Source organism: Nocardiopsis prasina DSM 43845, from assembly GCF_000341265.1.
GTDB classification, from domain to species: Bacteria; Actinomycetota; Actinomycetes; order Streptosporangiales; family Streptosporangiaceae; genus Nocardiopsis; species Nocardiopsis prasina.
On record NZ_ANAE01000079.1, the window covers coordinates 1 to 113,537 of the forward strand.

Genomic DNA, 113,537 nt, shown 5'->3' on the forward strand with positions numbered 1-113,537 from the left:
CCCCGACGGGGTGACGGGCTCGGACTGGGACGACGCCGACTCCCAGACCACCGAGCCGGTGCGCCGGGACCCCGGCCCCGCCGAGCCGTCACCGCAGAGGAGCGCCGTCCCCGACTGGCCGCCGCCCGCCGTGGGCAGTGAACCGGTCTCAGTGGACGACCCCGACCTGTGCGTCTGGTGCCCCGGACGGGTCGTGGACGGGTACTGCGAGAAGTGCGGCTTCCTCCAGCCCACCGGCCGGGACCACGTCGAGGTGCGCACCCGGCGCGCCTTCGGCGTCAGCGACCGGGGCCTGCGGCACAGACGCAACGAGGACGCCATGGCCGTCCGGGTCGTCGAGGACGACGCGCCGCACGCCGCCGGCACCGTCGTGGCCGTCGTCTGCGACGGTGTGTCCAGCTCCCCCCGCTCCGACGAGGCCTCCCGGGTCACCGCCGAGACGGGTGCGACCGTGCTCGCCGAACGCGTGCGCCAGGGCGCGGACCCGCGCGAGGCCACCGCCACCGCGATGACCCGCGCGGCCGAGGCGGTGGCCGCGATCGCTGACTCACCGAGTTCCGCACCGGCCTGCACCTTCGTGTCCGCCGTGGTGGACCCGGACACCGGGGCCGTCACGGTCGGCTGGGTCGGTGACAGCCGCGCCTACTGGATCTCCGGCGGTCCGGCCTCCAGCGCCTCCGCGCTGCTCACCCGGGACGACTCCTGGAGCGAGGCGATGGTGCAGATGGGCGCCCTCTCCCGTGAGGAGGCCATGCGCTCGGCCAACGCCCACGCGCTCATCGCCTGGATGGGGGCGGATTCGGGGGAGATCGACGCGCACATCTCCACCGTCACCCCGACCGGCCCCGGAGCGGTCCTGCTGTGCAGCGACGGCCTGTGGAACTACTACCCCGAGGCCCGGGACCTGACCGAGGCGGTGCCCGGGGCGTCCAGCGCTCCGTGGGAGGCCTCCCGCACCTACGTCAGCCTCGCGCTGCGGGCCGGCGGCAAGGACAACATCACCGTCGTCGTCGTTCCCGTGCCCACCGACCAAGGGGGTTCCCGTGCCGGACAGGTCTGACCGCTCCGCCGAGCCCGAGTTCCGCGTCGAGATCGACCAGAACCCGTACCTGCCGCTGGGCGGGACGGAGGTGCACGCCGTGGTGAGCGTGACCTCGAACAGTCCCGTGCTGGTGGGGTCGTCCGTGCGGGCCTCGGAAGTGATCATCGTCGACACCTCCGGCTCGATGTACGGGGAGAAGATCAACGCGGCCAAGCGGGCGGCCCGCGCGGCCATCGAGACCCTGCGCGACGGGGTCCGATTCGCCGTCGTCGCCGGGCACCGCGAAGCCGAGATGATCTTCCCCGAGAGCGCCCACCTGGTGGAGGTGGACGCCTCGACCCGGGCGGCGGCTCTGGAGGCAGTGGGACGGCTGCGCGCCGACGGCGGCACGCGCATGGGGGCCTGGCTGCTCAAGGCGGCCGAGCTCTTCGACACCGCGGACGACGGCATCCGGCACGCCATCCTGCTCACCGACGGTCAGAACAACGAGATGTCCGACGTCTTCGAGCGGGTGCTCCGACGGCTGGAGGGCAGCTTCGTCTGCGACTGCCGGGGCGTGGGCACCGACTGGAAGGTGGAGGAGCTGCGCCGCATCGACGCCGCGCTGTTGGGCGGCGGCCCCGGCATCGTCGCCGATCCCGCCGACCTGGAGGCCGACTTCCGGGCGATGGCCCAGGCCTCCATGGGTAAGGCGGTGGCCGACGTGGCGCTGCGCCTGTGGACCCCGCAGAACGCCGTGGTGCGCTACGTCAAACAGGTGGCGCCCACCGTTCGCGACCTCACCCACCGCGCGGTGGAGCGGGCCGCCCAGGCCGGGGACTACCCCACCGGTTCCTGGGGGACGGAGAGCCGCGACTACCACGTGTGCGTGGAGGTGCCGCCGGGCGACCCCGGCCGCCAGCTGCGCGCGGGCTGGGTCCGGGTGGTGCTGCCCGGTGAGGGCGGCGCCCAGGACCAGGTCCTCGCCTCCGGGAACATCCTCACCGAATGGACGTCGGACGAGGACAGGGCCACCGAGATCAACCCCCGGGTGGCCCACTACACGGGCCAGGTCGAACTGGCCCAGGCGATCCAGGACGGGCTCGGCGCCCGTCGTGAGGGGGACGACCCGACCGCCACCACCAGGCTGGGCCGGGCCGTCGCGCTCGCACACGAGTCGGGCAACGAGGAGACCGCGAGGCTCCTCGGCCGCGTCGTCGACGTCGTCGACGCGGCCACCGGAACGGTGCGGCTCAAGCCCAGCGTCGACAAGGTCGACGAGATGACCCTCGACACCAACTCGACCCGGACCGTACGGACCCGCCCCCACCCGGGTGGACCGGGACCCGGCGGCGCCCCCGGACCCGGGTAGGAGGGACCATGCCCAGTTGCCCCTCAGGGCACCACTCCACGGCCGACGACTTCTGTGACGTCTGCGGACTGCGTCTCCAGACACTGTCGGTGCCGCCCCCCGCCCACCCCCCGACCGCGACCCCGCCCACCCCCCACCGGGCGCCCCCCAGGCCCCGACCGGCGACCCGGGGCGGCCCCTGCCCGGAGTGCGGCACGTCCCGGGCGGGCCGCTTCTGTGAGGAGTGCGGCCACGACTTCGCCTTCGCCTCCCAGTCCGGCAGCCACCAGCGGCGCCTCTCCGCGCCCGACAGCGCGCCCACGGGCGTGCACTGGCGGGCCATCGTCGCGGCCGATCCCGCCTACTACCAGTACATGGTCAACCAGGGCATGCTCGACCCGGGCCGGATCAGCTTCCCCTCCGGGGGCAAGCCGCGCCGGGTGAACCTCCAGGGCGACCGCGTGCACGTCGGACGACGCAGCCAGTCCAAGGGGTTCACTCCGGAGATCGACCTGGGCGGGCCCGGGGGAGACCCGGCGATCTCCCACATCCACGCGGTCCTGCTGGCCGGACCCGGTGACACCTGGTCGCTCCTCGACCCCGGGTCGACCAACGGGACCACCATCAACGGGACGGCCAACCCCATCCCCCGCAACGTGGAGGTTCCCCTGAATGACAGTGACCGGATCTACGTCGGCGCATGGACCGTCATCATCATCCAGAAGGGGTGAACCCCGTTGATGCCCCCCGACCCCGGCCAGCCGGCCAGGCGCCCGAAGAGCGGCGCCCCCACACCGCCGTCGGCCGTGCCCGGACGACGTCTCCGCACCTGGTGGCCGCGCGTGCGGGCGTCGACGCGGTCCACGCCCGCACGGGTGTGGACCCTGACGCTGCTGTGCGTGCTGGCCGTCGCGGGCCTGTTCGGTTCGGCGTCGGTGACGCTCAACCAGGCCCGTGGCGGTCTGGAGGTCCTGGACGAGGGCGCGGGGCGGCAGGCCATGAACACCACCGACCTCTACCTGAACCTGGCGGCGATGGACGCCAGTGTGGCGGACGTGCTGCTCATGGGCACCGACCACGACCTCGGGTCCGGGCGCGAGGCCGCCATGGACCGCTACGTCACCAGCCGTCGGGAGGCCAACGAGGCCCTGCTCCAGGTGGCGTCGCTGACCAGTCAGGACGGTGACGCGCAGGAGAACGCGCGGGAGAACGTGCAGGCGCTCATGAACGGGATGGGCGCCTACGAGCAGGAGGTCGGTAGGGCGCTCCTGATCAACCGGGAGGCGGAGGCGCCCCCGGGGGAGGTGGACGCTGAGGCGCTCGCCGAGTACAGCGACGCCACGCAGCGGATGCACACCGAACTGCTGCCCAAGGCCTTCAATCTGGGGTTGGAGTCCTCGGCGATCGTGCGGCAGAGTCACGAGGACGGCCAGGGCGCGGTGACGGGCGGGCGCGTGGTGGTCGGCGTCGTGGGAGCTGTGACGGTGGCGTCCCTCCTGGCGCTCCAGCTCTACCTGCGGGTGCGCTTCCGCCGCCGCTTCAACGCCCCGCTGCTGGTGGCGACGGCCGGGTCGGTGGTGCTGACCGTCGGTGCCGTCCTGGCGCTGAGCGGCAGCGCGGCCCACGAGCACCGGGCCAAGAACGACGGGATGGACGCCGCCATGGCGCTGTCCCGGGCCAAGGCCATCGCCACCGACATGCAGGCCGACCAGAGCCGGTTCCTGATCGACGACGACCACGCCGACACGTACCGGCAGGTGTACCTGGAACGGGCCCAGCAGGTGCTCTTCCGCCCGGTCAGCACGCTGCCGGGCTACTACGAGGCGGTCGGGGAGATCCCGGACGCCTACCCGGAGCTGCCGGGGTCCGGCGTGCCCGACGAGGAGGACCCGGGCACCCTCGGTTACCTGGGGGAGGACGCCCAGCGGGCGTTGCTGGAGGACCATGACGCGGAGAACGCCCTGGAGGAGGTGCTCACCACCTTCGTCGCGCTCCAGGAAGCGGACGAGAGCCTGCGTGAGGCCGTCGCCGACGGTGACACCGCGCGGGCCATCGACATCCGCATGCGGGTGGCCGACACCGAGAACGGGCTGTTCCGCCAGCACACGGACGCGCTGGACGTCCTGGTCAGCGCGCACACGAACGAGTTCGACGCGGGCATCCACGACGGCCGGTCGGCGCTGTCCCCGTGGGTACTGGGGCTGCCGGTCGGCGCCCTCGCGCTGTTCGCCCTGGTCGTGGTGGGGGTCCGCCCCCGACTGGCGGAGTACCGGTGAGCGCGGCGGGCGCCGGTTCGTCCGCACGCGCCGAAACCCCCCGAGAGACGAGGAGCGGGTCGATGTGGTTGCGAGGAGGCCGCGGCCGGGCCGTGGCGGCTCTGTGTGCCGTGGCGGTGATGGCGCTGCCCGCCTGCTCGGCGGAGGGAGGAGAGGACCCGCCCCTGCGGTCCCTCCTCGACAAGACGTCGATCACGGTCGGGGTCAAGGCCGACCAGCCCGGCGTGGGGCTGAGGAACGGCGAGGAGTTCGAGGGGTTCGACGTGGACGTGGTGAACCACATCGCCGAGGAGCTGGGAATCGACCACGTGCGGTTGGTGCCCATCACGTCCGACGTGCGCGAGGAGAGGCTGGTGGACGGTGACGTGGACATGGTCGTGGCGACCTACTCCATCACCGCCGAACGCAAGCTCGACGTGACCTTCGCGGGCCCCTACTACGTGGCCAGGCAGGACATCCTGGTGCGCAGGGGTGAGCAGGGGGTGAACGGGGTGGCGGACCTGGAGGGGCGGGTGATCTGTCAGGGAGACGGCTCCAACTCCGCCAGCCGGGTCGAGGAGGGCCTCGGTATCGACGTGGCCAAGGTCGAGAAGCCGGAAACCTACAGTGACTGCGTCGACATGCTCAGAGCGGGCGAGGTCGACGCCGTGTCCACGGACGACCTGATCCTCGCCGGGTTCCTGGACGAGGACCCGGAGGCGTTCGAGTTCGTGAACAAGCCGTTCACCGAAGAGCGGTACGGGGTGGGTCTGCCGAACGGAGACGTGGCGGGCTGCGAGGCCGTGAACAGGGCGATCGACACGATGTACCTGAGCGGTGAGGCCGGGAGGAGCCTGGACCGCTGGTTCGGCGGGACCGACCTGGAGCTGGTCACGGAGGTGCCCCAGTTCGAGGGGTGCGCGTAGGGGTCGTGGACGTTCGGCGGGGGCACCGAGTGGCCCAGGAGGGGCGTATGTCAGATACTGATCCCCGCAGGGGGCTTTGGGGGCAGAGAAGAGGAGTTGTCCGTTGACCATCGTCGAGTTCCTGAACGCGCGCCTGGACGAGGACGAACGCGCGTCCAGGGCCGTCCCCGTGGGTTCACGCGGCCGGGAACGGGCGCTGGCCGAGGTCGCGGCCAAGCGCGGGATCGTCCGGGGCTACACCGAGGCGCACGACGCGAGCATGCGCATCGTCGACCCCTCCTCCCCGGCGGCGAACGTCGGCGGCGACCCGTGGTCGGAACTGCTGGCCTGGCGGCTCGCGGTGAAGTACCTGGCGTCCGTGTACCGGGGGCACCCCCAGTACGACCGGAGCTGGGAGGAGTAGCCCGCTAGGCGGGCTCGGGGAGGTCGAGAAGCCGTTCCACGGTCTGGGCCAGGTCGCGCCCCTCGACGTCGGGACTGGGGAAGACCGACGGGAACCGCCCCTCCAGGTGCGCGGACCACCCTGTCACCAGCCCGGCCCGGCCGGCCCCCGCCGCGTCCCAGCCGTGCGCCGTGACCAGCCCCAACCGTTCCGGGGGCACCCCCAGTTCGCGCGCTGCCGCCAGATACGGCTCGCGCGCCGGTTTCCACGCCGCCGGGCCGCCGCCCCCGGCGAGGGGTTCCAGCGGTAGTCCGGATCGTTCCAGCAGCAGGCGGACGTGTTCGCCGTCGCCGTGGCCGAGCACCGCCGCCCGGACGCCCCGCGCGTGGGCGGCCTCCAGCGCCGAGGCGGCCTCGCGGCGGGGTTCGAGCCGGGTGATGCCGTCGATGATCGCGTCCTCGGCGGCCGGGGCGATCTGGTTCCCGGTGATGTCCCGCAGGGACCCCCGGGCCACGTCCTCGAAGGTGCGTTCCCCGCCCAGCAGGGACAGGGCGAAGGCGTCCCGCAGCAGGTGGTCGCACCAGCGGGTCATGAGCACCCGGGGGATGCCCGCCTCACGGAACCGCCACTCCAGCGGGCCGAGCGGGAAGAGGGTGTCGAGGGCGTCGAGGACGAGGGCGGCGGGACGGACGGGACCACGGGTGTGAGGGGGCACGGGGCGCTCCAACTCGGTGGGGGCGTGTGGTTGCTGTCTACCCCGCCGCCGGGCTCAGAAGACGACGTAGCCGGAGATGTCGTCCTCAAGGTGGGCCGGGAGCTGGGCGCGGATGAGCGCGTCCGGCAGCGAGACGAACGGGGCGGACGAACGCTGCGCCACCAGGGCCTCGGCGTGCTCTGAGGTGAGGCCGGGCAGGCCGGCGATCGCCTCGGCGGAGGCCCGGTTGAGGTCCACGAGGCCGCCGTCATCGTAGCCCGTGCGCAGGTCGGGTCGGCCGATCCCCAGTTCACGGGCCAGGGCGGGGTCGTCCGCGAGCAGGGCCCGGGACTCCTCACGCCGCCGGGCGCGGTCGGCCGCCATCGCGCGCAGCTCCGAGTTGCCCCGGCCAGCGAGGGCTCCTGCCGCGGAGATGGGGGCCGGGCCGGTGGGCACGGCCCCGACCGGTTCGCCGCGCAGTCTCCGGTTCCGCTTGGAATTCACGCTGTAGATGTCGTGGAACAGGTAGGCCGTGGCGCAGAGGGAGTAGACGACGAGCAGGCCCCCGCTGACGTTCTCCAGGACGCTGCCCTCGGCGCTCGAACCGAACACCGCCAGGAGCGGCACGCACAGCGCCGCGAGGACCCCCGCCACGGCGGACCTGTGGCGGATTGCTACGTAGCCGAAGGTGAACAGGCCGAGAGCGCCGCAGGTGAGCAGGTTCGTGAGGAGGAAGCCCATCCCGCCGGGCCTGATGTCGCTGGCAGCCCTCGGCGGCTGCGGGGGAGGGGGCGGAGGGCCGGGCTGCACGTGGTGCGGCGGGTACGGAGGGAGTTGTCGCTCTCCGTGATCGGCGTGCTGTCTCTGGGGGTCGTGACCGCCGGGATGCCACCCGGGGCCAGGGGATGTGTTCGACATTTCCCAAGCTTATGACGTACTTTCCCCGCCGCGATGTGCAGGGTTCTCGCGAAAAGGCGCGCGGAGTCCCCGCCGTGGGTCAGCGGGCGGCGTTGAGCTGCGGAATCTGCTCCGCCGCCCACGGACTGATCACCCAGGGTGTGCGTTCGGCCAGTGTGGCCACGTCCGGCCAGGCCGCCCAGGTGAACTCGGCGACCTCGTCCGCGTCCGGGGCGGGGGTGTCCTCGGTGCGGGCCCAGAACACCGGGCAGAACTCGTTCTCCACGATCCCCTCGGCGGAGACCGCGCGGTACCGGAAGTCCGGCAGGGCCTCGGTGACCTCGGTCAGCTCGATCCCCAGCTCCTGGCGGACGCGGCGGCGCACCGCCTCCTCCATGGACTCGTCGGGAGCGGGGTGGCCGCAGCAGCTGTTGGTCCACACACCGGGCCAGGTGGTCTTGCCCAGAGCACGGCGGGTGAGCAGTACCCGGCCGTCCGGTCCCAGCACGTAACAGGAGAAGGCCAGGTGGAGCGGGGTGTCCTCGGTGTGGACGAGGGCCTTGTCGGCCACCCCCACCGGCTCGTGCGCCTCGTCCAGCAGGACCACGAACTCGCGTTCCGCACCGCCGCCGGCGGCCGTCTGCTGGCTCACGAAACTCCCCCTGCCCGTGGTGCCAGGGCCCCACGCGTCGATTCCCAGTGCTGGCTCACCTCCCATGGTCGCCTGTCCCCGTGACCGCTTCGCACCGACCGTCCGGTCCCGGAGTGCGCATAGGGTTCCTGGTGGCCCGGCAGGAGGCCACCAGGAACAGCGGCGGGATGCAGTGGTGACGGAAACGGTGACGCGGACCACGGTCGACGGGATCGACCCGGACAGACTTCGGGTGTGCCTGGAGGTGTTGGCCGAGGCGGAGGGGCTGCCCGTCGACCACGACGACTCCCTGACGCTCCAGCGGGGTACCGCCCGGCTGTTCAAGGCCCTGAAGGAGCGGCGGCGCAAGGAGCGCAACGCCGCCCGCAGCGCCCACGACAAGGCCGTGTTCGCCGCCACCGCCACGGCCGCCCCGGACCGGATCGACGACGAGACCAACGGCCGCGCGCTCACCAGCCGCGCCCTGGCCTCCGGTGAGGACGGCGCGGAGGAGACCGGTGGCGCCGAGGACGCCGGTCGTCAGCTCGCCGGGGTGCTGCGCAAGGCCCGCCCCTGTTACGTGTGCAAGCAGAAGTACCAGGAGGTCGACGCCTTCTACCACCAGCTCTGTCCCGAGTGCGCCGTCTTCAACCGGCAGCGCAGGGAGGCCCGCACCGACCTGACCGGGCGGCGGGCCCTCCTCACCGGCGGCCGCGCGAAGATCGGCATGTACATCGCGCTGCGGCTGCTGCGCGACGGCGCCCACACCACTGTCACCACGCGTTTTCCCAACGACGCCGTGCGCCGCTTCGCCGCGATGCCCGACAGCGACCAGTGGCTGCACCGGCTGCGGGTGGTCGGCATCGACCTGCGCGACCCCGGCCAGGTGGTGCGGCTGGCCGACTCGGTGGCCGAGCAGGGACCGCTGGACATCCTCATCAACAACGCCGCGCAGACCGTGCGCCGCTCGCCGGGCTCCTACGCGCCGCTGATCGCCGCCGAGTCCCAGCCGCTGACCGGGGAGGGCCTGCCCGAACCGCTGGTGCTCGGCGGGGTCCGCCCCCGCGAGCTGGAGGGCGCCACCGAGTCCGAGGTGGCCGAGGTCGCGCCGCACACGCTGACCCCCGAGATGCTCACCTCCCTGGCGCTGACCACCGGCGCGGCACACCCGGACCGGGCGCACCAGGCGGGCGCGATCGACGCGGGAGGCCTGGTGCCCGACCTGGCACCGGTCAACAGCTGGACGCAGCGGATCGGCGGGGTCGACCCCGTGGAGATGCTGGAGGTGCAGCTGTGCAACGTGAGCGCGCCCTTCCTCCTGGTGGACCGGCTGCGCCCCGCGATGGCCGCCTCCTCCGCGCGGCGCACCTACATCGTGAACGTGTCCGCGATGGAGGGCGTGTTCGGGCGCGGGTACAAGGGACCCGGCCACCCGCACACCAACATGGCCAAGGCGTCGCTGAACATGCTCACGCGGACCAGCGCCGAGGAGATGCTGGAGACCGACGGCATCCTCATGACCAGCGTGGACACCGGGTGGATCACCGACGAGCGGCCGCACCCGGACCGGGTGCGGATCGCCGCCGAAGGATTCCACGCGCCCCTGGACCTGGAGGACGGCGCGGCCCGCGTGTACGACCCCATCGTGCGCGGCGAGCTCGGCGAGGACCTGCACGGCTGCTTCCTCAAGGACTACCGGCCCTCGAACTGGTAGGCGTCAGGGTTCCAGGACCAGGCGCACCGGTGCGCCGACCCGCTTCTCCAGCCGGTCCACCGCCTGGGGCGCCTCCTCCAGGGTGAACCTCCCGCTGACGGAGCGGCTGAACTCCAGGCGGCCCGCCCGGACCAGGTCCACGAGCTGCACCACGTGCTCCGGTTCCGACCCGTAGTGGCCGAGGACCTGCTGGCGCAGGTAGCTGAACCGGGTGCCGTCGCGGACCTCCAGGGGCTTGTCGGTCAGCCCGACCAGCACCAGGCGGCCGTGCTCGCCGAGGACCTGGACGGCCTGTTCGCGCACGCTCGGGACCCCGGCGAAGTCGAAGGCGACGTCCAGGCCGCGTCCGTGGGTGAGCTGGCCGATCCGGGTGAGGAACTCCGGCGCTGTGGAGTCCAGTGCCACGTCCGCCCCGTAGTCCAGGGCGCGCGCACGGGCGTGCTCGTCGGGGTCGGCGGCGATGATCGGGGCGGCCCCCACCATCCGCAGGAGCTGCACGGCGTGCGCGCCCAGGCCGCCCACGCCCCACACGGCCACGGCCTCGGCCGGGCGCACGTCACCGGTGGCGGTCACGGCGGCCCAGGGTGTGGAGACGGCGTCGGGGATGATCGCGGCCTGCTCGAAGGGCAGCTCGTCCGGGATGGGCACCACCGTGGACTCACTGGCCAGCGCGTACTCGGCCCACCCGCCGTCGTAGTCCACACCCCTCGTGAGCACCTGGCCGTGCCGGTCGGGCTCACCGGCCTGGAGCGCCACCCGGTCGCCGACCCGGACATCGAACACCTCCGGGCCCAGTTCCTCGACCTCCCCGGCGACCTCGTGCCCCAGGGTGACGGTGTCCCCCTTGAGGTGGAGCGGGGTCAGACCGCCGCCGACGAGATGGGCGTCGGACAGGCACACACCGGCCGCCCGGACTCGGACGAGGACCTGGCCTGGGCCGGGGGCGGGCCGGGGGACGTCGGTGACCGTGAGGGTTCGGTCGGTGATGTTCAGCCGGGCCGCACGCATGGTGGCCATAGGTCGTTCCTCGCAGTCGTGTCGCAGGTGCCCATTTCCTCACCGATCATCACGGTTGGTGCTGGTGTGCGCACGGGGACGACACGGACCTCACGGGTCAGAACCCGCTCACTTTTTCGTCAAGCGGGCCGGGGTCAGTCCATGAGGCCGCCGCGGTACGCCCAGGCGGCGACCTCCACCCGGTTGCGCGCCCCGAGCTTCTCCTGCACCCGGGCCAGGTGCGTCTTGACCGTGCTCACGGTGACGTGCAGCTCCGCCGCCACCTCGGTGTTGGTGAGCCCGCGCGCGACCGTGCGCACGATCTCCAGTTCGCGGGCGGTCAGCCCGCTCTCGGCGAGGCCCTGCCGGGGTGCCCGGGCCGTCGAGAAGTGCTGGAGCAGACGCACGGTGATCTGCGGGGAGACCATCGCGTCGCCACGGGCGGCGGCACGCACCGCCTCGATCAGCAGAGCCGGTCCCGCGTCCTTGAGCAGGAACCCGACCGCGCCGCCCGTCAGCGCCGCGTGCACGTACTCGTCGAGGTCGAAGGTGGTCACCACGACCACCCGGAGCGGGTCGGCCACCCCCGGGCCGGCCAACCGGCGGGTGGCCTCCAGCCCGTCGATCCCCGGCATCCGGATGTCCATGAGGACCACGTCCGGGCGCAGCCGCTCGGCGAGCCGGACCGCTTCGATCCCGTCTCCCGCCTCCCCGACCACCGTGATCCCGTCCTCGGCGTCGAGCATGTAGCGGAACCCCGTCCGCACCATCTGCTGGTCGTCAGCGAGCAGCACCCGAATCGTCAACCCTGACCGTCCCCTCCGCGCCGCGCGGGGATGGTTCCCCGCACGGTCCAACCCTGCCCCACGCCGTCGGGTCCCGCGGACAGCTCTCCGCCGAGGAGCCGGGCGCGCTCGCCCATGCCCACCAGCCCGTGCCCGCCGCCCACCGGAAGCCCGGAGCCCCGGCCGTCGTCCTGGACGCGCACCTCCACCTCGCCGTCCAGGACCGAGACCACCACGCTCACCCGGGTGGCGCCCCGCGCGTACCGCAGCGCGTTGGTCACCGACTCCTGGGCGATCCGCAGCACCGCCGTGCCCACCTCCGGTGGCAGGTCCGGGACCGGTCCTGACACGTGCACGGCCACCTCGGGGCGGCCGGGCGCGGCCGGGGCGGCGAGCGCGTCCAGCCCCTCGGCCGGGCCGGGCGCGAGCGGGGCCTCCCCCGGCTCCCGCAGGCGGGTGACCATCCCCCGCATGGACTCCAGGGCCCGGGTGCCCGCCGCCTCGATGTCCGGCAGGGCCGCGCGCACCGCCTCGGGGTCGCGCTCGGCGATGTGCCTCAGGGCCTGTGTCTGCACCACGATCCCGGTGACCTCGTGTGCCACCACGTCGTGCAGGTCGCGGGCGATGGCGAGCCGCTCGGTCGCGCGGACGCGCTCCACGTCGGCCGTGCGCTCGGCCCGCCGCCAGCGCAGGTACAGACCGGGAGCCAGGCCGGCGACGACCGCCAGCAGCGCGGCGGTCGGTTCGAGGTCGAAGGGTTCCCGCAGGTGGTCGGAGTAGACGGCGAGGAAGGTCAGGACCATCACCACGGTGATCTGCCAGCCGCGGCACCGATACGCGGCCAGGGCGAGGATCGCCAGCATCCCCACGGCCTCGGACATGGTGATCGGGAAGCCGAAGATGCCCTTGGGCAGGGGCCACAGCAGCACCGACACGAACATCACGGCCACCGGCGCGACGATCCCGGCGGCCAGGGTCGCGAGTGGACCGGCCGAGGGCCGCGCGACCAGGGCGACCAGCAGCACGCAGAGAGCGCCGGAGACACAGCCCGCGAAGTCCATCGCGGAGGTCGGCGGTCCCATCCAGTCGGGGTGCGTGGGGATGGCCGACGCCGTCCGCAGATCCACGACCCACAGCAGGATCGTCCCCGCCGTCAGGGCGAACGCCACCAGGAGGGGGTACAGGCGCGACCGGCCGTCAGCGGTGGCGGAGAGCCTGTTCAGAGCCATGGTGTGGAGCATGGTGACCAGGCTAGGCCGTGGTCCGGCGGCGGTGCATCGGTCGAACGGACGACGCGCGGCGGGTGGTGGGGGCGGGGATGGGCCGAAAGGCTGACTCCGCACCCCTGGGGGTTCGACTGATCGGTCGATGTGCGGCGAGGGGCCGCCGGGGGACGCTGGTCCCAACCACGAGGGAGGACCAGTGACCACTGCATCGACCCCGGCCGGGGCCCCGGCCACCGCACCGCCAGGAGGTGCACCCGACGGCGGACCCGCGCGACGGGTCGCCCTGCTGGACGTCGCCCGCGCTCTCGCGATGATCGGCGTGGTGGCGATGAACGCGCCCACCGTCGTCTTCGCGGCCGAGCGCCTCGGGGAGGTCGAGCAGAGCACGCTCGCGTCGATCGTTGACGGGGCGCTGGGCCTGCTGATGTCGGGGAAGGCTCGTGCCCTGCTCATGGTGCTGCTGGGGGTGGGGGCCGTTCTCGCCTGGCGTTCCGCGACCCGGCGCGGAGGACGGCCGATGGCCGTCATGCTCCGCCGCTACGTGGTCCTGGGGGTGCTCTTCGGGGTGCCGCACCTGCTGGTGTTCCACGGCGACATCCTCACCCACTACGCGCTCACCGCGCTGGTGCTCGCCCCGCTGATGCCGTTCCTGCTGGCCGGGCGGGGGAACCGGCCCCTGTGGTTCGCGGTGGCCCTGTTCGCCACGGCCCCCTTCGCCGGGTTCGGCCTGGGCACGCTGTTCCCGGGCAGCCAGCTGGACATCCTGGTCACCCTCATCCCGCAGACCCTCGGGTTCTTCTGTGTGGGCGTGTGGCTGGCCCGCAGGCCCGAACTCGACCCCGAGCGCGCTGACGAGCCCACCCGGCTCCCGGCACGCATGATGTGGACGGGACTGGTGGGACAGATGCTCGGCCTGGTGGCCCTCTACGGCGCCGACCTGTTCTTCCCCATGGAGTTCGACTCCGACGGCATCCCGGTGATGGGTCCCGACGGCGTCCCGGTGGTCTCCCCGGGGTCGGACATGATGGTCTCCTTCGGCGCGAGCCTCGGCGGCCTGGGCGGCGCCCTGTTCTTCCTGGGACTTGTGTGGTGGCTGGTGAGGCGGGACCGGACCGGTGCCCGCGCGCTGGGCACGCTGGCGCCGCTGGGCCGGATGACACTCACCGTGTACCTGGGCAGCACCGCCGTGTTCCTGCTGAGCATGAAGCCGTTCGAGGGCGAGATCCCGCTCCTGGCGCAGTACGGGATCGCCGCCGCCTACTTCGTGGTGATGGCCCTGTTCGCCCGCTGGTGGCTGGGCCGCTTCAGGCTGGGGCCGCTGGAGTGGATCTGGCGCAGCCTCACCTACCTGCGCCCCATACCGATGCGCCGGATCCCGGAGGCGGTCACGTCGTCGCTCACCGAACCCGAGCGGGTCGTCAGCGGACAGGACCCGGCAGGGCGGCCCGGAACCCCCGGCGAGGTTTCGAGGGGCTGAGGCGCGGAGCGCTGCTCCGGGGCGGTCCCGGTCTTCAGCCCCCGGCCACCGAGGGCAGCAGCCGGACGTCCGAGCCGTCGTGGACCGGTGCCTCCAGGCCGCCCACCGAACGGCACTCGTCCTGGTCCACGAACACGTTCACGTACCGGCGCAGAGCGCCCTGCTCGTCCCTGATCCGACGGTCCAGGCCGGGGTGGCGCGCGGCCAGCGCGTCCAGCACGCCGCGCAGCTCGGTGCCGTCCTCGACCTCCAGCGGCACGTGGGTGGCGCCCTCGGCGTCGACCCGCAGCACGCTGGTCAGGTGCACGGTCACCCGCATCTCACACCTCCGTGGCCCGAACGCACAGGACGTCGGGCAGGTGGGCGGTGACGAGGTTCCAGCGGTCATCGTCGTCGGTGGTCGCGTAGACGTCCCCGGAACGGGTGCCGAAGTAGAAGCCGGGCACCCGTGCTCCGTCCGTGCAGGCGGCGTCGCGCAGGACGATCCCGAAGTACGGCTCCTCGGGCAGGCCCTCGTTGACCGCCCGCCACGTCGTTCCGCCGTCGTCGGTGCGGTAGGCCCCCAGCCGGTACCCGGCCGGCAGGTGGACCTCCTGGCTGATCACGGGGAAGTTCAGCGCCGTGTCCGGGTCGTGCGGGTGGGCGACCATCGCGAAGCCGAAGTCGGTGGGCAGCCCCTCCTCGATCCGGCTCCACCCGTCCACGGCCGGGTTGGCGCTGCGGTAGACCCCGTGGTGGTTCTGCGCGTAGAACGACCCGTCCGGGGCGGCGGCGACCTTGTGCACGCACTGGCCGTACTCGGGCTCCTCATCGGGGAGGAAACCAGCGGAGATACCCCGGTTGGTCGGCGTCCAACTGGCCCCGTCGTCCTCGCTCTGGTAGACACCCCCCGTGGACATGGCCACGGTGATCGCCTCGGGCGACTGACGGCCCGCGCCGAGCGTGCCGGGCAGGACCGTGTGGATGGCGGCGCCACCGGCGCCGGGCATCCAGTTGACCCGGTGCGGGTGGTCCCACAGTGCGCGGACCAGCTCGAAGCTGTCGCCCCCGTCCGAGGACCTGAACAGGGCGTGCGGCTCCACCCCGGCGAACACCGTGTCCGGGTCGGCGCCGAAGGCGAACTGCCAGGCGCGGGTCAGCGAACCGTCGGTGTCCTCGGGGAAGGCGATGGGCGGAGACGGCGGCTCGGTCCACGTGGCGCCGAGGTCGTCGCTGTGCCAGACGCTCGGACCGAAGTGCCAGCTCTCCGTCCCGGCGAGCAGCCGCTTGGTGCGCGGGTTGATCCCGACCGTGTAGACGGGGCTCATCCCCGCGTCGTTGGCCTCGTCCAGCCGGTGCGGACCGGTCACCTCCCATGCGCGCCGATCCTCGCTCCGGGCCGTGAACAACCCCTTGCGTGTGCCGATGACCAGGAGATATGCCATGACGAACTCCAAGGTGTGAGTCAGGTCTCCACTCTGGCACAGGGGGGCGGTCGTGGCCGGAAGGCGCGGGGCCGACCCGGCGGGCGGGGTGGCGGAAGCGTCAAAGGCGCGTCAGGAGGGGGTTGCGGACGCCTCGGGTAGTGAATAGTTAGGAACCCGAACGATTTACCGTGGGTGGCGAATTCGCACCTCGGGGAAATGGTGGCCCTGTTGGAGGGATAAGTTCTGTGTGGAGGGAACCCTTTCCGGGCAAGGGTTCTGCGGCGAGTGGAAGGCGGTTGTCGGTACCAGATCACTTTGCAATAAACTCCCGGGCCAACCGGTGTTCGCTCCGAGGTTTGCCCAAACCCCGGGACGCCGGTCACGTCCCGTCATCCAGCCCGGAAGACATCCCGCTCCTTCGGTCTCTCGGTCCGTTTCGGGACCACCGTCCCAATGGCCGGTCCCGCGTACCATCGAGAACCGAGTTCCCACTCGATAGGGTCGCCTCATGCACCACCCCCCGGACACGCTCCACGCTCGCAAACGTCGTAAGGCGAGGGCCACGATCGTGTCAGCAGCCTTCCAACTCTTCGCCGAACACGGATTCGACAACGTCACGGTCGCGGCCATCGCGGAACGCGCCGAGGTCGGCCGCACCACCTTCTTCCGGTACTTCGGCGACAAACAACAGGTGCTGTTCGCCGACGACAGCGCCGAGGTGGACCGCATGTGCGCCTACGTGCGCGAACGCGTGGACCGGAAGCCGGGGACCGATCTCGGGGCCGCGCTCGCCCTGCTCCGTGAGGCCGCTGCGGCCACGCGACCCCACGCCGCCCTGTCACCCGCGCACTCGGTCGTGCTGGTGCGACTCCTCCGGGAGAGCATCGACCTCAGGTCCCGCTACCTGCTCACCAGGCAGCAGAGGGCGCTCCGGCTGGCCGTGGCCCTGACGGAGGCCGGGACGGTGGAGGACGTCGCCGTCCTGGCCGCCCACACGGCGATGGCCTGCGATCTCACGGCGATGCGGCTCGCGGACAGCCCGGAGGCCTACCCCGCCCGCGTGGACGAGGCCCACGGGATGCTCCGCACCCTGGGGATGTCCGGGGAGTGACCGGATCGGGGCGCGACCCTCCTGCCCCGATCCGCACGCCCTGACACGGCCGTTCCCGGCACCCGTCCCCGGCCCGCACACCCGGACCCGGACCGGGCCGCGCGGGGGCCGACCGTGGCTCAGACGTCGTGCTCACGCACCAGACCGACGAGCCGTCGGCCGAAGCACGCCACCACCGCCAGGCTGACCGCGCCCACCAGTGCGTAGGGGGCACGGAGCGCGTCAGCCTGGCCCAGGGCGGGGGTCAGGGCGGCCACCAGGACACCGCCCGCCGCCATGCCCACGGCGCTCATGCCCCAGCTGACCGTGCGCATGGCGGCGTTCACCCTCCCGAGCAGGTGGTCCGGGGTGACGCGCTGACGGATCGACGTCATCGCCACCGCGTAGCCCAGGACGAGGCCGCCGCTGAGGAAGTACACCCCGGCCACCACCGGGGTGAGGGGGAGGAGCGCCACCAACGAGTAGAGCAGCCCGCTCCCGGCCAGGCAGAGCGTCGGCAGCGTCCCGTGCGGAAGGACGGAGCGCAGCCAGGAGACCACCTGCCCGCCGAGCACCCCGCCGATCGCGGCGAAGGCCATGAGTAGGCCGAACCCGGACGGTCCCAGCCCCAGCGTGTCCCGGACGAACAGCACCTGGGTGGAGAGCAGGGTCGCGTAGGCGGTGTTCACGAACACCGCGATGACCGCCACCGCGCGCAGCAGCGGCTGATCCCACAGGGCCCGCACGCCCTCGGCCACGTCCGCCCACACCCCGCGCGGTCCGCTCGGTGCTCTGGGAGCGGGGCCCTCCGCGAGTCCGGCGCCGACGGGTGCGGGGGAGGTCGCGCGGACCCTCAGGAGCGCGACCACCGACACCAGCAGCGCGACGATGTTGAACAGGAACGGCACGAACAGGCCCAGGGTCAGCACGAATCCCCCCAGCGGGCGCCCGGCGAACTCCTGCGCCACGATCGCCCCGGAGCGGACGTGCCCGTTGGCGCGCTCCAACGACTCCCGGGGCACGAGCGCGGTCACGGTGGTCTCGGCGGCGGTGTCGTAACAGACCTCCAGGGCGCCGAAGCAGAACGCGAAGGCCGCGAGCAGGGGGACCGAGGCCCAGCCGGAGAACACCACGAGGGCCAGCAGCGCCCACAGCAGCAGTCGCAGCGTGTTGGCGGAGACCATCAGGGTGAACCGGGGCAGGCGGTCCACGAGCACGCCCGCGGGGAGCGCCAGGAGGAGCCAGGGCAGCCGCCCGGCGGTGGCGACGGCGGCCACCAGGGCCGCGCTGTCGGGGGCCAGGGAGGAGGCCAGCCAGGGCACGGCGATCATCGCCACGCCGTCGCTCAGGTTCGAGGCCAGGGACGCGGACCAGAAGGCCCAGAAGCGACCGCCGAGCGGTGCCGCCGACGCCCGGGTCGTGGAGTCGGACATGGGGGACCGGCCTTCCGCACGCCGGTGTATCGGGCGGTTCCCGAGCGGGGCACCGGCACACGGCCCCACGCTAACCCGCCGCTCCCCTGCCACATCCGGGGGATGCGCGGGGGATCGGGAGCGCGAGGGGGCTGGATTTAGTAGGACGTCCAACTATATGGTGAGGGAGCCGCGGAGCGGGGAAGCTGGTGCGAATCCAGCGCGGTCCCGCCACTGTGACCGGGCAGAACACCCGGAAGTCAGGCCACCGCTCGCGGCCGGAGATTCGTGTGGTCCACGAGGATGGAGCGAACACGCATGGTCAGCGAGCTGACGCATTTCGTGCATGGCACCAACGTCCCGGGGCGGAGCGGCCGCTTCGGCGACGTGTACGACCCCAGCACCGGCCAGGTCCAGGCGAGGGTCCCCCTTGCGGACCGGGCGGAGACCGAGGCGGTCATCGCCGACGCCGAGCGGGCGCAGGTCGAATGGGGTTCCTGGAGCCCCCAGCGCAGGGCGCGGGTCCTGCTCAAATTCCTCCAGCTGGTCGAACCCGAACGCGAGTCCCTCGCCCGGGCCCTGTCCGCCGAGCACGGCAAGACCGTCGCCGACGCGCACGGCGACCTCCAGCGCGGACTGGAGGTGGTGGAGTTCGCGGCGGGCATCCCGCACCTGATCAAGGGCGAGTTCACCGACAACGCCGGGGCCGGGATCGACGTCCACTCCCTGCGCCAGCCCCTGGGCGTGGTCGCGGGCATCACCCCGTTCAACTTCCCGGCGATGATCCCGCTCTGGAAGGCCGCGCCCGCGCTGGCCTGCGGGAACGCCTTCATCCTCAAGCCCTCGGAGCGCGACCCCTCGGTCCCGCTCCGCCTGGCCGAACTCTTCCTGGAGGCGGGCCTGCCGCCGGGCGTGCTCAACGTGGTCAACGGCGACAAGGAGACGGTGGACACCCTGCTCACCGACCCCCGCGTGGCCGCCGTGGGCTTCGTCGGCTCCACCCCGATCGCCGAGTACGTGTACTCCACGGCCACCGCGCACGGCAAACGCGCCCAGTGCTTCGGCGGGGCCAAGAACCACATGATCGTCATGCCCGACGCCGACCTCGACCAGGTCGCCGACGCCCTGATCGGCGCGGGGTACGGGTCCGCCGGTGAGCGCTGCATGGCCATCTCCGTGGCCGTCCCCGTGGGCGAGGAGACCGCCGACGCCCTCGTCGCCAAGCTCACCGAACGCATCGCCGGGCTCACCGTGGGCGCCTCGGACGACCCCGAGGCCGACTTCGGGCCCCTGGTGTCCAGGGAGGCCCTGGACCGCGTGGACGCCTACGTGGGGCTGGGGGTGGAGGAGGGCGCCGAACTGGTGGTCGACGGCCGCGGACTCAAGGTCAAGGGCCACGAGGACGGCTTCTTCACCGGCGCCTCCCTGTTCGACCGCGTCACCTCCGACATGCGCGTCTACAAGGAGGAGATCTTCGGTCCCGTGCTGACCGTGGTGCGCGCGGCCGACTACGAGGAGGCCCTGCGGCTGCCCAGCGAGCACGAGTACGGCAACGGCGTCTCCATCTTCACCCGGGACGGCGACACCGCCCGCGACTTCTCGCAGCGCGTCAACACCGGCATGGTCGGCGTGAACGTGCCCATCCCGGTCCCGGTCGCCTACCACACGTTCGGCGGCTGGAAGCGCTCCGGCTTCGGTGACCTCAACCAGCACGGACCCGACTCCGTCCGCTTCTACACCCGTACCAAGACCGTCACCTCGCGCTGGCCCTCCGGGGTCAAGGAGGGCGCGGAGTTCACGATCCCGGTCGTCCGATGACCTCCGCGATCACCGACGAACAGCGCGCGCTGGCCGAGACCGCGCGCGCATTCGCCGACGAACACCTCGCACCCTTCGCCGTCGGCTGGGACCAGACCAAGCACTTCCCGGTGGACGTGCTCCGCAAGGCCGCCGAACTCGGCATGGGCGGCCTCTACGTCTCAGAGGACACCGGTGGCACCGGCCTGACCAGGCTCGACGGTGCCCTCGTCTTCGAGGCCCTGGCCACCGGCTGCCCGTCCCTGGCCGGGTACCTGTCCATCCACAACATGGTCGCCTGGATGGTCGACCGCTACGGCGACGACGAACAGCGCGCCCGCTGGCTCCCGGGGCTGTGCTCCATGGAGACCCTGGGCAGCTACTGCCTCACCGAGCCCGGCGCCGGTTCCGACGCCGCCGCGCTCAGCACCCGTGCCGTCCGCGAGGGGGACTCCTACGTCCTCACCGGCTCCAAGCAGTTCATCTCCGGGGCGGGCGTCTCCGAGGTGTACGTGGTGATGGCGCGCACCGGAGGTGACGGCGCCGCGGGGATCTCCGCGTTCGTCGTACACCGCGACGACCCCGGGCTGTCCTTCGGCCCCAACGAGGCCAAGATGGGCTGGAACGCCCAGCCCACCCGCCAGGTCCTCATGGACGGGGTCCGGCTGCCCGCCGACCGTCTCCTGGGGGCCGAGGGCGACGGCTTCCGCATCGCCATGAACGGGCTCAACGGCGGGCGCCTCGGCATCGCCGCCTGCTCGCTCGGGGGCGCTCTGGCCGCCCTGGAGGGGAGCACCGCCTACCTGGGGAGCCGGGAGGCCTTCGGCGCCCCGCTCATCAACGCGCAGGCGCTCCAGTTCCGGCTCGCGGAGATGGCCACCGACCTGGAGGCCGCCCGCTCCCTGCTGTGGCGGGCCGCCAGCGCCCTGGACGAGGGTGACCCGGAGGCCGCGCACCTGTGCGCGATGGCCAAGCGGTTCGCCACCGAGGCCGGGTACACCGTCGCGGACCAGGCCCTCCAGCTCCACGGAGGGTACGGCTACCTCACGGAGTACGGCATTGAGAAGATCGTGCGCGACCTGCGGGTGCACCGAATCCTGGAAGGAACCAACGAGATCATGAGCCTCATCATCGCTCGACGACTCACCGGGGCCGCCTGATGACCGGCGTGACCACCCCCGGGGAACCGACCCCGGACGACGCGACGGTGCTGCTGCGCGTGGAGGGCACGCTCGCCCGCGCCACGCTCAACCGGCCGCGCACCATCAACGCCCTGGACCACGCGATGGTCCGGGTGCTCGCGGACGCCCTCACCTCCTGGGAGAAGGACGAGGGGGTGTCGGTGGTGCTGCTCGACGGCGCCGGGGAGCGCGGCCTGTGCGCGGGCGGCGACATCCGCGCCATCCGGGCCAGCGCGGTGAACGGTGACCGGCAGGCTGCCGACTTCTGGCGGGACGAGTACCACCTCAACGCGCGGATCGCCCGCTGTCCCAAGCCCTACGTGGCCCTCATGGACGGTGTGGTCATGGGCGGCGGCGTGGGTGTGTCCGCGCACGGCGGCGTCCGTGTGGTCACCGAGCGCTCCAAGGTGGGCATGCCGGAGACCACCATCGGGTTCGTGCCGGACGTGGGCGGAACCTTCCTGCTGTCGCGGGCGCCCGGCGAGACCGGCACGCACCTGGCGCTCACCGGCACGCCGATCGGCGCCGCGGACGCCGTGTACACGGGCATGGCCGACCACTACGTGCCCTCCGAGCGGCTGCCCGACCTCGTCGCCGCGCTCACGCGGGCGGGTACGGAGGCCGAGGTCACCGAGGCCGTGGGCCGGTTCGCCGAGATCGTCCCGGCCGCGCCCCTGGAGGCCCGGCGCCGGTGGATCGACGCCTGCTACTCCGCGGACACCGCAGAGGAGATCGTGGCGCGGCTGCGCGACCACGGCGACCCCGAGGCGGCTCAGGCGGCCGAGACCATCGTGACCAAGTCGCCGACCGCCGTGAAGACCACCCTGGCGGCGCTGCGCCGGGCCCGGGCCCTGGACACCCTGGAGGAGGTTCTGGAACAGGAGTACCGCGTGTCCACGGCCGCGCTGGCCTGGCCCGATCTCGCGGAGGGCATCCGGGCGCAGGTGATCGACAAGGACCGGAACCCCCGGTGGTCCCCGGCCACGCTCGCGGAGGTGGACGACGCCGACGTCGACCGTGCCTTCGATCCCGCTCCGGACGGACCGGTCGGCCTCGCCGAACCGGTCGCCGTGACCGATGGCACCGGAGGTGCCCGATGACCGCGATCGCCTTCGTGGGGCTCGGCAACATGGGCGGGCCGATGGCAGCCAACCTCGTCACGGCGGGGCACGACGTCACCGGGTACGACCTGGTCCCCGAGGCGCTGGAGCGCGCCTCGGGCGCCGGGGTCCGGGTCGCAGGGTCCGCCGCCGAGGCGGTGGCCGGTGCCGACGTCGTCATCACGATGCTGCCGAGCGGCCGCCACCTGCTCACCGCCTACCAGGGCGGCTCCGACGCCGAGGGCGGCCTGCTGGCCGCCGCCCGTCCCGGCACGCTCTTCCTGGACTGCTCCACGGTGGACGTGGCCGACGCGCGAACGGCCAACGCCGCCGCCGTCGAGGCCGGGCACCGGGCCATGGACGCCCCCGTCTCCGGGGGCGTGACGGGCGCCGAGGGCGGGACGCTCACCTTCATGGTCGGAGCGCAGGAGTCCGACCTCGACACGGTGCGGCCGCTGCTGGACGTGATGGGCGCCAAGGCCGTGCACTGCGGCGGCCCCGGCGGCGGCCAGGCGGCGAAGATCTGCAACAACATGGTGCTGGGCGCCTCGATGCTGGCTGTGAGCGAGGCGTTCGTGCTGGGCGAGCGGCTGGGCCTGACCCACCAGGCGCTGTACGACGTGATGTCCACGGCCTCCGGGCAGTGCTGGTCGCTCACGACCTACTGCCCGGTCCCGGGACCGGTGCCCACCAGCCCGGCCAACAACGACTACCGGCCGGGCTTCGCGGCCGCGCTGATGGCCAAGGACCTGGGTCTGGCGGCCAGCGCCCTGGAGCAGACCGGGGTGGAGGCGCTCATCGGCGCCCGTGCGGCGGAGGTCTACCGGACCTTCGTCGAGGGTCTGGACGGGGAGCCCCGGGACTTCTCCGCGATCGTGGAGTCCGTGCGCGAGCGCTCCGGCCGGTCGGCCCCGGAGGCCGTCTCGGACTGAGTGGGGCCAAAGGCGGCCCGGGTGACCCGAGGGAACGGGCACCCGGGCCGTCCGACGTCGGGTGCACTGTGGCCGAAGTCGGTCACACGGGGAGGAACCACGGCCTGCCGGGTGGCGTCTCACAGAGAGTCAGGCTTCGGGACGCGGTGTCCCGGGCAGTCGTCACCCCAGCGTGGAGCTGAATCCCCCATGAACCCCAAACCCGGCGCTCTCACTGCCATCCAGGTCATCCTCTTCATCATGTCCGCCATCGCGGGCCTCGCCCTCCTGCTGGCCGTGGTGGGCGTGAGCGCCGTGAGCTCCGGGGAGCTGGAGAGCGCCACCGGAGTGAGCTCCGGGACCTTCTGGTTCCTGATGCTCGTCGCCGCCGCGACGACCGCCTTCTACGCCTACGTGGCCTCGACCCTGGGCCGGGGCGGGTACCGCACCCGGACCCTGGTGCGCGTGGTGGTGGGGGTCGGAGTCGCCTCCGCGCTGATCAACATGCTGAGCGGGGAGAGCGGAATCGTCGGCCTCGTGCTCATGGTCGTCGTCCTCGTCCTCAACGAGGGCGAGTCCGCCAAGCGCTGGTACGAGGAGACCGAGAACCCGGCCCCCCTCCGGGGCTAGTGACCGGGTCGGCGCCGGGGCGGTGTCCCTGGTGGTGGATCCCGAGTGGGGAACGTCCGATCCGGTCGCTAGGATCCAGACCCGGCGAGGACGGGCCCGGTCCGAGGCCCGCCGCCCTCTCACCAGGAAGTCCCCCATGAGTACGAGCCGCATGCCCCTGGCGCTCAGAGCCCTGCGCAACATCCTGTGGATCATGGTCGTCTTCGGAACGATGGGGCTCGTCCTCTCCCTGATCGGGTTCTCGGTCATGACGGAGGAGGAGATCCACCAGGAGACGGGGATGGGCCGGTCCGCCTCGATCGCGCTCATGCTGTCGACTGCGGTCATGCTCCTGGTCAAGGCGTACGTCGCGGCGTCCCTGAGCCGGGGAGGTCGGGCCCAGCGGTGGTGCGTGCGTGTGGTCGCGGCGTCGTACCTGCTGCCGGGGCTTGTGCTACTGCTGGTCCTGGACGTCACCGGGCTCTTCGACATCGCGGTCGGCCTGCTGTACCTGGCGCTCAACGAGAGCCGGTCGGCCCGGAACTGGTACCGGTCGCGGGCGACGGGCGCGGCTCCGGAGGCGGCCCCTCCGGCAGCCGCTCCGGACGCGGACCCTCCGAGGGCGGAGCCTCCGGTACCGGACGCCCCGGCCCCGACCCCCTGACACGCGTGCGCGCCCCGGCCACCTCCGGCTCCCATCAGGCCGGGGTGGCCGGGGCGCGCGTCCGTGGTGCCGCTCCGGCGGCGTCCTAGAACGGCGTCAGGGTGATCTCCAGCCCCGAGGGGCCGTGGTCCTGGATGTAGGACGCGAAGTCCTCGACGTCGTCGAAGGCGAAACCGTACGCCTTGCCGTCCTCCGTGTGCTCGTGGAACGTCCCGGCGTAACGGTTGGCGATGTCGGCCAGGTAGAACTCGGCCGGGTCGTTGGTGGGCTGGGCGGCGTGGTCCAGCAGGGTGGCGCGGTTGAGCGCCGCCCCCACGATCGCCGCCACGGGGCCCGTGATCCCGTCGTTGGGCGCGGCCAGGGCGCCGTCGCAGAAGAGCACGTCACGGGTGCTGGGCCGGGGGATGGGCGAGACCCCGCCGTCGAACAGCAGCTCGTCGCCCTGGACCCGGCCGGTGAAGGTCCCCGCGTTGGTGGTGACGCTCAGGTCGGTGCCCGCGTAGTGCGACCACACCTGGTCCACGTACGGGTCGTAGTAGTCGGTGGGGAAGATCCCCGCGTCGAGCCCGTGACCGGGGGCGATGATCCGGTGGCCGTCGTAGACCAGGGACGAGAAGTCCGGGTCGGCGGCGAGGGTCTCGAAGATCGCGTCGCGGCCGCCGGGCAGGAGGAAGCCGGTGCTCTGGTCCTCGTTCCCGGTCAGCCGGATGCCGATCGGCACGCTGAACTGGTCCACCATCGAGGTGTTGCAGAACATGCCGTCCTCGTTGTGGGTGAACTCCACCGAGTCGTGCAGGACGTCGAAGCCGTGGTCGTCCTCGACCCAGCCCGCCGGGAGCTGGAGGGCGGGGTTGCCGTCTCCGTCCTCGACGATCCGGATGCCGAGCTTGCCTCCCATGGCGAAGTAGATCCGGCCGGACATGTAGGGGAGCGTCATGCCGGAGAGGGCGCCCAGGGGGATCGAGTAGTCCGTGTAGCCGTCGTCGGTGTTGTCGTCCACGCTGACGGGGTGGGGCGTGCCGTCGGAGTCGACCCAGCAGTGGACGTCGTCGACGAGGTCGGTGCCGACCACGTACACGAGGACCTCGTCGTCCCCGAAACGTCCGCTGTTGTTGGTGACGCTCACCGGGAGCGCTCCCAGGTTGGACGAGTCCGAGACGGGGGCGATGTTCTGGGGCCTGGTGGCGCAACCGGTCGCGCCGAGCAGGGGAGCCCCGACGGCGATCGAGGCGCCGCCCAGGAAGAGCCTGCGGTTGATCATGGAACTCCTCAGTAGCGGGTGTGAAGAGGTGCGCACCATGGAGCCAGGCCGGGGGTGTCCGCGTCAACGGGGTCAGTGGGGCGGATTCGCGTGGCGATCACGTTACCCGTGGTGACGAAGTTGCGTGTGATGTAGATCACATGGGGTGTCCGGGGGTGAGCTCCATCAGAGCGACCCCCCTGTGCCGGTGGCTCCCCGCGACCGACAGCCCCGCCCGCTCGGCCAGGGCCGCCAGCTCGTCGGCGCCGCGCTCCCGGCCCTGGAAGAAGGCCAGCATCCGCAGGTCCAGCTCGCTGACCACGTCCTCGGCGGCGTGCTCGGCCACCAGCACGGTCCCGGCCGGACCTGCCGCCTCCGCGCACCGCCGCAGGATGGCCTCGGCCGACGCGTCGTCCCAGTCGTGCAGGATCCAGCCGAGCACCAGGGCGTCCCCGGTCACCGGCAGCGGATCGAAGAAGCTGCCCTCGACGGCGTCGGCGCGGTCGGCCAGACCCGCCTCCCGGAGGTTGGCTCGCGCCGCCGCCACCGGACCCGGCAGGTCCACCACGGTCCCGCGCGGCCGGTGGAAGCGTTCCAGCAGCGTGATCAGCAGTGATCCGTTCCCGCCGCCCACGTCCACGATGTGGTCCAGCGCCTGCCACTCGTACATCTCCGCGAGGGTCCCGGAGTGGTTGACCATCCGGGCGCTCATGAGTTCGTCGAACGAACGGGAGAGCTCCGGGTCGGCGGACAGGTCCTCCCAGAAGTTCGAGCCGTCGAAACGCAGGGAGTAGGCGCTCCGGCCGGTACGCAGCGCCTCGGCCAGCTCGGACAGGCAGAGGTCGGCGCGTCCGTGCGCCCCGTCCCCCGCGAACCAGCCGAGCCGGGAGTACGGGTGGTCCGACCGCAGGGACGCCCCCACGGCGGTGAGCGCGAACCGGTCCCCCTCCAGGGTGAACAGATCCTCCTTGACCAGGTACCGCAGCACCCGCGACAGGCCGTCCGGGTCCGCCCCGACCGCGGCGCCGAGTTCGGCCGCCGTGCGCGGCCCCTCGGCCAGGTGGTCGGCGACCCGCAGCGTGGCCACCGCCCGGATCGCCATCGGGGTGACCGGGCTGGCCAGCGACCAAAGACGTGCGGACGCCTCCCTGGCCTCCTCGGTGCTCCCGTGTTCCCCACGCTCTGCGCTCATCGGGCACGCTCCAGACAACTCGGGCCGTCTTCTCCTCGGCTCCTCCGGACACTACCCAGAGCGGGGCGTCTCCATGGGCGCAATCTCCCCACACGTGGCGATCCGGGGCCCGCCCCACGAGCGCCCGAGACCGACCGCACCCGGACGGGTGCCGGCCGCACGCCGCTGACCCGGCCCCGAGGGAGACCGGGCCGGGTCAGTCGGTGGCGCGGCGGGTGGTCAGCCCGCCAGCCGCTGGGCGGGCAGCGGCACCGAACGGCGCTCGCGACCCGTGTAGCTGCTCAGCGGACGGATGAGCGCGTTCGCCTCCTGCTGCTCCAGGATGTGCGCGGTCCACCCGGTGATCCGGGCCATCACGAACAGCGGCGTGAAGGTCGGGACCTCGAACCCCATCAGGTGGTAGGCGGGGCCCGCCGGGTAGTCCAGGTTCGGGTGGATGCCCTTGCGCTCCACCATCGCCGTCTCCAGGGCCTCGTACAGCTCCATGAGCTCGTCGGCGCCCTTGAGCGCGGCCATCCGGTCCAGCGCCTCGCGCATGGTCGGCACCCGGGAGTCCCCGTGCTTGTACACGCGGTGCCCGAACCCCATGATCTTGCGCTTCTCGGCCAGGGCGGTGTCCAGCCAGTCGGAGGCGCGGTCGGCCGAACCGATCTCCTGGAGCATGTGCATGACGGCCTCGTTCGCGCCCCCGTGCAGGGATCCCTTCAGGGCGCCGATCGCGGCCGTCACGGAGCTGTAGATGTCCGAGAGAGTCGAGGTCACGACCCGGGCGGTGAACGTGGAGGCGTTGAAGCTGTGCTCGGCGTAGAGGATCATCGACACCTCGAAGCAGCGCACCACCTCGGTCTCCGGCACCTCCCCGAAGCACATGTGGAAGAAGTTCTCGGCGTAGTCCAGGCCCGGGTCCGGCTGGATCGGGTCCAGACCCTGACGGCGCCGGTGGTCGGCGGCGACCACCGTGGGCAGTCTGGCCATCATGGCCTCCGCCTTGACCCGGTTGGCCTCGACCGAGTTGTCGTCCTCGGTGGGGTCGTCCGCGCCCAGGTAGCTGATGGCGGTGCGCAGCACGTCCATGGGGTGCGCGGTCTCGGGGAGACGGCGCAGCAGGTCCAGGGTGTGCCGGTCCAGGGCGCGGTTGGCCCGCTCGCGGGCGGTGAACTCGCGCAGCTGGCCCGACGTGGGCAGCTCCCCGTACCAGAGCAGGTACGCGACCTCCTCGAACGTGCACGAGGCGGCCAGGTCCTGCACCGGGTAGCCCCGGTAGGTCAGCGAGTTCGAGGCCTCGTCGACCATGGAGATCTCGGTGGTGTCGACCACCACCCCGGCCAGTCCCTTGCGGATCGCCGTGTCGGTCATGCTCACCACATCCGTTCAGATCCTGAAGTTGTAGACGTCGTCGTCGAAGGCGCTGTACGAGGCGTAGTCGATGAGTTCGTAGAGGCGGGCGCGCGTCTGCATGCGGTCCACGAGCCCCGCCTGCGTGCCCTCGTCGCGGAGGGTGCGCAGTCCGTCCTCCACGGCGCCCATGGCCAGGCGCAGGCTGGTGACCGGGTAGATCACCATGTCCATGCCGAGGGACTCCAGCTGTTCCACGGTGAGCAGCTCGCTCTTGCCGAACTCGGTCATGTTGGCCAGCAGGGGCACGTCCACCGCCTTGCGGAAGGCCTCGAAGTCCGCCGGGCCGCGCATCGCCTCGGGAAAGACCATGTCGGCTCCGGCGTCCACGTACGCCTTCGCCCGCTCGATCGCGGCGTCCAGGCCCTCCACGGCGGCCGCGTCGGTGCGCGCGCAGATCACGAAGTCCTCGTCTCGGCGGGCGCTCACCGCCGCCCGGACGCGGCGTACCATCGTGCCGGTGTCCGTGACGGTCTTGCCGTCCAGGTGCCCGCAGCGCTTGGGGTTGACCTGGTCCTCCAGGTGGCACCCGGCCAGCCCGGCCTCCTCCAGGGACCGCACGGTGCGGGCGGCGTTCATGGGTTCCCCGAACCCGGTGTCGGCGTCGATGATCGTCGGAAGGTCCGTCACCCGGGCGATCTGGCCCCCGCGCCCGGCCACCTCGGTGAGGGTGGTCAGGCCGATGTCCGGCAGGGCGAGGTCCGCGGCGATCACGGCGCCGGAGACGTACACGCCGTCGAAGCCGAGTTCCTGGACGAGGACGGCGGTGAGCGGGTTCATCGCGCCGGGAACCCGCAGGAGCCGGTCCGAGGCGAGTCCCTCCCGAAGAAGCCGCCGCCTGGCGTTGGGTGACGTGGTGGACTGCGACATCAGAAGATCCCCTTCGAGGTCGGCAGGTCGCTCGGCGCGGTGGCCGTGTCCTCCGCGAAGGACAGCTGACGCACCTCGTCGGCGGTGAGCTCGGGCAGGCGTCCCACCAGGCCCAGGAAGCGGTCCTGCTCGTCCTTGGACACGACCCCCTCGGCGAGGGCGCGGAACTTGGCGACGTAGTCCGGGCGGGTGAACGGGCGGGCACCGAGCGGGTGGGCGTCGGCCATCGCGATCTCGTCCTCGATCACGGAGCCGTCCGCCATCTCCACCACCACGCGGCCTCCGAAGGCCTTCTCGTTCGGATCCGTGGCGTGGTACCTGCGGGTCCACTCCGGGTCCTCCACCGTGCTGATGCGGTGCCACAGCTCCACGGTGTCCGGCCGCTGGGCGCGCTCAGGGGAGTAGGAGCGCTCGTGGTGCCACTCGCCGTCCTGGAGGGCGACGGCGAAGATGTAGGGGATGGAGTGGTCCAGGGTCTCCCGGCTGGCGGTGGGGTCCATCTTCTGCGGGTCGCCCGAACCGGTGCCGATCACGTAGTGCGTGTGGTGGCTGGTGTGGATGGTGATCGAGCGGACCCGGGACGTGTCCCCGACCTTCGGGCCCAGCCGTCGTGCCAGGTCGATGAGGGCCTGGCTCTGGTACTCGGCCGAGTGCTCCTTGGTGTAGGTGTCCAGGATGCCGCGCTTGGCCTCACCCGGTGCGGGGAGTTCGACCACGTACTCGACCCCCGGGCCGCTGAGCAGGTAGGCGACGAAGCCGTCCTCGCCCTCGTAGGCGGGGGAGGGGGCGCCCTCGCCGCGCATGGCGCGGTCCACGGACTCCACGGCCATCTTCCCGGCGAACGCGGGGGCGTACGCCTTCCAGCTGGAGATCTCGCCCTTGCGCGACTGGCGCGTGGTGGTGGTGACGTGCAGGGCCTGCTGGACGGCCTGGTAGACGGTCTCGGTGTCGAGTTCCAGGAGCGTGCCGATCCCGGCCGCGGCGGAGGGGCCCAGGTGGGCGATGTGGTCGATCTTGTGCTCGTGCAGGCAGATGCCCTTCACCAGCGCGACCTGGATCTCGTAGCCGGTGGCGATGCCGCGCACCAGGTCACGGCCGTCCCGTCCGAGGTGCTGTGCGACGGCGAGGATCGGCGGGATGTTGTCCCCGGGGTGCGAGTAGTCGGCGGCCAGGAAGGTGTCGTGGAAGTCCAGTTCCCGGACGGCCACCCCGTTGGCCCAGGCCGCCCACTCGGGGGAGACCCGCGTGGACGACGGGGTGCCCATGACGGCCGCGCCGGGGTTCAGAGGGTGCCGGGTGGCCTGAGCCCGGGCGCTGCGGACGGGACGGCGGCGCAGTGAGGCGGCGGCCACGGCGGCGTTGTCGATGATCCGGTTGCCGATCATCTCCACCACGGCGGGTTCGACCCGGACCGGGTCGGTCGCCACGGACGCGATCCGGTGGGCCAGCTGCTCCTCCTTGGCGGGCCCCTCGGAGCTCCGGTGGACCCGGACGCGGTGCTGCACCATGTTCATCCCCTCGACGCGGTATCTGTGCAGCCGAGGTTCGCACGGGGAAATGCCTGGTGGAAGGCCCGAAACCTGCTGAGTCGTGCTAACCGAGGGGTGTGTTTTCGCTAAGTCGGCCAAGTCGGCTGAGGCCACTTCAAGCGTGGGAGGCGCGTAGGGTCAAGAGTTGCTGAGTTAATGCACTAACTAACGTCACCCCGGTACAGTCGTTATATGCACCGCACACTGCACCTCGCCGTCACGGTGACACCCGACCACGAAGCCGGTGGTTACGTGGCTCGCGCTGTGGACGTCGAAGTCGCCTCCCAGGGCGAGACCGAGCAGGAGGCCCTGGACGCGCTCACCGAAGCCCTGGAGCTGTACTTCGAGGGTGACCAGTAGGTGCCTGAGAGCTGCTCCGGCGAGCTGCGGGCGCCGCTCGCCAGCGGGTTCGCGGTGCCCTTGTGTCCTGGCGGATTCGCTTACTCGTACACGCTGGAGTGATGGCCAACATGCACCACCCAGATGATCAACTGGTCCTCTTCCACCGTGTAGATCACTCGGTAGTCCGCGACTCGCAGTCGCCTGACCTCAGGGTTTCCGACCAAGGCGGTTGTGTCGTACCCCCCAAGGGGTCCGACTCCAGATCGGTGAGCTTTCGGAATATCGCCATGGCCACATTCCTTGGCAGCTTTCGCGGTTCGGAGCGGGCTTCAGGCCGAAAGACGGTTCGGTAGCTCACTCAGGGCCTTCCAGGATTTCCGCCATCACCTGTTCCATGGGGATCCCGGGTTCGGGGTTACTCATGCGCTCGTTGATCATGCGCATGATCTCCTGCTCTTCGAGCTGCTGGTAGCGGCGCAGGAGTCCGATCGGGACGACCGCTGCGATCTCTCTCCCGCGTCTCGTGATGACGGTCGGCGCCTCCCGGTCCGCACGATCGACTACGTCGGCGATGTGGTCACGCACCTGGCGGATGGACTCCACCGGCATCTCACTCATGGAACCGATGGTGCACATGGCACGCTTGGTCCACGTGGAGTTTCGCGAACTCTCCAGGCTCACGCTGGCCTGCGTTGTACTCGGGGCATGTAGGGGCGGACGAGGGAGCCCGTGCGGTGGTGCTCTGGCCAGAGTTCCATCAAGCCGCTTGGCAGGTCGCTGTGGACGGTGAGTTCCGGGCGGGGAAGTGGTCCCCGGTGGTGGGTCAGTTCCGGCCTTCGGGGTGCCGGGGACAGTGCGACGCGGTCGCGGCGGAGGGGCTCGGTTCGGGTGGGGGCGCCGATCACCTGGCACAGCGCCCACGCCACCGTCGAGGCGAACATCCACCACAGTCGCGAGGTCATCGAAATCCGGGGCCTGCGGTGGCGTCCACCAGTAGAGTTCTGCACAGTCGATTCCCTGTCTTGGTCAGGTGGTTGATCAGCCCCGGGGGTCGGTGTTGGTAGCGCCGCCCCGGGGCGTTCTGCTGTGTGCCCGGTTTTGTGTGTGCCTGACCAGGCCGAACAGGCGTGCCTTCTAGCTGGCAAGTGCGAGCCAGCTCTCCCCCAGGTCCGGTTCCCGGTCCAGCCGCACCATCGCGCGCATCTCCAGCGGGAAGCCGCGTCGGCCCTCCCACCACCAGTACTCGGCGATCCGGTCCACCAGCCACAGCCCCCGGCCGCCCGGGTGCATCTCACCGGGCTGACGGTCCACCACCTGGGGCATCTTCACGCCGCCGCGCAGCCGGGGTCCCTGGTCGACCACGCTCATCAGCGCGACCTGGTTCCCCAGGAGTTCGAAGGAGATCCCCATCCGGCCGTGCGGCTCTCCGGTCGCGGTGTGTTGCACGGCGTTGGTCGCCAGTTCACTCAGCACCAGCTCGACCCAGAACCCGCTCCCGTCCTGGAGCCGGGCGTTGCGCAACAACCACTCGCGTGCCAGAGCCACGTCCTTGGGGTTGCCACCGAAGTAACCCCATCGCGCGGACGACCGTCCCACCCCACCACCGGGTCGCCGAGGCCCAGGTATCCGACCACTGACCATGACTTCTCCTTCGAATCAACATCCACTCTCGTGTGATCGCCCTACGCTTAGAAGTATCCACGGAGAGCGACCTTCTCGCAATAGATGCTGGGGAAATTTTCCCGAGAACGGATTGCGGGAAGTTGGCCCGGGGGTGTGGGATGCGTCAAACTGGACACCTCCCGACTTCCGGAGGTCATTGGTGGGGCAGAGTCCAGCAGGCGTCACTCGGCGCACCATCGCGCGAGTCATGAAGCGTGCGCGGCTCCGCGCGGGCATCAAGAGCGGAACGGCGGCGCAGCACGCGGACATCAGCCCCGGCACGCTGACCAAGTACGAGAAGGCCGAGAACCCCTGGCCGGTGCCGGTCGTCTACGTGCTCAGCGAGTTTTACGGGCTCTCCGTGGAGGACCGTGACAGGCTCGTCGCGCTGGCCCGCCAGAAGGAACTCGGCTGGTGGCATCGCCATCAGGAGATCCCCGAGTGGTTCGAGTCCTATGTCGGGCTGGAAGCCGAAGCTCACACCGTGTCCAACTACGAGGACGGTGTCATTCCTGGGCTGCTCCAGACCGAGGAATACGCGCGTGCCATCCTTGCCGCTGACATCGACGCTGGTTCGGACGAGCAGGTAGAGGGCCACGTCACCGTACGGATGCAGCGCCAAAAGCGGATCACTGAAGAAACTCCCCTTCAGTTCGACACGGTGTTCAACGAGAGCGCGCTCTACCGCGCTGTTGGCGGCGCAGAAATCATGTCTGAGCAGCTTGGCCACCTTCTGGAGTGCGCCGAGCTGCCCAACGTGGATCTCAGAGTGCTCCCCTTTGAGGCCGGTGCTCACCCAGTGACGGGAAGCAGCTTCGTGCTCATGCAGTTCCCCGACCTGCTGGACAACGTCAGCTTCGAGGACATCGCACTCATCGAGTACCGGACAGGAGCCCTCTACCTGGAGAAGGACCAAGAGGTCGATCTCTTCGCGCGTATCTTTCAGCGCCTACAGAGCCAGGCGCTCAGCCAAGAGGAATCCGTCAAGCGCATCCAGCGCATCCGCAGTGAACGATTTGAAGGATGAGGCACAAGGTGGCTTTCAACAAGGCCGAGAAGACGGCCTGGCACAAGTCAAGCTACTCCGGTAGCGGAGGTGGCAACTGCGTGGAGGTCGCGGAAGGGCAGGACGTCCTGGTTCGCGACACGCAGCACCGGGAGCAGGGCCACCTCTCCTTTGTGAGCGGCGAGTGGGCCACCCTGCTGAACACCCTCAAGCGCTGAACTACTGCTGAGACGAGCTAAGACCCCCTTCCATCCCCGCTAAGCCTGCTAACGCCTGGTGAGACACCTTCGGGTTAGCCTGGCGGGGACGGAAGGGGCGGCACAGTGCGCAAGGTCTTCGCGGGTCCACGGCTGCGCAGGCTGCGGCAGGAACACTCGCTCAAACAGTCCGAGCTCGCACGTGAGCTGGGAATCTCCGCCGGTTACCTCAACCAGATGGAGCACAACCAGCGCCCGCTGAGCGTTCCCGTCCTGCTGAGGATCACCGAGGCCTTCGGGGTCGATCCCAGCTTCTTCGCGACCAGCGACACCTCGCGGCTGATCGCCGAGCTCCGGGAGGCCCTGACCGACGTCCCCACCGGGGACCAGGTGAGCCCGGACGAACTCGACGAACTCGCCTCCGCCATGCCCTCCGTCGCCCGGGTCCTGGTGGACCTGCACCGGCGGTACCGGGACGTCTCCGGGCAGGCCGCCGCGCTCGCGGAGGGCCGCGACGGCGCGGAGTCGTCCGTGGCGCCCATGGCCTACGAGCAGGTCCGCGACTTCTTCTACGAACGCCAGAACTACGTGGGCGAGCTCGACGAACGCGCCGAAGAACTCGCCACCCAGCAGGGTGTCGAACCGGGCCGCGCCCACATCGTCCTCGCGCGTCTGCTGAAGGAGCGGCACGGCGTCAGGGTGGAGAGTGAGGCCCCCGGCAACGAGGGCGCTCGCAACCGGGTCTTCGACTCCGAGCGGCGGGTCCTCACCCTGGCCGCACACCTGCGCCCCGGTCAGCGCGCCTTCCAGCTCGCCACCCAGCTGGCCTTCCTCGAACACGGCCCCCTCCTGGACGAGCTCGCCCAGGGGGAGGAGCTCACCACCGATCAGGCGGTCCGGCTGGCGAGGATCGGCCTGGCCAACTACTTCGCGGGCGCGTTCATCCTCCCTTACCGCGAGTTCCAGTCGGCGGCGGAGGCCGAGCGCCATGACATCGAGCTGCTCGCGGACCGCTTCGGCGTGGGCTTCGAGACCGTCTGCCACCGCCTCTCCACCCTGCAACGACCCCGGCAGCGGGGCGTGCCCTTCTCGTTCGTGCGCGTGGACCGGGCGGGCAACATGTCCAAGCGCCAGTCCGCCACCGGCTTCCACTTCTCCCGCTCGGGCGGTACCTGTCCGCTGTGGAACGTCTACGCGGCCTTCTCCGCCCCGGGCGTCATCCAACGGCAGATCGCCCAGATGCCCGACGGCCGCTCCTACTTCTGGGTCGCGCGCACGGTGACCAGGGGATACGGCGGTTACAGGGCCGCCCGCAAGACCTTCGCGGTCGGTCTGGGATGCGAACTCCGGCACGCGAACCGGCTCGTCTACGCCACCGGCCTGGACCTGGCCGACCCGGGCTCTGCCACCCCCATCGGCCTGGGCTGCAAGGTCTGCGAACGCCCCGCCTGTCCGCAGCGGGCGTTCCCCCCGGCCGGTCGCTCCCTGTTGGTCAACGAGAACTCCAGCACGGTCTCGCCCTACCCGGTCGCGGACCACGCGGACAGGGTCGGGCTCGACCCGCGCTGACGCTCAGGGGCAGGAGTCGTACTCCGCGGACGTGCTCCCGGCCGGGGCGTCGTAGCACTGGCTGATCGGCGGGATGCCGGAGACCCCGGGCACGTGGTCGGGGTCTCCGAAGGTGAGCGGGCCGCGCGCGGGGGCGCCGGGGAAGGTGAGGACCAGCTCGTCCCCGACGGTGCCGCCCCGGGACGAGGACGGCACCGCCGTGGGTCCTGGGCCCTCAGACCGGACGGTGCTGGGAAGGTGCCTGATGCGTCGCCTGGGCCCGTGCCTGGTACTCACGGACAAGCCGACGGCGGTGCTCCCCGCGCTTGACCCCCACTGTGATCAGCAGGACCAACGACACGACGAAGCCGGTGAAGCCGGACAGCATCATCACCCCGACCCCGGCGAGCATCCGGTTGTCGTAGGCGACGGCAGCGTCGGTGTCCGCGATCACGTACTCCAGGTCGGGTGGTCCGTCGCAGGTCAGGATGTACCGGCCGGGGGTGTTGAACGTGGCGGAGTGGACCAGTCGCCACTCCTCGTGGCTGAACCCGACCACCTTCTCCGTGAACCTCGGGGTCCCCGCGCCGTCCAGCGCGCAGGAGAACCGGTACTCCTCGTCCGACTGGGCATTGGAGAACAGGCCCAGGGACCCGGTCTGCTCCTCGGTGACCTCGAACGTGGTCGTGCCGGAGCCCCGGACCACCTGGGAGACGTGCTCCGGAGGCTGGTGGTGGGAGAACCCGGTTCCGAAGGCGGTCGCCCCCAGGACGATCCCGAGGGGAAGGGCGAGGGCGCCGACCACCATCCACCGGCGGCGGGGGCGGATGTCCTTCGCGGGGATCTCGACTCTGGGGGGTGGACCGTACGCGGGGTGGAACGCCGGAGCACCCACGGGAGCACCCATCGGCACCCCCATCGTCGCGGCCCGCTCGCGCTGGGCCCGCTCGGCGCGTTGGCGGGAGAGCCTGCTGGAACGGATGAGGAGCACGATCAGACAGGTGATCGTGGAGACCATGAAGGTCAGGATCGGGGTCAGGATACCGCCGACGATCAGCCCCGGTGAGGCGTCCGGGTTGTCGCTCAACAGAAGGATGCTGACCAGCAGGTTCGCCGGGAAGAGCGCGCCCACCCAGTACCAGAGCCGGGAGGGGCGCACATCGGGCGGACGTTCCCCGGCCTCCTGCCGCGGAGGCGGTTCGGGAACGGGATTCTGCGGGAGGTGGTGCGGGGGCGGCGGAGGGGGTGCGCCCTGCGGGGGCCTCGGCGGCTGGTGCCCTGGCGGGGTGGGGTTCCGTGGGGGCTCACCGGGCTGCGGGCCCGGGGTGGGGCCGCCGGTCTCGGGGGTCGGCATGGGTCCTCGTGCTTTCGCGGTCAGAACTGGTGAGGGGACTGCTGCGCCACCTGGGAGGAGGGCCTCGTGCGAGCTGATCTCCGGCGCAGTGCCGTGACCACACCGACCACGATCGCCGCGAGGAGCACGGCCGGGGCAACGAAGACGACGATCACGGCGGTGACGAAGAGCTGGGCCTTCACGGCGTGGAGGGTACCGGCGGACGCCAGGGCGAAGTCGTTGGTCGAATCGGCGCACGTGATCCTGTAGAGGCCGGGCTCCGAGGTGTCCAGGTTCCCCAAGGTGTCCCAGTCGCCGTAGCCCTCCGCGTTCAGGTACCAGGTTCGCGGGATCGACAGGTCTCCCGACGGCGGGTAGAAGATGCAGGTTCCCTTGGCTTCACCGGAGGTGAAGAGCGCCCACGCGTCGGCCTCGCCCTCGGCCACCTCGAGCTCGATCATGTCGTCCGACGTGAACTCCTCGGTGATGGCCGGGGAGAGCTTGATCGGGTTGCTGTTCAGCAGGAGGGACAAGCCGAAGAGCAGCACTGCGGCGAGGGCCAGGGCGCCGGACCACCGGTAGCCGCGTTCGTGGGAGGGCCGCCGAGCGGACGGAACGGGGTACGGGTTCGGATGCTGAGGGGGAGGGGGCATGCACGCAGTGTCGCAGAACCCTGCGACAGAGGAGAAAACGAGGAATCAGCGGGCATTCCGACCTCGTCCGGTCCGAGCCGGGGACGCGTTCGGGTACACACGCGACGTCCTGGGGCAACTCGCCCGTGGCCTCGGCCGAGACCCTTGTCAGGACCCCTCCGCGCGGGTTGACTCGAGGGCCCGGGACGGAGGCCGCCGGGGGCCGCACCGCCGCGAGGAAGGGGCACGCCGATGGCCGGAGCATGGAACGCGTGGACTTGGGAGAGCGATCCCGACACCCTGCGCCGGGACGTGGCCGTCGCGCACGAACGCTTCACCGGCTCCGGACGGCTCAGCGGCCGGGTGCGCCCCGTGGTGGGGGAGTCCTGGCGGCGCAGCGCCCTGCACGGGGTGGACCCCGACCGCACGCTGCCCCGCCTCGAACTCACCGGCCCCGCCCTGCACGCCCACCGCAGTGCCCACCCGATCTCCGTTGCCATGCCCCTGCTGCGCCGTCTCCTCCTCGACACCGCGCCCGGACCGCAGATCGTGGCGGTCGGCGACGTCTCCGGCCGTCTGCTGTGGGTGGAGGGCGACCACCGCCTGCGCAGCAGCGCCGAGGCCATGCACTTCGTCGAGGGCGCCAACTGGCACGAGAGCTCGGTGGGGACCAACGCGCCCGGGGTGGCCCTCACCCTCGACCACGAGGTGCAGGTCTTCGCCAGCGAACACTTCAGCCGGGGCGTCCAGCGCTGGAGCTGTTCGGCGGCGCCGTTGCACGACCCCGACACGGGCGCGCTGATCGGCGTCCTCGACCTCACCGGCGCGGACCACCTCGCCTCACCGCAGGCCCTGGCCCTGGTCAGGGTGGCCGCCACCGCCGCCGAAATGGAGATCCGGGCCCAGCGGACCAGCGGGCTGCTCCCGGCGCCCCGCGCGGAGGGGGACGCCGTCTCCCGGTCCGGTTCCGCTCCGGGCCCGGCCCGCCTGCGCGTCCTCGGCCGCGACCACGGACTGTTCGAGGCCGACGGGGAGACCGTCGAGCTCAGCACCCGCCACTCCGAGATCCTCCTGCTGCTCGCCCGCCACCCGTGCGGCCTGACCGGCGACGCTCTCGGCGCGCTGCTGCACGAGCGGGACGCCGCCCCGGTCACGGTCCGTGCGGAGATGTCCCGCCTGCGCCGACTGCTGGGCTCGGGGGTGCTCGCCTCCCGCCCCTACCGGCTGTGCAGACCGCTCACCACCGACCTCGACGAGGTGCGCCGCCACCTGGCCGAGGGGGCCTACCGCCAGGCCGTCAGCGTCTACGAGGGACCCGTGCTGCCGCGCTCCGAGGCGCCGGGGGTGGCCGAGGCCCGCGAGGAACTTCAAGCCGAGGTGTGCGAGGTGCTCGCCACCGGGGCCGATCCCCAGGCGCTCCTGGCCTGGTCCGACCGGCCGGAGTGGCGTGAGGACCCACGGGTCCTGACCGCCGCCCTGCGTGCCCTGGATCCGGACTCACCCCGGCACGCCGCCCTTCGAGGGCGGCTGCGCAGGCTCGGAGCCTGACCTGTGCGCGACCCGCGGGGACCGCTGCCGCGACTGCGACGTGACTCCGCCGCGCTCGCCGCACCCCCGCGGCGACTGCGACGCGACCCCGCCGCGCTCGCCGCACCCCCGCCGCGACCGCGACACGACCCCGCCTCGCGCAACGTGGTCGCAACCTGCGGGTAACTAGCGTCACACCTCCCTGTTCCAGGAGCCGGGCGGGCGCCTCGCCGCGCCCGCGCAGCGACACAAGGAGGCACCCCACCATGGTGATCTACGCTCCCCCAGGTGAGTCCGGCAGCGTCGTCGAGTACGCGCCTCGCTACGAGAACTGGATCGGCGGCGAGTGGGTCAGACCGGTCAGGGGCCGCTACTTCGAGAACCCCACCCCGGTCACCGGCCGGACCTTCACCGAGGTCGCCCGCAGCGGTGCCGAGGACGTCGAACTCGCCCTCGACGCCGCGCACGGCGCCGCGCCCGCATGGGGCCGCACCCCGGCGGGCGAACGGGCGCTCGTCCTCAACCGGATCGCGGACCGGATGGAGGAGCACCTGGAGCGGCTCGCGGTGGCTGAAAGCTGGGAGAACGGCAAACCGGTCCGTGAGTGCCTGGCCGCCGACATCCCGCTGGCCATCGACCACTTCCGGTACTTCGCCGGGGCCATCCGCGCCCAGGAGGGGCACAGCTCGCAGATCGACGCCGACACCGTCGCCTACCACTTCCAGGAGCCGCTGGGGGTGGTCGCCCAGATCATCCCCTGGAACTTCCCGATCCTCATGGCGGTCTGGAAACTGGCCCCGGCCCTGGCGGCGGGCAACGCCGTGGTCCTCAAGCCCGCCGAGCAGACCCCGACGTCGATCCTGGTGCTGGTCGACCTCATCGCCGACCTCCTGCCACCCGGTGTGGTCAACATCGTCAACGGCTTCGGGGTCGAAGCGGGCAAGCCGCTGGCCTCCAACCCGCGGGTGCGCAAGGTCGCCTTCACGGGTGAGACCACGACCGGCCGACTGATCATGCAGTACGCCTCCGAGAACCTCATCCCGGTCACCCTGGAACTGGGCGGGAAGAGCCCGAACATCTTCTTCGCCGACGTGGCCGCCGAACGCGACGCCTTCTACGACAAGTCGCTGGAGGGGTTCACCATGTTCGCCCTCAACCAGGGGGAGGTGTGCACCTGTCCGTCGCGCGCCCTGGTGCAGGGCTCGATCTACGACGGCTTCATGGCCGACGCCCTGGAGCGGGTCGGCCGGATCAGGCAGGGCGACCCGCTGGACACCGAGACCATGCTCGGCGCGCAGGCCAGCAACGACCAGCTGGAGAAGATCCTGTCCTACGTCGACATCGGCCGCCAGGAGGGCGCACGGGTGCTCGCCGGAGGCGGCCGGGCCGAGATGGGGGGCGACCTCGCGGGCGGCTACTACGTCAGCCCCACCGTGTTCGAGGGCCAGAACAGCATGCGGATCTTCCAGGAGGAGATCTTCGGCCCAGTGGTCTCTGTGGCGCGATTCGACGACTACGCGGACGCCGTCAAGACCGCCAACGACACCCTGTACGGGCTTGGCGCGGGCGTGTGGTCCCGCGACGGCAACACCGCCTACCGGGCCGGGCGCGACATCCAGGCCGGGCGCGTGTGGGTGAACAACTACCACGCCTACCCCGCGCACGCCGCGTTCGGCGGGTACAAGCAGTCCGGGATCGGCCGCGAGAACCACAAGATGATGCTCGACCACTACCAGCAGACCAAGAACCTGCTGGTCAGCTACTCGGAGCAGGCTCAGGGGTTCTTCTGATGGACACCTCCCACGAGCCCGGGGCGGCCGGTGCCGCGCCCGTGGAGAGGGTCTCCCTCACCGAGGGGGCGGCCGCCCTGCTCCGGGAGCTCACCGCCGACCACGGGCCGTTGATGTTCCACCAGTCCGGCGGCTGCTGCGACGGCAGCTCACCGATGTGCTATCCGCTCGGGGAGTTCCGCACCGGCGCCTCCGACGTGCACCTGGGCGACCTCGACGCCGGACTGCCCGACCCGGTACCGGTGTGGATGTCCCGGTCCCAGTACGAACTGTGGAGCCACACGCACCTGACCATCGACGTCGTCCCCGGCAGGGGCTCCGGCTTCTCCGTGGAGGCCCCGACCGGCAACCGGTTCCTGGTGAGGTCGCGCCTGATGACCGACGAGGAGGCGGAGCGCCTGGAGTGAGGAGGTGGCTCCACCGTGGGAGCGGTCGGGGGCCGGAGGAACACTGTTCCTCCGGCCCCCGACCCCAGGTGTTCGGCCCCGCTACGCGGTGCTGCCACCGCTCTTCTGGGCGGCCTCGGCCCGCCGCTTGGTGTCCAGGCGGTCGGCCAGCTCGTCGGTGACCACGAGGTCCTCACGGATACGCCCGGTCCGGTAGCCGACCCGGGCCGCGATGTGCCCGGCGACCGGGACGGTGACCACCTGGAAGAGCCCGACCAGGAGCAGCGTGCCGACGCTGAAGGTGCCGGTGTCCTCCTGCGGGACCAGCCGCAGGGCGATCCCCACCAGCACCAGCAGCAGCCCCAGGACCTGCGGCTTGGCGGCGGCGTGCATGCGGGAGAGCAGGTCGGGGAACCGGACCAGACCCACGGCGGCGACGAAGGACAGCATGGCCCCCGCCAGGATGCACAGGATCGCGATCCAGTCCAGGACGTTGACGAGCTGGTCACTCACGGTTCTCCCCTTCCCCCGTGGTTCCCGGGTGGATGACGTCCTCCGGGCGGGCGTGCTCCTCGGGACGTCGGGCGACGAACTTGGAGATGCTGATCGATCCGACGAAGCCGAGCAGCGACAGCACCAGCAGGGTCGGCAGGATGGTGGGGTCCCTGAAGAACGCCGCGTAGGCGCCCAGCCCCGTCAGGGCCGAGGCGAGCAGGACGTCCACGGACAGGGCCCGGTCCAGGATGCTCGGCCCCAGCAGGAGCCGGGCGGTGCACAGCAGCGCGGCCACCCCGAGCAGGACGGCGACGATGACCCACAGCGCGCTCACGTGTTCCCCTTCCCGGCGGCCTGGGCGGCCTCCAGTTCGGCGATGTTCTCCCGGGTACCGAGCGCCCGAACGATGCGCTCCTCCAGTTCGAGGATGTCCTCCTTGGCCTTCTCCGCCTCGGCCTCGCTCTCCGCGCCGAGCACGTGCACGTACAGGACGTGTTCGGGCTGGGCCACCTCGACGATCACACTGCCGGGGATCACCGAGACGGTGATGGCGGTGCACACCAGCATGAGGTCGGAGTCGGTGCGCAGGCGGACGGACACCACCGAGCTCTTGACCGGAGGGCCGGGGCGGAAGACCTGCGCCGTCACCTGGAAGCTGGCGACGGCCATCTTCACCAGGACGTAGAAGAACATCCGCACGCCCTGCACCGGCCAGAACCGGAACCCCGGCACGATCGGCGGCAGCGGGAAGACCATCATGATCGCCACGGACACCGTGAAGCCCAGGAGCGCGATGCCCAGGGACTCCGTGCGCGGCTGGAAACCGTCGAAGAGCAGCATCCACACCACGGTCATGCCGAGGGCGACGGGGATCTGTACCTTGCCCAGACGGTGCCGGAAGGCGCGCACCCCCTGCTTCTTCCTGGTGTTCAGGTCGTTCACTGTGAGCCTCCGACTCCGAGGACCGCCTCGATGTAGGGCGTCTGCGCGATCAGCTCGACCGCCGCCTCGGAGGAGTAGGCGATGAGCGGACCGGCGAACACGGTCATGGCCAGCCCGAACGCGACCAGCGCGATCGTGGCGCCGACCATGCTCTTGGGCAGGACCACCGAGGTCACCACCGGGGCGGCCGCGGTGGTGGTGTCACCGAGCCGGGACGACGGGCCGACCGCCTCGCCCGACGGACCGAGCGCCGCCGTGGAGGTGTCGTCGGCCTCGGAGTCGTCCAGCACGGTGCCGGGCTCGGCCACCATGCCCTCCGCCGGGGTGCGCCAGAACGCGTAGTTCCAGACCCGGGCGATGACGTACAGGGTGAGCAGGCTCGTCAGGACCGAGGCGCCGACCAGCGTGTACGCCAGCGGGGTGCCGGACTCCACACCGGCCTGGATCAGGCCGATCTTGCCGAGGAACCCGGACAGCGGCGGGATGCCTCCCAGGTTCATCGCGGGGATGAAGAACAGGATGGCGAGCATCGGCGCGATCTTGGCCAGGCCGCCGAGGTGGTCCAGCGAGGTGGACCCGCCCCTGCGTTCGATCAGTCCCGTGACCAGGAACAGCGTGGTCTGCACGGTGATGTGGTGCGCGATGTAGAACACGGCGCCCGCCATGCCGAGTTCGCTGCCCAACGCCACACCGAACACCATGTACCCGATGTGGCTGATCAGGGGGAACGACAGTAGTCGCTTGATGTCCGTCTGCGCCACGGCGCCCAGGATGCCCATGATCATCGTGGCCAGCGCCACCCACATGAGCATCTGGTTGAGCTGCGTGCCGGGGAACATCAGGGTCTCGGCCCGGATGATCGCGTACACGCCGACCTTGGTCAGCAGGCCCGCGAACACGGCCGTGACCGGAGCCGGTGCGGTCGGGTAGGAGTCGGGCAGCCAGGCGGCCAGCGGGAACACCGCCGCCTTGATACCGAAGGCCATCACGAGGATGACCTCCAGGACCAGGGCCAGCTCCGTGGAGATCTCCGGGAGGCGCTCGCCCAGCTGGGCCATGTTCACCGTGCCGGTCGCGCCGAAGATCAGCGCGATGGCGATGAGGAACAGCACCGAGGAGACCAGCGAGACGACCACGTAGATGGCGCCCGCCCGCATCCGCGACTGCGTACCCCCGAGGGTCAGGAGCACGTAGCTGGCGGTCAGCAGGATCTCGAAGCCCACGTACAGGTTGAAGAGGTCACCGGCGAGGAAGGCGTTGGAGACACCGGCGACCAGGATCAGGTAGGTCGGCTGGTACACCGACAGCGGTGCCACCTCCGCCTTGCCCGCCATCCCCTGGCCGATGGAGTAGATCAGCACGGCGAGCGTGATCGCCGCCGACACCGTCACCATCAGCGCGGACAGCCGGTCCGCCACCAGCGTGATGCCGATCGGCGTCTCCCAGCCGCCCACCTGGACGGCCTGCGGGCCGAACATGTCGGCTCCCACCATCAGCGCGGCACCGATGACGAGCACCAGCGCCAGGGTGATGACGCTCAGCCACTGCTGGACCCGGGGCCAGCGGATACCGAGGGCCAGCTTGACCCCGGCCGCGAAGAGCGGCAGCACCACCGGCAGCGGAATGAGGTAGTGGAGGAAGCCAGCGAAGTAGTCCCATTCCATGGTCAGTCGTTCCCTTGCAGATCGCTGTCCTCCGCACGAGCCAGGCGTTCGCGCTCGGCCCGCATGGTCTGGCTCGCCTGGCGCCGCTGCGAACGGATGCGGCGGCGCAGCTCGCGCCACAGCTCGCGTTCGGCGGCGCGGTCGGCGCGCCGGTGCTCACGCAGCCTCTTCCGGCCGAGCCGGATGCGACCGCGCAGCTCCGTGACCTGGTTGACCATGCTCTGCTGACGGTCGGTCAGACGGCGCACGGTCTCCTCGGAGCGTTCGTCGCCCTGGCCGTCCTCGGCCTCGACCTCGAACCGGGCCAGCTCGGCCTGGGCGGCCGCGATCTCCGCCTTGATGCGGGCCTGTTCGGCCAGCTCCTGGGCGTCGGCCGCGGCGATGGTCGCCTGGAGTTCGGCGCGCTGGCGGCGGATGTCCGCCCGCAGCCGTCGGCGCTCCTGGAGGAAACGCTGACGCACGGCGCGGCGGCCCTCGCCCTGCACGATCCTGAGGTCCTCGGCGTCGTCCTGGACCTCGTCGTTGCCCTCCAGCTGCCAGCTCCGGTAGGCCAGTGCCAGCAGGAACGCGGTGATACCGAGGGTGATGACGATCGCCGTCAGGATCATCGCCTGGGGCAGCGGGTCCGTCATCTCGTCGTTGGTCGGCGTGAACCACAGGACCGGCGGACCGCCGGCCTGCCCGGCCATGGCCAGGATCATCAGGTTGACGCCGTTGCTCATCACGATGAAGCCCAGCAGCACGCGGGTGAGGCTGCGCTCCAGGAGGAGCACGACGCCGACCGCCACGAGGACGCCGATGACGATGACGAGGGTCAGGCTGGGTGACTCGCTCACGAGGTGACCTCCTCTGCACGGGCGGCGGTTCCGGGCGCGGAGCCCTCTTCCTCCGCGTGCGCGGCGTCGCGCTCGATCTGTTCGTCGATGCGGGCGCCGAGACTGCGCAGGATGTCCAGGATCAGGCCGATCACCAGCAGGTAGACCCCGATGTCGAAGAACAGCGAGACCGTGATGTGCGGGCTGCCCAGGATTCCGAGGTTGACGTACCAGTCGTTTCCGGCGAGCACGTCCCCGCCGAAGATCGCGCCGCCGATGGCGACACCGGTGGCCAGCGCCAGACCGGCGCCGATCAGGGCGCCCGGCTGCACCCAGGCGGTGGCGTACAGCTCGAACCTGCCGCCCGCGAGGTAGCGGACGATGAACGCCAGGCCCGCCACGATGCCGCCGGCGAAACCTCCGCCGACGTCGGTGTGGCCGGTGAGCATCAGGTACAGCGAGATCGCCATGATCACCGGGAAGAGGAAGCGCGAGACCACCTCGAAGATCAGCGACCGGCGCTCGGTGGGCAGGCTGTCCGCCCCCGGCAGCCAGGTGCGGTTCCACTGCGGCTTCACGTGCATGCTCTGCGGGGCCACCCGGAGGTTGCCCAGGTCCACGCTTCCGTGCCCGTTGGTGGGCTCGGGGGGCTTGGTGACGGACAGCGCCATCACGCCGCCCGGGGCCTTGCGGGGCTGGGCCCTGCGCCGGACGAACATCAGGCTGGCGACACCGGCGGCCGCGGCGGCGAGCACCGAGATCTCACCCATGGTGTCCCAGGCACGGACGTCCACCAGCAGGACGGAGATGATGTTGTAGCCGCCCGCCTCCTCGGCCGCGGCCGGGTAGCCCTCGGAGATCGAGGGCTGTAGGCGCCCGGCCAGCGCGAACCAGGTCATCGTGGCCACCATCAGACCCGTGGCGAGCCCGATCGTCATGTTCCAGATCCGGCGGCCCTTGAGGGCCGGTGCCGAGAAGTGGGACGGGAAGCGGCGCAGCACCAGGACGAAGACCACCAGGCTGACGGTCTCGACGAGGAACTGGGTGAGCGCGATGTCCGGTGCGCCCTGGAGGTAGAAGAGCGCGGCGACGCCGTACCCGCCGATCCCGACGAGGATCACCGCGAACAGGCGGCGTCGCACGAACAGGATGAACAGGCAGGTGATGACGATGATCAGGGCCGGGATGACCTGGACCGGAGTGTCCCAGAGCCGGAGCTGCGGGTTGGGTCCGTCCCAGATCCGGCCGGTGATCATCGGGATCCCGGCCGCCACGACCAGCACGATCAGGATGGTGCCGAGGTAGACCGGGAGCGAACCGCGCTGGGTGCTTCCGGTGACCTGGAGGGCCAGGTTCTCCAGCCCGGCGAGCATCCGCCGGTAGTTGCGCTCGGGGTTGACGAAGGCCAGGCGGGTGCCCAGCCACACCACCTGGTTGCGGAAGTAGAAGAGCACCAGACCGCCGACCACGCAGACCGCGGACAGCAGGAGCGGCAGCTCCCAGCCGTGCCACAGGGCGAGGTAGCTCTGGTACGTCTCGTGGTCCCCCATCGGGACGGTGTCGGCGTAGACCGCGAAGAGGGGGTCGGCCCAGTAGGAGAGGAGACCGCCGAACAGGCTCAGCGCGGCCAGCGTCACGGCCGGGGCGAGGAAGAGCGCTCCGGGGGCGTGGACCGGGGTGGGCTGGACGCCCTCCTTGTCGAAGAAGGCGCCCCACATGAAGCGGAGGCTGTAGGCGACCGTCAGGGTCGAGCCCAGGACCAGGCCCACCAGGACCACGGTGTCGAGTGCTCCGCCGTGGGTGTAGGCGCCGAAGGCCAGTTCCTTGGCGGCGAAGCCCGCGGTGGGCGGCAGACCGGCCATGGAGGCCATGGCCACGATCGAGACCCAGTAGGTGGTGGGCATGGACTGGCGCAGGCCGGACAGCTCACGCAGGTCCCGTGTCCCGGTGCTGTGGTCGATGATGCCGACCACGAGGAACAGCGGGGCCTTGAACAGCGAGTGCGCGACCAGCATGGCAAGACCGGCGAGGGCGGCGGCGCGGGTCCCCGTGCCCAGCAGGGCGATGAGGAACCCGAGCTGGCTGATGGTGCCGTAGGCCAGGACCAGCTTGAGGTCGTACTGGCGCAGGGCCTTCCACCCGGCGAGGACCATGGTGACCACGCCGAAGAACAGCGCCATGCCCTGCCAGACCGGGACGTCCCCGAAGGCCGGGGTGAGGCGGGCGACCAGGTAGACGCCGGCCTTGACCATCGCCGCGGCGTGCAGGTAGCCGGACACCGGAGTGGGGGCCTGCATGGCGGCGGGCAGCCACAGGCTGAACGGGAACAGCGCCGACTTGGACATGGCGCCGATCATGATCAGCACCAGGGCCCAGGTGACCACGGGACCCGTGGCGGGCGGATCGGCGACGATCTCGGAGATCACGTAGGTCCCGGCGGTCTCGCCGAGCATGATCATGCCGACGAGCATGGCCAGACCGCCGAAGGTGGTGACGGTCAGGGCCGTCATCGCCGCCCGGCGGCTCTCCTTCATCTCGGCGTTGTGTCCGACGAGGAGGTAGGAGAAGACCGTGGTCAGCTCCCAGTAGATGAAGAGCTGGATGAGGTCGTCGGCCAGCACGAGGCCGAGCATGGCCCCGGCGAAGGCGACGAACACACCGGCGAAGCGTCCGAGACCGGGCTCGGAGTCGTTGAAGTAACGCGCGCAGTAGATCAGGATCAGCGTGCCCACGCCAGCGGCGATGAGCGTCATGACCAGGCCGAGGGCGTCCATGTGGAGGCCGAGCCGGAGCGAGAACTGGGGTGCCCACGCGACGGACTCGGAGAGGCTCTCGCCGTTGAGGATGGCGGGGAGCTGGAAGAGGGCCCACACGGTGGCCAGACCCGGGACGATCGCGAGCGCGTAGAAGCCGTTACGGCCCCAGAGGCGCACCAGTAACGGTGCGACCGCAGCTGTGATGAAATGCGCGACCAGCACTGTTGTCAATGCGCCCCTCCCGGACCGGTCCGGGCCCACCCGGGTGTTCGGGCGGACGTCCACGCCCCCGCAGCAAACAACTCCGCCACAACCGGATCGGTGGACGGGGTGTCGTTACCGTTTTGAGGGGGCATGGATTAACTTGAACTTGCGTGCGCAAGCTATTTAATAGCTAGACTACACAAACGTCAAACCTCCGCGCGGGTCGAGGACCCGCGTCACTGCCCAGCCTGCGAGGACCGTTTCGTGCCCGACGAGACCCCCGAGCCCTGTTCTGATCAGCAGGAATCACCCGAGCCCAACGCTGCCGAACTCGAGGAGTTCCAGCGTGTGTGGACCGAACTGATCAACGCCGCGCTCCATGCCCGATCGCGGGGCGGGCACGGGCATCGCGGTGCCGAAGAACTCACCCTGACACAGTCGTTGCTGATGGAAGCGGTACGCGGCATGGACCAACCCAGTGTCGGTGCGGTTGCTCACATCGTCGGCGTGTCGTCCCCTTCGGCCACCCGGATGATCCAACAGCTGGAGCGCAAGGGGATGATGGCCCGGCGCCGCTCCGAACGTGACGAACGCAGCACCGTGGTCGCCATCACGGACGAGGGCGAGCGGGTCCTGGCCGAGCGGCGCAAGTACATGGAGCGCAAACAGCGCCAGGTCTTCGACGCGATAAGGCCGTCCCTGCGGCCGGTGGTCCTCGACGTCCTGCGGGACCTGCGCGAAGCCATAGACGACACCTGACCGCCGCCGCCCCTCGCCCGGCCAGTCTGCCCGTGGCAGATCTGCCCCAGGCCGAAAAAGTGGAGGTCAGAGCTCTCCCCAGCCCAGGCTGAGAGTGCCGGCCGGAACAGACACGCGGTCCGTTCCGCAGACGCCGGACCGAGGAGAGCTCATGCCGATCCACCAACAGCTCGTCGCGGAGCACCCGCCGAGCGGGACCTTCGACGACCAACTGGCCGCCCGGCTGCTGCGGAGCCGCGTCGTGCTCCTGGGAACCCAGGTCGACGAGGAGAGCGCCAACCGAGTCTGCGCCCAGCTTCTCCTGCTCGCCGACGAGGACCCGCACCGGGACATCACCCTGGCGATCAACAGCCCCGGGGGAGTGGTCTCCGCCGGGCTCGCCATCTACGACACGATGAACTTCGTCCCCAACGACGTGTCCACCCTCGTCATGGGGTTCGCCGCGAGCATGGGGCAGTTCCTGGCCTGCACCGGTGCGCCCGGCAAGCGGTACAGCCTGCCGCACGCCCGGATCATGATGCACCAGCCGTCCGGGGGGCTGGGCGGTACGGCGGCCGACATCGCCATCCAGGCCGAGAACCTCGCGCACACCAAGCGCACCATGATCGAGCTGATCGCCCGGCACAGTGGCCAGAGCGAGGAGACCATCGCCGAGGACCAGCACCGGGACGCCTGGTTCACCGCGGAGGAGGCCCGCGCCTACGGGTTCGTCGACCACGTGGTGGCGTCGGTCGACCAGATGGAGGGCGCGATGCGCCTGGGACGGGGAGCGACCGGCTTCGGTGCGCGGACGGGGGGCGCCAGATGAGCGGGCGCTACACGGTGCCGATGGTCGTCGAGCGGACCCCGAGCGGAGAGCGTTCGTTCGACGTGTTCAGCAGGCTGCTGTCCGAACGCATCATCTTCCTGGGCACGCCGATCGACGACGACGTGGCCAATGTGGTCATGGCGCAGATGCTCCACCTGGACTACGAGAGCCCGGACCTGGACATCCAGCTGTACATCAATTCGCCGGGCGGCTCGAACACCGCGCTGACGGCCATCTACGACACGATGAGCTTCGTCCGCGCGGACGTGGCCACGGTGTGCATGGGGCAGGCCGCCTCCGCCGCAGCGGTACTGCTCGCCGCCGGCGCCCCCGGCAAACGGGCGGCGCTGGAGCACTCCCGGGTGCTGCTGCACCAACCGTCCACGGAGGGGCGGGGCGAGGCCGCGGACCTGGAGATCCAGGCCGCCGAGATCCTGCGGGTCCGGTCCCAGGTGGAGGAGATCCTGTCGCGGCACACCGGTCAGACCCAGGAGCGGCTGCGGGCCGACACCGACCGGGACAAGATCTTCACGGCTCACCAGGCCCGGGAGTACGGGCTGGTGGACGGGGTCATCATCACCCGGGAGCTGACGGCCCCGGCCGCCGCCTGAGGTGAGAGGTGCGGCCCCGGGCTTGAGAGCCCGGGGCCGCGGGCAGCGCGCGGCTTGGGATGGGCCGGACGCGATGCCGTCCATGAGGGGGATGCGGGGGTCAGGCTGCCAGGGATACCACGCCGTCGCGGCGGCCCTGCGCGACCGGTGACGTGAACACGCCACCGAGACCGCTGCGGACGAGTCTGCCGGAGACGTCCGTGACGGACACGCGGTTGACGACCTGGTTGGGCACGGGGGCCGGACGCCGGGTGGCCGCACCGTACTGGGCGACGAGGGTGCGCCGGTGGAGTTCGCCGAGCACGTCGATGATGCTCAGGCCCAGGGAACGGTAGATCGCGGCGAGGACCTCCGAGGAGGCCTCCTTGCGGCCGCGTTCGACCTCCGACAGGTAGGGGAGCGAGACCTGGGCGTCCTCGGCCACCTCACGCAGGGTGCGGCCCTGTTCCACGCGGGTGCGGCGGAGCAGGTCGCCGATGAGGTCGCGCATCAGGGGTTCGGCGGGGCGTGCTCGGGAGCGATTCCCCTCGCGGGCCTCGTCCATCGTGCGCAGAACGCCTTCGGACATCGGTGCCTCCCGTGTTGCCGTGTCCCGACCCTTCGAGCCTACGCCGCCGGAGTGCGGTAGCGGGAGGGGTTCCGGTGGCCTTATGCGGACGGCAGAAGCCGGACGAAGTCCTACGGAGTGGGCGGAGCGGTGCGCCCCCGTGGGGGAACACGGACCTGGTGCGCACGGAGACCCGGTGACCGTGGACTCCCACAGACAGCCCGTCCGCGGCCCGTACCCCCTCGCCCGGCTGCGGGCGGCCACAGCCGGGTCGGTCCACCGGCCCTCGCCCCGGGCGCCGTGCCGAGCGGGACTCGACCCGGCACCTGGTCGTTCCCGGCGATCGTGCGTCTTGCGGCACTACGTCTCGAAGTGCACAAAGCGGGGCAAAACCTTTGTTTTGTCCGGTGTCCACGGCCTTCGGAGCGGGGACGAGGAGGGAGCGTCTACTTGGGGAGGGCCCGTGGAGATCACAGGAATCATCACCGCGATCATTGTTGGTCTGATCATCGGTGCGCTCGGACGTCTCATCGTTCCCGGCAAGCAGCACCTGCCCATCTGGCTGACCCTGCTCCTGGGCATCGTCGCCGCCTTCATCGGTGGCTGGATCGCGAGCCTCTTCACGGGGTTCTGGCTGTTCGTGCTGATCGTCCAGGTCCTGGTCGCCGCGGCGATCGTGTACCTCGCTGACGGCATGTACTCCAAGAACACCAGAACGGCCTGATCCGCCGCCAAACGACTCGACCCGAGGCCGCCACCTCAGCCCGAGGCCACCGGACGCGATCCGGTGGCCTCGGCCACGCGCACGGTCCGGCCCGAGCCAGCGGAGGCCTCCGCCGCCGCGAGCACGGCCACGACCTCCCGGCCGAACCGCACGTCACAGGGGTCCCCGGCGCCCTCCCGGAGCTGCGCCAGCAGACGGTCGACGGCCGACCCGAAGGCCTCGACGGCGCTCCGGTCACCACCCGGAACCGAGCGCCACCCGTGTTCGCCGTAGAGGTCCACGGAGAAGGCCCCCGCCTCCGGTGCGGCGTCCAGCGTCACCGACAGCGAACCCACCGCCCCGCTCGTGTGCCGGGTGAGCACGTGAACGCTGTCCCGGGGGCCCGGGACCGCGGTGACTTCCTCGACCGTCCCGAGGACGGGCAGCACCACCGAGAGCACGTGCGGGCCCACGTCCCACAGTCCGCCCCTCTCCCGGCGCCAGGGTGAGGCCCCGTAGGGGTTGCCCGGCTGGAAGATCGACGCGAACAGGGTCGCCCGCACACCGTCCCAGCCGCCGTCGTCGGCGGCCTGACGCAGGAAGTCGTTCACCGACTCGGAGAAACGGCTGGTGAAGAAGACCACGGAGGCCAGACCACGCGCCTCGGTCTCGGCGACGACCGCGTCGGCGGCCTCGACGGACAGGGCCAGCGGTTTGTCCAACAGCAGGTGCTTCCCGGCCCGGGCCGCGCGCAGCGCCAGGTCACCCTGGACGTCCGGGGGGAGGGCGATCGCGACGGCGTCGACGTCGGCGAGGAGCGCGTCCACGTCCTCGTAGGGCCGTGTGCCGAGCCGCTCGGCCAGCTCCGCCGCCTTCGCGGGGTCGCGTCCCCACACCCCGACCAGGGTGGTCTCCGGATGCGCGGCCAACGCCGCGCCATGGGTCCCGGTCGCCCAGAAACCTGTGCCCAACAGTCCGAACCGCACAGGACCCTCCCGGTGTCTGTGGTCTTGCCCCTGCCAACGCAACCCTGACCCACGGGAACGCTCTCAGCAAGGCCCCGGCCCGGATTGGTCGCCCGACCATCGGGAAGGGGGCCGCCCGGGCGTTCGGGGACCCTCCGGCGTGGCCAGGTCCGGACGCGCGGTCCGGGAGTGCTTCCGGTGTCCGCGCTGGTGAAGGGGGCTTTATCCGAAAACGGTCCACCTCGCGGAGCCCGGGGCGGCCCGTGAAACTCCTGGTGGAATCCTCCGGTCTCGACCATCATGGGCACTCGTGAGCACCGGGACTGGTCCGGCCAGCGGGAACGTTGTCGGCCTGGAGACCGGCCGGTGCGTGTGTTCGCCACGAAGGGGGCCAACCCGTGGACACCGACCAGATGAAGGACGCTCCTCAGGACACCGTTCGGTTCGACTTCGAGGGGCCGGAAGAGGCCAACGACTGGATGCGCGTCCACATGGAATCTCTGCGGGCCTGCGCGCACTGGGCCGAGCACGAGTCCGGGACGGTCGAGGACCGGTCCCACGCGCTCCTCGAAGCGGGGCTGCGCGCGGCCCGCGCGCTCGGGGACAAGGGGTTGGAGTCATGGGTCCGCCACCTCCGGGGCCTGGCCCTGCTGGACTCCGGGGACCTGGAGGGCGCCGACCAGGAGTTCGTCGCCTCCCTCATGCTGGCCGAGACCCACGGCGACGACCGGGCCCGCGCCGCGTCCCTGGAGGCCCGGGGCGTCGTCGCCCAGCGGGACCGGCGCGACCAGGAGGCCCTGGACCTGTTCGACCTGGTCGAACAGGTCCAGGACCCGAAGGGCCGCCCCCGGGGGACGGCCCTGTTGGACCTCCTGCGCGGACGGTCCCTGGTGACCCTGGGCCGTTTCGACCACGCTTTGGAACGGCTGGACGCGGCCCGGGAGGTGTTCGCCCCGTCCGGCGGAGGGGCGGTGGACGAGGTCAACCTCGCCAGGGTCCGACTGGAGCGGGGCCGTGCGCTCAACGGCAAGCGCCGTGGAGAGGAGGCCCGGGACGAACTGGAACTCTCCCTGGCCGGGTTCGAGGCCCGGGGCCACACCGTGCAGATGGCCCGGGTCCGCGAGGCGCTTGCCGGGGTGACGCAGCTGGCCGGGGAGAAGAACTGGATGGACCACCTGCTGGAGGCGGAACGGCTCTACCGCGAGGTCGGCAGCGAGGCCGAGGCGGAGCGCATCCGCTCGTTCCTGCCCCGGGGCCGTTCCTGAGGGTGAAGCGGATCCTCCGGGGGTGACGCCTAGAGCAGCTGGCGGTCTGCGGCAGGCCGCGGGTGTCCTCGCCACGACCCGGTGGTGACGGCCCGGGTCCCCGGGCGCCGTTCAGCTCAGGCGGCGGGCTCCCGCCGAGGGCAGGGCGGTGAACACCACCGGTTCGGCGAACCCGTGTTCCGCGAAGGCGGCGCGGACCGCCTTGTCGCAGTCCTGCGCGCCCTCGGCCTCCACCAGGGCGATGACGCAGCCGCCGAAGCCGCCGCCGGTGATCCGCGCCCCCAGCGCCCCCGAGGACAGGGCGGCCGCCACCGCCGTGTCCACCTCGGGAACGCTCACCTCGAAGTCGTCCCGCAGGGAGGCGTGCGAGGCGGTGAACAGCGGACCCGCCTCGCGGGGACGACCGGCTCTGAAGAGCGCCACCGTCTCCAGCACCCGGGCGTTCTCGGTGACCACGTGCCGCACCCTGCGGCGGACCACCGGATCAGGGAGCGCGGCCAGCGCTCCTGGGAGGTCCTCGACGGAGACGTCCCGCAGCGCCCTGACGCCCAGGGCGCGGGCGGCCTCCTCACAGGAGCGGCGCCGCTCGGCGTAGGCGCCCTCGACCAGCCGACGCGGGGCCCGGGTGTCCACCACCAGCAGCGACATCCCGTGCGCGGCCGGGTCGAACGGAACCTGCTCGGTCTCCAGCGAACGGCAGTCCAGGAACAGCGCCCGTCCCTCGTCGGCCAGCATCACCGCGGACTGGTCCATGATCCCGCAGGGCATCCCCACGAAGTCGTTCTCCGAGCGCTGGGCCAGCCGTGCCACCTCGGCCGGGGCCGGGCCCGACCCGTGCAGGCCGGTGGCGGCCAGGATCGTCGCGCAGCACACCGCCGCGGACGTGGACAGCCCGGTGCCGGTGGGGATGCCGCTCTCCACCCACAGGTCCAGGCCGCCGATGCCGTACCCCTCGTCGGCCAGGGCCCACAGCGCGCCTGCCTGGTAGGCGGCCCAGCCGGGCACCGTGCCGGGGGACAGGTCGGCCAGCCGCGCCTCGAAGGTGTCGGGGAACTCCCGCGACCGCAGCCGCACCCGGTCGTCCGGGCGGCGCGCGGCGGCCACGGTCAGCGAGTGGGGCAGGGCGATGGGGAGGGCGAAACCGTCGTTGTAATCGGTGTGCTCGCCGATGAGGTTGATCCGCCCCGGAGCGGTCCACACCCCCTCCGGCTCCGCACCGAAGGCCTCTCGGAACTCCGTCGCGACACCGTTCACCGGGAGACCTCCCCGGCGCGGGCGAACGCCCAGGCGTCCGCCACGATCTCGTCCAGGCCACGGGAGGGTTCCCAGCCCAGCTCCTGGCGGGCCCGTTCGACACCGGCGACCAGCACCGCCGGGTCACCGGCCCTCCTGGGCCCCTCCACCACCGGAACGGGGTGCCCGGTGACCCGCCGCACGGCGGCCAGGACCTCGCGCACAGTGGAGCCGCCGCCTCCACCCAGGTTGAACACCCGGTGGGTTCCCGGCGCCACGTGCTCCAGCGCTCTCAGGTGGGCGTCGGCGAGGTCGGCCACGTGCAGGTAGTCGCGGACGGCGGTGCCGTCCGAGGTCGGGTAGTCGGTGCCGAACACCGTGGCGTGCGGGACCTCCCCGGAGGCCACCCGGAGCAGGTTCGGGATGAGGTGGGTCTCGGGATCGTGCCGTTCGCCGAAGCCCAGGTGGGCCCCGGCCACGTTGAAGTAGCGCAGGCTCACCGCGCCCAACCCGTGTGCCCGCGCCCACCCGGCCAGCATGTGGTCGACGGCGAGCTTGCTCGCCCCGTAGGGGTTGGTGGGCATCGCCGGGTCGGACTCCCGCAGCGGCGCGTCCGAGGGCGGGTCGCCGTAGGTGGCGGCGGTGGAGGAGAACACCAGACGGCGCACGCCGTGGGTCCGTGCGGCCTCCAGCAAAGCCAGGGTGCCGCCCACGTTGGTGTCCCAGTACGGCCCCGGGTCCTCGACGGACTCGCCGACCAGGGACCTCGCGGCCAGGTGCACCACGCCGTCGAAGGACGGGTCGAGAACGTCCGCGGCGGCGCGCAGGTCCCCCTCGACCAGGGTCGCGCCCGGGTGGACCGCGTCCCGGTGCCCGGCGTGCAGCGCGTCGAGCACGGTGACCTCGTGCCCGGCCTCGGTCAGGAGCGCCGTGACGACACTGCCGACGTAACCGGCACCGCCGGTGACGAGGAGTTTCACGGATCAGGCCTCTCGGAGTCGTCGGGCCGTGGTCTCGGGGGCCACGTCGTTGCTGAACACGCCCGCGCCGGACTCGGTCCCGGCCAGGTACTTGAGTCTGCCCGGGGCACGGCGCACGGAGAACAGTTCGAGGCGAAGACGGGCCAGCCCGCGCGCCTCCGGGTCGTGGGCGGGGGCCTGGTGCCAGGCCGAGATGTAGGGCAGCGGGGTGTCGTACAGCCGGTCCGCCCGGGCGAGGAGGTCGGAGTAGAGCTCGGCGAGGGCGGCGCGCTCTCCGGAGTCCAGGGCGGGCAGGTCGGGCACGGCGCGGTGGGGGTAGACGTGCACCTCCACGGGCCAGCGCGCGGCCTCGGGGACGAACGCCGTCCAGTGCTCGTTGCGCAGCACCACACGGGGTCCGGCGCTCTCGGCTGCCAGGATGTCGGCGAACAGGTCGCCCCCGGTCGCGGCGCGGTGCCGCCGAGCGGAGTCGAGGTCGCGTTCGGCCCGGGGGGTGACGAAGGGGAGCGCGTAGATCTGCCCGTGCGGATGGTGCAGGGTCACACCGATCTCCGGTCCCCGGTTCTCGAAGACGTACACGTGCGCGACCTCGGGCCGGGCGGACAGCTCCTCGGTCCGGTCCGCCCAGGCGTCGATGATCGTGCGAACGCGACGGGGACCGAGAGCGGCGAGCGAAGTGTCGTGGTCGGAGGAGAAGCAGACCACCTCACAACGGCCCTCGGAGCCGCTGAGGGCCGGGAAGCGGTTCTCGAAGACCGCGACGTCGTAGGACGAGGAGGGCACCTCGGTGAGGCGGTCGCCATGGGAGGGGCACAGCGGGCACTCGTCGCTGGGCGGCAGGTGGGTGCGGTCCTGGCGGTGGGCGGCGATGACCACCCACTCGCGCCGGAGCGGGTCCCAGCGCAGCTCCGAGCCGGAGGCGGCGGGCGGCAGGTCGCGCCGGTCCGGGACCTCCTCGCGGACACCGCCCTCCTCGTCGTAGTAGATGATCTCGCGGCCGTCGGCCAGCCGTGTGGCGGTCTTCCTCATCCGTGCTCCCGGGGGACGTCGGTGACCACGAGGCGGCCCACGCGGTCCTGGAGGGTCTCACGTGCGGAGGGGGTGATCCGGTCGTCGGTGACGAGCACGTCGCAGCGGTCCAGCGGGGCGATGGTGCTGATCCCCACGGTGCCCCACTTGGTGTGGTCGGCGGCGACCACCAGGGTCGCGGCCGCCTCCACCAGGGCCCGGTTGGTCTCGGACTCCATCAGGTTGGGTGTGGTGAACCCGGCTCGATCATGGATGCCGTGCACGCCCAGGACCAGGGTGTCCAGGTTGATCCCGCGCACGGAGGCCAGGGCCATCGGGCCCACGAGGGCGTCGGAGGGGGTGCGGAATCCGCCGGTGAGCGCCACGGTCTGGTCGGTGCGCTCGGAGCGGTACAGGACCTCGGCCACGTGGATCGAGTTGGTGATGACGGTCAGCCCGGGGGTCTCCCGCAGGTACTCGGCGACCAGGGCGGTGGTGGTCCCGGCGGACAGCCCCACGGCGCTGTGTGGTTCGACCAGACCGGCGACGGCTCTGGCGATCGTGTGCTTCTCCTCGGACTGGAGTGTGGACTTCGCCTCGAACCCGGGTTCCGTGGTGCGGGCGCCCTCGGGGGCGACGGCGCCGCCGTGGACCTTGACCAGTGACCCCCGGTGCTCCAGCGCGTCGAGGTCGCGCCGGATGGTCATGTCGGACACGGCGAGGGAGTCGACCAGGTCGGTGACACGGACGCCGCCGTCCCGTCGGACCTGTTCGAGGATCAGCTCTCGCCGTTGCGCGGCCAGCATCCGGCTCCCATGATCGAAAATGTGTGATCTTGTTTATTTACGGTGCCTTGTTGCTGTGTCTGTTGTCAATGGTGCGATCTGTCTGACGGAATCTGTTGGTTTCCGTCATGGATCCGTTGGTCTCGCCGGTCCTGGCCAATCGGGGTCGGTCCTCGTTCCCCTTCCGGGCGGGCCGGTGTGAGGTGAGCTGGACCAGCAGCACAGCACCGATCGCGGCGAGGGCACCCGCCCCCTGTGCGGGGGTGAGGGTCTCGTCGAGCACGAGGAACCCCAGAAGGGTGGCGGTGAGCGGACTGGCGAAGGACAGGAAGGACACCGCCAGCGCGGGCAGCCGCTCCAGACCCCGGAACCAGACCAGGTAGGAGAGCAGAGCCCCGACCAGGCCCAGATACGTGTAGCCCGCCAGGTTGGCGGCGCTGAGGCTCGCGGGCAGCCCCTCCAGGAGCAGGGTGGGGGGAAGCAGGACCAGCCCGCCCGCGGTGAGCTGCCAGCCGGTGGCTCCGAGCAGGCTCACCCCCGCAGGGCGCCCCCAGCGCTTGGTGAGCACGAGGCCGGTGCCCATGGACACCGCGGCGCACAGACCGGCCAGGATCCCCACGGGGTTCAGGGCGGTCTCCGGGCCCGCCACGAGCAGCCCCACGCCGGAGGCCCCGAGCAGGCAGGCGAGCACGTGCGTCAGCCTGAGCCGGTCACCCAGCAGCAGGGCCGCCAGGAGCATGACGATCACCGGCTGGACCGCCATCACCAGGGCGGCGACCCCTCCGGGGAGCAGGTAGGCGGCCACGTACAGCAGGTAGAGGAAGGCGCCGATGTTGAGGGTGCCCAGGATCAGCGAACGCCACCACCACACCCCCGAGGGCAGCGTCCGGGCGAACAGCACCAGCAGGAGTCCCGCTGGCAGAGCACGCAGGAGTGCGGCCAGCAGGGGGCGGTCCGGTGGGAGGAGCTCGGTGGTGACCAGGTAGGTGCTGCCCCAGACCACGGGTGCCAGGGCGGTGACCAGCGAGTCGCCGAGGATCCGTCCGCGCCCGCTCACGTCGCCCGCGTGGTGGATCCGAGGGGCGGGACCAGGGCCAGGCCGAGGGAGTGGACGGTCTCAGTGACGGGGGGTGCCATCTGCCAACCCTTCGATGTCGAACTGTTCGATGTTGAAAGATTACGCGAAGGGTTCGGGGCAGGTCAAGGACGCGGCGCTATGATCGCCGGATGAACGACGCCGTCGACCTCTTCCTCGCGCAGTGGGCCCGCGAACGGCCCGACCTCGACGCCTCCCCGATGGGGGTGATCGGTCGGATGAACCGCTTGCAGCAGCTGCTGGGGCGCAGGGTCGCCGATCTCCTGGCCGAGTACGACCTGGAGCGCTGGGAGTTCGACGTGCTGGCCACTCTGCGGCGGTCCGGGGAGCCCTACCAGCTGACCGCCAGGGACCTGGTCCGGATGATGATGGTGGGTTCGGCGGCCATGACGCACCGGGTCGACCGCCTCGTGCGCAAGGAGCTGGTCCACCGCCAGGTCGACCCGGCGAGCAGACGTCGTGTCCTGGTCACCCTCACCGACAAGGGTCTGGCGCTGGTGGACGGCGCGGTCGCGGGGCACGTGGACAACGAGGCCCGCCTGCTCGACGGTCTGAGCAAGGAGGAGCAGGACCAGCTCGCCGACCTGATGCGCGCCCTGCTGCTCTCCCTGGGCGACACCGCGCCCGAGGTGCCCTGACCTCGCCGCACGACGAGGGGGAGGTCCCGTGTGGGAACCTCCCCCTGAAGTCTGGTGTTCGGAGAACGAACTACTCGCGGCCTGGCTTGTCGTCCGGGGTCAGGGCGTCCTTGACCTTCTCGCCAGCCTGCTTGAGCTTGGACTTGGTCTGCTCGGCCTTGCCCTCGGCCTGCCACTGCTCGTTGCCGGTGGCCTTGCCGAGGCCCTCCTTGGCCTTGCCCTTGAACTCGTCGAACTTGTTCTCAGCCTTGTCGCTCTCGGACATGTGAGCCTCCTTCGATCGGATTCACCCACAGCCTGTCCGATTCACGGGAAAACATTCATGATCGGGGGGACGGATGTGCCTGAAGTGACCGAGGACACTCGTGATCTCAGGCCTGGGCGGGCGCGATCGGCACGACGGAGGCGAAGGGGGCGTGGGTGGCCAGGCGCTCGGCGATACCCTCGCGGACCATGGCCTTCGCGGTGCGCACGGCGTCGCCGACTTCGGCTCCCTTGGCCAGTTCGGCGGTGATCGCGGCGGCGAAGGTGCAGCCCGCCCCGCTCACGCGCTCCTCGCCGATCTTCGGCGCGCTCAGGACGGTGACCTCTTCGCCGTCGAAGTAGACGTCGACGGCGTCGGGGCCGGGCAGCTCGGTGCCGCCCTTGACGACCACGTGCCGGGGGCCGAGTTCGCGGATGCGGCGGGCCGCCTCCACGAGGTCCTCGACGGTCTCGATCGACTCCATCCCGGCGAGGGTGCGGGCCTCGAAGTGGTTCGGGGTGATGACGGTGGCCAGCGGCAGGATCTGCGCGGTCAGGGCCTTGTCCGTGTCCAGGGCGGCGCCGGGCTCCTGGCCCTTGCAGATCAGGACCGGGTCGAGGACCACGTGGCGCCACGGCTGGCGCTGGAGGGCCTCGGAGACCACGTCGATGGTGTCCGGGGTGCCGAGCATGCCGATCTTGACGACGTCGAGGTCGTGGCAGGTGGTGGCCGCCTCGATCTGGTCCGCGATGACGCCCGGGTCGACGGGGACGAACCGGTGGCCCCAGTTCTCCTTCGGGTCGAAGGAGACGATGCAGGTGATCGTCCCCATGCCGTAGACGCCCAGTTCCTGGAAGGCCTTCAGGTCAGCCTGGATGCCGGCGCCGCCGGTGGCCTCCGACCCTGCGATCACGTACGCGCGGTTGGTCATCGCCAACCTCCCTCTAACTTGCTGTGCAGATGCGCGGTGTCGGGGCCCTCGCGGGACACGAACCCACTGGTTATTGCATCACAACTGTTCATTTCCGGCATAACGTTCAGAGTGTGGTTCTCGGGACACCCGGTTCGGCCCGCCCTCACCAGTCGGCGAGCAGGGCGTCCGTGGTGTCGTAGCCGCTGACGTAGGCGCCCTCCACCGTGTTCTCCCCGGTCGTCGGCTCGCCCGCGAAGTACAGCACCCCCTCCAGCGGCCGCGCGAGCGTGTCCGGAGCATCGTGCGCGCCCGGAGGGACGAAGAGGTAGGCGCCCCGGCTGAACTCGTCGGCCGCCCAGTCGTGCGTGGTGCGGGCGACCGGCGCGGGCGGCTCCTCACCGAGCGCCTCGGCGAGCGCGGCCAGCCCGGCGGCGAACCGCTGGTCCGGTGGCAGGTCCAGGAGCTCCCGGGCCGGCTCGCCCGCGGCCCAGGCCACCACCACCTCCGGTGTCGCGCGCGACAGGCACCAGAACACGAAACCGGTGTCCTCGTCCCAACCCAGGGCGTCTTCGTCGGCGGGAAGGACCGCGCGGTCGAACTCGTACACGAGTTTGAGGGCGTCGGTGCGGTCCAGGGCGTCGACGGCGTCCCGGTGGCCGGAGGGCAACGCTGGTTCGAAGACCACGTCACCGGCCTTGAGGACCCCGATCGGGAGCGTCACCACGCACCGGTCGGCCCGCACCTCCAAGCCGCCCTCGGGCGAGGCCACGTCCAGTCGCACGCCGCGTCCGGACCAGCGCACGCGGCGGACCGCGTGTTCCAGGCGCACGTCCAGGCCGTGGGAGAGGGGTGGCAGCAGGCCGTCGTAACCGCCGACCACGCGGAAGTTCTCCCGGGGTACGGACCACCAGTCGAAGAGGCCGTACTCGCGCATCCACACGGCGCTCCACCGCTCCAGGGACTCGTTGTCGATGGAGACCGGTGGCCATTGGTCCTCGGGTACGCCCATGCGGCGCAGGTACGCGGCGGCGTCCTCGTTCTCGTGGGGTGCCTCGGGGGTCGGAACGGGCGCGGAGACCCCCTCCCCGGCGCGCACCTGCACGGTCTCCGCCTCGGCCTCCGCCACCAGTTCCCATGTGTAGGCCTCCCGGCCGTGGATCAGCCCGGCACCGAGTTCGACGGGGACCGAGCTGAAGCCGTGGTCGGTGTACAGCTGTCCGCCGATCCGGTCGCGTGCCTCCAGGACGATCACGGAGAGGCCGTGGTCGGCGAGGTTGCGCGCGGCCGAGAGTCCGGTGACCCCGGCCCCGATCACCGCCACGTCCCAGCGTTCCCGCGCGGCGCGGGCCGACGCGCCCAACAGCGCGGCTCCGCCCAGGAGCACGCCCCCGCCGGCCAGCAGGGACCGCCGGCTCACCGCTGGTCGCGGGGCGTCCTGAGTGCCCCGCCCGTCCGCTCCCACGCCGCCTCCAGTTTGGCCAGGCCCCCGGTCTCGGGGACGCCCGTCCCCGCATTATCGGTGCGGAACCGGACGCGGTGGTCACGTGAGCCCGCGGAACCCGGGGCGGCCGGAGACGGCCACCGGTTGCGAATATAAAAATATGTCCCTAATATTTTTATATGACACGCACCGCTGACCACGACGAGAGACGACGCCAGGTCGCCGAGGCCCTGTTGCGCACCATCGCCCGCAAGGGCCTGGCGGCGACCACCTTCGCGGACGTCGCCGACGAACTCGGCGGCTCCGTGGGGCTGGTCCAGCGCTACTTCCGCAGCAAGTCCGACCTCCTGCGCTTCGGGGTCGAGCACCTCTACCAGCGAGGTGAGGAGAGGATCGAGGCGGTGGAGCGGGTCGCGCCCGTCCGCGACCTCATGTTCCGGATCGCGCACACCCTCCTGCCCATGGACGAGGAGCGGCGCAGGGAACTCACCGTCTGGCTGGAGTTCCTGCCCACGGCCGTCCGCGACCCCGAGATGGCCGAACTGCACCGGACCACCACCCGCCGACTGGTCGACGGGTTGGCGGAGGGGCTGGACGCCGCGCAACGCGTGGGCGAACTCTCCGCAGACCTCGTCCCCAGAGCCGAGGCCGCCGCCCTGGTGGCCCTCGCCGACGGGCTCACCCTGCACCAGTTGGCCACCCCGGACCTGTTCGACGACGCCACCGCCGAGCGCCTGCTCCGGCAGCACTTCGCCCGCCTCTTCGCGGCGGGGACGGAGGACGCCTGACATGACCGGCGACGACACCGCTCTCCAGAGGGCCGAACCCACCGGGCGGTCGGCCAGCGGGCGACTGCCCCTGCTGGACGTCCTCAGGGGCGTGGCCATCCTCGGCACGCTCGCCACCAACGTGTGGCTGTTCGCCGGACCCGGCGGGGACGCCGTGATCCTCTACGGGACCGACGAACTCAGCCCGTTCACGCCGTTCCACGCGGACCCGTCCGCCGCGACCCTGGCCGAGGGCGTCTTCCGGACCATCGCCAACGGCAAGTTCCTCGCCCTGCTCACGCTGCTCTTCGGCGCGGGCCTGGCCATCCAGTTCCAGTCGGCCGCGCGACGGGGCGCACGCTGGCCGGGGCCCTACCGGTGGCGGGCGCTGTTCCTGTTCGTCGAAGGGGCCGTGCACTTCTCACTTGTTTTCGCCGGTGACGTGCTTATGGGGTACGCGGTGGTCGCCCTGTTGGCCGCCTGGCTGCTCACCCGCTCGGAACGGGCCCGGAACGGGGTCATGTGGGTGTCGGTCTCCCTGCACGTGGTCCTCATGGGCCTGGTCACGGCGGCGCTCGTGGCCGAGCCCACGCGGCCGACATCCGTGCCCCCCGAGGCGGTCGAGCTCTACGCGCACGGCTCCTACCCGGAGCAGGTCGCCTTCCGCCTGGACAACTTCCTGGGGCTGCGCCTCGAACCCGTCCTCACGTTCGGCCTGATGGTGTTCATGTTCCTCCTGGGGGTGCGGCTCCTTCGCGCCGGTGCCTTCGCCGACGACCCGGTCGGGTGCGGCATCCGCGCCCGACTGCTCGGGTGGGGGCTCGGCCTGGGCGTCCCGCTCACCGTCCTCACCGCCCTCGGCGGGCCGGACTGGCTCCTCATGGACCGCTACGTGGTGGCTCCGCTGGTCGCTGTGGGTCTGATCGGCCTGGTCGGTCGCCTGCTGGACGGCACGACCGGCACCGGTCCCGTGGTCGCGGGGGTCTCCGCCCTCGGCCGGATGGCGATGACCGGCTACGTGACCCAGAACGTCATCCTCATGTTCGTCTGCTACGGGTTCGGCCTCGGCCTGGCCGACCGCATGGCGGACACGGGACGGTGGTGGGTGCTGGTCCTGTGGGCCGTGGTGTCGCTGGTGCTGGTGGTGGCCTCTCTGCTGTGGCTGCGCCGCTTCCGCCAGGGCCCGTTGGAGGCCCTCCAGAAGAAGGTCCTCGCCCGGGCCCGGTGAGGAGCCGGTCCCCGCCGTGGGCCCTTCGCTCCCCGGCGCGGAGCGGTCCGGGTGTGTCCACGGAGAACGGGCCCCTCGTCCTTCGCCGTGGCCGGGCCCAGACCCTGTTTCTTGGATCAGTCCGCGCTCGCGACCACCAGGCGGCCTCTCACGCCGATGTCGGCTCCGCCGACACGAGCGAGAGCATCCCGGGCCTAGCCGACCACCTTCACCTGGATGCCCTCCCTCCGGCAGGCGCTGGCCAGGGTGCGATCGGTGCGCGCCTCCACCTTGTACCGGCGCCCGGTCAGGTCCACCGGAACCCCGCTCTCCCGGATACGTGGCGCGATCCGGGGCAGGAGGGTGTACAGCTCGCCCGGCAGGGGCTGTGACCGCACGCCCTCGCCCACCCACAGGGAGTTGTACATGCGGTGGTACCGGGAGAGCCACGCCGTGAGGCCGCCCTCGGGGATGATCCTCCCCGCAGCCAGGTCGTCGCTGATCCCGGTGGTCTCCAGAAGGCGCAGCCACGGGGCGCCGTCGCTGGCCGTATCGGGGAACAGCTCGGCCAGGCCGGGGCGGGACGCGGCTTCCGGGGCGGCCCTCGCGAAGACTTCCTCGGCCTCGTCCAGGAGCCGGTCCGGAATCGCGCGCCCGCGCGCCGCGGCCAGGACGCGTCCCAGATCCTGGGCGCGATCCCCTTCCCCGAGACCGGCCCTCCGGCCGGAGGCGCGCAGCTGGGAGACCAGGTCGCCGGGGAGCGGCGCGCCGCCCACTGCCCAGGTCTCCAGGAGACGGACGAACTCCCGGTGGGCGTCCTCGGGCGGGAACAGGGCCGTGAGCCTGCGCCGCTGTGCCGTCAGTTCCTTGGCGGACAGGGCGCGGTACCGGGCGAAGAGCAGGGCGTTCTCGACGGTGTGGTGAGGGTCGGTCGTGAGCCCGTGCTCGACCTCCGCTCGGCGGGCCCGCGCGTAGGCCGCGCCCGCCTGTCGGGCATCGCCACGGGCCCTCCAGTGCCCGATCGTGTCCCAGACCCAGGGCAGGTGCTCGACCGGAAGACCGAGGTTGTCGACCGCCTTGCTGACCTGGTCGAGCAGTCTGCTCGGCTTGCGTGTCCTGTTGCTGGTGAGCCGTTCGTAGGCGTCGATCAGTTCCAGGGCGGCGGGCAGGTTGGCGGGGTCGTGGGCCCTGGTCCAGTCGGTGTGGAGGGTGGACCGCCAGGGGTCCTGAGGGAGCTTGAGGGGCATGCGGCGAGTATCCCAGCGACCTCTGACAGCTCCGGCTGCGAGGCACTCCCGTGGAACTTGAACATGACAGCTGTGTCAGCTCTGGGGGTGGAGGCCGGGGCCGGAGGTCATCCCCGGGGGAACTGACCGGGTCGGCGCCCCTGGCCGGGACCGCCCGCGTAGGTCTGGCCCACCTCCAGCCACTCCCGGGCGGCGGATCCCTCGGCGGTCAGCGACGTGTCGGCGTGGTGGCGGCGGCGGGTCAGGACCAGGCAGAACTCTTCGGAGTCGCCGCGCACCACCTCCTCCGCACCCTCCGGTCCCATCGTCCAGAGACCGCCGTCCGGGGCGGTGAGCTCCACGCGGACCGGGGTCTCGGGCGCGGGCAGGCCGCGCGCCAGGTAGCTGAAGGACCGGGTACGCAGGGCGAGGTGGACGATGTGGCGCAGCCGCCCCGTGGGTTCGCGGGTGGTGCCCAGCGCGTCCACCACGTCCTGGCCGTGGGCCCAGGTCTCCATGAGCCGTGCCGTCGCCTTGGAGGGAACGCTCATCGGCGGGCCGAACCAGGGCACCCGTGTCCCGGCGGGGGCGTCGAGGAGGGCGCTCCTGAGCGCCTCCGAAGCCGCACGCCAGCGGCTGAGCAGGGTGTCCGGTGCGAGGGCGGCCAGCGGGGCGGCGGCCGTGTCCACGTAGCCCTCGGGATCGGCCATGGCCGCTTCGAGCATCGCCGCGAACCGCTCCGGGGCGGTCACGGCGGTCAGCGCCGACTCGTCGAAGAAGGCCAGGTGGGCGACCTGATCGGTGATGCTCCATCCGGGCGAGGGAGTGGGGCGGGCCCAGTCGGCGGGGTCGATTCCCCGGAGCAGTGCTGCCAGTACCTCCTGTTCGGCTCGCAGGTCCTCGACGAGTGCGGCTGTGTCCACCACAGGGGCTCCTCACGCGGGCGCCGGTCTCCCGGCGACCACAGATCTTGACTGGCTTGTCATGTTCCGCGCACCATAACAAAGTGTGAGCTGGATCTCCCAGGGGGTCCGGCCGGAACCCCCAACGGATGCGAGTGTGCGTACATGACCGCGACCGAAACCCCACGGACGGACCGCTGGAACACCCCCGAACGCGCCGTGCTCCGGGAGACCGTGCGGGCCTTCGCGGCGAAGGAGATCCTTCCCCACGTCGAACAGTGGGAGGACGAGGGCGAACTGCCCCGCGATCTGCACCGGGCCGCGGGGCGGCTCGGGCTGCTCGGACTCGGCCAGCCCGCGTCCGTGGGCGGCGAGGGGGAGATGATCGACCAGCTGGTCGTCTCCGAGGAGGCGGTCCTGGCCGGGGTGCCCACCGGGGTCCTGGCCTCGCTGTTCACCCACACCATCGCCCTGCCCGCCCTGGTCGCGGACGGCCGCGAACACCTGGTGCGCGACTACGTCCGCCCCGCCCTGGCCGGGGAACTCGTCTGCTCGCTCGGGATCACCGAGCCCGACACCGGTTCGGACGTGGCCCACCTCCGCACGCGGGCGGTCCGCGACGGCGACGCGTGGGTGCTCAACGGGGCGAAGACCTTCATCACCTCCGGCTACCGGGCCGACTTCGTGACCGTGGCAGCCCGCACCTCCGGCACCGGGCACGAGGGCATCTCGCTGTTCGTCGTCGACCGGGACACCCCCGGCTTCACCGCCGCTCGCAAACTGGAGAAGATGGGCTGGCGGTCCTCGGACACCGCCGAACTCCACTTCACGGACGTCCGGGTTCCCGACGACCACCTCGTCGGCGGCGTGGACCAGGGCTTCGTCCAGATCATGCGCCAGTTCGCCAGCGAGAGGATCGGCCTGTCCGTGCAGGCCTGCGCCATGGCGCGCCGTTGCGTGGACCTGTCGGTGGCGTGGGTGCGCGAACGCGAGGCCTTCGGCGGTCCGCTGGCCCGCCGCCAGGTCCTGCGCCACCGCCTGGTGGAGATGCACCGCCGGACCGAGGTCGCCACCGCCTACGTGCGGGGGATCGTGGAGCGGCTCCAGGACGGCGAACCGCTCATCGCCGAGGTGGCCATGGCCAAGAACACCGCGACCGAGGCCATGGACTACGTGGTGGACAACGCCGTCCAGCTGCACGGCGGTGCGGGCTTCATGCGCGGCACCGAGGTGGAGCGCCACTACCGGGACGCCCGGGTGTTCAGCATCGGCGGCGGCACCTACGAGATCATGAACGAGGTCATCGCGAAGTTCCTCCCCCTGCGGTGACCAAGGGGATGTGGGGACGAGGGGTACCAGTGGGAAAACAGACGCTGACCGGGCGACCGCCCACGGAACGCGGACGGCGCAAGCGGGGCGCTCTCGTCCAGGCGGCCCGCGAGGAGTTCGAGGAACGCGGGTTCGAGGCGACCAGGATCGCCCAGATCACCGGCCGCGCCGGGATCGCCTACGGGAGTTTCTACACGTACTTCGACTCCAAGGACGAGGTCTTCCACGAGGTCGCCAAGGGGGTGGCCGGGGAGATGTTCGACGCCGCCCGCTCCGCCGCGCCCCCGGGGACGGGCCCCGTGGACCGGATCAGGCACGCCACCGGCCGCTTCCTCACCGCCTACCGGGACAACGCGCGGATCATGCAGGTCATCGAGCAGGTATCGCCGCGCCATCCGGTCTTTCGGACCCTCTTCCTGGAGATCCGGGGGCTCTTCGTCGAGCGCATCAGCACGGGGACCCGCCGCCTCCAGGAGGAGGGACTGGCCTCGACCGACATCGACGTGGAGGCCACCGCGAGCATGCTCGGCGGCATGGTGGAGCACACCGCACGGATGCTGTTCCTCTACGGGGAGGAGCACGACCCCGACGTCGTGGTGGAGACCGCGACCCGCCTGTGGGCGCGCGGTATCGGCCTGGACTACGAGCCCCCGGACCTCGGAGACCGGTGAGGAACGTACAAGACCCCGGCCGGTGCTGCTGGCGAGGATGGGCGCACGGAGACCACAGACGCCCCAGTGCGCTTCGACACCAAGATCGCTGTCCTGCTCCGTGACGACCTGGCCGTCTGGCAACGGCTCAACGTCACGTCCTTCCTGGTCAGCGGTTTGGGAAGTCGTGTTCCGGAGCTGGTCGGCCAACCCTACGAGGACGCCGACGGCACCGCCTACCTGCCGATGTTCCGCCAGCCCGTCATGGTGTTCGAGGCGGACAAGGAGACCCTGACCACGGCGCACGGCCGGGCGCTGTCGAGGGAGGCCGACCTGGCGGTGTTCACCTCCGACCTGTTCGCCACCGGCAACGACCGGGACAACCGGGCCGCCGTTCGCGCGGTCGGCCGGGACTCCCTGGACCTGGTGGGTCTGGCCGTGCACGGGCCCAGGAACGGGGTGGACAGGATCGTCAAGGGCGCGCGGATGCACCGTTGAGGCGGGGCCGGGGCCGCTGCGGGGAACCCTGGCGCAGCGCACGGGCGTAGCGGCCGGGCGGCAGGCCGAGCACCCGGGTGAAGTGCCGGTTCAGGTGGGCCTGGTCGTAGAAGCCCGAGGCGGACGCCGCGTGCGCGGGTGACCCCCCTTCGAGGATCAGTCTCCGGGCCAGGTCCACGCGCCGCCCCACCAGGTACTGGTGCGGCGGCATCCCGAACCGCCTCGTGAACACCCGGGTCAGGTGGGCGGGGTGGGCGTGCAGAAGCGCGGCGGCCTCGGCCAGCGGCACCCCCTCGACGGTGCGCGCGTCCAGGAGGTCACGCAGCTGGTCGGCCAGACCGGGGTCGTCGGCGGTCGCGGCGGACCCCACCGTGCCGCGCAGGTGCTGACGGAGCCGCTCGGAGACGAGTTCGAGCCTGCTCTCCGCCTCCAGGAGGTCTCCCTGCCGGAACAGGGTGCCGTGCAGCTGGTGAATGCGGTGACGCAGGAGGGGATCGTCGAACATCGGACGGTCCACCGCCCGGCCGACCAGCTCCGGGTCGATCTGCTCCGGCTCCAGGTACAGCACCCGTTTGCGCAGCCCCTGCGCGGTGGTGGGCGTGCCGTTGTGCGGGACCTGTGGCGGTAGCAGGGTCACCGTGCGGTCGAGCGCACCGTGCTCGTGGCGGCCCAGGTCGTAGCGGACGGTCCCGGAGTCGATGATGAGCAGCGTCCACGACCGGTGCGTGTGCATCGGGTAGGCGTGCTGGCGCAGGTGGGTGTGGAACACCTCGGCGATGCCGTCGATCTCCGGTCTGAGGACCACCGTGTCCGCGTGGCCGTCCATCCCCGCAGCCTACGCGGCCCCCCCCGAGGCCAGGCGTGTGCCGGGGTGCGCTCTGACACACGGGCCGGGTCGCGCGCCCCGAACGGGATCCACCGCGCGGGAGTCGCGCCCCAGGGCGGGGCGAGCCTCGGCGCCCCGGGGCCGGATGGGCACAATGGCGTCATGACGAGCAATCCCAGCGGTGCACCGGACCGGGCGACGACTCAGGCGTGGCGGGCGATCGGAGGTGCGCCGGACCTGACGGAGCGGGTCTCCCACCGGGGCGCGGGGGACGTGCTTCCCGCCGTGCTGCCCGTGCGTGAACTGGCCCGGGCCACCGTGGGGGCGTGCTCGCTGGCCGCCGCCGAACTGCTGGCGGCGCGCAATGGCGGGCCGATCCCCCGGGCGAGTGTCGACGAGGACGCGGTGGCCACCTCCTTCATCAGCGAACGCCACCTGTTGGTGGACGGCCGCGCGCTGACCCCCTTCGCCTCGCACTCCGGCTTCTGGCCGGCCGCTGACGGCTGGGTGCGCACCCACGCGAACTACCCCCACCACCGTGCCCGACTGCTGGCCGCTCTGGGACTGGACGAGGGCACGGGGCCGGAGGGGCTCGCCGAGAGGTTGGCCTCGCTGTCCGCGCACGACATCCAGGAGCGGGTGTACGCCGAGGGCGGCCTGGCGGTCGCCGTGGCACCCGTGCCCGGAGAGGACGGGGAACCCGGGGCCCCGGGGGGATTTCGCGCGGCCGGGCTCCCGCTGGCTGAGGGCGAGGCCGTGGGCCCGGCGGGCGGGCGCCGCCTGCCCCGGGCGGAGCTGCCCGCCAGCGGGGTGCGCGTGCTGGACCTGACCCGGGTCATCGCCGGACCGGTCGCCACCCGCACCCTCGCGCTACGGGGCGCCGACGTGCTGCGGGTGGACTCCCCGGGCCTGGAGGAGGACCCCGACAGCCACACCGACACCGGGATGGGCAAACGGTCCACCCTGCTGGACCTGGGCACGGCCGAGGGTCGGAGCACCTTCGAGACGCTGTTGGACTCCGCCGACACGGTGGTGACCGGATACCGGCCGGGCGGGCTCGACCGCCACGGTCTGGTCGCGCAGGAGCTGATCGCCCGCCGTCCCGGGCTGGTCGTCGCCCAGCTGTGCGCCTGGGGATGGTCGGGGCCGTGGGCCGACCGGAGGGGGTTCGACAGCCTGGTCCAGGCGGCGAGCGGGATCGCGGCGATCGAGGCCGGTCCCGAGGGGCGTCCGGGCGCGCTGCCCGCACAGGCCCTGGACCACGGCACCGGTTACCTGCTGGCCGCCGGAGTGCTGCGGGCCCTCACCGAACGGCAGGAGGACGGCCGGGGGAGGCACCTGCGGTTCTCCCTCGCGGGTACCGCCGCGTGGCTGATGAACGACATCGCCCCGGAACCGGTGGAGGGCGGCGGGTACGAGCCCGCCGACTGGCTCACCGAGTCCGCGTCCGCGTACGGCACGCTGCGCCACGCGCTCCCACCGGTCTCCTACGAGGGAGGGCCCGCCAACTGGGCCCACGCGTCCACGCGGTGGGGCGGTGACCCGGCGGTCTGGCTCTGAGCGGGGTGCTCCGTCCGGGGATCAGCGGGTCGGGACCGTGAACTCCTCCACGGGCTCCAGACCCCCGTCCAGAAGCGTGAGCCGGTCTCCCGAACCGTCCAGAGGGAAGGTGGTCACGAGGACGCTGTCGTCGTCCGGGAAGGCCGACAGGGAGACGTACTCCAGCTCTGAGTCGCCCTGCGCCACGACCTCGCCCTCCGCGTCCCAGGCGACGAGGAAGCTGCTGTTTCGGCCGGCGTCGTGGCCCGAGGCGAGGATGAGGTTCCCGCCGTCGCCCACGGACACCTCCCTCACCCTGGCGTTCGTGCTCCGGATGTGTTCGGGCAGCCGGAACGTCGTGGGGCCCTCCTCGGACCGGACGTCCCACAGCGCCACCCCGCTCTCCGTGCCGGAGACGACGAACCCGCCCCTGATCTCCGTCGCGTCCCTGAGCTCACGGGACCACCGCCGGAGTTCCGGGACGTCGGGGCGCGGATCTCCTGTGGCCGCGTCCCACACCGCGACGCCGTTGTCCAGGGCGGCGACCAGCAGGTCCCCGTCGGGGGAGGTCCCCACGTCCAGGATCGACCCCTGCCAACCGGTGCCCGTGGCCTCGGGTACCTCGACGCTGTAGAGCTCTTCGCCGTCGTCCACGCGGTAGGCGGTCACCGAGTTCTCGGACTGGCCGTTCTCCCCGAAGTACACAGTCCCGCCGTCAGGGGAGAGGGAGAAGTATCCGCCGTCACCGGCGTCGGGCAGCTCCACCACATGACGCTCGGAATCCTCCAGGCCCCACACGTGGATGGCGGCCGACCCGTCGTTGGCGGACTTCACCGCCTTGCTGGCCAGGAAGGAGCCGTCGGGGGTGGTCGCCAACCGTGAATAGCTGAAGGTGAAGTTCTCATCGGTGTTGGTGAGCCGCTCGACCGCACGAGTCTCGTCCGCCTCGAAGACGTTCACGCCCGCCGAGGAGAGCGTCGCGAAGCGGCCGGTCCCGCCGAGGTGGACGGTGTCCTTGAAACCGCTGTACTGCCTGGTCGGCTCGCTGGGGGTACGGCTCGGTGTCGGGGTGGGAGTGGCGCTGGACTCACTTGTCTGGACGCTCCCCACAGTTTCGTCCCGTGGCGCGCTCTGCTCCGCACTGTTGACGACCAACGCCACGACGGCGACCGCGATGACGGCTGCGGTGCCGACCTTCCAGGGTCCCCACGAGCCGGGCTCCTCCGGGGACGGGACCTGCTCGGCAGCCTTCGCAGGCGAGGCGGGGGCCCCGGCGCTGCCCGACACGCTCCTCCGTGTGGCCTCCGCGGCGCCCTTCCCGGGTTCGTCCGGCTCGGGCCCCGGTTCGGGCGTCTCCGGCTGATCCGGTGCCGAGTCGGTGTCCTCGGCCCGGGACTCCCTGGACTCCTCGGCGGATTCCGCCTCCGGGGCCTCTCCGGAGGCTTCGACCGTCGGGACGACTGCCGGGGCCTCCTGCGCGGCCAGCTCACCGGTCACGGCCAGGGTCGGGACGATCCTGGTGTCGGCGACCGTGCGCAGGACCCTGGTGGCGACCGCCTCGGGCAGCCACTCCGTGGGGTCGTCGTCGCCGCGGGGCAACGCGGTTCCGGCCAGTCCGGCCAGGACGGTGCCCAGCACCGGCCGGTCGCCGGGGTCCTTGGCCAGGCACGCCGTGACCAGCGGGCGCAGGGCGTCCGGCACCCCGGTCAGGTCCGGTTCCTCGTTGACCACCCGGTAGAGCTGCGCGGGGGCGTTGCCCGTGCCGAAGGGCTGGCGGCCGGTGGCGGTGAACAACAGCAGCCCGCCGAAGGAGAACAGGTCACTGCGGGAGTCGACGACCGCTCCCACCGCCTGCTCAGGTGACATGAACGCGGGCGTGCCCAGGGTCTGCCCGGTGCGGGTGAGCTGGGTGGCGTCGGCGGCGCGGGCGATCCCGAAGTCGATCACCTGGGGGCCGCGCGGCGAGAGCAGGACGTTGCTGGGTTTGAGGTCGCGGTGGATCAGCCCCACGCCGTGGATGGCGGCCAGGGCCTCGGCCAGGCCCGCCGCCAGGGCCCGCAGTGAGTCCTCGGGGAAGGGGCCGCTGTCGCGCACCGCGTCGTGCAGGGAGGGTCCGGGGACGTACTCGGTGGCCAGCCAGGGGCGCGGGCCGTCGGTGTCCGCGGACAGGACCCGGGCGGTGTAGGGGCCCCGCACCCGTCGGGCCAGATCGACCTCGCTGGCGAAGCGCGCGCGGAACTCGCGGTCCCCGGCGTACTCGGGGCGGATGACCTTCACCGCGGCCAGGTCGTCCCCGGCGGAGACCGCGAGGAACACGACGCCCATGCCGCCCTCGCCCACGCGTCGGAGCAGTCGGAAGTCTCCGAGCTCTCGGGGGTCGTCGGTGTGCAGCGGTTCCACAGGGCTTCGTTTCCAGACTCGGGGGGCGCTCGCCGAAGCGTAACGGACGCGCCCCCGGGCACCCTCAGTGGCCGGGTTCCTCCGGGGGCGGCCAGGCGTCGCCCCACTCGGCCTTGCGGGCCGCGCGGTAGGTCTGCCCCTGGCGCTTGGACACCACCCGTTCCTCGATCCCGGGGCCGGAGGTGCACAGGCTCAGCGAGACCAGGCCCTTGCGCTTCTGGGGGTGGCGCAGGACGCGGTTGGCGGGGCGGTCCACGGGGTCGCTGGTGGCGGCCACGAACGAGAACTTCTCGTCCTCGAACCCCAGCGTGCCGAACTTGAGCCTGCGCTGGATGCCGGAGCGGTTGAGCCGCTCGGAGAAGTGGCACCAGTCGTCGCCGGGAGCGATGGGGCAGGCTCCACTGTGGGGGCAGGGCGCGGCCACGGTCATCCCCTCCGCCAGGAGGTGCGCGCGGGCGGAGATGACGCGTGCGTACCCCTCGGGGGTGCCGGGTTCGATCAGCACGACCGTCCTGGCCCGCTTGGCCAGGGAGCGCACGACCTCCTCCTGGACCTGCTGGGTGAGCTCGTTGAGCACGTACGACATGGTGGCCAGGTCCACGCGCGGGCCGTCCGGGACCGCGCCGGTGAGCCGGAAGCGTTCCCACACCGAGCCGCTGACCGCCGGAGCCGTGGACCTGCGGGCGATCCGCTTGCCCAGGCTGATGGCGGGGGCCGACTGCTCCAGGACGGTGGTGGAGCGCAGGGACGGCCAGGCGGAGGAGGCGGCCCACACGGCGGCGCCCATGCCGCCGCCGACGTCCAGATGGGTGGCGGGGGAGAACCCCGGCATCGAGGCGGCGGCGGTCCCGAAGGCGGCCTCAGCGGCGGTGAAGGTGGCGGGGAGCCGGTAGGCGGCGTAGGCGACGACGTCGGTGTCCGAGGCCAGGACCAGGTCCTGGGGGTCGACCCTGCCCCGGTACTTCTTCATGAGTTCCTGGACCGACGCGGCCAGCGCGTGTTCGTTGGCCCCGCTGGCGACGCTGTCGATCGCCGCGAAGAGTTCGCTGTTCAGATTCCCCATGCGTGTTTCTTCTCGATCGCCGTTACCAGCGCATCCTATCCGCCGCCCCCACCCGGGCCGGGCGGTGAGCGGAGCGCGACGCGAGGGCTCAGGTGTCCCTGCGGGACTCGGCCTGGGCGATGGCGGAGCGGCAGGTGCGGGCCAGGGAACGGTGGTTGGAGAGGCGCTCCAGCAGGCCGTAGGGGCTGAGGGGGCCGGAAGGGGCATCGCCGGTGGGGCCGCCCTCGGACTCGGTGACCAGGAGGGTGTCCCCGGTGAGCGCGCCCCGGCGGGACCACCGCTCCCACCGCTCGAAGTCCGGGCTGTACTGGTGCGCGAACACGAAGGCGGGTTCGCCCCTTCCCTCCAGAGGGGCGCCGCCACGCGCCCACAGGGTGAGGCCGCCGCTGCTGGACCACTCCTTGGCCGTGACCACCTCGACCTCCGGGCGGCCCGAGCGGTCGCGCACGAGCAGGGCGTCCTCGGCGCGGGTCCGGGGGTGCAGTTCGCGCTGCTCCTCGACCGAGGTCAGGGAGACGATCAGGCGCGGCACCCACCACCAGTTCTCCCGGCGCGCGATCAGGCTGTCCGCGCGCAGCCGTGTGGGCGGGTGCTTGATCGCCTCCTGTTCCACCAGGTGCTCCACGAACTCGGAGCCGTCGAGGTCCTCGACCACTTCGACCGGGCCGGTCCCGACCACCGCCGAACGCCCGCCCGCGTCCTGCGCGCTCACGCTGAAGGCGACGGTCCGGCCCCTGAGCGAGAGGGCGGTTCCGGCCATCGAGTAGGGCAGGGCGACACACGGGGTGTCACGCCACATGAGTGGAACCACGGGAATACCCGAAGGGCCGGAAGACGAGGTCCAGGAGAGTTCGGCGACGGTGGATCGCTGCCAAACCGTGATCAGTTCTGTCAAGGTCAGGCCTTATATGTGAGGAATGCCGCATGTTAATTTCTGGTGACTTTAACCCATACTCCGAATCGGCCGCGACCCCCCAGGTGACGAGCACGGACAGAGGGGGCGCGGTGACGACTTGGACCCGGAGCGTGAAAGGTAGGCCTCGGCCATGCCCGCAGCCCTAGTCCTACTCGCGTCGGTGGCGGTGTTTGCCGTTGGCTACCGTTACTATTCGCGATATTTGACAGAGAAGGTGTACGCGCTCGACCCCGGGTACATCACCCCGGCGCACACCTACAAGGACGGCGTCGATTTCGTTCCGACGAATCGTCACATCGTTTTCAGCCACCACTTCATCTCGGTGGCGGGTGCCGCGCCCATCGTCGGTCCGGCCGTCGCGGTCTTCTGGGGCTGGGGCCCCGCGCTCGCGTGGATCCTGCTCGGTACCGTCTTCGCGGCGGGTGTGCACGACTTCGGCGCCTTGGTGGTGTCGGTCCGGCACAAGGCCCGCAGCATCGGCACCCTCGCGGGCGAGGTCATCAGCAAGCGTTCCCGCACGCTCTTCCTGGTGATCATCTTCTTCCTGCTGACCATGGTGAACGCGGTGTTCGCGGTGGTCATCTCGAACCTGTTCGTGAACTACCCGGCGGCCGTGCTGCCGGTGCTGATCGAGATCCCGCTGGCGATCGCGGTCGGTCAGATCGTCTACAAGAGGCGCACTGCGGCTCTGGTGCCGTCGATCATCGCGCTGGCCCTGGTCTACGTGTGCATCCCGCTCGGCGTGATGTTCCCGATCGACATCACCGGCGTCTCCGAGGCCATGGGGATGACCCCCAACACGGTGTGGGTCATCCTGCTGTTCGTGTACGCGTTCGTGGCCTCCCGCATCCCGGTGTGGATGCTGCTCCAGCCGCGCGACTACATCAACCTGCACCAGATGATGCTGGCCTTCGTGGTCATCGGCCTCGGTGTGATCGTCGGCTGGGACACGATCGTCGCCCCGGTGATCAACAGTGACGTTCCCGCGGGCTCCCCGCCCTGGTTCCCGCTGCTGTTCGTCACCATCGCCTGCGGCGCCATCTCCGGTTTCCACAGCCTCGTGGCGTCGGGGACCACGGCCAAGCAGATCGACAAGGAGACCGACTCCCGGATGGTCGGTTACCTGGGTGCGGCCGGTGAGGGCACGCTCGCGGTCTGCTCGATCCTGGCCTGCACCGCCGGTGTCGTCGCCGCCTCGGCCTCCCCGCTGGCGGACTGGCGCGGGCTCTACAGCGACTTCGGCTCCGCGTCCGCCGGTGCCACCGGCAACTTCGTCGAGGGTGTCGGCCAGTTCGCCAACAACATCGGCGTCCCGCTGGAGATCGGCGTCATCTTCGCGGTGGTCGTGGTGGTCAGCTTCGCCGCCACCACCATGGACACCGGTGTGCGCCTCCAGCGCTACATCGTCCAGGAGATCGCGGAGATCGTCCGCTTCCGTCCGCTGGCGCGCAACCTCACCGCAGCCACCCTGGTCGCCTCGATCGTCCCGCTGTGCCTGGCGCTCATCCCGGGCGACTTCGCCTTCGGTACCCTGTGGCAGCTGTTCGGTACCACCAACCAGCTCACCGCCGGGCTCGCGCTCGCGGTGATCGCGGTGTGGGTGACCAAGCGCGGGCGCAACCCGCTGGCGATCCTCATCCCGCTGCTCTTCCTGCTGGTGATGACCTCGTGGGCGCTGATCGTCAACCTGGTCGCGTTCCTGAAGTCGGACTCTCTGATCGACCTGTTCCTGCTGGCCCCGCTGGACTTCGTCATCTTCGCGCTGGCGATCTGGCTGGTCGTCGAGGCCGGTCTCGCCCTGCGCAAGGCCTTCGCCGCCCGCCGGGCCGGTGAGCTCCCCGAGGCCGACGACGCCGGGGCGGCCCCGTCCGAGGGCACCGCCCCCGACGCGAAGGAGAAGTAACACCGTGGACCCGACGGGTGCGCTCTCCCGCGTGCGTGACGCCTGGAAACGGCTGGAGGCCTTCCACGACGAGGTCTTCGCCTCGCGCTGGCGTCAGGAACTGCGCAGGGAGGCGCGCACCCAGGAGGACACCCTGCGGGCCCTTCTGCTCCTCGAGACCCTGGGAGTGGAGGGGCCCGTCTCCTATGAGACCCTCGACCTCATCCCGTACATGGTGGCCGACCTGCACGAGTGGCACCAGCGCATGGGGCGGGACGATCTGGGCGGACCGGGGGTGTGCTGTTGAGGTTCGGCCGAGAACGCCGTGAGCGAGTGGACCCCGACCCCTCGGAGGCCCCCATCGTCTTCTTCGGCGGCAAGGGCGGGGTCGGCAAGACGACCATGGCCGCCGCACACGCGCTGGGCCTGGCTGACGCCGGGCTGCGCACCCTCCTGGTGTCCACCGACCCCGCGCACTCGCTGGGCGACGCGCTGGACCTGCCCCTGGGAGACCGTCCGGTGCGGGTCTGCGAGAACCTGTGGGCCCGCGAACCCGACGCGGACGCCGCCCTGCGCCGCAGGGTCCAGAAGATCGGAGACGACGCCAGCGCCGCTCTGCCCAGGGAGATCCTGCCCGCCGTCACCCGCCACCTGGACCACGCGGCCGCCGGTCCGGGCATGGCCGAGTCTGCTCTGGCCGACCTGCTGATGGACGCCATGGAGGAGGTTCCCGGCACGTGGGACCGTCTCGTGGTGGACAGCGCCCCCACCGGCCATCTGCTGCGCCTGCTCGAGCTGCCCGAACTGCTCACCCCGTGGGTCCAGGGGTTGGTGCGCCAGCGTGAGCGGGCCGTGGACGCCGATCGCTTCGCCGTGGGAGTGGTGGGCGGCGGTGGCGACGGCGCCCCGGACGATCCCCTCTTGGAGAAGCTGCACGCACGTCGGCGCAAGCTGGAACGGGCCGCCGCGCGCCTGCGTGAGGACGCCCAGGTCCGGCTCGTGCTGGTGCCGCGCCGCATGGTGCTGGCCGAGACGGACCGCGCCGCGGCCCAGCTCGAGCGGACCGGCTTCCGGCTGGGCCGGGTGATCGTCAACCAGGTCCCGGAGGACGTGGACCCCGAGGTCCTGGGTGCCGTCCGGGACCGCTTCGCCGCGCACGGCACGGTGGAGCTTCCCCTGAGCGCCTCGGAGCCCATCGGCCCCGAGGCCCTGCGCGCCCTGGTCGCCCGGCTCGGCTGACCAGCACTCCGCCGCCTGACCCTGACGCCCCCGGCACCGCCGGGGGCGTCCTCCGTTTCCCCGGATACCTCTCTGGGCCGGCGGCCACGCTCCGTCCTTTTGCGCTAACAGAGATCGGATCATCGCAGACTTTTGTCGATTGCCATCAAAAAGGTTATTGACGGTCGCCACAAGGATGCGTAGATTCGTGACTCAGCTCACAGGATGGAGGTCCCCCCGATGGGTTCGACGATGCATCGCAACATGCTTGGGCGACGTTGGCGCGGCTCGATGGCGCTGGGCGCCGTCGCCGTGGCAGGAACGCTGCTGGCCACGGCGTGCAGCACCCCCGAGAGCGGCGGCGGATCGGGCGAGACCGAGGGCCCGTTCACGATCGGGGTCAGCAACGGCTTCATCGGCAGCGAGTGGCGCGAGCAGATGCTGTCCGAGCTGGAGACGGCCTTCGGCGAGTACGAGGCCGAAGGGACCGTCGACCAGTTGGTCGTGGAGAGCGCCGACGTCGACATCAACGGCCAGATCCAGCAGATCCGCAACCTCATCCGTTCGGACGTCGACGCGATCATCGTCAACCCGAACTCGCCCACCGCTCTGGACCAGGTGTTCGCCGAGGCCGCGGAGCAGGGCATCCAGATCGTGGCCATCGACCAGGCGGTGGAGTCCGAGAACGTCGTCAACGTGGTCATCGACCAGGCCGAGTGGGCCTCCCTCTCCGCCCAGTGGCTGGCCGACGAGGTCGGCGAGGGCGGCCGGATCATCGCTGTCAACGGCATCGACGGCCACCCCGCCAACGAGGACCGCTGGTCCGGGGCGAGCGAGGTCTTCGACGCCGCCGGGGTCGAGGTCGTCGCCAACGACTACGCCGAGTGGGACCAGAACCAGGGCCAGACCGTCACCCGCGACCTGCTGGCCAGCAACCCCGACGTCGACGGCGTGTTCGTCCAGGACGGCATGGCGCTCGGCGCGTTCCGCGCGTTGCAGGCCGAGGGCTTCGTGGACGACGTCGTCATGACCGGTGAGGCGCGTGTGGGCTACATGCGCGAGTGGGACGCCCTGCGCTCGGAGGGCGACTACACCAGCATTGGCGTCCCCAACCCGCCGTCGGTCTCGGTGTCGGCCCTGCACGTGGTGATCCGGATGCTCCAGGGCGAGGAGTTCACCGCCGACGGCCTCGACGGCAACAACGCCTGGCTGCCCATCCCGGAGACCATCACCGACGACACCTTCGACGAGCGCTTCGCCGAGGTCTCCGACGAGAACGACGCCTACGCCGTGGACCACGCGCTCACCCCGGAGGAGGCCGACGCCTACTTCGAGTAGTCCGCGCGGGAGCCGGGCGTACCCACCCGTGGCGGAGGCCGCGAACGGACAGGAGCAGGGAGAGAACTCGTGGACTCACCGACGTTTCTGCGCATGAGCGGTGTGCGCAAACGCTACGGAGGGGTCACCGCGCTGGACGGTGCCGACTTCGAGGCCGACTCCGGGACGGTGCACGCCGTCCTCGGGCCCAACGGTTCGGGCAAGTCGACCCTCCTGAAGGTGCTCACCGGGGTGGTCGGCCCGGATGCCGGTCAGGTGCGGTTGGACGGCGCGCCTCTCCGGCCGCGCGGCCCCCGCGACACCCTGACCGCGGGGATCAGCTCCGTGTACCAGGAGCTGTCGCTGGTCGAGGACTTCACCGTGCTGGACAACCTGGTGCTGGGCGTGGAGCCTTCCCGGTTCGGGCTGCGCGACCGCCGCGCCGCGCTGGCCAGGTCCCTGCCGTGGTTGGAGCGGTTCGCCCCGGCCTTCGGCGGCAGGGTTCCGGTCCGCGAACGCGTGAGCGACCTCGACCCCGGGGAGCGCCAGGTCGTCGAGGTGTGCAAGGCGCTGGTCCGCGACCCCCGTGTGCTGGTGCTGGACGAGGCGACCGCCTCCCTGCGGCGCGGCCAGGTGGAGGTGCTCTTCGAGGTCGTGGACGAACTCCGTGCGCGCGGCGTGCTGATCCTGTTCATCACCCACCGGCTGGCGGAGATCTACGCGGTGTGCGACCGCGCCACGGTCATGCGCAACGGGACCGACGTGGCCACGGTGGCAGTGGCCGGGACCCCGGAGGCCGAACTGCTGGAACTGATGTCGGGTCGCCCGAGCGCCGCGCCGTCGGGCACCCGGGGGCCGGGGACCCCCGCCGTGGAAACGCCCACGGAGGGGCCCGCCACCGCCCCGGACGCGACGGCGGCCAAGGACCAGGACACCGACCCCGCCACGTCACCCCGCCTGGAGGTGCGGGACCTGACCGGTGACCGGCTCCACGGGGTCTCCCTCAAGGTCCGCGCGGGTGAGGTGCTGGGGCTCGGCGGACTCCAGGGGCAGGGGCAGTCCGAACTGATGGCGGCCCTCTTCGGCGCCGCCCGCCGGACCGGTGGCACCGTCCTGCTGGACGGTACACCGGTGCGCGCCCGCTCGCCCAAACAGGCCGTCCGGGCCGGGTTCTGTTACGTACCCGGCAACCGCGGCACCCAGGGCCTGGCCCTGGGCCGCCCCATCCTGGAGAACCTCGCCCTGCCCTCGGTGGGCCGCCGGGCCTTCCTGGGCGTGGGTCTGTCGAGGCGCCGCGAGGTCGCGGCCGCCCGTGCGGTGGCCGAACGCGTCAACACCCGCTACGGCTCCCTGAACGACCCGGTCTCCACGCTCTCCGGCGGCAACCAGCAGAAGATCGTGGTCGGCAAGTGGTTCCCCACCGAACCCGCCGTAGTGCTGATGGACGACCCGGCCAAGGGCATCGACGTCGGTGCCAAGGCCGAGATGTTCGACGTGGTGGCCGAGCTGGCCGCGTCCGGGGCGGCCGTGATCGTGGGCTCCAGCGACGACCGCGAACTGGTCGAGGTCTGCGACCGCGTGCTGGTGATGTTCGAGGGGCGGGTGGTGGACGAGGTGTCCGGTGACCGGCTCACCGAGGACACCCTGATCGCCAGCGCCATGCACGTCACCGGCGCCGACGTCGCCGCCGCCCGCGAGGGCCACACGAGCGAACTCCCCGACCCCGAACCGCGTCACGCCGAGGAGGGCGGAGCATGAACCTCCTGAGGGGCACCGGAACACAGGACCTTCCGGGTCCGGTGCGGTCCGTGATGTCCGTACACATGCCGGCCCTCGCCGTGGGCCTCCTCCTGCTGGTCACGGTGACGGCCTCCGCGATCCTCCAACCCGGGTTCTTCTCGCCCTACGGCCTCAGCGCCAGCTTCGCCACCTTCCTGCCGCTGGCCACCATCGCGGCCGCGCAGACCATCATCGTGCTCGGGGGCGGGATCGACCTGTCCATCGGCACCATCGTCACGCTGTCCTCGGCGGTGTCGGTGGTGCTCATGCAGGGGGACGACGCACGCCTGCCGCTGGCACTGGCCGCCGGGCTCGCCACCGGCGCCGCCTGCGGCCTGTTCAACGGCCTCGTGGTGGCGGTCCTGCGGCTGCAACCCATCGTGGCGACCTTCGCCACGAGTTCGGTGTTCGGCGGGCTGGCCCTCCTCGTGCTGCCGTCCCCCGGCGGCCAGGTCTCCCCGATCCTCACCGGGACCTACCGGATGGTCCTGGCGATGTACGTGCCGATCCCCGCCGTGCTGCTCGTGGTCCTCTTCCTCAGCTGGCGGATGATGCGGGGCACCCGCTACGGCCAGCACCTGTACGCGGTGGGCGGCAACGCCGAGGCCGCCTACACCTCAGCTGTCCCGGTGTCGAGGGTGCGCGTGCTGTCGTACACCCTCGGCGGCATGGTGGCCTCTCTCGCCGGGGTGGCGCTGCTGGCCGACGCCGGGGCGGGCGACCCCACCCTGGGCACCGAACTCACCCTCGGGTCGATCGCCGCGCTCGTCATCGGCGGCACCCGGCTGCGCGGCGGCTCCGGCGGGGTCGGCGGGGCGCTGGTGGGCGCGGTGGTGCTCTCCCTCATCCAGGGGCTCGTCTTCTTCGCCGGTGTCCCCACCAACGCCCGTGAGTTCGTCTACGGCTGCGTCATCATCGCGGCGATCGCGCTCGCCGGGCTCCTCACCGCCCGCGAGGGCTCCGCGTCCGGAGCATCAGGAGGCAGAAGATGACCACCACCCTCACCGCGCGCCGCCTGACCAGGGACCCGGTGGTGATCTCCGGTGTGGTCACCCTGCTGCTGTGGGTCGTGGCCAGCTTCTACTCGCCCGCCTTCGCCTCGTGGGGCCACATCGTCACCACGCTGACCGTCGCTTCGTTCCTCGGGGTGATCGCCATCGGCCAGACCCTCGTGATCATCGCCGGGGGAGAGGGCATCGACCTGTCGGTGGGCTCGGCGGCCACCCTGTCCGCGATCGTCGCCTCCCGTTTCATGGACGGCAGCAACGACGGCTTCCTCTTCGCGGTGCTGGTGGCCCTGGGCTCGGCCTGCGTGATCGGGGTGGTCAACGGGATCGGCGTCCTGCTGTTCCGGGTGCCACCCCTGGTGATGACCCTCGGCATGATCGCGGTCGTGGCCGGGTTCATCCGGCTCTACACCGGCGGCCGCCCCGAGGGGTCGGCCGCGCCCCTGCTCAACCAGCTGGTCACCGGCGACACGGTGTTCGGCATCCCCGGGGTCCTCTGGCTGTGGCTCGCGCTGTCGGTCGTGGTGATCTGGCTGCTGCGCCGCACGGCGTTCGGGTGGCGGCTCTACGCGGTGGGCGCCAACCGGACCACGGCCCACCTCTCCGGGGTCAACCCCTCCGCGATCCGGTTCAGCGCCTACGTGCTGTCCTCCCTGTTCGCCGGGGTGGGCGGACTGCTGCTCCTCGGCTACTCCCAGAACGTCTACACGAACCTGGGCGCCGACTACATGCTCAACAGCGTCGCGGCCGTCGTGATCGGCGGGACCGCGCTGATCGGAGGGGTCGGCGGCTACCTCGGCACCATCGTCGGGGCCATCCTGCTGACCGTCCTGAGCGCGCTGCTGCGCACCATGCAGATCGGAGGCGGCGAGTGGGGAGACGCGCCGCGCCAGATCCTCTTCGGCCTGGTTCTGATCGTCGTGCTCACCGCCTACGGCCGTCAGAGACACCTGCGCGCCTGACCCCCCACGGCCGTGGCGGTCACCCCCCGCACCGCCGCGTCCACCACCAACTCCGTACAGCTCAACTCGATGGGGAGACTCCAACGTGACTTCACAGGTGACCGGTCGGCTCGGCGTCGGCATCGTCGGCAGCGGGTTCATCGCCGACTTCCACACCCGTTCCTTCCGAGGGGTGCGCGACGCCGACGTCGTGGCGGTGTGCGGGCGGACGGCGGAGACCGTTCGACAGGTGGGTGACGTCGCCAGGGAGCTGCGTGTGGGCGACCCCACCGGCTACGACGACGTGCGCGCGATGGTGCGCGACCCCGCCGTGCACGCGGTGTGGGTGACCACCCCCAACCACGTGCGGCTGGAGACCGTCCGGGCGATCTGCGAGGAGGTGACCTCCGGCCGGGCCGAACTGCGGGGGATCGCGATCGAGAAGCCCCTGGGGCGCACGGTCGCCGAGGCCGAGGAGGTCCTCAAGCTGGTGGAGGGGGCCGGACTGCTCCACGGTTACCTGGAGAACCAGGTCTTCGCGCCCGGGGTGACGCGCGCCCACGAACTGGTCTGGGCCCGCGGTGCCTCCGTGTCCGGCTCCCCCTATCTGGCGCGGTGCGCCGAGGAGCACAGCGGCCCGCACCGGGCGTGGTTCTGGCAGGGCGAGAACCAGGGCGGCGGGGTCCTCAACGACATGATGTGCCACAGCGTGGAGGCCTCCCGCTACCTCCTCACGCCGCCGGGGACCAAGGCCAGGGACTGGCTGCGCCCGGTGAGCGTGGAGGCGACCATCGCCTGCCTGAAGTGGGCGCGCCCCCACTACGCGGACGAACTGGTCAACCGGTACGGCCCCGAGGTCGACTACCGCAGGAGCCCCTCAGAGGACTACGCGAGGGCCACCGTGGTCTACGTCAACGGCGACGGCCACCAGGTGGTCGCCGAGGCCACCACGTCGTGGAGCTACGTGGGCGCGGGGCTGCGGCTCAACTACGAACTCCTGGGCCCCGAGTACTCCATGTCCTCCAACACCCTCGACACCGAGTCGAAGGTGTTCCTCAGCCGAGAGGTCGCCGGAGGGGTCGGTGAGGACCTGGTGGAGAAGCAGAACGCCGAGGGCGGGCTCATGCCGGTGGTGCCCGACGAGGCGGCGACCTACGGCTACACCGAGGAGAACCGGCACATGGTCGAGCGCTTCCTGGACGGGGCGCAACCCCGCGAGGACCTCCACGACGGCAGGGACGTGACCCGCCTGCTGATGGCCGCCTACCTGTCCGCGCAGGAGGGCCGCCGGGTCGACCTCACCGACCCGGCCACCCAGGAGCGGCTGGCCGCCTTCGTGCCCGACGTCGCCCTTGGCAAGTGGCGCGCCGGGGTCTGAACCCCGTGCGCGCCCGGTCCGTCCGGCCCCCGCTTCCCCAGGGGGCCGGGGCGGGATCGGGCTCCCCTGTCCGGAGAGGACGCCGGAAACACGGATCGGGGCCCTCGACCCCGGCGCGGTGTCACCGGCCGGTGCGGTCGAGGGCCCCGAGGGGACGATCCGGTCAGCGGACCGGCTCCCCCGCCAGCGCCCGGGCCCTGGCCTCCAGGGTGTTCCTGACCCGCTCCAGCTCCCTCGGCGCGCTCTCGTCGAAGTGCGCCTTCATCCAGGTGTCGTCGTAGGGTGCGTCGGCCTTCGCCGTGAACTCGTAGTGCCAGGTCAGGCGCACGCCCTCGGGCAGGTCCTCGTACACCCAGCGCAGGTGCATGTACTCGAACGGTCCGGTCTCCACGCGCACGGCGCGGGCCTCGCCCTCGTCCCGGTACATGGTGCGGTCCGACACCCAGGTCATCACGCGGCCCTGCTCGTCAGGGTGCTTGGTGATCCGGAAGCGGACGGTGTCGCCCTCCTGGTGGATGACGTCCACGGACGCGTGGCCGGGGAAGAGGTCGGTCCACCTGGCCACGTCGTTGGTCACCTCCCAGACCAGGTCGTAGGGCGCGTCGATGAGGGTGCTGTACTGGAGCTTCACTGCCATGGGGGTCACACACCTTCCACAAGGGCGGGGGAGTCGTCGTTGACGAACGCGGTCAGGGCGGTGGGAGAGGGCGAAAGCTCCGCCTCGCTGCCCAGCTTGCGGCCGACCCTGCGCTCGATCTCGGCGACGATGCCGAGCACACCGAGCGAGTCGACGCCCAGGTCCTCGAAGGTCCGGGCCGCCGCGGTCTCCGCGTCGGTCCGTACCCCGGCACTGGTGGAGATCAGCTCCACCAGCTCCTCCAACGTGATCTTTTCCTGCGCCATGGTTCTCCTCGAATCTCGTGTGTGTCAGACGTGGTGCGGACTGGTGAGGACGACCGCGGAGTTGCCGCCGCCCATGCCTCGGGACAGGACCAGCGCGGTACGCAGGCGTGCGGGCCGGGCCACCCGGACGACCAGGTCGAGCCCGGCGGGGGGATCGGGAACGCGGGGTGTGGGCGGGATGACCTGGTGTTCCAGGCTCAGGACGGCGGCGGCCACGTCGAGCGCCCCGGCCCCGGCGTGCGCCCGGCCGAAACCCGTCTTCGGAGCGGTGACGGCCACTCCGCCGGGGAAGAGCTGACGCAGGGCCGCGGCCTCGTCGGCGTCGGCCTTGGGCATCCCCAGGGCGTCGGCGAAGACCACGTCCACCTCGTCCGGGGTGACTCCCGCACGACGCATCGCGCCCAGGGCCGCGTGCAGGAGGCCCTCACCGCCGGGGTCGTGGCCCCCGACCGAACCGAAGGTGCTCGCCTGGCCCGCGACGACGGCCCGCACACGGGCGCCGCGGGCCCTGGCCAGCTCCTGGTCCTCCACGAGTGCGGCGGCCGCGCCCTCGGCCGGGACGTAGCCGACCGTCCGCTCGGTGAACGGGAGGTACACCGACTCGGGGTCGTCGCCGTCGGTGAGGGTTCCGGACACCGCCTGGCAGGCCAGGGAGTAGGGCGCCCCGATCGCCGACTCGCTGGCGCCGACCAGCATCGCCGAGCCGCCGCGGCGCAGGGCCTGCTCCGCCTGCCCCAGGGCGTCGAGCATCCCCGGTTCGTCGGTGACCAGGACACCGCACATGCCCTTGAGCTGGTTCCGGATCGACACCTGCCCGGTGCTGGCCGCGTAGAACCACGCGATGGACTGGTAGGGGCCCACGTGGCTGGGTCCACTGCCGTACAGGGCAGTCAGTTCACGCTGTCCGAACTCGGCCCCGCCCGCGCCGGAGCAGATGAGTACCCCGGTGGCGTACGGATCGGCCGTGACGTCGAACCCCGAGTCCTCCAGCGCCTCCTCCGCCGCGACCATCGCGAACCAGGTGAACGCGTCGGTCTGGACGACGTAGCGGCCGTCCAGGTGGTCGAGGGGGTCGAACCCGCGCACCCTGCCACCCAGACGGACCGGGAAGCCGTCGGTGTCGAAGTCGGAGAGCGGGGCGATGAGCGACCGGCCCTCCACGAGCGCGGCCCAGTAGTCGTGGGTCCCGGTTCCCGCCGGGGAGACCGTACCCAGGCCCGTGATCACCAGGTTCATGACCGCACCTCACTCCCTCGGTCCAGGACGACCGCAGACTGGAAACCCCCGAAGCCGCTGCCCACGGACAGCACCACATCGACCCTGCGCTCACGCGCCGTCACGGGCACGTAGTCGAGGTCGCACTCGGGGTCGGGGGTGGTCAGGTTCGCCGTGGGCGGCACCACTCCGGTGTCCATGGCGAGCACGCAGGCGGCGAGTTCGATGGAGCCGATCGCCCCCAGGGAGTGCCCCACCATCGACTTGATCGACGTCATGGGGGTCCGGCGGGCGTGCTCACCCAGCGCCCGCTTGACCGCGTCGGTCTCGTGCCGGTCGTTCTGCACGGTCCCCGAACCGTGCGCGTTGACGTAGTCCACGTCGGTGACCGGACAGCGTGCCTGGTCAAGCGCGGTCGTGATGGCACGCGCCATCTCCGAACCCTCGCGGCGCAGGCCCGTCATGTGGAAGGCGTTGCCGTGGTTGGCGAAACCCGCGACCCGGCAGCGGAGGCGCGCGCCCCGGCGGCGGGCCGCCGACGCCTCCTCAAGGACCAGGACGGCCGCCCCCTCACCCATGACGAAACCGTTCCGGTGCCGGTCGAACGGCCGGGACGCGTGCTCGGGGTCGTCGTTGGTGTCCGACGTCGCCCTGATGGCGTCGAAGCAGGCCATGGCGATGGGGGAGATCGGGGACTCGGCCGCCCCCGCGATCACCACGTCGGCCAGGTCGTCCTCGATGGCCTGAGCGGCGTAGCCGACCGCGTCGAGGCCGGACGTGCAGCCGGTGGACACGGTGCGGACCGGACCGCGCGCGCCGACCCGCTCGGCGATCTCACCCGAGAGAGAGCTCGGGGACAGCGCCAGGTCCAGGTGCGGCCCCGCGGCCCCGGGGTCGACCACCCAGTCCGCGCCGCCACGGCTCATCACGGCGTACTCGCGGTCCAGCTGGGAGGTGGCGCCGACCGCCGTCCCCATGCTCACGCCGACGCGCCAGGGCGACACGTCGGTGAGGGGGACGGCGCTGTCCGCCAGCGCCTCGGCGGTGGCGACGGCCGCGAACTGCGCGTATCTGTCCATGCGTTCGGCCTGCTCGTGTTCCAGTCCGAGCGCGACGGGATCGAAGTCGACCTCGGCGGCGATCCGGGACCGGTAACCCGTCGGGTCGAACAGGGTGATGCCACGGGTCGCGGTCCTTCCCGCGGTGAGCATGTCCCAGAAGGCGGTCGCGTTGGTCGCGCCGGGAGCGACCACCCCGATTCCGGTGATGACGGCCTCACGCCTCACGGGACCTCCCCGGGGCCGACGCGGCGGAGTGCCGCGGCTGGGTGGTGGACTCCGCGACGGTGGCGGGGACGGGGCGGGAGGGGACGAGCGCAGGGGCGCCTGGCCCGATGATCACTGAAGGACGGCTGGTCAGGGTCAAGGGTGACTTCTCCACGGTTTCGGGCATGCAGAGGCCGACAGCCAGGTGGCTGGATGTGGTGGGCCGCGCCTCGGGCGGGGTCGGGCGTCGGACGGTGGTCGGAGGCGGACACGAAGGGTGTCGGGGGACGGCGCGGATCGGCACGGGAAGGTGTCCGACTGCGGTCCGCATGGTTACTTTCGGTACATGTGATATCACGCTAAGGATCGACGTCCCGAGTGCGACGCGGCCGTGACCCACCTGGCTGGCCAGCTTTGTCGAGGGCCCCGCCCGAATCTCCCGAAATGGCCGGAAGTTGCGCAATGCAATGGTTCAATGCGGTGGCATGCTCCATTAAACTGCGGGAAACATTGACATTTCGCACATGCTTCCCGGGGTGGTCGGTTCGGAAACCGTGCCTTGGCCTCTTGTCTGGGTCTCACTGTGCGTTATAGCTTGTATTCGTATCCGAATGAGCATCCTCGCGAAACGGGTTGTATGGACGCTCAGCAGGCGTTGGCATCTTTTGTCGTGTTTTCGCTCATTGTCACCGTCACTCCGGGCCCCGCCACCGTGATCGTCCTGAGGAACGGCATCATGCACGGGGTGCGTCCCGCCCTTTCGGCCTCCTTCGGCGCCGCCCTGGGCTCCCTCGCGTGGGGGTTCGCGGCGGCGGTCGGGGTCGCCGCCGTCGTGGCTCGTTCGGACGCGGCCTTCGAAGCCCTGCGCTACGCGGGCGCCGCCTACCTCGCCTACCTGGGGGTGCGCACCGCCCTCGAACGCTCTCCCGCCTACGGCCCCGATCCCGAACCGGAACCGGCCCCCACCCCCTCGGGTCGCACCCGGGTCCGCCCCGTGTCCATGCGCAGGTGGTTCCGGCAGGGTCTGCTCGCTGACCTGCTGAGTCCCAAAGCCGGCCTCTTCTTCCTGGCGGTCCTGCCCCAGTTCGTTCCGCAGGGGTGGGCGCCCATGCCCGCGATGATGCTGCTCAGCCTCGTCGACTGCCTCCTGGTGGCGACCTGGCTCGGGTTCCTCTCCTTCTTCGCCCACTACGCACTCCGACGCCTCCACCAACCCGTGTGGTACCGGACGGTCCAGATCGTCTGCGGGCTGACGCTCGTCCTGCTCGCACTGCACGTCGTCACGGTCGACCCGGGCCGTTAGCGGTTCCGGGCTTCAGGGAAACCATGTGCATTTCTCGTGAAAGGGATTCGTCATGCCCGAAACCAGGAAATCGGGGCTGGAGATCAGGCTGGTGGAGGCTTTGCAGCCGGTCAGGTACTTCGTTTTGGCGCAGGTGCTCCACCAGTTCATGGAAACCGGACTCCACGAAGAGCTCAATGCGGAGCCCAGAACTGTGGGAGAGCTTTCGGAAAGCCTTTCCCTCCAGTCGCGGCGCTTGGAGGGGGTGCTGCACTACCTCGCCAACGAGGGCTACCTCAGTGAGAACGACGGCGTTTTCTCCCTGGAGGAGAAGGCACGGGAGACCGCCGTGTTCTCCTCCTGGTACAAGCTCCTCGTCGGCGGCTACTCACAGACCTTCGAACAGCTCGGCCGAACTCTCCAGCAGGGGGCGGGCTTCGCCTCCCGTTCCGGCCTGGACGTCGGGGTCGGCAGCTGCGGCATCAGCCAGTACGACGCCTATCCCGTGATCGTCGGCCTGCTCGGGGAAGTCCGTGACGACGTCGAGTCCGTCGTCGACCTCGGGTGCGGTGACGGCAGCTCCCTGGCCGACCTCATGGAACTCCTGCCCGGGCTGTCGGCCATCGGAGTCGACCCGGAACCCGAGAGCGTCCGCGCGGGGGAGGATCTCATGCGGCGGCGCGGCCTCGCCGACCGCGTCCGCCTGCGGGTGGCCGGCGCCGAGAACGCGCCCGAACTCGACCTCGGGCCCGGGCCGGTGTGCTTCATCTCCGCCTTCGTGCTCCAGGAGCTCCTGGAACAGCAGGGGAGGGAAGCGGTGCTCGGCCTCGTACGCGAGGTGTTCACCCACCACCCGGACGCGCACTGGATCGTGATCGAGGTCGACAACCGCATCGCCGACCGCGCCGCGATGGCCCACCGGCTGGCCCTGTCGTACTACAACCCGTACTTCCTGGTGCACTACCTCACCGAGCAGCGCCTCGAACGCGACGCGTTCTGGCACGAACTCTTCGCTGAGGCGGGGGCCGAGGTCGCCCAGCAGCTCACCGCCGACCCCCGCGTCGACTCCACGGGCTTCCTGCTCGGATACCGCCTGCGAGTGAGCGCCGGAGGAGCACGATGATCGAGACGCGCGCGAACTCCGGGAGGGACCCGGTTCAGGGAAGGACGGCGGAGCTGAGCTCCAACGAGTCCCCTGTCGGGCCGCCGTCCTCCGTCGTCGAACGGCTGCTCGCCCTCCAGCACACCCTGCACCGCTACCCCCGGGGAGCGAGCGCCCTGCTGCGCCGGGAGATCGCCGCCCACTGGAACGTGAGCCCGGAGTGCCTGGTCCTGACCAACGGCGTCGACGAGGCCATCGACCTCCTCACCTCCCTCACCGACCGGGTGTGGTGCACCGTCCCCGGGTTCGACGCCTTCTGGACCCGCCCCGAGACCAACGGTCTGCCCACCACCCGGCTGCCGCTGAGGGAGGACGGTCAGCCCGCGGTCGGCCCCGACCGGGTCGGACCCCGCGGGGTCGTCTTCGTCGCCCGGCCCAACAACCCCACGGGGACCGTCCTCTCCAGCGAGTGGCTGGACGCGCTGCCCGCCCGGGTCGACCTCGTCTGCGTCGACGAGACCTACGTGGACTTCTCCGAGGAGCGCGGATACGTCCCGCGACTGGGGGAGTGGGACAACCTCTGCGTCTTCCGCAGCCTGTCCAAGGCGCTCGGCCTCGCCGGGCTGCGGCTCGGAGTCCTGGCCGCGCCTGCCCTGCTCGCCGCCCGGCTGAGGGAACGGCAGCGCTTCTACTCGGCGGACGCCGTCAGCCTCCACCTGGCCGCCGCCGCGATCACCGACGACGCGTACCTGGAACGGCACCGCTCCCAGGTGATCCGGGGCCGCCAGCGCCTGGTGGACGTCCTCGGCGCCTCGGGCCTGTTCGTCGAGGTCCTGCACACCCAGACCAACTTCGTCATCGCGCGGTGCTCGGACCCCGCCGAGGCCGTGCGCGTGGAACGGCTGCTCGCCGAACACGGTGTCCACGTGTACGAGTGCTCGCTGCTCGGCTACCCCGGACGGCTGCGGATCTCCGTCGGCACGGAGGAGGAGACCGCGCTCCTGGTCGGGGTCCTGGCGGAGCTGACCCGACAGGACTCCTCACGGCCCCGAGCCCTGGAGTGAGCCCCTGAGCCGAGTGCCGGTCGGTACGTCGAGGGGTCCCCGGGTCGACGACCCGGGGACCCCTCCGGACCTCCGAGCAGCGGTGCGGGCCGGCACCAGGGGGCACGTTCTCCGCCAGCCATGAGGGCCCTGTGGGGCGTAGTCCTCGTCAGTGGGCGGGCGGGGAGTTCGGCGCCCGCGGTCACGGGCCACTGACATGATGTCGGACATGTCCTTCCCTCCCCAGTCCCCGCCTCCCCCTGGAGTACAGCCTGCCCCGCAGGTAACGCCCGGCCGCCGCCCGCGCGGCGGATACATCGCGAGCCTGGTCTCCCTGGTGGCCACGGTGGTGGTCTTCGGCATCCTGCTCGCACTCGGCCCCTGGGTGCGTCACCCCGCCCCGGACTTCATCAGCGAAGTCGACCAGAACCTCGACGTCGAGCTGGAGCTCGGTGAGGAACACCTGGGCGAACTCGGGGTCTTCGGTCGTTCGTTCGGTGGAGCGTGCTCGGTCCACCGCCCGTCCGGCACCCCGGGCAACGTGCAGATGAGGGGGGCGAGCAGTTTCTCCTACGGCGCCGACGAGTGGAACCTGGTCCACGTCCTGGAGATCGTCGAGCCGGGTACCCACACGATCACCTGCACCAATGAGGGGGTCGAGTTCGGTGTCGCCTCCATGCACGTGGTCGAGACCGCCTCCACCCGACAGATGCTGTGGGCGTTCACCTGGATCGGTCTGCCCGCTCTGGGACTGCTCACCACCGTGACCATCGGCGTCGTCACGCTGGTGCGCGACCGCAGGGAGAAGGCGGCCTCCGCCGCGCACCGCTGACCGCGTCCGAACACCGAGCAGGGGTCCGCTGGTCAGCGGACCCCTGCTCGTTTCCTCGGGACCCGGTACGCCTAGAGCGGGGTGACGTTGGGGCCGAGCAGGCCGTAGGTGACCTCGTACTCCTTGGTCTCACCGGTCGCGCCGTCCAGGGCCACGCAGGTGCTCGCGTGTTCGTCGATGGTGGCGGCCACCACCTCGCCCTCCAAGCCGCAGTCGATGTAGGGCAGGAGGCTGAACACCCTGATGGTGTGCTCCAGCTGCTCGACGATGATCGGCCCCGTGACCAGGCGGGCGCTCTCGGCGGCATAGGTCTCCGAGCTCCGTTCCTCGTCCAGCTCGACCAGGTACTCGAACTCCTCACCCATGTAGGTGACGACGCAGCTGTAGCTCACCTCCGCGTGGAGGTCGACCTCCGGGCACTCGGAGGTTGCGTCGGGATCGGCGGTCCAGTTCATCTCGGAGACCTTGACCAGGGCCGTGTGCGCGTTGATCTCGTGCCTGGGAGCGCCTCGCTCGGGCTCCGGGGGCATGTGGGACTCGTTGATGCCCGGCCGCTTCTGGTTCTCCGTGGGAACGTCGCCGTAGGTGAACCCGGTGGTGTCGACCTCATGTGTGGTCTCGGCTTCCGAGCCGCCGTCCCCGCCGCAGGCGGTCAGGGCCAGTGAGAGGGCGGCCCCCACGAGGAGAAGGGGGCGGGGGTTGGCAGAGTGCATGGGGGTGCTCCTGAGAGAAGGAGGGGCAGGGGTACGTGCACTATCGCACCTCCCGCGAGTGGGTCCGCACACACGCTCAGTGTCCGATGTGCGACAGCACGCATCGCCTCGCGCCTGCCTGACCAGGCACGTTCCTCTCACTGGCCGGAGACTCGGCGAGGAGTCCGAAAAAACTCGATATTCGGGTGAACTCCACAGCCCCGACCGCCATCAGAACGCACATAAAGGAACCGCAGACACAGGCGGAGCGAAGGCGGGAGTGGCCCGCGCGGCACGGGAGAAAGGGCGAAAAATGTTGGCGCGCGAATTATGCACCGAATCTCGGGCGCGCGTCGACGAGGTCCTCCCCGGTGCGGTCTCTTCCGGCGTCGAAGGGGCGAAGGTGGAGGTCGAGGCGCCTCCCAGTGCCCATCGGCGCGGCCGAGCCTCCCGGCGTCTCGTTTCCTCCGGGGTTTTCGAAGCGCCGCACCATCCCCCGTCGAGCGTGCTTCGAAAGAGAATTTCATAAAGTACCCCGAACGCGACAGAACAAACATCCTGTTAGCAGGAACCTCCTCCACTGGGGAGAAAGGAATCGCATGAAGCGCAGTTTCCGTACCACCGTCCTGGCCCTCGCGACCTCCGGTCTGGTGGTCGTCGGCTCTTCGGCGTGTTCCTCGGGGGAAGTGATCGACACGGTGTCGTCGGTCGGTTCGTCCCAGGCGGGTGACGACTCCGGTGCCGCGGTGGTGACGGAGCCCCGGAACGGCGAGCTGGAGTACCTCGCCCCGGGCAAGTTCATCATCGACGGGCAGGCCTTCTTCGTCACCGAGGAGACGCGCTACCTGGGCGGTCACCACGTCTGCCCCGCCGAGAACGGTCTCGACGAGAACGCCTTCGGGATCGTGGAGTGCGACCTGGAGTCGTTCGAGGCCGCGGCCCAGGGGGAGACGCGTGTCTTCGTCCAGGCCATGGTGGACGAGAACGGGAACGCGGAGTCGATCACCGAGTACGACAACGACAGCCACCACGAGCCCGGTGAGCCGGAGGGCCCCGAGGCCCCGGAGGAGTCCGGCGGGTTCACCGGCGCCCTGGCGGGCGGCCTGGACTACGTCGCCCCGGGCGAGTACGTCGTCGAGGACACCGCGTTCTTCGTGTCGGAGGACACCGTGATCCACGCTGGCATCCACGCCTGCGCCGACGGTGTGCAGGACCCCGACACCGGCCTCGTGACGTGTGACTTCGACGAGTTCGACGCCACCGTCGCGAGCGGGAACCCGGTCCTGGCCGAGGTCGAGGTCGTCGACGGGATCGCCACGTCGATCACCGAGTACTAGGAGCTCTCCGTACGGGGGACCTCCTCGGACGCGGCGCCCATCGCCCTCGCGGCGAGTGAGGCCGGTGGGCGCCCGTCTGGAATACGAAAAAAGGCCCCGCTACGCAGGGCCTTCCTTTGTGTCCGAGGGGGGACTTGAACCCCCACAGCCTTAACGGCCACTAGCACCTCAAGCTAGCGCGTCTACCTATTCCGCCACCCGGACCGGGTTGTTCGGCGTGTGTCGCTCCGAACAGGTTTAACCATAGCAAAGGTCTGGGGGAGTCCGAACCAGTTTTCCGGCGGGGGGTGATCGTGACAGGGTCTAGGACAACAGGTGCGGCCGGAGACGGGAGAGCCAGATGGCGGAACCAGGCAAGGAACCGAGCGCGGGCGAGGTCGAGGTCGTCGACCTGTGCCGTGAGCTCATCGAGTTCGACACCTCCAACTACGGTGACCACTCCGGGCCGGGGGAGCGCAAGGCCGCGGAGTACGTGGCGACCAGGCTCGACGAGGTCGGGGTGGAGTCGCGGATCTACGAGAAGCACCCCGGGCGCAGCAACGTGGTGGCCCGGATCGCCGGTGAGGACTCCTCGCGTCCGCCGCTGCTCATCCACGGTCACCTGGACGTCGTCCCGGCCGCCCCCGAGGACTGGACCCACCACCCCTTCGCAGGTGAGGTCGCCGACGGCTGCGTGTGGGGTCGCGGCGCCGTCGACATGAAGAACATGAACGCGATGGTCCTGGCGATGCTGCGCCAGCGGCTGCGCGAGGGGCGCAGGCCCCCGCGCGACATCGTGCTGGCCTTCCTCGCGGACGAGGAGGCGGGTGGCACCTGGGGCGCCCAGTACCTGGTGGACGAGCACCCCGAACTGTTCGCGGACTGCGACTCCGCGATCAGCGAGGTGGGCGGCTTCTCCTTCACGGTCAACGAGAACCGGCGCCTCTACCTGGTGGAAACGGCGGAGAAGGGCATCGCGTGGATGAAGCTGACCGCGCGCGGCACCGCCGGGCACGGTTCGATGACCAACCGGGACAACGCCGTCACCGAGCTGGCGGCGGCCGTCGCCCGTCTCGGACAGCACGAGTTCCCTGTGCAGCTCACCCCGACTGTGCGGACCTTCCTGGAGGAGATCTGCGAGGAGTTCGGGATCCCCTTCGACGAGAGGGACGTGGACGCCACGGTGGCCCGGCTGGGTCCCATCGCCAAGATGATCGGCGCCACCCTGCGCAACACCCTCAACCCCACGGTGCTCGGCGGCGGCTACAAGGCCAACGTCATCCCGGGTGAGGCCACCGCCCAGGTCGACGGGCGCTTCCTGCCCGGGACCGAGGACGAGTACTTCGCGAAGATCGACGAACTGCTCGGCCCGAAGGTCAGCCGCGACTTCATCCACCACCTGCCCGCGGTGGAGACCTCCTTCGACGGCGGACTGGTGAACGCCATGTCGGAGTCCCTGCTGGCCGAGGACCCGGGCGCCAAGGCCGTGCCCTACTGCCTGTCGGGCGGCACGGACGCCAAGAGCTTCTCCCGCCTGGGCGTGCGCAACTACGGCTTCTCCCCGCTGAAGCTCCCGCCGGAGCTGGACTTCGCGGGCATGTTCCACGGGGTCGACGAGCGCGTCCCGGTGGACGGTCTCCAGTTCGGCGTGCGGGTGCTGGACCGGTTCGTCGGCATGAGCTGACCGGCTATTTCCCCCATAGGGGGACGGGCCGGGTGGACCGCGTCGGGAAGTTCTCGGCGCGGTTCTTTTTTTCGCCCATGGTCACTCACGGTGATGCTAGTGTTGCTTTCAGTTCAGCGAGGCCTCCGTTTTCCGGGGCTTCGCGGTGCGACCGTCTGCGGCGTCGCCGCACGGGACCGTCCAGTAGTAACGACACGAAGGGGCATCCATGGTGCTCGCGAGCCGAGGGTGGCTGGTTTCCTCCAGTCGCGCTGCTCGCAACGCCCGTGGTGCCTACGCTCGGTTGCTGCTCCTGTCCGGCATCGTCGCCGTCGCCTGGCTGGCCGGGGGAGTGGGTGTCGCGCACAGCGAGACCGCCTCCCAGTCCGGCGGGCTCGGCGGGGACGTCCTGGGCGTCGGCGAGATCACTGACCGCACCGGTCAGGCCGCCGAGGAGCTCCGGGACTCCGGACTCTCCGACACCGCAAGCCGGGCCGCCTCGTCCACCGAGGCCCTCGCCGGCAGCGTCGTTCCGCAGGCGTCCTCCCTTCCGGGGAACGCGCTCCGGGAGACGGGTGCGGCGCTGGAGGAGAGCTCTGTCGGCGCGGTCGTCCACGAAACCGGGCAGGCCGTCGACGACACCGCGCGAGGGGCCACCGGCCTCGTCGCCGGGGTCGCGCGTACCAGCCAGGGTGTCGTCGACTCCACGGACGAGTCGCTTCGCGAGTCCGCACTGGTCGACAGTGTGGCCACGAGCCTGAACGACACGGTCGGGCGGAGCGGTATCGACTCCGTGACCGATTCCGGTGGTCCCCTCGGACTGCCGATCCTGGGCTCCGACGAGGAGCCCGCCGTCTCCGCGCCCACCGCCGAGCGTTCCGACGCCGAGGAGCGGGAACGCGCGGAGCGTGAGCGTGAGGAGCGGGTGGCCCGCGTCAAGGACGAGGTCGCCGCCCACGTCGCCCAGACCTCGTGGCGTGTGGCCAACGAGGTCGCGGAGAACGCCGGTGACACGGCCTCCGACGACGACTCCGCCGAGCGCATCCGCCTCATCGGCGGTGGCTCCCACCACCAGGTCGGGCCGGACACCACCGGTGCCTCCGCCCCGTCCTTCCCGGCACCCGGTGCCGCTGGTTTCCTCATGGCCCGCGCCGGTCACATGGCGCTTCGGGCCCAGCGGGTCGCCCTTCCCGGCGACCCCACCCTGGTTGTTCGCGACGCCGCGGACGACCCCTCCTACTCTCCCGACTAGCCGCGCTCCCAGACCGCGGCCGGTCCGTGCGCCCTGCGCACAGCCGCCCTGCCGATTCCCGGTGGGCGTGCTCTCTTCCCAAGGCTCCACAGCCGGGAACTCCGTCCGCGGTCACCACGAGTAGCAGTGAAATCTCCTCGTCGACCAAAGGACAGCCGATGACCCAGTCAACCCACCTCCGCTTCGCCGCCCTCGTGGCGACCGGATTCTTCGTCGCCGCCAGCGGCATCGCCCACGCCGACACCACGACCAGCGGTAACGGGTCGATCGGCGGAGGCAACCAGCTCGTCGTCGACGGCGACGTTCCGATCAACCTCTGCGGGAACGCCATCGCGGTCCTCGGTGTCGCCGGTGCCAACTGCACCGACGGTGACGCCAGCGTGACCGAGGTCGGCAAGCCGAAGAACCCGCACCCCGGCTACGACGGCCACGAGCCCGGAGAGCCCGGCAAGCCCGGAGAGCCCGGTGAGCCCGGCGACCCGGTTGAGCCCGGCAAGCCCGGGGAGCCGGAGGAGGACAAGCACGAGGAGAACCCCGACGATCAGGACCCCGTCGTGGAGACCCCCGAAGAGCCCGGGGAGCAGGACCGCGAGGAGGAGCAGGAGGGGGACGAGCCGTCCCCGTCCGAGGAGCCCTCGCCCGGCACCCCGGGGACCCCCGAGCGGCCCGCCGACTCCGCCTCACCCGCAGCTCCGGCCGCCGACGAGCAGCGTCTCGCGGTTACCGGCGCCGACCAGAGCGGCATCGCCGCGCTGCTCGCCGCGGCGGTCCTCACGGTCGCCGCGGGCGCCGGCCTCCTGCTCTTCGGCAAGCGCCGCAGGGCCAGGGCCTGACCTGATCAGCTTCCCGGGCCCCTCAGGGGCCCGGGGGTTGACGCGAGTCCCGCAGCACCGGCCGAGGCCATGTGCTCGGGGTTCACGTCAGCCGCCGCCCCACCAGGGCGGAGCTGATCGACGGGGTGTGGACGTCCGCACGCAGCCAGCGCAGACGGACGCCGCCCACACCCACCAGCCCGGCAGACAACGCACCGCCCAGGTGCGGAGCCCACCGGATGATCCCCGGCGCCTCGGCCGAAGGCCCGCACTCCACCCAGGAGTGTGGAACGGCCTGTGGCCCGCACACGACACCTTCTCATCAACTCGTTCTCTTGAAAGGACTTCCCACATGCGTAAGTGGGCCAGCACCTCCGCGAAGTCCGTGCTCATGGCGGCCGGCTTCGTTGCTCTGGGCACCGGCGTGGCCTTCGCCGACAGCGATGTCGCCACCAGCGGCAACGGCTCGGTTCTCGGCGGCAACCAGGCCGTCGTCGACGCGGACGTCCCCGTCAACCTGACCGGCAACGCCGTGGGCGCCGTCGCCGGTATCGCCGGTGCCTCCAGCACGGGTTCCGACGCCAAGGTGATCGACCACCACCACAACGAGGTGCACACCTCGGGCAACGGCTCGATCCTCGGCGGCAACCAGCTGGTCGTTGACGGTGACATCCCCGTCAACGTCACCGGCAACGCGATCGGCGCCGTCGGCGGCGTCGCCGGTGCGGCCAGCACCGGCAGCGACTCCAAGGTCCTCGAGCACGGGCACGGCCACAAGCACGGCCACAAGCACGGCGAGCCCGACATCGCCACCTCCGGCAACGGCTCCCTCATCGGCGGCAACCAGATCGTCGGCGACCTGGACATCCCCGTGAACGTCTCCGGCAACGCGATCGGCGCCGTCGGCGGCGTCGCGGGTGCGGCGGCCACGGACGCGGACGCGATCGTCCGTCAGAGCCACGAGGCCCCCGGCGTCGAGCACCAGTCCGCTCCGATCACCGCGACCGACCTGGTCAGCGAGGCCGTGAGCAACGCGCAGATCCTGCCTGACACCTCCGGCATCGACGCGGGCATCCTGCGTCAGTCCGCCCCGGTCCGTGAGCACCAGTCGATCGCCACCTCCGGCAACGGCTCCGTGCTCGGTGGCAACCAGGCCGTCGTGGACCTGGACGTCCCCGTGAACGTCGCGGGCAACGCGATCGGTGCGGTCGGCGGTGTCGCGGGGGCGGCCGCCACTGACAGCGACGCGGTCGTCAAGGAGGCCCAGCGCGACATCGCGACCTCCGGCAACGGCTCCGTGCTCGGCGGCAACCAGCTGGTCGCCGACGCTGACGTCCCGGTGAACGTCGCGGGCAACGCCGTGGCCGCCGTCGCGGGTGTCGCGGGCGCCAGCGCCACCGACGCCGACTCCAAGGTCGTGCACCAGAGCGCGGAGACCGAGCCGCAGTCCTCGGCCCTGAGCAGCGTCCCGGTCGTCGACCAGCTGCCCGAGGTGCCCGTCTCCGAGATGCTGCCCGTCGGCTACGACCTGAGCGAGACCGCCGCGCAGTCGGTGCAGGAGCACGCCCCGGAGCGCGCCTCCGAGCTGCCCGCGCCCTCCGAGATCCCGGCCGTCGACCCGGTCGGCGACCTGCTGGGCGCCGCCGGTATCGGCCTGTAGCTGACAGAACGGGTTCCGGGATCCGTGCGGCGGACGCCTTCGGGCGTTCCTCCGGACGAGGTCCGCAGGACCTGAGTGGGGGGTGTGCCCGTTCACGGCCACCCGCCGGACCAGGGGAGTGCGGCCTCCCGTTCCGTTATGGAACGCGGTGGACTGCGGGAAGCCGGAACTCCCCGGCACGGCGGCGGCGGTGGGGCGGGACAGTGTCCCCGCGACCGGTACCGAGTGAGGTGCCGTGCGCGTCCGAAGTGAAGTGGTGGTGAGTCGCCTCCGCGCTCCCGTTCCGTTATGGAACGCGGTGGACTGCGGGAGGGTGGGGGTGACGACCGCCGAGCTCAGGACGTGAGCCGAGTCCTCCCGGGAATATCCGGGAGGACTCGCCGCATTCTGGAGGCGGAGACACCCTGACGCCCTGAAGTGTGATGCAAGTCACTTTCATGGGGTGTTCCGGGTGCTCTCCCGAGCAGGAAATGGTTCGGGGGAGAGCGGCGCCACGGCCGGTAGCGCAGGTTACGGGCCGGTACCGGCTCGGGTTGCGCTTATTCTGCGGGTGCCGGTGGGAGAGGGCCCGACGTCCGTGGAGGGTGAGCCCCCAATGAGGGGCCCGGCCCGCTCACCGACGGGGGAGAGCCCGTAGTTCGGTTACTGTCGGTTCCCACGGGACCCGAAGGACCGCGGCCGACAGAACACGTAAGGCTAGACGTAGGGGAATCAGCGTGCCACCCACGAAGGGCAGCGCCGGCAAGAACGGCTCGAAGGACAACGCAAGCCAGGGGGCGGGTACCGCCCTCGTCATCGTCGAGTCACCAGCCAAGGCGAAGACCATCGCCGGTTACCTGGGGCGCGGCTACGTCGTGGAGTCCAGTATCGGTCACATCCGTGACCTGCCCACCAAGGCCGCGGAGATCCCCACCAAGTACCGGGGGCAGCCCTGGGCGCGGCTCGGTGTGGACGTGGACAGCGACTTCGAACCGCTCTATGTCGTCAACTCCGACAAGAAGGCGCACGTCAAGAAGCTCAAGGAGCTGATGGCGGACGCCGACGAACTCCTGCTGGCCACAGATGAGGACCGCGAGGGCGAGGCCATCGCCTGGCACCTGCGCGAGGAACTCAAGCCCAGGATCCCCGTCCGCCGGATGGTCTTCAACGAGATCACCAAGGACGCCATCCAGCACGCCGCGAACAACACGCGCGACCTGAACACCCGCCTGGTCAGTGCCCAGGAGACACGCCGCATCCTCGACCGCCTCTACGGCTACGAGGTCTCCCCCGTGCTGTGGAAGAAGGTCATGCCGAAGCTCTCGGCGGGCCGCGTGCAGTCCGTCGCCACCCGTCTGGTGGTCGAGCGCGAACGCGAGCGCATGGCGTTCACCTCCGCCGAGTACTGGGACCTCAAGGCGCTCTTCGACGCCACGGAGGCCGGGGTCCCCGACGGTCCCGCCACGTTCCCGGCGACGCTCTCCTCCGTGGACGGGAAGCGGATCGCCTCCGGGCGCGACTTCACCCCCCAGGGCACCATCCGCTCCGACCGCGACGTGCGCCAGATGGACGAGGCCACCGCCCGCGGGCTGGCCGAGCGCCTGGCCGGGGCCGGTTTCGCGGTGAAGTCGGTGGAGCGCAAGCCCTACCGCCGCTCGCCGTACGCGCCCTTCCGTACGACCACCCTCCAGCAGGAGGCCTCCCGCAAGCTCAACCTGTCCGCGAAGCAGACCATGCAGGTCGCCCAGCGGCTGTATGAGAACGGATACATCACCTACATGCGTACCGACAGCACCACGCTGTCGGACAGCGCGATCAACGCCGCCCGCAACCAGGTGCGGCGCCTGTACGGCGGCGACTACCTGCCGGACAAGCCGCGCGTGTACGCCAAGAAGGTCAAGAACGCGCAGGAGGCCCACGAGGCCATCCGCCCCGCCGGTGAAACCTTCCGCACCCCCAACGAGACCCCGCTGTCCGGTCCCGAGCTGCGCCTGTACGACCTCATCTGGAAGCGCACCGTCGCCTCCCAGATGAAGGACGCGGTCGGCGAGTCCGTGTCCGTGCGGATCGAGGGGACCTCCTCCAACGGTGAGGTCGCCGAGTTCTCCGCCAGCGGCAAGGTCATCACCTTCCACGGCTTCCTGAAGGCCTACGTGGAGGGCTCCGACGACCCGGCCGCCGACCTCGACGACCGTGAGCGCCGCCTGCCCGCGATGTCCGAGGACGACCCGGTCAAGGCGCAGAGCCTGGAGGCCGAGGGGCACAGCACCCGGCCGCCCGCGCGCTACACCGAGGCGACCCTGGTCAAGGAGCTGGAGGAGCGGGAGATCGGCCGCCCCTCCACCTACGCCTCGATCATCGGCACCATCCTGGACCGCGGCTACGTGTTCAAGAAGGGCACGGCGCTCGTGCCGTCCTTCCTGGCCTTCGCCGTGGTGCAGTTGCTGGAGCGCCACTTCGGGAACCTGGTGGACTACGAGTTCACCGCCCGCCTGGAGGACAGCCTCGACGACATCGCCCGGGGCGAGGCCGAGAGCCTGCCGTGGCTGCGACGGTTCTACTTCGGTGGCGAGGACGCCCAGGGCAACCAGGAGACGGGGCTCAAGGAGCTGGTGGGCGACCACCTCTCCGACATCGACCCCAAGGAGGTCAGCTCCCTCCCGCTGCCCGGCACCGACATCGTGCTGCGGGTGGGGCGTTACGGCCCCTACCTGGACCGCGAGGGCGTCCGCGTGAACGTCCCGGAGGACCTGGCCCCGGACGAGCTGACCGAGGAGAAGGCCGAGGAGCTCTTCGCCCAGCCCAGCGGCGACCGCGAGCTCGGCACGGACCCGGAGACCGGCCGCATGATCGTGGCCAAGTCGGGGCGGTACGGCCCCTACGTCACCGAGGTCATCCCGGAGCCGGAGGAGCCCGAGGGCGAGGCCAAGCCCAAGGCGAAGAAGGCCGCCAAGGTCAAGCCGCGCACGAGCTCGCTGCTCAAGGACATGGACCTGGACACGGTCACCCTGGAGGACGCGCTGCGCCTGCTGTCCCTGCCCCGCGTGGTGGGACAGCTCGACGGCGAGGACGTCACGGCCCAGAACGGCCGCTTCGGCCCGTACCTGAAGAAGGGCACCGACAGCCGCTCCCTGGAGACCGAGGAGCAGATGTTCACGGTCACGCTGGAGGAGGCCCAGGCGATCTTCGCCCAGCCCAAGCAGCGCGGTCGCCGGGCGGCGGCCCCGCCCCTGCGCGAGCTCGGTGAGGACCCGGAGTCGGGCGCCAAGATGGTGATCAAGGACGGTCGGTTCGGTCCCTACGTCACCGACGGGGAGATCAACGCCTCCCTGCGCAAGGGGGACGAGGTCGAGTCGATCACCGACGAGCGGGCCGCGGAGCTGCTGGCCGAGCGTCGGGCCAAGGCCCCCGCGAAGAAGAAGGCGCCGGCCAAGAAGCCCGCCGCCAAGAAGGCCCCGGCGAAGAAGCCCGCCGCGAAGAAGACCGCGACCACCACGGTCAAGAAGGCGGCGGCGAAGAAGCCCGCGGTCAAGAAGACCGGCGAGCCGAAGACGACGGCCAAGAGGACCACGGACGAGTCCTGACCGGTCCCGACCGCGCGCCCGGGTGTTCCCTCACGGGGGACGCCCGGGCGCGCGGTTCTCCGGCGGGCGTGCGGTTCCCTGGGGCGCGTGGGGCCCCGGAGGAGACGTGACGGATACGCGACGCGGGGCCCTGTTCGGGGATGATCTTCCGTACTACGCTGTGCGTGACGGATTGGGACACTGAAACGTGTGTGAACCCCGAACGTTCCCCCCGAATTACCTGGACAGGCGAGCACGCCTGTCAGTTCCTATCCCCCTCATCGATAATCTTGAGCGCTATGAGCAGATCTGCACCCCTGGGAGCGCCGGCCGAGGCGCAGAACGTCCTCGCGATCACACCCTTCAGAAGGCTGTGGATCTCGCTTTCACTCTCCAGCCTGGGTGACTGGCTGAGCCTGCTGGCGTTGGTGTCCCTCGCGGCCATCTTCACCGCGGACGGCTCCCCCCTTGTCCAGTACCTCGCCGTCAGCGGCGTCGTCGCCATCAAACTCGCCCCCGCGGTCCTGCTCAGCCCCCTCGCCGGGGCCGTCGCGGACCGTCTGGACCGGCGGTGGACGATGGTCGGCGGCGACGTCCTGCGGGGCCTCCTCTACGTGTCGATCCCCGTGGTCGGCCTGCTGTCCTCCGGTTTCACGTTGCAGTGGCTGCTGATCGCCAGCCTGCTCGCGGAGATCGTCGCCCTCCTGTGGACCCCGGCACGGGACGCCACCATCCCGACCCTCGTCCCCAAACGGATGCTCGGTCAGGCCAACAAGCTGACCCTTCTGGCGACCTACGGCGCCGCCCCGGTCGCGGCCCTGCTGTTCGCGGTTCTGGCCTCGGTCAGCAACCTGCTGGGCGCGCTCGTGCCGTCCATGGCCAACCCCGAGGCGGACGTAGCCCTCTACCTGAACGCCCTCACGTTCTTCGTCGCCGCGATCGTCGTCGCGGGGCTGCCGCTGCCCAAGCACGCGGTCTCCAAGGCGTCGCTGAGCCCCAACCGGGACGCGAACGTCCTGCACGCGGTTCTCTCCGGCCGCGCCGCGGTCGGCGGCGGTTCGCTCGTGCGGGGCGTGGTCGTCGGGCTGGCCGTCACGGCCGCCGCTGGCGGTCTGGTGGTCGGTGTGGGCCGGGCGCACGTGGAGAACCTCGGCGCGGGCAACGCCGGTTTCGGTGTCCTGGTCGCCGCGCTCTTCCTGGGCCTGGGACTGGGGATCGTCTCCGGTCCGCGCGTCCTCAAGCAGTTCAGCAGGCGCCGCCTGCTCGGTCTGGCCGTCGTCCTGGCGGCCCTGGCCCTGCTCTTCACCGGGGCCATCGGCGACATGGTGCTCTCCGCCGTCCTGGCGCTGGTCCTGGGGACGGGTGCCGGTCTGGCTTGGGTGACCGGAACGTCCCTGGTCGGCGTGGAGGTCGAGGAGGAGCAGCGGGGCACCGCGTTCGCCCTCCTGCACGGCACGGGCAGGCTGGCCCTGCTCGCGGGCGCCGTCCTGGCCCCGCTGGCCGCCGGTTTCGCGGGGGATCACGTGATCCCGCTCGGTGGCCCGCTCAGCTACAACCTGCACGGCAGCGGTCTGGTCCTGATGGCGGGCGGCCTGCTCGCCGTCGTCGGGGCGATCGTCGCCTACCAGCAGGTCAACCGGGACGACCCGGAGGCCGGGCCCGGTCTGCTCCCCGAACTCTTCGCGGCGCTGCGCGGGATCACGCCCACCGCCGACGAGGAGGAGGACGCGCGGATCACCGGCGCCTTCATCGTCCTGGAGGGCGGCGAGGGCGCGGGCAAGTCCACCCAGGTGCGTGAGCTGACGGTGTGGCTGCGCGACCAGGGCTTCGAGGTGGTGGGCACCCGCCAGCCGGGCGCCACCAAGCTCGGCATGCGCCTGCGCGGCATCCTGCTCGACCGCGAGAACTCGCACATCACCAACCGCGCCGAGGTACTGCTCTACGCGGCGGACAAGGCCGACCACGTGGAGCAGGAGATCCTGCCCGCGCTGCGCCGGGGCGCCGTGGTGATCAGCGACCGCTACGTCGACTCGCTGCTCGCCTACCAGGGCGCCGGGCGCGACCTGGAGGTCGACGACGTCGGCCGGATCAGTTCGTGGGCCACCCAGGACCTGGTCCCGGACCTGACGGTGCTGCTGGACGTGCGCCCCGAGGACGGGCTGTCGCGTCTGGGCGGGCCGGCCGACCGGATCGAGTCGGAGTCGGTGGAGTTCCACACGCGGGTCCGCAAGGGCTTCCGTGAGCTGGCCGAGCGGGATCCGGACCGCTACCTGGTGCTCGACGCCCGGGAGCCGCAGGAGAAGATCACCCGGGAGATCCAGCGCCGGATGCGTCCGCTGCTGCCCGACCCGATCGACTCCAGCTCCGAGGCGGTCACGGGCATGATCCCGGTGATCCGCCCCGAGTAGGACCGGTTCGCGAGTGTGTGGGGCCCCTGCCCTGGCGGGAGGGGCCCTTCGCTGTCCGGGGCTACCGTGCGCGGGGCGGGTGCCGGCCCGGGACTCAGGGGAACGTGTACCGGGTCTGGCTGAACACGGGTGCCTTGCCGAAGGCGAGGGCCTTCACCGGGGTGACCCGGACGACCAGGACCCGGGATCCGCGCACCGCGTCGGGGAGCCCGGACCAGGTGCCGCCCTCGGTGGTGACGGCGGGGCCGTACTTCTCCTCGTAGGCGCAGGCGATCCGGTCCAACGCGGCCGGGTCGTCCACCGGTGCGCCGGTGCCCTCGACGACCACGTCCGGGCCGCCCTCCAGCGCGTTGTCGCCCGTGCTCATGGCGCAGTGCGGGTTCGCGGCCAGGTTGAGGGCCTTGCGTTCCTCCCTCCCGGTGCAGAAGTACGCGGCTCCGTCCGTCCACACGCCCAGCAGGGGGGTCGCGTGGGGGCGGCCGTCGGGGCGTACGGTCGTCACCCAGTACAGGGGCGCCTCGGCCAGGACGGCGCGGGTCCGTTCCCAGGGGATCGGTCCGGCGCCGGGGCTGCTGAACTCCGGGCAGGCCTCGGCCAGGGGCGCGGGAGCGGATGCGTTCACGTTGACCACCTTCTTCCTCTCACGAGAACAGACTCGCCGAGTGAGGCGAAGTCATCGGTGCACCTCGTCGGTGATCGGCGTGCTCTCCGGTGGGGGCGCGTCGCTGAGGAGGGCCTGTGGAAAACGGTCCCGGTGTCGGCGGGGGCTCCTATTCTGGAACCAGACATTCCATGTGCTCCGGGGGGCAAGCTTGACGGTCTTCGACGACCTCGTCGGCCAGGAGGCGGCGAGTGCGCAGCTGGAGCGTGCCGTGGCGGGCGCGGCCGATCTCCTCGCCGGGGGGCGCGGCGCCGGGATGACCCACGCCTGGCTGTTCACCGGTCCGCCCGGGTCCGGTCGGGAGGAGGCGGCGCGCGCCTTCGCCGCCGCCCTCCAGTGCCGGGCCGGGGGGTGCGGACACTGCGACTCCTGCCACCAGGTGCTGGCCGGAACCCACCCGGACGTGCTGTACGTGCAGCCCAGCGGCCTGAGCTTCGGTGTGGCAGCCACCCGTGAACTCGTGCTCCGCGCCGGGTCCAAGCCCTCCGGCGGTAACTTCCGGATCGTGCTCTTCGAGGACGCCGACCGCGCCACGGAGGCCGCCTCCAACGCGCTTCTCAAGGCCGTGGAGGAACCCTCACCGCGCACGGTGTGGCTGCTGTGCACGCCCACCCCGGACGACCTCCTCATCACCATCCGTTCCCGCTGCCGCATGGTCACCCTGGCCACCCCCGGCACCGGGCAGATCGTGGACGCCCTCGTCCAGCGCGACGGGGTGGACCGGACCGCCGCCGAGGCGGCCGCCCGGGCCGCCGCCGGCCGGGTCGACCGGGCCCGGCAACTGGCCACCGACCCGGAGGCGCGGCGCAGACGGGAGGAGGTCCTGTCCATCCCGGCCGGGCTCGACGGGCTCGGGGCCTGCGTCACCGCGGCCGCGCGCCTGTTCGAGATCGCCGAGGAGGAGTCCAAGGCGCTCACCACGGCCCTGAACGAGAAGGAGAAGGACGAGCTCAAGGCGGCCTTCGGCGAGGGTTCCACCGGCAAGGGCGTGGCCAAGGCCGTCCGTGGCGCGGCGGGGGCGCTCAAGGACTTGGACGAGCGGCAGAAGCGCAGAGCCACGCGGATCAAACGGGACTCCTACGACCGGGCGCTGCTGGACCTGGCCGCCTTCTACCGGGACGTGCTCGCCCTCCAGTTGGGTGCGTCGGTGGAGCTGTCCACGGCCGAGCGCTCCGGGGACCTGGAACGGATCGCCCGTACCGGTACCCCCGAGTCCACGCTGCGGAGAATCGACGCGATCATGTCCTGCCGTGGACGGATCGCGGCCAACGTACACCCGCAGATCGCCATGGAGGCCATGACTTCCGCGCTCCTGGCGGGCTAGGACCCGGGGTGCGGACGGCCACGGCGGACGGGAGAATGGTCCCGGTCACGCGTCGGCGCGGCCGGGCACGACGGGCGTGGTCCGGAGCCGCGTCCCCACGGGTGTGGCCACGGGATTCGAGTGAAGGCGGTTTACGGGTGGGCACGAGGTATCGGGGTCCGTTGGCGGCGCTGCTCGCCGGGACGGTGCTGGTCTCCGGCTGCACGAGCGGTGGTGACGACGACGCGACCGGCGACGACAACGCCGCCCGGGTGGAGGTCACCGAGCAGGAGCTGGCCTGGGAGGAGTGCGAGACCGGCCTGCCCGACAGCGAGTGCGCCGTCTTCGAGGTGCCGCTGGACTACGACGAACCCGGCGGCGAACGCATCGAGATCGCCGTGAAGCGGCTGCCCGCCACCGGCGACGAGGTCGTCGGATCGCTGCTGGTCAACCCCGGCGGTCCCGGTGGCTCCGGCCACGACTTCGTGGACCACGCCCCCTACACCGTCAGCGAGCCGGTCCGTGAGAGCTTCGACGTGGTCGGGTTCGACCCGCGCGGCGTGGGTCGCAGCACCCCGCTCACGTGCCTGGACGCCGAGGGGATCGACGCGTTCCTGGGCACGGACTACGGCGACGGCGAGGGGGCGGACGACCTCGCCGAGCTCAGCCCCGAGGGCCTGGCCGAGATCGAGGCCAACAGCCGGGCGTTCGTCGAGGCCTGTGAGGAGAACGATCCCGAGCTCATGCGCAACATCGGCACCGCCGACGTGGCCCGCGACATGGACGTGCTGCGCGGCCTGCTCGGGGACGAGGAACTCACCTACCTCGGTGCCTCCTACGGCACCCACATCGGCGCGCAGTACGCCGAGCAGTTCCCCGATCGGGTGCGGGCCCTCGTGCTCGACGGTGCGGTCGACCCCAGCCAGGACCAGCTGAGCGTGAGCGTGGAGCAGGCCACCGGGTTCGAGACGGCGCTGCGCTCCTTCGTCGAGGACTGCCTGACCAGACCCGACTGCCCGCTGGGCGCGCGGGGGAGCGGAGTCGACGAGGGCATCGCCGCGCTGGACGCGCTCCTGGCGGGCGCCGCGGACGAACCCCTGGCCAACTCCACCGGCGACGGCCGTGAGGTCAACCGGGCCCGCGCCGAGCTGGGCGTGCTCGCCGCCCTGTACACCGAGAACTGGTGGCCGCGCGTGCGCGAGGCGCTCACCGACGCGATGGAGGAGGGCGACGGCACCGGCCTGCTGCTGCTCGGCGACGACCTGTACGGGCGCGCCGACCTGGCCGAGTACGAGAACTCCACGGCCGCCCTCACCGCGGTGAACTGCTCGGACTCGGTCGCCCCCCGGGAGGTGGAGGCCTACGCGGAGGCGGCGGCCGAAGCCGCCGAGGAGTCGCCGATGTTCGGCCCGATGCTGGCCTGGGGTGCGCTGACCTGTGCGTTCTGGCCGGAAGAGGCGGTCGCTCCGCTCGGGGAGCTCAACGCCGTCGGCGCCGACCCGATCATGGTGGTGGGCACCACGCGTGACTCCGCCACCCCCTACGCCTGGTCCGAGGCGCTCGCCGACCAGCTGGAGTCCGGCTTCCTGGTGACCCGCGACGGCGACGGCCACACCGGTTACCGGATGGGGGACGCCTGCGTGGACACGGTCGTCGACGAGTACCTGCTGGAACTGACCGTGCCCGAGGACGGGCTGGCCTGCGCCAGCCACCTCGAGGCCGGATAGCGGGGACCGGTTCGCCCCACTCGGTGGAGGCGCTAGACTGGTTTCTGCTTCGCCACGCGCACCGCGTGGCGATGTGCCGCCTTAGCTCAGTCGGCAGAGCGATTCACTCGTAATGAATAGGTCATCGGTTCGATTCCGATAGGCGGCTCCAGCCAGAACGCCACCCCGGTCCGGGGTGGCGTTTCGCGTTGGGGGCCAAAAAGGGGGCCAGCGGCCCACTCGGCGAAGAGGTTCCCCATGCTGTGGGCTCCCTCGGTGATCACCGGACACAGCTCCTTCCGGTGGACCAGCTCGGTCGTGCGCGTGCTGCTGTGACCCTGTACGCCGAGGGCAACGGCCGAGAGGTCCGCAAGCTCTTCGAGGCGAGCGTGACCGTGCAGGCACGGCGGATCGAGGCGGCGGTCCGGGCGGGCGTCCACCCGGACCGGGCCGAACTCCAGACCCTGAGGGCGGAGGACGTCGCCGGGGGCAGGGGAGGCTGAGCTGGGGTTCGGGGGTTTCTGACCGACCCTGGCCACAGGTCTGTGCGTCGTCCCGGGTTCCCGGCCTCCCAGGTGGATACGGTACCTATCGCAGACCCTCCGGCGCGGCGCCGGGGCCGATACCCCCATGGGAGTCGATGGATGATCACGGTCCGCGTCTCGAAGACAGATCCCGCCGCCACTTCCTCACTCGGGAAGGCGGTACGGGAACACCGTTACGCCGGGGCGGACCTGCACCTGCGCGTCGCACCGGGTGAGTACGTGGAGCCGTTGGTGATCGGCGTACGGGGGCGGGTGGTCGTGACACCCGACGAGGGCGCCGGGACCGTGACGGTCGTCGCCACCGGCGAGACCAACGTGTTCAACGTGCACGAGGGCGGCACCCTGGAGCTCCACGGGATCTCCGTGCGGAGCACCTCGGAGGAGTACCCGCCGCTGTACGTGCAGAAGGACGCCCGGCTCAAGGCGGTGGACTGCGTCTTCACCGCGCCACGGCGGGTCAACGTGGTGGGCGCCCGCGCGGAGGTCGTCGGCTGCCGGTTCGAGGACAGCGGGCTGCTCTGGGACGGCAGCGAGGGCAGTGTCAGCGAGTGCTACTTCGCCGGGGCGGTGATCGCCGTCCAGGGCAGGTGCAGCCCGAAGATCAGCGGGACGGTCTTCACCGGAGCCCACGACGACTGGCACACCCTGTACGTGGCCGACGCGTCCCCGGAGTTCACCGACTGCGCACTGGTCGACGGCGGCGGGGTGTACGTGCGGGACCGGGCGCGGGCGGAGTTCACCGACCTCCGGGTCACCGGCTCCTACGACTGGCCCGTGCGGGTCTACGAGCGCTCCAGGGCCACCTTCACCCGCATGGTGGTGGAGGGTGCCCGAAAGGAGGACACCGACGCGTTCTTCGTCCACGGCGACTCCGAGGCCACTCTGAACGACTGCGAGATCACCGACGCCACCCGGACCGGCGTGGCGATCGAGGGCGGCAAACTCACCGTCGAGGGGCTGACGGTGGACGGCACCGCCACGGACGCGGTACTCGTGGACGGCGGCCAGGCCGACGTCACCGACCTGCGGTGCACCCGGATCGGCAAGGCCGCTCTGCTCATCGCGGACGGCGCCCGGGTCACCGTCTCCGGGATGTCCGTCGCGGAGAGCGGGGTGGAGGAGCGCGGCGCCATCGCCTCGGTCCGCTCCCGGTTCGAGGTGAGCGACCTCAGGGTCAGCCGCTGGCACGGACCGATGGCGATCGTGGTGGGCGGCCGTGGGTACTTCGAGGACATCGTCGGCCACGATGTGGGCTCGGGTATCCACAGCCGTGAGGACGCCACTCTGACGGTGCGCGGCATGGTGCTGCGGGACGCCCGTGAGGACGGGCTGAACATCCTCGACGGCACCGAGGTGCAGCTCCACCAGGCCGACCTCTCCGACTGCGGTGAGGACGCCGTCTACGTCCAGGGCGGGCACGTCACGGTGCGCTCCTCCACCCTGTCCGGCAGCGGGGAGCGCGGGATCCGGGTGGGGGAGGGCGGCGTGGCCGCCCTGGAGGACACCTCGATCCGGGACGGTCGCGGGGACGGGGTCATGGTGGAGGAGGGCGGCCGGGTGCGGTTGGTGCGGTGCACCGTGACCGGTAACGACGAGGAGGGCCTGTGGGCCGCCGACAGCTCGTCGGTGTACCTGGAGGAGACCACCTTCAGCGGCAACCGGGGCGGGGACGCCAACCAGGGCGGTAACGGCGACCGGGCGGCCGCCCGGGTCGCGGGGACGGGGGCGACCCGTCCCGACGAGGGCGGGACGGCGGCGCAGGAGTCCGGTGACGCGACCGTGCGGGACCGGGCCCGACCGTTGGAGACCCTGCTCGCCGAACTGGAGGGGCTGGTGGGCCTTGACCGGGTGAAGAAGGAGGTCCGCGCCCTCGTCAACATCCAGACGGTGAGCGCCAAGCGTATGGAAGCGGGGTTCCCGCCGCTCAACGTCAGCCGCCACCTGGTGCTCTCCGGGCCCTCCGGGTCGGGCAGGGCGACCGTGGCCCGACTGTACGGGGAGATCCTGCGCTCGCTCGGCCTGCTCAGCCAGGGACAGTTCGTGACGGCCTCTCGGGACGACCTGGTGGCCGACCGCGGGGTCGGCAGCGCCCAGAGGACGGCGGACCTGGTGGAGCGGGCCCGGGGCGGGGTGCTGTTCGTGGCGGAGGCGTACGCACTGTCCCGGGGCGACGGTTCGGGACAGGAGGCGGTCGACACCCTGTCCGGGCTCATGGAGGAGCTCCGCGACGAGGTGGTGGTGGTCCTGTCCGGGCCCACCAACGGAATGCGGGCGCTCCTGGAAGCGAACCCGGAGCTGCGCGCGCGGGTGGCGCGCACCGTGGAGTTCGAGGGCTACTCCCCGGAGCAGCTCGGCGGGATCTTCGAGGCCATGGCCGAGGAACGCGGCTACACCCTGGGGGAGGGGGCGCGCGACCTCCTGCTCCGGCACTTCCGGGGGCGGATCGCGGAGGGTTCCTTCGGCCACGGCCGGGAGGCGCGGGCCGTGTTCGAGGAGGTGCTCCGGGTCCAGGCCGAACGCATCACGGCGGGTGGCTACCAGACCGTCGCGGACCTCACCCGGATCCGGACCGACGACCTTGAGGGTGTGGTGGCCGAGGGTCCCGCCACGCCCACCGAGGCGGTGGACGGGGTCCGGGTGAACGCCCTGCTGGCGAGCCTGGACGGCCTGGTGGGGCTCGGAGAGGTCAAGCGCCAGGTGAAGGGGCTGACAGACCTCCTGTGCCGGGCCCGTTCGGAGGGCGACCGGCGCCCGGCCGCGCGGCACCTGGTGTTCCTGGGGCCGCCGGGAACCGGGAAGGGAACGGTGGCGCGGCTCTACGGGGAGCTGCTGGCGGCCGTGGGGGTCCTGCCCCGCGGGCACGTGGTGGAGGCCTCGCCGGGGAGCCTGGTGGGGCCGCCGGGACAGCGGGGGCCCGGGAGGGTGGCGCTGCGCACTCGCGAACTGTTCGAGCGGGCGCGCGGGGGCCTGCTGCTCCTGTCCGACGCCGAAGTGCTGAACAGGGACTTCACCGGAGGTCGCGGGGTCGGACAGGAGGTGGTCGACACCCTGCTGCGGCTCATGGAGGAGCACCGGGACGAGGTCGTGGTGGTCGTGTCCGGCCGGGCCCGGGAGACGACCGGGTTCCTCGCGGACCACCCCGGCCTGGCGGCGCGGCTCTCGCGGACCCTGGAGTTCTCCTCCTACGACCGGGAGGAGCTGGCGGACATCTTCGTGGGGATGGCGGAGCGGGCCGACCTCCTGGTGCCGGAGGCGACCCGGCGTGCGCTGTCGGAGTTGGCGGGGGCTGACGCCCGGGGCCTGGCCGAGGGCGGCGGACACCGGGTGCGCGCGCTGTTCGAGGCCGGCCTGACCATGCAGGCGAGGCGGATCGAGGCGGCGGCGTTGTCGGGGGAGAGCCCCGGCGTGGACGAACTCCGGACCCTGCTGCCGGAGGACCTGCCC

106 protein-coding genes, 2 tRNA genes and 1 riboswitch (1 of these 109 running past the window's edge) are annotated in these 113,537 nt (G+C 71.2%); of the genes, 58 read left to right on the forward strand and 50 right to left on the reverse strand.

Going from position 1 to position 113,537, the window contains the following annotated elements:
• From D452_RS0103580 to D452_RS0103605, 6 genes are all read left to right on the forward strand, one after another.
• On the forward strand, positions 1–1,060 hold a 1,060-nt coding region (locus D452_RS0103580), incomplete at its 5' end, for a PP2C family protein-serine/threonine phosphatase (protein ID WP_017542780.1).
• Entirely contained in the window at positions 1,044–2,393 is a 1,350-nt protein-coding gene (locus D452_RS0103585) for a vWA domain-containing protein (RefSeq protein ID WP_017542781.1), read from the forward strand. The genes D452_RS0103580 and D452_RS0103585, both read left to right, overlap by 17 nt.
• 8 nt (positions 2,394–2,401) lie before the next feature.
• Positions 2,402–3,103: an FHA domain-containing protein gene (locus D452_RS0103590; protein WP_017542782.1), complete on the forward strand. Its 702-nt coding sequence runs from the start codon at positions 2,402–2,404 to the stop codon at positions 3,101–3,103.
• A gap of 144 nt (positions 3,104–3,247) precedes the next feature.
• Positions 3,248–4,648 carry a hypothetical protein gene (locus D452_RS0103595; RefSeq protein ID WP_017542783.1) on the forward strand — a complete coding sequence of 467 codons (1,401 nt, stop codon included), beginning with the start codon at positions 3,248–3,250 and terminating at the stop codon, positions 4,646–4,648.
• A 62-nt stretch (positions 4,649–4,710) separates the two neighbouring features.
• Positions 4,711–5,553, forward strand: coding sequence for a glutamate ABC transporter substrate-binding protein (locus tag D452_RS0103600; protein WP_026128934.1), 843 nt, complete (start codon positions 4,711–4,713; stop codon positions 5,551–5,553).
• Positions 5,554–5,656: 103 nt separating this feature from the next.
• On the forward strand, positions 5,657–5,956 hold the full coding sequence (locus D452_RS0103605) for a DUF6221 family protein (RefSeq protein WP_017542785.1): 300 nt from the start codon (positions 5,657–5,659) through the stop codon (positions 5,954–5,956).
• A 4-nt stretch (positions 5,957–5,960) separates the two neighbouring features.
• On the opposite strand, the gene D452_RS0103610 is transcribed toward D452_RS0103605, so the two are convergent.
• From D452_RS0103610 to idi, 3 genes are all read right to left on the reverse strand, one after another.
• A complete protein-coding gene (locus D452_RS0103610) occupies positions 5,961–6,650 on the reverse strand; it encodes an HAD family hydrolase (protein ID WP_017542786.1) in 690 nt (229 codons plus the stop codon).
• Positions 6,651–6,704: 54 nt separating this feature from the next.
• Positions 6,705–7,370 carry a type II secretion system protein GspK gene (locus D452_RS0103615; protein ID WP_017542787.1) on the reverse strand — a complete coding sequence of 222 codons (666 nt, stop codon included), beginning with the start codon at positions 7,368–7,370 and terminating at the stop codon, positions 6,705–6,707.
• Positions 7,371–7,626: 256 nt separating this feature from the next.
• Positions 7,627–8,178: an isopentenyl-diphosphate Delta-isomerase gene (gene idi, locus D452_RS0103620; protein WP_017542788.1), complete on the reverse strand. Its 552-nt coding sequence runs from the start codon at positions 8,176–8,178 to the stop codon at positions 7,627–7,629.
• Between the two features lie 175 nt (positions 8,179–8,353).
• Between idi and D452_RS0103625 the strand changes: the two genes are divergently transcribed.
• A complete protein-coding gene (locus D452_RS0103625) occupies positions 8,354–9,871 on the forward strand; it encodes an SDR family NAD(P)-dependent oxidoreductase (RefSeq protein WP_026128935.1) in 1,518 nt (505 codons plus the stop codon).
• 3 nt (positions 9,872–9,874) lie between these two features.
• On the opposite strand, the gene D452_RS0103630 is transcribed toward D452_RS0103625, so the two are convergent.
• The 3 genes from D452_RS0103630 to D452_RS0103640 form a co-directional block, all read right to left on the reverse strand.
• Positions 9,875–10,888 (reverse strand): zinc-binding dehydrogenase, encoded by a 1,014-nt coding sequence (locus tag D452_RS0103630; RefSeq protein ID WP_017542790.1) that lies wholly within the window; start codon positions 10,886–10,888, stop codon positions 9,875–9,877.
• Between the two features lie 134 nt (positions 10,889–11,022).
• On the reverse strand, positions 11,023–11,673 hold the full coding sequence (locus D452_RS0103635; protein ID WP_026128936.1) for a response regulator: 651 nt from the start codon (positions 11,671–11,673) through the stop codon (positions 11,023–11,025).
• On the reverse strand, positions 11,670–12,893 hold the full coding sequence (locus tag D452_RS0103640; protein WP_017542792.1) for a sensor histidine kinase: 1,224 nt from the start codon (positions 12,891–12,893) through the stop codon (positions 11,670–11,672). Before D452_RS0103640 ends, D452_RS0103635 begins: the two co-directional genes overlap by 4 nt.
• Positions 12,894–13,074: 181 nt before the next feature.
• Between D452_RS0103640 and D452_RS27640 the strand changes: the two genes are divergently transcribed.
• On the forward strand, positions 13,075–14,355 hold the full coding sequence (locus D452_RS27640; RefSeq protein WP_239646316.1) for a DUF418 domain-containing protein: 1,281 nt from the start codon (positions 13,075–13,077) through the stop codon (positions 14,353–14,355).
• Positions 14,356–14,389: 34 nt separating this feature from the next.
• Here the strand turns inward: D452_RS27640 and D452_RS0103650 are convergent, their stop codons facing one another.
• Positions 14,390–14,674: a MoaD/ThiS family protein gene (locus D452_RS0103650; RefSeq protein WP_017542794.1), complete on the reverse strand. Its 285-nt coding sequence runs from the start codon at positions 14,672–14,674 to the stop codon at positions 14,390–14,392.
• A gap of 1 nt (position 14,675) precedes the next feature.
• Positions 14,676–15,779 carry a WD40/YVTN/BNR-like repeat-containing protein gene (locus D452_RS0103655; RefSeq protein WP_026128938.1) on the reverse strand — a complete coding sequence of 368 codons (1,104 nt, stop codon included), beginning with the start codon at positions 15,777–15,779 and terminating at the stop codon, positions 14,676–14,678.
• Between the two features lie 490 nt (positions 15,780–16,269).
• Here D452_RS0103655 and D452_RS0103660 point away from each other — a divergent pair, with 490 nt between their 5' ends.
• Positions 16,270–16,872 (forward strand): TetR/AcrR family transcriptional regulator, encoded by a 603-nt coding sequence (locus tag D452_RS0103660; RefSeq protein ID WP_017542796.1) that lies wholly within the window; start codon positions 16,270–16,272, stop codon positions 16,870–16,872.
• A gap of 119 nt (positions 16,873–16,991) precedes the next feature.
• Here D452_RS0103660 and D452_RS0103665 read toward each other — a convergent pair whose 3' ends face one another.
• Positions 16,992–18,284, reverse strand: a complete 1,293-nt coding sequence (locus tag D452_RS0103665; RefSeq protein ID WP_017542797.1) for an MFS transporter — start codon at positions 18,282–18,284, stop codon at positions 16,992–16,994.
• A 152-nt stretch (positions 18,285–18,436) separates the two neighbouring features.
• Positions 18,437–18,584, forward strand: a riboswitch (adenosylcobalamin (AdoCbl) riboswitch).
• Between D452_RS0103665 and D452_RS0103670 the strand changes: the two genes are divergently transcribed.
• The 6 genes from D452_RS0103670 (at position 18,582) to D452_RS0103695 (ending at position 24,525) form a co-directional block, all read left to right on the forward strand.
• Positions 18,582–20,081 (forward strand): CoA-acylating methylmalonate-semialdehyde dehydrogenase, encoded by a 1,500-nt coding sequence (locus D452_RS0103670; RefSeq protein ID WP_017542798.1) that lies wholly within the window; start codon positions 18,582–18,584, stop codon positions 20,079–20,081. Its footprint overlaps the riboswitch before it by 3 nt.
• Positions 20,078–21,220, forward strand: a complete 1,143-nt coding sequence (locus D452_RS0103675; RefSeq protein ID WP_017542799.1) for an acyl-CoA dehydrogenase family protein — start codon at positions 20,078–20,080, stop codon at positions 21,218–21,220. Before D452_RS0103670 ends, D452_RS0103675 begins: the two co-directional genes overlap by 4 nt.
• Positions 21,220–22,341: an enoyl-CoA hydratase/isomerase family protein gene (locus D452_RS0103680; RefSeq protein WP_017542800.1), complete on the forward strand. Its 1,122-nt coding sequence runs from the start codon at positions 21,220–21,222 to the stop codon at positions 22,339–22,341. The genes D452_RS0103675 and D452_RS0103680 overlap by 1 nt, the downstream gene beginning before the upstream one ends.
• Positions 22,338–23,273, forward strand: a complete 936-nt coding sequence (gene mmsB / locus D452_RS0103685) for a 3-hydroxyisobutyrate dehydrogenase (RefSeq protein ID WP_017542801.1) — start codon at positions 22,338–22,340, stop codon at positions 23,271–23,273. The genes D452_RS0103680 and mmsB overlap by 4 nt, the downstream gene beginning before the upstream one ends.
• A gap of 189 nt (positions 23,274–23,462) precedes the next feature.
• Complete coding sequence (locus tag D452_RS0103690; protein WP_017542802.1) at positions 23,463–23,882, forward strand: hypothetical protein; 420 nt, start codon at positions 23,463–23,465, stop codon at positions 23,880–23,882.
• A 136-nt stretch (positions 23,883–24,018) separates the two neighbouring features.
• Complete coding sequence (locus D452_RS0103695) at positions 24,019–24,525, forward strand: hypothetical protein (protein WP_152498519.1); 507 nt, start codon at positions 24,019–24,021, stop codon at positions 24,523–24,525.
• Positions 24,526–24,610: 85 nt separating this feature from the next.
• On the opposite strand, the gene D452_RS0103700 is transcribed toward D452_RS0103695, so the two are convergent.
• The 5 genes from D452_RS0103700 to D452_RS0103720 all read right to left on the reverse strand — a co-directional run bounded on the left by D452_RS0103700 (position 24,611) and on the right by D452_RS0103720 (position 30,730).
• The gene (locus D452_RS0103700; RefSeq protein ID WP_017542804.1) at positions 24,611–25,786 is read right to left on the reverse strand and encodes a beta-1,3-glucanase family protein; all 1,176 of its coding nucleotides are present in this window, start codon (positions 25,784–25,786) and stop codon (positions 24,611–24,613) included.
• A 136-nt stretch (positions 25,787–25,922) separates the two neighbouring features.
• Positions 25,923–26,957, reverse strand: coding sequence for a methyltransferase (locus D452_RS0103705; protein WP_017542805.1), 1,035 nt, complete (start codon positions 26,955–26,957; stop codon positions 25,923–25,925).
• 219 nt (positions 26,958–27,176) lie between these two features.
• Positions 27,177–28,313, reverse strand: coding sequence for a bifunctional 2-methylcitrate synthase/citrate synthase (locus tag D452_RS0103710; protein ID WP_017542806.1), 1,137 nt, complete (start codon positions 28,311–28,313; stop codon positions 27,177–27,179).
• 15 nt (positions 28,314–28,328) lie between these two features.
• The gene (gene prpB, locus D452_RS0103715; protein WP_017542807.1) at positions 28,329–29,222 is read right to left on the reverse strand and encodes a methylisocitrate lyase; all 894 of its coding nucleotides are present in this window, start codon (positions 29,220–29,222) and stop codon (positions 28,329–28,331) included.
• Positions 29,222–30,730, reverse strand: a complete 1,509-nt coding sequence (locus D452_RS0103720; protein ID WP_026128940.1) for an MmgE/PrpD family protein — start codon at positions 30,728–30,730, stop codon at positions 29,222–29,224. The genes prpB and D452_RS0103720 overlap by 1 nt, the downstream gene beginning before the upstream one ends.
• A gap of 213 nt (positions 30,731–30,943) precedes the next feature.
• Here D452_RS0103720 and D452_RS29405 point away from each other — a divergent pair, with 213 nt between their 5' ends.
• Positions 30,944–31,111 carry a type II toxin-antitoxin system HicB family antitoxin gene (locus tag D452_RS29405; protein ID WP_017542809.1) on the forward strand — a complete coding sequence of 56 codons (168 nt, stop codon included), beginning with the start codon at positions 30,944–30,946 and terminating at the stop codon, positions 31,109–31,111.
• An 80-nt stretch (positions 31,112–31,191) separates the two neighbouring features.
• Here D452_RS29405 and D452_RS31225 read toward each other — a convergent pair whose 3' ends face one another.
• The 3 genes from D452_RS31225 to D452_RS0103740 all read right to left on the reverse strand — a co-directional run bounded on the left by D452_RS31225 (position 31,192) and on the right by D452_RS0103740 (position 32,638).
• Positions 31,192–31,317, reverse strand: a complete 126-nt coding sequence (locus D452_RS31225) for a type II toxin-antitoxin system RelE family toxin (RefSeq protein WP_017542810.1) — start codon at positions 31,315–31,317, stop codon at positions 31,192–31,194.
• 130 nt (positions 31,318–31,447) lie between these two features.
• Complete coding sequence (locus tag D452_RS0103735; RefSeq protein WP_204366594.1) at positions 31,448–31,711, reverse strand: type II toxin-antitoxin system prevent-host-death family antitoxin; 264 nt, start codon at positions 31,709–31,711, stop codon at positions 31,448–31,450.
• Between the two features lie 516 nt (positions 31,712–32,227).
• Positions 32,228–32,638 (reverse strand): ATP-binding protein, encoded by a 411-nt coding sequence (locus tag D452_RS0103740; protein WP_026128942.1) that lies wholly within the window; start codon positions 32,636–32,638, stop codon positions 32,228–32,230.
• A 325-nt stretch (positions 32,639–32,963) separates the two neighbouring features.
• Here D452_RS0103740 and D452_RS0103745 point away from each other — a divergent pair, with 325 nt between their 5' ends.
• From D452_RS0103745 to D452_RS27650, 3 genes are all read left to right on the forward strand, one after another.
• Positions 32,964–33,782 carry a helix-turn-helix domain-containing protein gene (locus D452_RS0103745; RefSeq protein ID WP_017542813.1) on the forward strand — a complete coding sequence of 273 codons (819 nt, stop codon included), beginning with the start codon at positions 32,964–32,966 and terminating at the stop codon, positions 33,780–33,782.
• Between the two features lie 8 nt (positions 33,783–33,790).
• The gene (locus tag D452_RS0103750; RefSeq protein WP_026128944.1) at positions 33,791–33,979 is read left to right on the forward strand and encodes a DUF397 domain-containing protein; all 189 of its coding nucleotides are present in this window, start codon (positions 33,791–33,793) and stop codon (positions 33,977–33,979) included.
• Between the two features lie 105 nt (positions 33,980–34,084).
• Positions 34,085–35,527 carry a short-chain fatty acyl-CoA regulator family protein gene (locus D452_RS27650; protein WP_017542815.1) on the forward strand — a complete coding sequence of 481 codons (1,443 nt, stop codon included), beginning with the start codon at positions 34,085–34,087 and terminating at the stop codon, positions 35,525–35,527.
• A gap of 3 nt (positions 35,528–35,530) precedes the next feature.
• On the opposite strand, the gene D452_RS0103760 is transcribed toward D452_RS27650, so the two are convergent.
• From D452_RS0103760 to D452_RS0103770, 3 genes are all read right to left on the reverse strand, one after another.
• Positions 35,531–35,722 (reverse strand): hypothetical protein, encoded by a 192-nt coding sequence (locus D452_RS0103760; protein WP_017542816.1) that lies wholly within the window; start codon positions 35,720–35,722, stop codon positions 35,531–35,533.
• A gap of 19 nt (positions 35,723–35,741) precedes the next feature.
• On the reverse strand, positions 35,742–36,665 hold the full coding sequence (locus D452_RS0103765) for a hypothetical protein (protein ID WP_017542817.1): 924 nt from the start codon (positions 36,663–36,665) through the stop codon (positions 35,742–35,744).
• Between the two features lie 215 nt (positions 36,666–36,880).
• Positions 36,881–37,492, reverse strand: a complete 612-nt coding sequence (locus D452_RS0103770) for a hypothetical protein (RefSeq protein WP_152498520.1) — start codon at positions 37,490–37,492, stop codon at positions 36,881–36,883.
• Positions 37,493–37,723: 231 nt separating this feature from the next.
• Here D452_RS0103770 and D452_RS0103775 point away from each other — a divergent pair, with 231 nt between their 5' ends.
• The 3 genes from D452_RS0103775 (at position 37,724) to D452_RS0103785 (ending at position 41,195) form a co-directional block, all read left to right on the forward strand.
• Positions 37,724–39,019, forward strand: coding sequence for a GAF domain-containing protein (locus tag D452_RS0103775; protein ID WP_017542819.1), 1,296 nt, complete (start codon positions 37,724–37,726; stop codon positions 39,017–39,019).
• A gap of 245 nt (positions 39,020–39,264) precedes the next feature.
• Positions 39,265–40,788, forward strand: a complete 1,524-nt coding sequence (gene exaC / locus D452_RS0103780) for an acetaldehyde dehydrogenase ExaC (protein WP_017542820.1) — start codon at positions 39,265–39,267, stop codon at positions 40,786–40,788.
• Entirely contained in the window at positions 40,788–41,195 is a 408-nt protein-coding gene (locus tag D452_RS0103785) for a DUF779 domain-containing protein (protein ID WP_017542821.1), read from the forward strand. Before exaC ends, D452_RS0103785 begins: the two co-directional genes overlap by 1 nt.
• An 81-nt stretch (positions 41,196–41,276) precedes the next feature.
• On the opposite strand, the gene mnhG is transcribed toward D452_RS0103785, so the two are convergent.
• The 6 genes from mnhG to D452_RS0103815 are packed head-to-tail and all read right to left on the reverse strand — an operon-like array spanning position 41,277 to position 48,068.
• Positions 41,277–41,687: a monovalent cation/H(+) antiporter subunit G gene (gene mnhG, locus D452_RS0103790; protein WP_017542822.1), complete on the reverse strand. Its 411-nt coding sequence runs from the start codon at positions 41,685–41,687 to the stop codon at positions 41,277–41,279.
• Complete coding sequence (locus D452_RS0103795) at positions 41,680–42,003, reverse strand: monovalent cation/H+ antiporter complex subunit F (RefSeq protein ID WP_017542823.1); 324 nt, start codon at positions 42,001–42,003, stop codon at positions 41,680–41,682. The genes mnhG and D452_RS0103795 overlap by 8 nt, the downstream gene beginning before the upstream one ends.
• Positions 42,000–42,611 (reverse strand): Na+/H+ antiporter subunit E, encoded by a 612-nt coding sequence (locus tag D452_RS0103800; protein WP_017542824.1) that lies wholly within the window; start codon positions 42,609–42,611, stop codon positions 42,000–42,002. Before D452_RS0103800 ends, D452_RS0103795 begins: the two co-directional genes overlap by 4 nt.
• The gene (locus D452_RS0103805) at positions 42,608–44,275 is read right to left on the reverse strand and encodes a Na+/H+ antiporter subunit D (protein WP_017542825.1); all 1,668 of its coding nucleotides are present in this window, start codon (positions 44,273–44,275) and stop codon (positions 42,608–42,610) included. Before D452_RS0103805 ends, D452_RS0103800 begins: the two co-directional genes overlap by 4 nt.
• A 2-nt stretch (positions 44,276–44,277) precedes the next feature.
• On the reverse strand, positions 44,278–45,111 hold the full coding sequence (locus D452_RS0103810) for a Na(+)/H(+) antiporter subunit C (protein ID WP_017542826.1): 834 nt from the start codon (positions 45,109–45,111) through the stop codon (positions 44,278–44,280).
• Entirely contained in the window at positions 45,108–48,068 is a 2,961-nt protein-coding gene (locus D452_RS0103815; protein ID WP_026128945.1) for a Na+/H+ antiporter subunit A, read from the reverse strand. Before D452_RS0103815 ends, D452_RS0103810 begins: the two co-directional genes overlap by 4 nt.
• A gap of 246 nt (positions 48,069–48,314) precedes the next feature.
• Here D452_RS0103815 and D452_RS0103820 point away from each other — a divergent pair, with 246 nt between their 5' ends.
• From D452_RS0103820 to D452_RS0103830, 3 genes are all read left to right on the forward strand, one after another.
• Complete coding sequence (locus D452_RS0103820) at positions 48,315–48,809, forward strand: MarR family winged helix-turn-helix transcriptional regulator (protein WP_017542828.1); 495 nt, start codon at positions 48,315–48,317, stop codon at positions 48,807–48,809.
• A 151-nt stretch (positions 48,810–48,960) separates the two neighbouring features.
• Positions 48,961–49,617 carry a ClpP family protease gene (locus tag D452_RS0103825; protein ID WP_017542829.1) on the forward strand — a complete coding sequence of 219 codons (657 nt, stop codon included), beginning with the start codon at positions 48,961–48,963 and terminating at the stop codon, positions 49,615–49,617.
• The gene (locus tag D452_RS0103830; protein ID WP_017542830.1) at positions 49,614–50,228 is read left to right on the forward strand and encodes an ATP-dependent Clp protease proteolytic subunit; all 615 of its coding nucleotides are present in this window, start codon (positions 49,614–49,616) and stop codon (positions 50,226–50,228) included. The genes D452_RS0103825 and D452_RS0103830 overlap by 4 nt, the downstream gene beginning before the upstream one ends.
• Positions 50,229–50,328: 100 nt before the next feature.
• On the opposite strand, the gene D452_RS31635 is transcribed toward D452_RS0103830, so the two are convergent.
• Positions 50,329–50,796: a helix-turn-helix domain-containing protein gene (locus D452_RS31635; protein WP_017542831.1), complete on the reverse strand. Its 468-nt coding sequence runs from the start codon at positions 50,794–50,796 to the stop codon at positions 50,329–50,331.
• A gap of 442 nt (positions 50,797–51,238) precedes the next feature.
• Between D452_RS31635 and D452_RS0103840 the strand changes: the two genes are divergently transcribed.
• On the forward strand, positions 51,239–51,499 hold the full coding sequence (locus D452_RS0103840; protein WP_017542832.1) for a GlsB/YeaQ/YmgE family stress response membrane protein: 261 nt from the start codon (positions 51,239–51,241) through the stop codon (positions 51,497–51,499).
• 35 nt (positions 51,500–51,534) lie between these two features.
• Here D452_RS0103840 and D452_RS0103845 read toward each other — a convergent pair whose 3' ends face one another.
• Positions 51,535–52,464 (reverse strand): Gfo/Idh/MocA family protein, encoded by a 930-nt coding sequence (locus tag D452_RS0103845; RefSeq protein ID WP_017542833.1) that lies wholly within the window; start codon positions 52,462–52,464, stop codon positions 51,535–51,537.
• Between the two features lie 377 nt (positions 52,465–52,841).
• On the opposite strand from D452_RS0103845, the gene D452_RS30625 reads away from it, so the two are divergent.
• Positions 52,842–53,708 (forward strand): tetratricopeptide repeat protein, encoded by an 867-nt coding sequence (locus D452_RS30625; RefSeq protein WP_017542834.1) that lies wholly within the window; start codon positions 52,842–52,844, stop codon positions 53,706–53,708.
• A gap of 111 nt (positions 53,709–53,819) precedes the next feature.
• Here the strand turns inward: D452_RS30625 and galK are convergent, their stop codons facing one another.
• Genes galK through D452_RS0103875 form a run of 5 tightly spaced genes read right to left on the reverse strand, consistent with a single transcriptional unit; the run spans position 53,820 to position 58,771 of the window.
• The gene (gene galK, locus D452_RS0103855) at positions 53,820–54,962 is read right to left on the reverse strand and encodes a galactokinase (RefSeq protein ID WP_017542835.1); all 1,143 of its coding nucleotides are present in this window, start codon (positions 54,960–54,962) and stop codon (positions 53,820–53,822) included.
• On the reverse strand, positions 54,959–55,921 hold the full coding sequence (gene galE, locus D452_RS0103860; protein ID WP_017542836.1) for a UDP-glucose 4-epimerase GalE: 963 nt from the start codon (positions 55,919–55,921) through the stop codon (positions 54,959–54,961). Before galE ends, galK begins: the two co-directional genes overlap by 4 nt.
• Positions 55,922–55,924: 3 nt before the next feature.
• Positions 55,925–56,950 carry a galactose-1-phosphate uridylyltransferase gene (gene galT, locus D452_RS0103865; protein ID WP_017542837.1) on the reverse strand — a complete coding sequence of 342 codons (1,026 nt, stop codon included), beginning with the start codon at positions 56,948–56,950 and terminating at the stop codon, positions 55,925–55,927.
• Positions 56,947–57,735, reverse strand: a complete 789-nt coding sequence (locus D452_RS0103870; protein ID WP_017542838.1) for a DeoR/GlpR family DNA-binding transcription regulator — start codon at positions 57,733–57,735, stop codon at positions 56,947–56,949. The genes galT and D452_RS0103870 overlap by 4 nt, the downstream gene beginning before the upstream one ends.
• 37 nt (positions 57,736–57,772) lie before the next feature.
• On the reverse strand, positions 57,773–58,771 hold the full coding sequence (locus D452_RS0103875; protein WP_017542839.1) for an EamA family transporter: 999 nt from the start codon (positions 58,769–58,771) through the stop codon (positions 57,773–57,775).
• Between the two features lie 170 nt (positions 58,772–58,941).
• Here D452_RS0103875 and D452_RS0103885 point away from each other — a divergent pair, with 170 nt between their 5' ends.
• Positions 58,942–59,448: a MarR family winged helix-turn-helix transcriptional regulator gene (locus D452_RS0103885; protein WP_017542840.1), complete on the forward strand. Its 507-nt coding sequence runs from the start codon at positions 58,942–58,944 to the stop codon at positions 59,446–59,448.
• 70 nt (positions 59,449–59,518) lie between these two features.
• Here the strand turns inward: D452_RS0103885 and D452_RS0103890 are convergent, their stop codons facing one another.
• The 3 genes from D452_RS0103890 to D452_RS0103900 all read right to left on the reverse strand — a co-directional run bounded on the left by D452_RS0103890 (position 59,519) and on the right by D452_RS0103900 (position 62,022).
• The gene (locus D452_RS0103890) at positions 59,519–59,713 is read right to left on the reverse strand and encodes a CsbD family protein (RefSeq protein WP_017542841.1); all 195 of its coding nucleotides are present in this window, start codon (positions 59,711–59,713) and stop codon (positions 59,519–59,521) included.
• 106 nt (positions 59,714–59,819) lie between these two features.
• On the reverse strand, positions 59,820–60,623 hold the full coding sequence (gene thiD, locus D452_RS0103895) for a bifunctional hydroxymethylpyrimidine kinase/phosphomethylpyrimidine kinase (protein WP_017542842.1): 804 nt from the start codon (positions 60,621–60,623) through the stop codon (positions 59,820–59,822).
• Positions 60,624–60,768: 145 nt separating this feature from the next.
• Positions 60,769–62,022, reverse strand: a complete 1,254-nt coding sequence (locus tag D452_RS0103900) for a flavin monoamine oxidase family protein (RefSeq protein ID WP_017542843.1) — start codon at positions 62,020–62,022, stop codon at positions 60,769–60,771.
• A gap of 203 nt (positions 62,023–62,225) precedes the next feature.
• Between D452_RS0103900 and D452_RS0103905 the strand changes: the two genes are divergently transcribed.
• Positions 62,226–62,834 (forward strand): TetR/AcrR family transcriptional regulator, encoded by a 609-nt coding sequence (locus D452_RS0103905; RefSeq protein WP_017542844.1) that lies wholly within the window; start codon positions 62,226–62,228, stop codon positions 62,832–62,834.
• Between the two features lies 1 nt (position 62,835).
• Positions 62,836–64,041, forward strand: coding sequence for a DUF418 domain-containing protein (locus D452_RS0103910; protein ID WP_017542845.1), 1,206 nt, complete (start codon positions 62,836–62,838; stop codon positions 64,039–64,041).
• A 194-nt stretch (positions 64,042–64,235) separates the two neighbouring features.
• Here the strand turns inward: D452_RS0103910 and D452_RS0103915 are convergent, their stop codons facing one another.
• Both D452_RS0103915 and D452_RS0103920 read right to left on the reverse strand, forming a co-directional pair.
• Entirely contained in the window at positions 64,236–65,267 is a 1,032-nt protein-coding gene (locus tag D452_RS0103915; protein WP_017542846.1) for a hypothetical protein, read from the reverse strand.
• A 107-nt stretch (positions 65,268–65,374) separates the two neighbouring features.
• Positions 65,375–66,172, reverse strand: coding sequence for a TIGR03084 family metal-binding protein (locus D452_RS0103920; RefSeq protein WP_017542847.1), 798 nt, complete (start codon positions 66,170–66,172; stop codon positions 65,375–65,377).
• A 141-nt stretch (positions 66,173–66,313) separates the two neighbouring features.
• Here D452_RS0103920 and D452_RS0103925 point away from each other — a divergent pair, with 141 nt between their 5' ends.
• From D452_RS0103925 to D452_RS0103935, 3 genes are all read left to right on the forward strand, one after another.
• Positions 66,314–67,477: an acyl-CoA dehydrogenase family protein gene (locus D452_RS0103925; protein WP_017542848.1), complete on the forward strand. Its 1,164-nt coding sequence runs from the start codon at positions 66,314–66,316 to the stop codon at positions 67,475–67,477.
• A gap of 29 nt (positions 67,478–67,506) precedes the next feature.
• A complete protein-coding gene (locus D452_RS0103930) occupies positions 67,507–68,148 on the forward strand; it encodes a TetR/AcrR family transcriptional regulator (protein WP_017542849.1) in 642 nt (213 codons plus the stop codon).
• A 66-nt stretch (positions 68,149–68,214) separates the two neighbouring features.
• Complete coding sequence (locus D452_RS0103935; RefSeq protein ID WP_017542850.1) at positions 68,215–68,625, forward strand: DUF2000 domain-containing protein; 411 nt, start codon at positions 68,215–68,217, stop codon at positions 68,623–68,625.
• Here the strand turns inward: D452_RS0103935 and D452_RS0103940 are convergent.
• Positions 68,600–69,451, reverse strand: a complete 852-nt coding sequence (locus D452_RS0103940; RefSeq protein ID WP_017542851.1) for an AraC family transcriptional regulator — start codon at positions 69,449–69,451, stop codon at positions 68,600–68,602. The genes D452_RS0103935 and D452_RS0103940 overlap by 26 nt on opposite strands.
• A 162-nt stretch (positions 69,452–69,613) precedes the next feature.
• Between D452_RS0103940 and D452_RS0103945 the strand changes: the two genes are divergently transcribed.
• Entirely contained in the window at positions 69,614–71,011 is a 1,398-nt protein-coding gene (locus D452_RS0103945) for a CoA transferase (protein WP_026128946.1), read from the forward strand.
• Positions 71,012–71,032: 21 nt separating this feature from the next.
• Here the strand turns inward: D452_RS0103945 and D452_RS0103950 are convergent, their stop codons facing one another.
• From D452_RS0103950 to D452_RS0103960, 3 genes are all read right to left on the reverse strand, one after another.
• Positions 71,033–73,390: a serine/threonine-protein kinase gene (locus D452_RS0103950; RefSeq protein WP_017542853.1), complete on the reverse strand. Its 2,358-nt coding sequence runs from the start codon at positions 73,388–73,390 to the stop codon at positions 71,033–71,035.
• A 64-nt stretch (positions 73,391–73,454) separates the two neighbouring features.
• Positions 73,455–74,453 carry a small ribosomal subunit Rsm22 family protein gene (locus D452_RS0103955; RefSeq protein ID WP_017542854.1) on the reverse strand — a complete coding sequence of 333 codons (999 nt, stop codon included), beginning with the start codon at positions 74,451–74,453 and terminating at the stop codon, positions 73,455–73,457.
• 88 nt (positions 74,454–74,541) lie between these two features.
• On the reverse strand, positions 74,542–75,348 hold the full coding sequence (locus tag D452_RS0103960; RefSeq protein ID WP_026128947.1) for a hypothetical protein: 807 nt from the start codon (positions 75,346–75,348) through the stop codon (positions 74,542–74,544).
• A 151-nt stretch (positions 75,349–75,499) separates the two neighbouring features.
• Here D452_RS0103960 and D452_RS0103965 point away from each other — a divergent pair, with 151 nt between their 5' ends.
• The 8 genes from D452_RS0103965 (at position 75,500) to D452_RS0104000 (ending at position 84,891) form a co-directional block, all read left to right on the forward strand.
• On the forward strand, positions 75,500–77,272 hold the full coding sequence (locus D452_RS0103965) for a carbon starvation CstA family protein (protein ID WP_026128948.1): 1,773 nt from the start codon (positions 75,500–75,502) through the stop codon (positions 77,270–77,272).
• A 4-nt stretch (positions 77,273–77,276) separates the two neighbouring features.
• The gene (locus D452_RS0103970; RefSeq protein ID WP_017542857.1) at positions 77,277–77,558 is read left to right on the forward strand and encodes a cory-CC-star protein; all 282 of its coding nucleotides are present in this window, start codon (positions 77,277–77,279) and stop codon (positions 77,556–77,558) included.
• The gene (locus tag D452_RS0103975) at positions 77,549–78,490 is read left to right on the forward strand and encodes an ArsA family ATPase (protein WP_026128949.1); all 942 of its coding nucleotides are present in this window, start codon (positions 77,549–77,551) and stop codon (positions 78,488–78,490) included. The genes D452_RS0103970 and D452_RS0103975 overlap by 10 nt, the downstream gene beginning before the upstream one ends.
• Positions 78,491–78,733: 243 nt before the next feature.
• Complete coding sequence (locus D452_RS0103980) at positions 78,734–79,807, forward strand: substrate-binding domain-containing protein (RefSeq protein WP_239646317.1); 1,074 nt, start codon at positions 78,734–78,736, stop codon at positions 79,805–79,807.
• Positions 79,808–79,876: 69 nt separating this feature from the next.
• Positions 79,877–81,544 carry a sugar ABC transporter ATP-binding protein gene (locus D452_RS27660; protein ID WP_040693065.1) on the forward strand — a complete coding sequence of 556 codons (1,668 nt, stop codon included), beginning with the start codon at positions 79,877–79,879 and terminating at the stop codon, positions 81,542–81,544.
• On the forward strand, positions 81,541–82,557 hold the full coding sequence (locus D452_RS0103990; protein ID WP_017542861.1) for an ABC transporter permease: 1,017 nt from the start codon (positions 81,541–81,543) through the stop codon (positions 82,555–82,557). The genes D452_RS27660 and D452_RS0103990 overlap by 4 nt, the downstream gene beginning before the upstream one ends.
• Entirely contained in the window at positions 82,554–83,534 is a 981-nt protein-coding gene (locus D452_RS0103995) for an ABC transporter permease (RefSeq protein ID WP_017542862.1), read from the forward strand. The genes D452_RS0103990 and D452_RS0103995 overlap by 4 nt, the downstream gene beginning before the upstream one ends.
• Positions 83,535–83,619: 85 nt before the next feature.
• Positions 83,620–84,891, forward strand: a complete 1,272-nt coding sequence (locus tag D452_RS0104000) for a Gfo/Idh/MocA family protein (protein ID WP_239646318.1) — start codon at positions 83,620–83,622, stop codon at positions 84,889–84,891.
• 163 nt (positions 84,892–85,054) lie between these two features.
• Here D452_RS0104000 and D452_RS0104005 read toward each other — a convergent pair whose 3' ends face one another.
• The 4 genes from D452_RS0104005 to D452_RS0104020 are packed head-to-tail and all read right to left on the reverse strand — an operon-like array spanning position 85,055 to position 88,295.
• Positions 85,055–85,528, reverse strand: a complete 474-nt coding sequence (locus D452_RS0104005; RefSeq protein WP_026128950.1) for an SRPBCC family protein — start codon at positions 85,526–85,528, stop codon at positions 85,055–85,057.
• A gap of 5 nt (positions 85,529–85,533) precedes the next feature.
• Positions 85,534–85,794: an acyl carrier protein gene (locus D452_RS0104010; protein ID WP_017542865.1), complete on the reverse strand. Its 261-nt coding sequence runs from the start codon at positions 85,792–85,794 to the stop codon at positions 85,534–85,536.
• Between the two features lie 24 nt (positions 85,795–85,818).
• The gene (locus tag D452_RS0104015) at positions 85,819–87,030 is read right to left on the reverse strand and encodes a beta-ketoacyl synthase N-terminal-like domain-containing protein (protein WP_017542866.1); all 1,212 of its coding nucleotides are present in this window, start codon (positions 87,028–87,030) and stop codon (positions 85,819–85,821) included.
• Positions 87,027–88,295, reverse strand: coding sequence for a beta-ketoacyl-[acyl-carrier-protein] synthase family protein (locus tag D452_RS0104020; protein WP_017542867.1), 1,269 nt, complete (start codon positions 88,293–88,295; stop codon positions 87,027–87,029). The genes D452_RS0104015 and D452_RS0104020 overlap by 4 nt, the downstream gene beginning before the upstream one ends.
• 649 nt (positions 88,296–88,944) lie before the next feature.
• On the opposite strand from D452_RS0104020, the gene D452_RS0104025 reads away from it, so the two are divergent.
• From D452_RS0104025 to D452_RS0104040, 4 genes are all read left to right on the forward strand, one after another.
• Positions 88,945–89,577 carry a LysE family translocator gene (locus D452_RS0104025; protein ID WP_017542868.1) on the forward strand — a complete coding sequence of 211 codons (633 nt, stop codon included), beginning with the start codon at positions 88,945–88,947 and terminating at the stop codon, positions 89,575–89,577.
• Between the two features lie 52 nt (positions 89,578–89,629).
• The gene (locus D452_RS0104030; protein ID WP_083927448.1) at positions 89,630–90,679 is read left to right on the forward strand and encodes a 2-ketoarginine methyltransferase; all 1,050 of its coding nucleotides are present in this window, start codon (positions 89,630–89,632) and stop codon (positions 90,677–90,679) included.
• Positions 90,676–91,722, forward strand: a complete 1,047-nt coding sequence (locus tag D452_RS0104035) for a pyridoxal phosphate-dependent aminotransferase (protein ID WP_017542870.1) — start codon at positions 90,676–90,678, stop codon at positions 91,720–91,722. The genes D452_RS0104030 and D452_RS0104035 overlap by 4 nt, the downstream gene beginning before the upstream one ends.
• Positions 91,723–91,930: 208 nt before the next feature.
• Positions 91,931–92,533 carry a hypothetical protein gene (locus tag D452_RS0104040; RefSeq protein WP_239646319.1) on the forward strand — a complete coding sequence of 201 codons (603 nt, stop codon included), beginning with the start codon at positions 91,931–91,933 and terminating at the stop codon, positions 92,531–92,533.
• Positions 92,534–92,604: 71 nt separating this feature from the next.
• On the opposite strand, the gene D452_RS0104045 is transcribed toward D452_RS0104040, so the two are convergent.
• Positions 92,605–93,246, reverse strand: a complete 642-nt coding sequence (locus D452_RS0104045) for a hypothetical protein (protein ID WP_017542872.1) — start codon at positions 93,244–93,246, stop codon at positions 92,605–92,607.
• 578 nt (positions 93,247–93,824) lie between these two features.
• Here D452_RS0104045 and D452_RS0104050 point away from each other — a divergent pair.
• A complete protein-coding gene (locus tag D452_RS0104050) occupies positions 93,825–94,562 on the forward strand; it encodes a hypothetical protein (RefSeq protein ID WP_017542874.1) in 738 nt (245 codons plus the stop codon).
• A 119-nt stretch (positions 94,563–94,681) separates the two neighbouring features.
• Here D452_RS0104050 and D452_RS0104055 read toward each other — a convergent pair.
• Positions 94,682–94,766: transfer RNA gene (locus D452_RS0104055), tRNA-Leu, on the reverse strand.
• A 136-nt stretch (positions 94,767–94,902) separates the two neighbouring features.
• Between D452_RS0104055 and D452_RS0104060 the strand changes: the two genes are divergently transcribed.
• The 3 genes from D452_RS0104060 to D452_RS27665 all read left to right on the forward strand — a co-directional run bounded on the left by D452_RS0104060 (position 94,903) and on the right by D452_RS27665 (position 98,289).
• Positions 94,903–96,225 carry a M20/M25/M40 family metallo-hydrolase gene (locus D452_RS0104060; protein WP_017542875.1) on the forward strand — a complete coding sequence of 441 codons (1,323 nt, stop codon included), beginning with the start codon at positions 94,903–94,905 and terminating at the stop codon, positions 96,223–96,225.
• 208 nt (positions 96,226–96,433) lie between these two features.
• The gene (locus tag D452_RS0104065; RefSeq protein ID WP_026128952.1) at positions 96,434–97,456 is read left to right on the forward strand and encodes a hypothetical protein; all 1,023 of its coding nucleotides are present in this window, start codon (positions 96,434–96,436) and stop codon (positions 97,454–97,456) included.
• Between the two features lie 158 nt (positions 97,457–97,614).
• Positions 97,615–98,289: a chaplin family protein gene (locus D452_RS27665; protein WP_017542877.1), complete on the forward strand. Its 675-nt coding sequence runs from the start codon at positions 97,615–97,617 to the stop codon at positions 98,287–98,289.
• Between the two features lie 82 nt (positions 98,290–98,371).
• On the opposite strand, the gene D452_RS30630 is transcribed toward D452_RS27665, so the two are convergent.
• Entirely contained in the window at positions 98,372–98,545 is a 174-nt protein-coding gene (locus D452_RS30630) for a hypothetical protein (RefSeq protein ID WP_160167867.1), read from the reverse strand.
• Between the two features lie 75 nt (positions 98,546–98,620).
• On the opposite strand from D452_RS30630, the gene D452_RS0104080 reads away from it, so the two are divergent.
• The 3 genes from D452_RS0104080 to tmk all read left to right on the forward strand — a co-directional run bounded on the left by D452_RS0104080 (position 98,621) and on the right by tmk (position 105,878).
• Complete coding sequence (locus tag D452_RS0104080) at positions 98,621–99,928, forward strand: hypothetical protein (protein WP_017542878.1); 1,308 nt, start codon at positions 98,621–98,623, stop codon at positions 99,926–99,928.
• Positions 99,929–100,644: 716 nt separating this feature from the next.
• Complete coding sequence (topA, locus tag D452_RS0104085; RefSeq protein WP_017542879.1) at positions 100,645–103,491, forward strand: type I DNA topoisomerase; 2,847 nt, start codon at positions 100,645–100,647, stop codon at positions 103,489–103,491.
• A gap of 278 nt (positions 103,492–103,769) precedes the next feature.
• Positions 103,770–105,878: a dTMP kinase gene (gene tmk, locus D452_RS0104090; protein WP_017542880.1), complete on the forward strand. Its 2,109-nt coding sequence runs from the start codon at positions 103,770–103,772 to the stop codon at positions 105,876–105,878.
• Between the two features lie 94 nt (positions 105,879–105,972).
• Here the strand turns inward: tmk and D452_RS0104095 are convergent, their stop codons facing one another.
• Positions 105,973–106,500, reverse strand: a complete 528-nt coding sequence (locus tag D452_RS0104095; RefSeq protein WP_040693084.1) for a pyridoxamine 5'-phosphate oxidase family protein — start codon at positions 106,498–106,500, stop codon at positions 105,973–105,975.
• A 190-nt stretch (positions 106,501–106,690) separates the two neighbouring features.
• Here D452_RS0104095 and D452_RS0104100 point away from each other — a divergent pair, with 190 nt between their 5' ends.
• The 5 genes from D452_RS0104100 to D452_RS0104120 form a co-directional block, all read left to right on the forward strand.
• Positions 106,691–107,863 (forward strand): DNA polymerase III subunit delta', encoded by a 1,173-nt coding sequence (locus D452_RS0104100; RefSeq protein WP_017542882.1) that lies wholly within the window; start codon positions 106,691–106,693, stop codon positions 107,861–107,863.
• Between the two features lie 161 nt (positions 107,864–108,024).
• Positions 108,025–109,569, forward strand: a complete 1,545-nt coding sequence (locus D452_RS0104105) for an alpha/beta hydrolase (RefSeq protein WP_017542883.1) — start codon at positions 108,025–108,027, stop codon at positions 109,567–109,569.
• Positions 109,570–109,644: 75 nt separating this feature from the next.
• Positions 109,645–109,720, forward strand: a tRNA-Thr gene (locus D452_RS0104110).
• A 160-nt stretch (positions 109,721–109,880) separates the two neighbouring features.
• Positions 109,881–110,051, forward strand: coding sequence for a hypothetical protein (locus tag D452_RS31235; protein ID WP_017542884.1), 171 nt, complete (start codon positions 109,881–109,883; stop codon positions 110,049–110,051).
• 141 nt (positions 110,052–110,192) lie between these two features.
• A protein-coding gene (locus tag D452_RS0104120) for a right-handed parallel beta-helix repeat-containing protein (protein ID WP_017542885.1) crosses the window boundary here: on the forward strand, positions 110,193–113,537 show its 5' portion. It continues 27 nt past the right edge of the window; only the first 3,345 of its 3,372 coding nucleotides appear in the window; the start codon lies at positions 110,193–110,195; its stop codon lies beyond the right edge, outside the window.

Excerpts from the sequence above, each read along its gene's own strand:
- D452_RS0103590 (WP_017542782.1), top strand. The coding sequence starts at position 2,402 with ATGCCCAGTTGCCCCTCAGGGCACCACTCCACGGCCGACGACTTCTGT.
- D452_RS0103600 (WP_026128934.1), top strand. The coding sequence starts at position 4,711 with ATGTGGTTGCGAGGAGGCCGCGGCCGGGCCGTGGCGGCTCTGTGTGCC.
- D452_RS0103615 (WP_017542787.1), bottom strand. The coding sequence starts at position 7,370 with ATGGGCTTCCTCCTCACGAACCTGCTCACCTGCGGCGCTCTCGGCCTG.
- D452_RS0103630 (WP_017542790.1), bottom strand. The coding sequence starts at position 10,888 with ATGGCCACCATGCGTGCGGCCCGGCTGAACATCACCGACCGAACCCTC.
- D452_RS0103640 (WP_017542792.1), bottom strand. The coding sequence starts at position 12,893 with ATGCTCCACACCATGGCTCTGAACAGGCTCTCCGCCACCGCTGACGGC.
- D452_RS0103650 (WP_017542794.1), bottom strand. The coding sequence starts at position 14,674 with ATGCGGGTGACCGTGCACCTGACCAGCGTGCTGCGGGTCGACGCCGAG.
- D452_RS0103655 (WP_026128938.1), bottom strand. The coding sequence starts at position 15,779 with ATGGCATATCTCCTGGTCATCGGCACACGCAAGGGGTTGTTCACGGCC.
- D452_RS0103660 (WP_017542796.1), top strand. The coding sequence starts at position 16,270 with ATGCACCACCCCCCGGACACGCTCCACGCTCGCAAACGTCGTAAGGCG.
- D452_RS0103665 (WP_017542797.1), bottom strand. The coding sequence starts at position 18,284 with ATGTCCGACTCCACGACCCGGGCGTCGGCGGCACCGCTCGGCGGTCGC.
- D452_RS0103670 (WP_017542798.1), top strand. The coding sequence starts at position 18,582 with ATGGTCAGCGAGCTGACGCATTTCGTGCATGGCACCAACGTCCCGGGG.
- D452_RS0103675 (WP_017542799.1), top strand. The coding sequence starts at position 20,078 with ATGACCTCCGCGATCACCGACGAACAGCGCGCGCTGGCCGAGACCGCG.
- D452_RS0103680 (WP_017542800.1), top strand. The coding sequence starts at position 21,220 with ATGACCGGCGTGACCACCCCCGGGGAACCGACCCCGGACGACGCGACG.
- mmsB (WP_017542801.1), top strand. The coding sequence starts at position 22,338 with ATGACCGCGATCGCCTTCGTGGGGCTCGGCAACATGGGCGGGCCGATG.
- D452_RS0103690 (WP_017542802.1), top strand. The coding sequence starts at position 23,463 with ATGAACCCCAAACCCGGCGCTCTCACTGCCATCCAGGTCATCCTCTTC.
- D452_RS0103695 (WP_152498519.1), top strand. The coding sequence starts at position 24,019 with ATGAGTACGAGCCGCATGCCCCTGGCGCTCAGAGCCCTGCGCAACATC.
- D452_RS0103700 (WP_017542804.1), bottom strand. The coding sequence starts at position 25,786 with ATGATCAACCGCAGGCTCTTCCTGGGCGGCGCCTCGATCGCCGTCGGG.
- D452_RS0103705 (WP_017542805.1), bottom strand. The coding sequence starts at position 26,957 with ATGAGCGCAGAGCGTGGGGAACACGGGAGCACCGAGGAGGCCAGGGAG.
- D452_RS0103710 (WP_017542806.1), bottom strand. The coding sequence starts at position 28,313 with ATGACCGACACGGCGATCCGCAAGGGACTGGCCGGGGTGGTGGTCGAC.
- prpB (WP_017542807.1), bottom strand. The coding sequence starts at position 29,222 with ATGTCGCAGTCCACCACGTCACCCAACGCCAGGCGGCGGCTTCTTCGG.
- D452_RS0103720 (WP_026128940.1), bottom strand. The coding sequence starts at position 30,730 with ATGGTGCAGCACCGCGTCCGGGTCCACCGGAGCTCCGAGGGGCCCGCC.
- D452_RS29405 (WP_017542809.1), top strand. The coding sequence starts at position 30,944 with ATGCACCGCACACTGCACCTCGCCGTCACGGTGACACCCGACCACGAA.
- D452_RS0103735 (WP_204366594.1), bottom strand. The coding sequence starts at position 31,711 with ATGAGTGAGATGCCGGTGGAGTCCATCCGCCAGGTGCGTGACCACATC.
- D452_RS0103745 (WP_017542813.1), top strand. The coding sequence starts at position 32,964 with ATGAAGCGTGCGCGGCTCCGCGCGGGCATCAAGAGCGGAACGGCGGCG.
- D452_RS0103770 (WP_152498520.1), bottom strand. The coding sequence starts at position 37,492 with ATGCCCCCTCCCCCTCAGCATCCGAACCCGTACCCCGTTCCGTCCGCT.
- D452_RS0103775 (WP_017542819.1), top strand. The coding sequence starts at position 37,724 with ATGGCCGGAGCATGGAACGCGTGGACTTGGGAGAGCGATCCCGACACC.
- exaC (WP_017542820.1), top strand. The coding sequence starts at position 39,265 with ATGGTGATCTACGCTCCCCCAGGTGAGTCCGGCAGCGTCGTCGAGTAC.
- D452_RS0103785 (WP_017542821.1), top strand. The coding sequence starts at position 40,788 with ATGGACACCTCCCACGAGCCCGGGGCGGCCGGTGCCGCGCCCGTGGAG.
- D452_RS0103805 (WP_017542825.1), bottom strand. The coding sequence starts at position 44,275 with ATGGAATGGGACTACTTCGCTGGCTTCCTCCACTACCTCATTCCGCTG.
- D452_RS0103825 (WP_017542829.1), top strand. The coding sequence starts at position 48,961 with ATGCCGATCCACCAACAGCTCGTCGCGGAGCACCCGCCGAGCGGGACC.
- D452_RS0103830 (WP_017542830.1), top strand. The coding sequence starts at position 49,614 with ATGAGCGGGCGCTACACGGTGCCGATGGTCGTCGAGCGGACCCCGAGC.
- D452_RS31635 (WP_017542831.1), bottom strand. The coding sequence starts at position 50,796 with ATGTCCGAAGGCGTTCTGCGCACGATGGACGAGGCCCGCGAGGGGAAT.
- galT (WP_017542837.1), bottom strand. The coding sequence starts at position 56,950 with ATGAGGAAGACCGCCACACGGCTGGCCGACGGCCGCGAGATCATCTAC.
- D452_RS0103870 (WP_017542838.1), bottom strand. The coding sequence starts at position 57,735 with ATGCTGGCCGCGCAACGGCGAGAGCTGATCCTCGAACAGGTCCGACGG.
- D452_RS0103885 (WP_017542840.1), top strand. The coding sequence starts at position 58,942 with ATGAACGACGCCGTCGACCTCTTCCTCGCGCAGTGGGCCCGCGAACGG.
- D452_RS0103890 (WP_017542841.1), bottom strand. The coding sequence starts at position 59,713 with ATGTCCGAGAGCGACAAGGCTGAGAACAAGTTCGACGAGTTCAAGGGC.
- thiD (WP_017542842.1), bottom strand. The coding sequence starts at position 60,623 with ATGACCAACCGCGCGTACGTGATCGCAGGGTCGGAGGCCACCGGCGGC.
- D452_RS0103905 (WP_017542844.1), top strand. The coding sequence starts at position 62,226 with ATGACACGCACCGCTGACCACGACGAGAGACGACGCCAGGTCGCCGAG.
- D452_RS0103910 (WP_017542845.1), top strand. The coding sequence starts at position 62,836 with ATGACCGGCGACGACACCGCTCTCCAGAGGGCCGAACCCACCGGGCGG.
- D452_RS0103915 (WP_017542846.1), bottom strand. The coding sequence starts at position 65,267 with ATGCCCCTCAAGCTCCCTCAGGACCCCTGGCGGTCCACCCTCCACACC.
- D452_RS0103925 (WP_017542848.1), top strand. The coding sequence starts at position 66,314 with ATGACCGCGACCGAAACCCCACGGACGGACCGCTGGAACACCCCCGAA.
- D452_RS0103940 (WP_017542851.1), bottom strand. The coding sequence starts at position 69,451 with ATGGACGGCCACGCGGACACGGTGGTCCTCAGACCGGAGATCGACGGC.
- D452_RS0103945 (WP_026128946.1), top strand. The coding sequence starts at position 69,614 with ATGACGAGCAATCCCAGCGGTGCACCGGACCGGGCGACGACTCAGGCG.
- D452_RS0103955 (WP_017542854.1), bottom strand. The coding sequence starts at position 74,453 with ATGGGGAATCTGAACAGCGAACTCTTCGCGGCGATCGACAGCGTCGCC.
- D452_RS0103965 (WP_026128948.1), top strand. The coding sequence starts at position 75,500 with ATGCCCGCAGCCCTAGTCCTACTCGCGTCGGTGGCGGTGTTTGCCGTT.
- D452_RS0103980 (WP_239646317.1), top strand. The coding sequence starts at position 78,734 with ATGCTTGGGCGACGTTGGCGCGGCTCGATGGCGCTGGGCGCCGTCGCC.
- D452_RS0103990 (WP_017542861.1), top strand. The coding sequence starts at position 81,541 with ATGAACCTCCTGAGGGGCACCGGAACACAGGACCTTCCGGGTCCGGTG.
- D452_RS0103995 (WP_017542862.1), top strand. The coding sequence starts at position 82,554 with ATGACCACCACCCTCACCGCGCGCCGCCTGACCAGGGACCCGGTGGTG.
- D452_RS0104005 (WP_026128950.1), bottom strand. The coding sequence starts at position 85,528 with ATGGCAGTGAAGCTCCAGTACAGCACCCTCATCGACGCGCCCTACGAC.
- D452_RS0104010 (WP_017542865.1), bottom strand. The coding sequence starts at position 85,794 with ATGGCGCAGGAAAAGATCACGTTGGAGGAGCTGGTGGAGCTGATCTCC.
- D452_RS0104015 (WP_017542866.1), bottom strand. The coding sequence starts at position 87,030 with ATGAACCTGGTGATCACGGGCCTGGGTACGGTCTCCCCGGCGGGAACC.
- D452_RS0104030 (WP_083927448.1), top strand. The coding sequence starts at position 89,630 with ATGCCCGAAACCAGGAAATCGGGGCTGGAGATCAGGCTGGTGGAGGCT.
- D452_RS0104035 (WP_017542870.1), top strand. The coding sequence starts at position 90,676 with ATGATCGAGACGCGCGCGAACTCCGGGAGGGACCCGGTTCAGGGAAGG.
- D452_RS0104040 (WP_239646319.1), top strand. The coding sequence starts at position 91,931 with ATGTCCTTCCCTCCCCAGTCCCCGCCTCCCCCTGGAGTACAGCCTGCC.
- D452_RS0104045 (WP_017542872.1), bottom strand. The coding sequence starts at position 93,246 with ATGCACTCTGCCAACCCCCGCCCCCTTCTCCTCGTGGGGGCCGCCCTC.
- D452_RS0104050 (WP_017542874.1), top strand. The coding sequence starts at position 93,825 with ATGAAGCGCAGTTTCCGTACCACCGTCCTGGCCCTCGCGACCTCCGGT.
- D452_RS0104060 (WP_017542875.1), top strand. The coding sequence starts at position 94,903 with ATGGCGGAACCAGGCAAGGAACCGAGCGCGGGCGAGGTCGAGGTCGTC.
- D452_RS0104065 (WP_026128952.1), top strand. The coding sequence starts at position 96,434 with ATGGTGCTCGCGAGCCGAGGGTGGCTGGTTTCCTCCAGTCGCGCTGCT.
- D452_RS27665 (WP_017542877.1), top strand. The coding sequence starts at position 97,615 with ATGACCCAGTCAACCCACCTCCGCTTCGCCGCCCTCGTGGCGACCGGA.
- D452_RS0104080 (WP_017542878.1), top strand. The coding sequence starts at position 98,621 with ATGCGTAAGTGGGCCAGCACCTCCGCGAAGTCCGTGCTCATGGCGGCC.
- tmk (WP_017542880.1), top strand. The coding sequence starts at position 103,770 with ATGAGCAGATCTGCACCCCTGGGAGCGCCGGCCGAGGCGCAGAACGTC.